The organism is Candidatus Peregrinibacteria bacterium (genome assembly GCA_030700255.1).
GTDB lineage: Bacteria > Patescibacteriota > Gracilibacteria > UBA1369 > JABINC01 > JABINC01.
On the sequence record JAUYJN010000043.1, the window covers coordinates 1 to 115,343 of the forward strand.

At 38.6% G+C, this 115,343-nt stretch carries 115 protein-coding genes and 2 tRNA genes (1 of these 117 running past the window's edge); 38 read left to right on the forward strand and 79 right to left on the reverse strand.

The window, feature by feature from the left end:
* Positions 1 to 178: 178 nt before the first annotated feature.
* The 3 genes from Q8P68_05540 to fusA form a co-directional block, all read right to left on the reverse strand.
* Positions 179 to 907, reverse strand: a complete 729-nt coding sequence (locus tag Q8P68_05540) for a hypothetical protein (GenBank protein ID MDP4008624.1) — start codon at positions 905 to 907, stop codon at positions 179 to 181.
* 82 nt (positions 908 to 989) lie between these two features.
* Positions 990 to 2,159 carry an elongation factor Tu gene (gene tuf / locus Q8P68_05545; GenBank protein MDP4008625.1) on the reverse strand — a complete coding sequence of 390 codons (1,170 nt, stop codon included), beginning with the start codon at positions 2,157 to 2,159 and terminating at the stop codon, positions 990 to 992.
* 104 nt (positions 2,160 to 2,263) lie between these two features.
* The gene (gene fusA, locus Q8P68_05550) at positions 2,264 to 4,336 is read right to left on the reverse strand and encodes an elongation factor G (GenBank protein ID MDP4008626.1); all 2,073 of its coding nucleotides are present in this window, start codon (positions 4,334 to 4,336) and stop codon (positions 2,264 to 2,266) included.
* 258 nt (positions 4,337 to 4,594) lie between these two features.
* Here fusA and Q8P68_05555 point away from each other — a divergent pair, with 258 nt between their 5' ends.
* The 3 genes from Q8P68_05555 (at position 4,595) to Q8P68_05565 (ending at position 5,795) form a co-directional block, all read left to right on the forward strand.
* A complete protein-coding gene (locus Q8P68_05555; GenBank protein ID MDP4008627.1) occupies positions 4,595 to 5,149 on the forward strand; it encodes a hypothetical protein in 555 nt (184 codons plus the stop codon).
* Positions 5,150 to 5,272: 123 nt separating this feature from the next.
* Positions 5,273 to 5,542, forward strand: coding sequence for a type II toxin-antitoxin system Phd/YefM family antitoxin (locus Q8P68_05560; protein ID MDP4008628.1), 270 nt, complete (start codon positions 5,273 to 5,275; stop codon positions 5,540 to 5,542).
* A complete protein-coding gene (locus Q8P68_05565; GenBank protein ID MDP4008629.1) occupies positions 5,529 to 5,795 on the forward strand; it encodes a plasmid stabilization protein in 267 nt (88 codons plus the stop codon). The genes Q8P68_05560 and Q8P68_05565 overlap by 14 nt, the downstream gene beginning before the upstream one ends.
* A 5-nt stretch (positions 5,796 to 5,800) precedes the next feature.
* Here Q8P68_05565 and Q8P68_05570 read toward each other — a convergent pair whose 3' ends face one another.
* A complete protein-coding gene (locus Q8P68_05570; GenBank protein MDP4008630.1) occupies positions 5,801 to 6,811 on the reverse strand; it encodes a hypothetical protein in 1,011 nt (336 codons plus the stop codon).
* Positions 6,812 to 7,076: 265 nt separating this feature from the next.
* Here Q8P68_05570 and Q8P68_05575 point away from each other — a divergent pair, with 265 nt between their 5' ends.
* Together Q8P68_05575 and Q8P68_05580 are read left to right on the forward strand one after the other, a co-directional pair.
* Positions 7,077 to 8,288: an ATP-binding protein gene (locus Q8P68_05575; protein ID MDP4008631.1), complete on the forward strand. Its 1,212-nt coding sequence runs from the start codon at positions 7,077 to 7,079 to the stop codon at positions 8,286 to 8,288.
* A 29-nt stretch (positions 8,289 to 8,317) separates the two neighbouring features.
* Positions 8,318 to 9,076: a helix-turn-helix domain-containing protein gene (locus tag Q8P68_05580; protein ID MDP4008632.1), complete on the forward strand. Its 759-nt coding sequence runs from the start codon at positions 8,318 to 8,320 to the stop codon at positions 9,074 to 9,076.
* A gap of 2 nt (positions 9,077 to 9,078) precedes the next feature.
* Here the strand turns inward: Q8P68_05580 and Q8P68_05585 are convergent, their stop codons facing one another.
* The 7 genes from Q8P68_05585 to Q8P68_05615 all read right to left on the reverse strand — a co-directional run bounded on the left by Q8P68_05585 (position 9,079) and on the right by Q8P68_05615 (position 20,071).
* Positions 9,079 to 9,942: a Fic family protein gene (locus Q8P68_05585; GenBank protein ID MDP4008633.1), complete on the reverse strand. Its 864-nt coding sequence runs from the start codon at positions 9,940 to 9,942 to the stop codon at positions 9,079 to 9,081.
* 146 nt (positions 9,943 to 10,088) lie between these two features.
* A complete protein-coding gene (rpsG, locus tag Q8P68_05590) occupies positions 10,089 to 10,541 on the reverse strand; it encodes a 30S ribosomal protein S7 (protein MDP4008634.1) in 453 nt (150 codons plus the stop codon).
* 19 nt (positions 10,542 to 10,560) lie between these two features.
* Positions 10,561 to 10,980, reverse strand: a complete 420-nt coding sequence (gene rpsL, locus Q8P68_05595; GenBank protein ID MDP4008635.1) for a 30S ribosomal protein S12 — start codon at positions 10,978 to 10,980, stop codon at positions 10,561 to 10,563.
* A gap of 92 nt (positions 10,981 to 11,072) precedes the next feature.
* Positions 11,073 to 14,897: a DNA-directed RNA polymerase subunit beta' gene (gene rpoC, locus Q8P68_05600; GenBank protein MDP4008636.1), complete on the reverse strand. Its 3,825-nt coding sequence runs from the start codon at positions 14,895 to 14,897 to the stop codon at positions 11,073 to 11,075.
* Between the two features lie 64 nt (positions 14,898 to 14,961).
* Positions 14,962 to 18,774 carry a DNA-directed RNA polymerase subunit beta gene (locus Q8P68_05605; GenBank protein MDP4008637.1) on the reverse strand — a complete coding sequence of 1,271 codons (3,813 nt, stop codon included), beginning with the start codon at positions 18,772 to 18,774 and terminating at the stop codon, positions 14,962 to 14,964.
* 230 nt (positions 18,775 to 19,004) lie between these two features.
* The gene (locus tag Q8P68_05610) at positions 19,005 to 19,157 is read right to left on the reverse strand and encodes a hypothetical protein (protein MDP4008638.1); all 153 of its coding nucleotides are present in this window, start codon (positions 19,155 to 19,157) and stop codon (positions 19,005 to 19,007) included.
* Positions 19,158 to 19,324: 167 nt separating this feature from the next.
* The gene (locus Q8P68_05615) at positions 19,325 to 20,071 is read right to left on the reverse strand and encodes a TIM barrel protein (GenBank protein ID MDP4008639.1); all 747 of its coding nucleotides are present in this window, start codon (positions 20,069 to 20,071) and stop codon (positions 19,325 to 19,327) included.
* 138 nt (positions 20,072 to 20,209) lie between these two features.
* On the opposite strand from Q8P68_05615, the gene Q8P68_05620 reads away from it, so the two are divergent.
* Positions 20,210 to 20,551, forward strand: a complete 342-nt coding sequence (locus tag Q8P68_05620; protein ID MDP4008640.1) for a hypothetical protein — start codon at positions 20,210 to 20,212, stop codon at positions 20,549 to 20,551.
* Between the two features lie 12 nt (positions 20,552 to 20,563).
* Here Q8P68_05620 and serS read toward each other — a convergent pair whose 3' ends face one another.
* From serS to Q8P68_05645, 5 genes are all read right to left on the reverse strand, one after another.
* Positions 20,564 to 21,844 (reverse strand): serine--tRNA ligase, encoded by a 1,281-nt coding sequence (gene serS / locus Q8P68_05625; GenBank protein ID MDP4008641.1) that lies wholly within the window; start codon positions 21,842 to 21,844, stop codon positions 20,564 to 20,566.
* Between the two features lie 344 nt (positions 21,845 to 22,188).
* Complete coding sequence (locus tag Q8P68_05630; protein ID MDP4008642.1) at positions 22,189 to 22,425, reverse strand: type II toxin-antitoxin system RelB/DinJ family antitoxin; 237 nt, start codon at positions 22,423 to 22,425, stop codon at positions 22,189 to 22,191.
* Between the two features lie 235 nt (positions 22,426 to 22,660).
* Positions 22,661 to 22,960 carry a type II toxin-antitoxin system YafQ family toxin gene (locus Q8P68_05635; GenBank protein MDP4008643.1) on the reverse strand — a complete coding sequence of 100 codons (300 nt, stop codon included), beginning with the start codon at positions 22,958 to 22,960 and terminating at the stop codon, positions 22,661 to 22,663.
* 14 nt (positions 22,961 to 22,974) lie between these two features.
* A complete protein-coding gene (locus Q8P68_05640) occupies positions 22,975 to 23,238 on the reverse strand; it encodes a type II toxin-antitoxin system RelB/DinJ family antitoxin (GenBank protein MDP4008644.1) in 264 nt (87 codons plus the stop codon).
* 251 nt (positions 23,239 to 23,489) lie between these two features.
* Positions 23,490 to 24,329: a BRO family protein gene (locus Q8P68_05645; GenBank protein MDP4008645.1), complete on the reverse strand. Its 840-nt coding sequence runs from the start codon at positions 24,327 to 24,329 to the stop codon at positions 23,490 to 23,492.
* A 670-nt stretch (positions 24,330 to 24,999) separates the two neighbouring features.
* Here Q8P68_05645 and Q8P68_05650 point away from each other — a divergent pair.
* Positions 25,000 to 25,953 (forward strand): hypothetical protein, encoded by a 954-nt coding sequence (locus Q8P68_05650; protein ID MDP4008646.1) that lies wholly within the window; start codon positions 25,000 to 25,002, stop codon positions 25,951 to 25,953.
* 104 nt (positions 25,954 to 26,057) lie between these two features.
* On the opposite strand, the gene Q8P68_05655 is transcribed toward Q8P68_05650, so the two are convergent.
* From Q8P68_05655 to Q8P68_05685, 7 genes are all read right to left on the reverse strand, one after another.
* Complete coding sequence (locus tag Q8P68_05655) at positions 26,058 to 26,246, reverse strand: hypothetical protein (GenBank protein ID MDP4008647.1); 189 nt, start codon at positions 26,244 to 26,246, stop codon at positions 26,058 to 26,060.
* A 430-nt stretch (positions 26,247 to 26,676) separates the two neighbouring features.
* Positions 26,677 to 27,000 carry a hypothetical protein gene (locus tag Q8P68_05660; protein MDP4008648.1) on the reverse strand — a complete coding sequence of 108 codons (324 nt, stop codon included), beginning with the start codon at positions 26,998 to 27,000 and terminating at the stop codon, positions 26,677 to 26,679.
* Between the two features lie 23 nt (positions 27,001 to 27,023).
* Positions 27,024 to 27,269 (reverse strand): type II toxin-antitoxin system HicA family toxin, encoded by a 246-nt coding sequence (locus Q8P68_05665; protein MDP4008649.1) that lies wholly within the window; start codon positions 27,267 to 27,269, stop codon positions 27,024 to 27,026.
* 99 nt (positions 27,270 to 27,368) lie between these two features.
* Positions 27,369 to 27,869: a hypothetical protein gene (locus tag Q8P68_05670; GenBank protein MDP4008650.1), complete on the reverse strand. Its 501-nt coding sequence runs from the start codon at positions 27,867 to 27,869 to the stop codon at positions 27,369 to 27,371.
* 11 nt (positions 27,870 to 27,880) lie between these two features.
* Positions 27,881 to 29,848 carry a molecular chaperone DnaK gene (gene dnaK, locus Q8P68_05675; GenBank protein MDP4008651.1) on the reverse strand — a complete coding sequence of 656 codons (1,968 nt, stop codon included), beginning with the start codon at positions 29,846 to 29,848 and terminating at the stop codon, positions 27,881 to 27,883.
* Positions 29,849 to 29,990: 142 nt separating this feature from the next.
* Positions 29,991 to 30,518, reverse strand: coding sequence for a nucleotide exchange factor GrpE (locus Q8P68_05680; GenBank protein MDP4008652.1), 528 nt, complete (start codon positions 30,516 to 30,518; stop codon positions 29,991 to 29,993).
* Between the two features lie 12 nt (positions 30,519 to 30,530).
* Entirely contained in the window at positions 30,531 to 31,235 is a 705-nt protein-coding gene (locus tag Q8P68_05685; GenBank protein ID MDP4008653.1) for a DeoR family transcriptional regulator, read from the reverse strand.
* Between the two features lie 159 nt (positions 31,236 to 31,394).
* Here Q8P68_05685 and Q8P68_05690 point away from each other — a divergent pair, with 159 nt between their 5' ends.
* Positions 31,395 to 32,882, forward strand: coding sequence for an S-layer homology domain-containing protein (locus Q8P68_05690; protein MDP4008654.1), 1,488 nt, complete (start codon positions 31,395 to 31,397; stop codon positions 32,880 to 32,882).
* A gap of 14 nt (positions 32,883 to 32,896) precedes the next feature.
* On the opposite strand, the gene gap (Q8P68_05695) is transcribed toward Q8P68_05690, so the two are convergent.
* Positions 32,897 to 33,901, reverse strand: coding sequence for a type I glyceraldehyde-3-phosphate dehydrogenase (gap, locus tag Q8P68_05695; protein ID MDP4008655.1), 1,005 nt, complete (start codon positions 33,899 to 33,901; stop codon positions 32,897 to 32,899).
* Between the two features lie 81 nt (positions 33,902 to 33,982).
* Positions 33,983 to 34,213, reverse strand: coding sequence for a hypothetical protein (locus Q8P68_05700; protein MDP4008656.1), 231 nt, complete (start codon positions 34,211 to 34,213; stop codon positions 33,983 to 33,985).
* 104 nt (positions 34,214 to 34,317) lie between these two features.
* On the opposite strand from Q8P68_05700, the gene Q8P68_05705 reads away from it, so the two are divergent.
* The gene (locus Q8P68_05705; GenBank protein ID MDP4008657.1) at positions 34,318 to 34,890 is read left to right on the forward strand and encodes an L-threonylcarbamoyladenylate synthase; all 573 of its coding nucleotides are present in this window, start codon (positions 34,318 to 34,320) and stop codon (positions 34,888 to 34,890) included.
* Here the strand turns inward: Q8P68_05705 and Q8P68_05710 are convergent.
* On the reverse strand, positions 34,887 to 35,405 hold the full coding sequence (locus Q8P68_05710) for a small multi-drug export protein (protein ID MDP4008658.1): 519 nt from the start codon (positions 35,403 to 35,405) through the stop codon (positions 34,887 to 34,889). The genes Q8P68_05705 and Q8P68_05710 overlap by 4 nt on opposite strands.
* 329 nt (positions 35,406 to 35,734) lie before the next feature.
* Between Q8P68_05710 and rsmH the strand changes: the two genes are divergently transcribed.
* The 7 genes from rsmH to Q8P68_05745 all read left to right on the forward strand — a co-directional run bounded on the left by rsmH (position 35,735) and on the right by Q8P68_05745 (position 43,647).
* The gene (gene rsmH / locus Q8P68_05715; GenBank protein ID MDP4008659.1) at positions 35,735 to 36,649 is read left to right on the forward strand and encodes a 16S rRNA (cytosine(1402)-N(4))-methyltransferase RsmH; all 915 of its coding nucleotides are present in this window, start codon (positions 35,735 to 35,737) and stop codon (positions 36,647 to 36,649) included.
* A 382-nt stretch (positions 36,650 to 37,031) separates the two neighbouring features.
* On the forward strand, positions 37,032 to 37,427 hold the full coding sequence (locus tag Q8P68_05720) for a hypothetical protein (protein ID MDP4008660.1): 396 nt from the start codon (positions 37,032 to 37,034) through the stop codon (positions 37,425 to 37,427).
* Positions 37,428 to 37,506: 79 nt separating this feature from the next.
* Complete coding sequence (gap, locus tag Q8P68_05725; protein MDP4008661.1) at positions 37,507 to 38,505, forward strand: type I glyceraldehyde-3-phosphate dehydrogenase; 999 nt, start codon at positions 37,507 to 37,509, stop codon at positions 38,503 to 38,505.
* 18 nt (positions 38,506 to 38,523) lie between these two features.
* Positions 38,524 to 39,420, forward strand: coding sequence for a class 1 fructose-bisphosphatase (locus tag Q8P68_05730; GenBank protein MDP4008662.1), 897 nt, complete (start codon positions 38,524 to 38,526; stop codon positions 39,418 to 39,420).
* Between the two features lie 84 nt (positions 39,421 to 39,504).
* Positions 39,505 to 41,025 (forward strand): hypothetical protein, encoded by a 1,521-nt coding sequence (locus tag Q8P68_05735; protein MDP4008663.1) that lies wholly within the window; start codon positions 39,505 to 39,507, stop codon positions 41,023 to 41,025.
* 104 nt (positions 41,026 to 41,129) lie between these two features.
* Positions 41,130 to 41,711, forward strand: coding sequence for a sigma-70 family RNA polymerase sigma factor (locus tag Q8P68_05740; protein ID MDP4008664.1), 582 nt, complete (start codon positions 41,130 to 41,132; stop codon positions 41,709 to 41,711).
* 58 nt (positions 41,712 to 41,769) lie between these two features.
* Entirely contained in the window at positions 41,770 to 43,647 is a 1,878-nt protein-coding gene (locus tag Q8P68_05745) for a DUF5667 domain-containing protein (protein MDP4008665.1), read from the forward strand.
* On the opposite strand, the gene mraY is transcribed toward Q8P68_05745, so the two are convergent.
* From mraY to Q8P68_05780, 7 genes are all read right to left on the reverse strand, one after another.
* Entirely contained in the window at positions 43,624 to 44,670 is a 1,047-nt protein-coding gene (mraY, locus tag Q8P68_05750) for a phospho-N-acetylmuramoyl-pentapeptide-transferase (protein ID MDP4008666.1), read from the reverse strand. The two genes, Q8P68_05745 and mraY, sit on opposite strands and share 24 nt — an antisense overlap.
* A gap of 14 nt (positions 44,671 to 44,684) precedes the next feature.
* Positions 44,685 to 45,569 (reverse strand): D-alanyl-D-alanine carboxypeptidase family protein, encoded by an 885-nt coding sequence (locus Q8P68_05755; protein MDP4008667.1) that lies wholly within the window; start codon positions 45,567 to 45,569, stop codon positions 44,685 to 44,687.
* The gene (locus tag Q8P68_05760; protein ID MDP4008668.1) at positions 45,570 to 46,343 is read right to left on the reverse strand and encodes a pseudouridine synthase; all 774 of its coding nucleotides are present in this window, start codon (positions 46,341 to 46,343) and stop codon (positions 45,570 to 45,572) included.
* A 1-nt stretch (position 46,344) separates the two neighbouring features.
* Positions 46,345 to 47,775: an LCP family protein gene (locus tag Q8P68_05765; GenBank protein MDP4008669.1), complete on the reverse strand. Its 1,431-nt coding sequence runs from the start codon at positions 47,773 to 47,775 to the stop codon at positions 46,345 to 46,347.
* A gap of 248 nt (positions 47,776 to 48,023) precedes the next feature.
* Entirely contained in the window at positions 48,024 to 48,314 is a 291-nt protein-coding gene (locus tag Q8P68_05770; protein MDP4008670.1) for a hypothetical protein, read from the reverse strand.
* Between the two features lie 37 nt (positions 48,315 to 48,351).
* Entirely contained in the window at positions 48,352 to 49,029 is a 678-nt protein-coding gene (locus Q8P68_05775) for a hypothetical protein (protein ID MDP4008671.1), read from the reverse strand.
* A 95-nt stretch (positions 49,030 to 49,124) separates the two neighbouring features.
* Positions 49,125 to 49,451: a hypothetical protein gene (locus Q8P68_05780; protein ID MDP4008672.1), complete on the reverse strand. Its 327-nt coding sequence runs from the start codon at positions 49,449 to 49,451 to the stop codon at positions 49,125 to 49,127.
* Positions 49,452 to 49,644: 193 nt separating this feature from the next.
* Between Q8P68_05780 and Q8P68_05785 the strand changes: the two genes are divergently transcribed.
* Both Q8P68_05785 and nth read left to right on the forward strand, forming a co-directional pair.
* On the forward strand, positions 49,645 to 51,105 hold the full coding sequence (locus tag Q8P68_05785) for a ComEC/Rec2 family competence protein (GenBank protein MDP4008673.1): 1,461 nt from the start codon (positions 49,645 to 49,647) through the stop codon (positions 51,103 to 51,105).
* A 38-nt stretch (positions 51,106 to 51,143) separates the two neighbouring features.
* Positions 51,144 to 51,779 (forward strand): endonuclease III, encoded by a 636-nt coding sequence (gene nth, locus Q8P68_05790; GenBank protein MDP4008674.1) that lies wholly within the window; start codon positions 51,144 to 51,146, stop codon positions 51,777 to 51,779.
* Between the two features lie 114 nt (positions 51,780 to 51,893).
* On the opposite strand, the gene Q8P68_05795 is transcribed toward nth, so the two are convergent.
* Entirely contained in the window at positions 51,894 to 52,970 is a 1,077-nt protein-coding gene (locus Q8P68_05795) for an HNH endonuclease signature motif containing protein (protein MDP4008675.1), read from the reverse strand.
* 368 nt (positions 52,971 to 53,338) lie between these two features.
* Here Q8P68_05795 and Q8P68_05800 point away from each other — a divergent pair, with 368 nt between their 5' ends.
* The 4 genes from Q8P68_05800 (at position 53,339) to Q8P68_05815 (ending at position 57,465) form a co-directional block, all read left to right on the forward strand.
* Complete coding sequence (locus Q8P68_05800; protein MDP4008676.1) at positions 53,339 to 54,154, forward strand: hypothetical protein; 816 nt, start codon at positions 53,339 to 53,341, stop codon at positions 54,152 to 54,154.
* An 82-nt stretch (positions 54,155 to 54,236) separates the two neighbouring features.
* On the forward strand, positions 54,237 to 54,704 hold the full coding sequence (locus Q8P68_05805) for a flavodoxin domain-containing protein (protein MDP4008677.1): 468 nt from the start codon (positions 54,237 to 54,239) through the stop codon (positions 54,702 to 54,704).
* Between the two features lie 5 nt (positions 54,705 to 54,709).
* Positions 54,710 to 56,536 carry a 2-oxoacid:acceptor oxidoreductase subunit alpha gene (locus Q8P68_05810; protein ID MDP4008678.1) on the forward strand — a complete coding sequence of 609 codons (1,827 nt, stop codon included), beginning with the start codon at positions 54,710 to 54,712 and terminating at the stop codon, positions 56,534 to 56,536.
* 11 nt (positions 56,537 to 56,547) lie between these two features.
* Positions 56,548 to 57,465, forward strand: coding sequence for a thiamine pyrophosphate-dependent enzyme (locus Q8P68_05815; protein MDP4008679.1), 918 nt, complete (start codon positions 56,548 to 56,550; stop codon positions 57,463 to 57,465).
* Between the two features lie 6 nt (positions 57,466 to 57,471).
* Here Q8P68_05815 and Q8P68_05820 read toward each other — a convergent pair whose 3' ends face one another.
* The 9 genes from Q8P68_05820 to sufB all read right to left on the reverse strand — a co-directional run bounded on the left by Q8P68_05820 (position 57,472) and on the right by sufB (position 64,322).
* Positions 57,472 to 57,999 carry a DJ-1/PfpI family protein gene (locus Q8P68_05820; GenBank protein MDP4008680.1) on the reverse strand — a complete coding sequence of 176 codons (528 nt, stop codon included), beginning with the start codon at positions 57,997 to 57,999 and terminating at the stop codon, positions 57,472 to 57,474.
* A gap of 27 nt (positions 58,000 to 58,026) precedes the next feature.
* Positions 58,027 to 59,013, reverse strand: a complete 987-nt coding sequence (locus tag Q8P68_05825) for a DHH family phosphoesterase (GenBank protein ID MDP4008681.1) — start codon at positions 59,011 to 59,013, stop codon at positions 58,027 to 58,029.
* A gap of 135 nt (positions 59,014 to 59,148) precedes the next feature.
* Complete coding sequence (locus tag Q8P68_05830) at positions 59,149 to 59,439, reverse strand: NAD(P)H-dependent oxidoreductase subunit E (GenBank protein ID MDP4008682.1); 291 nt, start codon at positions 59,437 to 59,439, stop codon at positions 59,149 to 59,151.
* Positions 59,440 to 59,441: 2 nt separating this feature from the next.
* Complete coding sequence (locus Q8P68_05835; protein MDP4008683.1) at positions 59,442 to 59,765, reverse strand: SUF system Fe-S cluster assembly protein; 324 nt, start codon at positions 59,763 to 59,765, stop codon at positions 59,442 to 59,444.
* A complete protein-coding gene (locus tag Q8P68_05840) occupies positions 59,765 to 60,157 on the reverse strand; it encodes a SufE family protein (protein ID MDP4008684.1) in 393 nt (130 codons plus the stop codon). Before Q8P68_05840 ends, Q8P68_05835 begins: the two co-directional genes overlap by 1 nt.
* Before the next feature lie 6 nt (positions 60,158 to 60,163).
* A complete protein-coding gene (locus Q8P68_05845; protein MDP4008685.1) occupies positions 60,164 to 61,399 on the reverse strand; it encodes a SufS family cysteine desulfurase in 1,236 nt (411 codons plus the stop codon).
* Positions 61,400 to 61,401: 2 nt separating this feature from the next.
* Positions 61,402 to 62,067, reverse strand: a complete 666-nt coding sequence (locus tag Q8P68_05850) for a SufD family Fe-S cluster assembly protein (protein ID MDP4008686.1) — start codon at positions 62,065 to 62,067, stop codon at positions 61,402 to 61,404.
* A gap of 6 nt (positions 62,068 to 62,073) precedes the next feature.
* Positions 62,074 to 62,811, reverse strand: a complete 738-nt coding sequence (sufC, locus tag Q8P68_05855) for a Fe-S cluster assembly ATPase SufC (protein MDP4008687.1) — start codon at positions 62,809 to 62,811, stop codon at positions 62,074 to 62,076.
* A 29-nt stretch (positions 62,812 to 62,840) separates the two neighbouring features.
* Positions 62,841 to 64,322, reverse strand: coding sequence for a Fe-S cluster assembly protein SufB (gene sufB / locus Q8P68_05860; GenBank protein MDP4008688.1), 1,482 nt, complete (start codon positions 64,320 to 64,322; stop codon positions 62,841 to 62,843).
* A gap of 134 nt (positions 64,323 to 64,456) precedes the next feature.
* Between sufB and Q8P68_05865 the strand changes: the two genes are divergently transcribed.
* Complete coding sequence (locus Q8P68_05865) at positions 64,457 to 64,762, forward strand: hypothetical protein (protein ID MDP4008689.1); 306 nt, start codon at positions 64,457 to 64,459, stop codon at positions 64,760 to 64,762.
* A gap of 39 nt (positions 64,763 to 64,801) precedes the next feature.
* Complete coding sequence (locus Q8P68_05870) at positions 64,802 to 65,335, forward strand: hypothetical protein (protein ID MDP4008690.1); 534 nt, start codon at positions 64,802 to 64,804, stop codon at positions 65,333 to 65,335.
* Positions 65,336 to 65,346: 11 nt separating this feature from the next.
* On the opposite strand, the gene Q8P68_05875 is transcribed toward Q8P68_05870, so the two are convergent.
* A complete protein-coding gene (locus Q8P68_05875; GenBank protein ID MDP4008691.1) occupies positions 65,347 to 66,279 on the reverse strand; it encodes an FAD-dependent oxidoreductase in 933 nt (310 codons plus the stop codon).
* Between the two features lie 330 nt (positions 66,280 to 66,609).
* On the opposite strand from Q8P68_05875, the gene Q8P68_05880 reads away from it, so the two are divergent.
* The gene (locus Q8P68_05880) at positions 66,610 to 67,584 is read left to right on the forward strand and encodes an HNH endonuclease signature motif containing protein (protein MDP4008692.1); all 975 of its coding nucleotides are present in this window, start codon (positions 66,610 to 66,612) and stop codon (positions 67,582 to 67,584) included.
* A gap of 91 nt (positions 67,585 to 67,675) precedes the next feature.
* Here Q8P68_05880 and Q8P68_05885 read toward each other — a convergent pair whose 3' ends face one another.
* The gene (locus Q8P68_05885) at positions 67,676 to 69,358 is read right to left on the reverse strand and encodes a hypothetical protein (GenBank protein MDP4008693.1); all 1,683 of its coding nucleotides are present in this window, start codon (positions 69,356 to 69,358) and stop codon (positions 67,676 to 67,678) included.
* Between the two features lie 338 nt (positions 69,359 to 69,696).
* Between Q8P68_05885 and Q8P68_05890 the strand changes: the two genes are divergently transcribed.
* Positions 69,697 to 72,876 (forward strand): vitamin B12-dependent ribonucleotide reductase, encoded by a 3,180-nt coding sequence (locus Q8P68_05890; GenBank protein MDP4008694.1) that lies wholly within the window; start codon positions 69,697 to 69,699, stop codon positions 72,874 to 72,876.
* Between the two features lies 1 nt (position 72,877).
* Here Q8P68_05890 and Q8P68_05895 read toward each other — a convergent pair whose 3' ends face one another.
* Both Q8P68_05895 and Q8P68_05900 read right to left on the reverse strand, forming a co-directional pair.
* Entirely contained in the window at positions 72,878 to 73,252 is a 375-nt protein-coding gene (locus tag Q8P68_05895) for a type II toxin-antitoxin system VapC family toxin (GenBank protein ID MDP4008695.1), read from the reverse strand.
* A gap of 9 nt (positions 73,253 to 73,261) precedes the next feature.
* The gene (locus tag Q8P68_05900) at positions 73,262 to 73,435 is read right to left on the reverse strand and encodes a hypothetical protein (GenBank protein MDP4008696.1); all 174 of its coding nucleotides are present in this window, start codon (positions 73,433 to 73,435) and stop codon (positions 73,262 to 73,264) included.
* Between the two features lie 198 nt (positions 73,436 to 73,633).
* Between Q8P68_05900 and Q8P68_05905 the strand changes: the two genes are divergently transcribed.
* From Q8P68_05905 to Q8P68_05920, 4 genes are all read left to right on the forward strand, one after another.
* Positions 73,634 to 74,566: a hypothetical protein gene (locus Q8P68_05905; protein ID MDP4008697.1), complete on the forward strand. Its 933-nt coding sequence runs from the start codon at positions 73,634 to 73,636 to the stop codon at positions 74,564 to 74,566.
* A gap of 38 nt (positions 74,567 to 74,604) precedes the next feature.
* Positions 74,605 to 75,381, forward strand: a complete 777-nt coding sequence (locus Q8P68_05910; protein ID MDP4008698.1) for a hypothetical protein — start codon at positions 74,605 to 74,607, stop codon at positions 75,379 to 75,381.
* A gap of 78 nt (positions 75,382 to 75,459) precedes the next feature.
* Positions 75,460 to 76,167, forward strand: a complete 708-nt coding sequence (locus Q8P68_05915; GenBank protein MDP4008699.1) for an LOG family protein — start codon at positions 75,460 to 75,462, stop codon at positions 76,165 to 76,167.
* Between the two features lie 44 nt (positions 76,168 to 76,211).
* A complete protein-coding gene (locus Q8P68_05920; GenBank protein ID MDP4008700.1) occupies positions 76,212 to 76,883 on the forward strand; it encodes an LOG family protein in 672 nt (223 codons plus the stop codon).
* Positions 76,884 to 77,004: 121 nt separating this feature from the next.
* Here the strand turns inward: Q8P68_05920 and Q8P68_05925 are convergent, their stop codons facing one another.
* The 16 genes from Q8P68_05925 to Q8P68_06000 form a co-directional block, all read right to left on the reverse strand.
* Positions 77,005 to 77,949 (reverse strand): NADP-dependent phosphogluconate dehydrogenase, encoded by a 945-nt coding sequence (locus Q8P68_05925; GenBank protein MDP4008701.1) that lies wholly within the window; start codon positions 77,947 to 77,949, stop codon positions 77,005 to 77,007.
* Positions 77,950 to 77,966: 17 nt separating this feature from the next.
* Positions 77,967 to 79,385 carry a glucose-6-phosphate dehydrogenase gene (gene zwf, locus Q8P68_05930; GenBank protein ID MDP4008702.1) on the reverse strand — a complete coding sequence of 473 codons (1,419 nt, stop codon included), beginning with the start codon at positions 79,383 to 79,385 and terminating at the stop codon, positions 77,967 to 77,969.
* Between the two features lie 11 nt (positions 79,386 to 79,396).
* Positions 79,397 to 80,677 carry a glucose-6-phosphate isomerase gene (locus Q8P68_05935; protein ID MDP4008703.1) on the reverse strand — a complete coding sequence of 427 codons (1,281 nt, stop codon included), beginning with the start codon at positions 80,675 to 80,677 and terminating at the stop codon, positions 79,397 to 79,399.
* Between the two features lie 2 nt (positions 80,678 to 80,679).
* Complete coding sequence (gene fsa, locus Q8P68_05940; protein ID MDP4008704.1) at positions 80,680 to 81,333, reverse strand: fructose-6-phosphate aldolase; 654 nt, start codon at positions 81,331 to 81,333, stop codon at positions 80,680 to 80,682.
* Between the two features lie 101 nt (positions 81,334 to 81,434).
* Positions 81,435 to 82,673 (reverse strand): hypothetical protein, encoded by a 1,239-nt coding sequence (locus Q8P68_05945; protein MDP4008705.1) that lies wholly within the window; start codon positions 82,671 to 82,673, stop codon positions 81,435 to 81,437.
* Between the two features lie 96 nt (positions 82,674 to 82,769).
* Entirely contained in the window at positions 82,770 to 84,002 is a 1,233-nt protein-coding gene (locus Q8P68_05950; protein MDP4008706.1) for a hypothetical protein, read from the reverse strand.
* A 12-nt stretch (positions 84,003 to 84,014) separates the two neighbouring features.
* The gene (locus Q8P68_05955; GenBank protein ID MDP4008707.1) at positions 84,015 to 84,200 is read right to left on the reverse strand and encodes a hypothetical protein; all 186 of its coding nucleotides are present in this window, start codon (positions 84,198 to 84,200) and stop codon (positions 84,015 to 84,017) included.
* Positions 84,201 to 84,288: 88 nt separating this feature from the next.
* Positions 84,289 to 84,867: a hypothetical protein gene (locus tag Q8P68_05960; protein ID MDP4008708.1), complete on the reverse strand. Its 579-nt coding sequence runs from the start codon at positions 84,865 to 84,867 to the stop codon at positions 84,289 to 84,291.
* 670 nt (positions 84,868 to 85,537) lie between these two features.
* Positions 85,538 to 85,714 (reverse strand): hypothetical protein, encoded by a 177-nt coding sequence (locus tag Q8P68_05965; GenBank protein ID MDP4008709.1) that lies wholly within the window; start codon positions 85,712 to 85,714, stop codon positions 85,538 to 85,540.
* Between the two features lie 37 nt (positions 85,715 to 85,751).
* Positions 85,752 to 86,378, reverse strand: coding sequence for a hypothetical protein (locus tag Q8P68_05970; GenBank protein ID MDP4008710.1), 627 nt, complete (start codon positions 86,376 to 86,378; stop codon positions 85,752 to 85,754).
* Positions 86,379 to 86,605: 227 nt separating this feature from the next.
* Positions 86,606 to 86,902, reverse strand: a complete 297-nt coding sequence (locus Q8P68_05975; protein MDP4008711.1) for a hypothetical protein — start codon at positions 86,900 to 86,902, stop codon at positions 86,606 to 86,608.
* Positions 86,903 to 87,029: 127 nt separating this feature from the next.
* Positions 87,030 to 87,251: a type II toxin-antitoxin system HicA family toxin gene (locus Q8P68_05980; protein ID MDP4008712.1), complete on the reverse strand. Its 222-nt coding sequence runs from the start codon at positions 87,249 to 87,251 to the stop codon at positions 87,030 to 87,032.
* Positions 87,244 to 87,468: a type II toxin-antitoxin system HicB family antitoxin gene (locus tag Q8P68_05985; GenBank protein ID MDP4008713.1), complete on the reverse strand. Its 225-nt coding sequence runs from the start codon at positions 87,466 to 87,468 to the stop codon at positions 87,244 to 87,246. Before Q8P68_05985 ends, Q8P68_05980 begins: the two co-directional genes overlap by 8 nt.
* A 498-nt stretch (positions 87,469 to 87,966) precedes the next feature.
* Positions 87,967 to 88,662 carry a methyltransferase domain-containing protein gene (locus tag Q8P68_05990; protein ID MDP4008714.1) on the reverse strand — a complete coding sequence of 232 codons (696 nt, stop codon included), beginning with the start codon at positions 88,660 to 88,662 and terminating at the stop codon, positions 87,967 to 87,969.
* Positions 88,663 to 88,848: 186 nt separating this feature from the next.
* A complete protein-coding gene (locus Q8P68_05995; GenBank protein MDP4008715.1) occupies positions 88,849 to 89,169 on the reverse strand; it encodes a HigA family addiction module antitoxin in 321 nt (106 codons plus the stop codon).
* A gap of 9 nt (positions 89,170 to 89,178) precedes the next feature.
* Positions 89,179 to 89,460: a type II toxin-antitoxin system RelE/ParE family toxin gene (locus tag Q8P68_06000; protein MDP4008716.1), complete on the reverse strand. Its 282-nt coding sequence runs from the start codon at positions 89,458 to 89,460 to the stop codon at positions 89,179 to 89,181.
* Between the two features lie 331 nt (positions 89,461 to 89,791).
* On the opposite strand from Q8P68_06000, the gene Q8P68_06005 reads away from it, so the two are divergent.
* The 5 genes from Q8P68_06005 (at position 89,792) to Q8P68_06025 (ending at position 94,011) form a co-directional block, all read left to right on the forward strand.
* A complete protein-coding gene (locus Q8P68_06005; GenBank protein MDP4008717.1) occupies positions 89,792 to 91,771 on the forward strand; it encodes a transketolase in 1,980 nt (659 codons plus the stop codon).
* A 45-nt stretch (positions 91,772 to 91,816) separates the two neighbouring features.
* Positions 91,817 to 92,953 (forward strand): quinone-dependent dihydroorotate dehydrogenase, encoded by a 1,137-nt coding sequence (locus Q8P68_06010; GenBank protein ID MDP4008718.1) that lies wholly within the window; start codon positions 91,817 to 91,819, stop codon positions 92,951 to 92,953.
* Positions 92,954 to 93,031: 78 nt separating this feature from the next.
* Entirely contained in the window at positions 93,032 to 93,739 is a 708-nt protein-coding gene (locus tag Q8P68_06015) for a thioredoxin domain-containing protein (GenBank protein MDP4008719.1), read from the forward strand.
* A gap of 88 nt (positions 93,740 to 93,827) precedes the next feature.
* Positions 93,828 to 93,902: transfer RNA gene (locus Q8P68_06020), tRNA-Glu, on the forward strand.
* A gap of 34 nt (positions 93,903 to 93,936) precedes the next feature.
* Positions 93,937 to 94,011, forward strand: a tRNA-Glu gene (locus tag Q8P68_06025).
* A 4-nt stretch (positions 94,012 to 94,015) separates the two neighbouring features.
* Here Q8P68_06025 and Q8P68_06030 read toward each other — a convergent pair.
* From Q8P68_06030 to Q8P68_06060, 7 genes are all read right to left on the reverse strand, one after another.
* Positions 94,016 to 94,420, reverse strand: coding sequence for a hypothetical protein (locus Q8P68_06030; protein ID MDP4008720.1), 405 nt, complete (start codon positions 94,418 to 94,420; stop codon positions 94,016 to 94,018).
* Between the two features lie 31 nt (positions 94,421 to 94,451).
* Complete coding sequence (locus Q8P68_06035; GenBank protein MDP4008721.1) at positions 94,452 to 95,432, reverse strand: septal ring lytic transglycosylase RlpA family protein; 981 nt, start codon at positions 95,430 to 95,432, stop codon at positions 94,452 to 94,454.
* A gap of 9 nt (positions 95,433 to 95,441) precedes the next feature.
* Complete coding sequence (locus Q8P68_06040) at positions 95,442 to 95,900, reverse strand: R3H domain-containing nucleic acid-binding protein (protein MDP4008722.1); 459 nt, start codon at positions 95,898 to 95,900, stop codon at positions 95,442 to 95,444.
* Positions 95,901 to 96,094: 194 nt separating this feature from the next.
* A complete protein-coding gene (locus tag Q8P68_06045; protein ID MDP4008723.1) occupies positions 96,095 to 97,411 on the reverse strand; it encodes a YidC/Oxa1 family membrane protein insertase in 1,317 nt (438 codons plus the stop codon).
* Positions 97,408 to 97,737, reverse strand: a complete 330-nt coding sequence (rnpA, locus tag Q8P68_06050) for a ribonuclease P protein component (protein MDP4008724.1) — start codon at positions 97,735 to 97,737, stop codon at positions 97,408 to 97,410. Before rnpA ends, Q8P68_06045 begins: the two co-directional genes overlap by 4 nt.
* Positions 97,738 to 97,742: 5 nt before the next feature.
* Complete coding sequence (gene rpmH / locus Q8P68_06055; protein MDP4008725.1) at positions 97,743 to 97,874, reverse strand: 50S ribosomal protein L34; 132 nt, start codon at positions 97,872 to 97,874, stop codon at positions 97,743 to 97,745.
* 80 nt (positions 97,875 to 97,954) lie between these two features.
* The gene (locus Q8P68_06060; GenBank protein MDP4008726.1) at positions 97,955 to 98,593 is read right to left on the reverse strand and encodes an aminodeoxychorismate/anthranilate synthase component II; all 639 of its coding nucleotides are present in this window, start codon (positions 98,591 to 98,593) and stop codon (positions 97,955 to 97,957) included.
* An 85-nt stretch (positions 98,594 to 98,678) separates the two neighbouring features.
* Between Q8P68_06060 and Q8P68_06065 the strand changes: the two genes are divergently transcribed.
* Positions 98,679 to 100,679 (forward strand): hypothetical protein, encoded by a 2,001-nt coding sequence (locus Q8P68_06065; GenBank protein MDP4008727.1) that lies wholly within the window; start codon positions 98,679 to 98,681, stop codon positions 100,677 to 100,679.
* A gap of 3 nt (positions 100,680 to 100,682) precedes the next feature.
* On the opposite strand, the gene Q8P68_06070 is transcribed toward Q8P68_06065, so the two are convergent.
* The 7 genes from Q8P68_06070 to gltX form a co-directional block, all read right to left on the reverse strand.
* The gene (locus Q8P68_06070; GenBank protein MDP4008728.1) at positions 100,683 to 103,049 is read right to left on the reverse strand and encodes a phosphoketolase family protein; all 2,367 of its coding nucleotides are present in this window, start codon (positions 103,047 to 103,049) and stop codon (positions 100,683 to 100,685) included.
* A gap of 47 nt (positions 103,050 to 103,096) precedes the next feature.
* A complete protein-coding gene (locus Q8P68_06075) occupies positions 103,097 to 104,245 on the reverse strand; it encodes an acetate kinase (protein ID MDP4008729.1) in 1,149 nt (382 codons plus the stop codon).
* 10 nt (positions 104,246 to 104,255) lie between these two features.
* A complete protein-coding gene (gene pta, locus Q8P68_06080; protein MDP4008730.1) occupies positions 104,256 to 105,272 on the reverse strand; it encodes a phosphate acetyltransferase in 1,017 nt (338 codons plus the stop codon).
* A gap of 59 nt (positions 105,273 to 105,331) precedes the next feature.
* Positions 105,332 to 106,984 carry a hypothetical protein gene (locus Q8P68_06085; protein MDP4008731.1) on the reverse strand — a complete coding sequence of 551 codons (1,653 nt, stop codon included), beginning with the start codon at positions 106,982 to 106,984 and terminating at the stop codon, positions 105,332 to 105,334.
* A 9-nt stretch (positions 106,985 to 106,993) separates the two neighbouring features.
* Complete coding sequence (locus Q8P68_06090) at positions 106,994 to 107,317, reverse strand: hypothetical protein (GenBank protein ID MDP4008732.1); 324 nt, start codon at positions 107,315 to 107,317, stop codon at positions 106,994 to 106,996.
* The gene (locus Q8P68_06095) at positions 107,310 to 107,636 is read right to left on the reverse strand and encodes a hypothetical protein (protein ID MDP4008733.1); all 327 of its coding nucleotides are present in this window, start codon (positions 107,634 to 107,636) and stop codon (positions 107,310 to 107,312) included. The genes Q8P68_06090 and Q8P68_06095 overlap by 8 nt, the downstream gene beginning before the upstream one ends.
* A gap of 77 nt (positions 107,637 to 107,713) precedes the next feature.
* Positions 107,714 to 109,183 (reverse strand): glutamate--tRNA ligase, encoded by a 1,470-nt coding sequence (gene gltX, locus Q8P68_06100; GenBank protein MDP4008734.1) that lies wholly within the window; start codon positions 109,181 to 109,183, stop codon positions 107,714 to 107,716.
* Positions 109,184 to 109,325: 142 nt separating this feature from the next.
* On the opposite strand from gltX, the gene Q8P68_06105 reads away from it, so the two are divergent.
* Positions 109,326 to 109,565, forward strand: coding sequence for a hypothetical protein (locus Q8P68_06105; GenBank protein MDP4008735.1), 240 nt, complete (start codon positions 109,326 to 109,328; stop codon positions 109,563 to 109,565).
* A gap of 225 nt (positions 109,566 to 109,790) precedes the next feature.
* Positions 109,791 to 112,064: a DNA translocase FtsK gene (locus Q8P68_06110; protein ID MDP4008736.1), complete on the forward strand. Its 2,274-nt coding sequence runs from the start codon at positions 109,791 to 109,793 to the stop codon at positions 112,062 to 112,064.
* Positions 112,065 to 112,067: 3 nt separating this feature from the next.
* Here the strand turns inward: Q8P68_06110 and secA are convergent, their stop codons facing one another.
* Together secA and Q8P68_06120 are read right to left on the reverse strand one after the other, a co-directional pair.
* The gene (gene secA, locus Q8P68_06115) at positions 112,068 to 114,812 is read right to left on the reverse strand and encodes a preprotein translocase subunit SecA (protein MDP4008737.1); all 2,745 of its coding nucleotides are present in this window, start codon (positions 114,810 to 114,812) and stop codon (positions 112,068 to 112,070) included.
* 74 nt (positions 114,813 to 114,886) lie between these two features.
* Positions 114,887 to 115,343, reverse strand: the final stretch of a protein-coding gene (locus Q8P68_06120; protein ID MDP4008738.1) for a sugar transferase. Its footprint extends 998 nt past the window's final position; only the last 457 of its 1,455 coding nucleotides appear in the window; the start codon falls outside the window, past its right edge; its stop codon occupies positions 114,887 to 114,889.

The window sequence follows — 115,343 nt, forward strand, 5'->3', positions numbered from 1 at the left end:
ACAATCCCTCCTTCCGGGAAGAGTTTTTGTACAAGATAACGTACAAAATCTGTGCACGTGCACACTTCCACATGATCAAAATTCATTAAATTTGTTTTCGTACGTTTGGATTTTTTAGATTTCAGCATCTACATGCTCTCAAACATGCTTTTGGTTTACCAATTTGTTTAAAGAGCCGTTATTTCTTCTTACTTTCTATATATTCTCTTAGGCTTTCAACCCCTCTTTCTTTCAACCAGTATGGCATGAAAATACCTACATTACCTCTGCCGGTTACAAAGCCATCTTTTACATCGATCCATATATCTTTTAGGAATTTTCGAAATTCTTTTTCATCAAATGTTTTTTCGAAATTAGGGTGCCCGTATGCGAGAGCGTCTCCTTCTTGATAATGAAATTTGTTATCGGCCTCTTCATACCAGAATTCTTCGTAAGTCTCCTTATCGCTACTACCTATTTTCTCACTATCCCCCCTGGCTTTTAATACTTCGATAATCAGTTCTGCTGCGGCATCTTTTAGCTTCTTAGTCGTCCCGTACGTCTCAACCATTTTCACCGTTTCCGGATGATCTCTTTTGAGAACTTCTAAAATTGATCCCCCGTCTTTTAGAGGGTTGTCAGATTTTTTCGAGTTTTTATTTAGGAAATCAGCTATTTCTTTTGTTCGTTCGTCTCTTTCGAGGATTATCTTGGTTAAGTGCTCTTCTATTTGTCTTCTAGTTGGGTGATGTTCTTCTGCAGCCCAGCTTTTGTCCGCATTATGTTCAAATTCCAGATAGTACGATACTTTCTCCGTTCCATACTTGTCATCCCTTGATACAATTATATATATATATAAGTCCCCACCAAGGATTAATTTTTTTTCTTGTTTGAGGAGTATTTGGAATATGGCGTCGAATAGCTTCATATGGTTTTATTTATTGTGTGGATTTATTGTATAGATTTTTTAGCAAAATAAAAGAGCCCCGTGAGGGGCTCTTTATCAAGTATTATTCAATAATCTTAGTAATAACTCCAGCTCCAACTGTTCGTCCTCCTTCACGGATAGCGAAACGAGTGTGGTCATCTAGAGCGATAGGAGATCCAAGAGTGATAACCATTTTTACAGTATCACCTGGCATAACCATTTCTACTCCTGCCGGAAGCTCGATCTCTCCGGTTACGTCAGTTGTACGGATGTAGAACTGAGGTTTGTAACCTTTGAAGAATGGAGTGTGTCGTCCACCTTCTTCCTTTGAAAGAACGTAGATTTCAGATTCGAATTTAGTATGTGGAGTAATAGATCCCGGTTTACAAAGTACTTGTCCTCTTTCTACGTCTTCTCTTTCGATACCACGTAGTAGGATACCTGCATTGTCTCCAGCTTCACCACGATTAAGTGTCTTGTGGAACATTTCTACTCCGGTAACGACAACTTTTTTAGTATCTCTAATACCTACGATTGCGATCTCATCACCAGTGTTAACAACACCTTGATCGATACGTCCGGTTACTACAGTACCACGACCTTTGATCGAGAATACATCTTCAACCGGCATAAGGAATGGCTTATCAAGATCACGTTGTGGAGTTGGAATGAAGTCATCAAGAGCTTGAAGAAGCTCTTTGATAGGCTCAGCCCATGCACCACCTTCTTCAATAGCTTTAAGTGCAGATCCCTTGATAATAGGAGTAGTGTCTCCAGGGAATTCGTACTTAGTAAGAAGATCACGTACTTCCATTTCTGAAAGTTCAGCAATCTCAGGATCAGCAAGATCCATCTTGTTAAGGAATACCACGATATGTGGCACGTTAACCTGACGAGCAAGAAGGATGTGCTCACGAGTTTGTGGCATAGGCCCATCTGCTGCAGATACTACCAGGATTGCTCCGTCCATCTGAGCGGCACCAGTAATCATGTTCTTCACGTAATCAGCATGCCCTGGACAGTCAACGTGAGCATAGTGACGTTTCTCGGATTCGTACTCAACATGTGATGTTGAGATTGTAATACCACGTGCCTTTTCTTCAGGCGCGTTGTCGATTGCAGCATAGTCTTTCTTTTCACCACCTGGTGAGAAAAGCATAGATAGGGCTGCAGTTAGGGTAGTTTTACCATGATCCACGTGACCGATGGTTCCCACATTTACATGTGGCTTACTTCTGTCAAAATCTGCCATTTTTAACTTATGTTAGAGGTTATTAATTTTATATATAATGTTTCTTGCATACTCACGCTCGCCGATTTTAAGAGATATTGCCCCTGAAATCAAGAGATTTTGCTTTATTTTGAGCGTTTAGCGATTATTTCTTCGGCAACGTTACGTGGTACCTGCGCATAATGAGCTAGTTCCATAGAGTAAGTTGCGCGTCCTTGTGTATTAGAACGTAGATCAGTCATGTATCCAAACATCTCAGAAAGTGGTACTAAGGCCTTTATGAATTTGACCATACCTCTATCTCCTGATTCTTGGATTTGTCCACGACGAGCTGATAAATCACCCATCACATCTCCGAAGTAATCATCCGGAGTTACAACCTCAACTGCCATAAGTGGTTCAAGGATAGCAGGTCCGGCTTTGCGAGCGGCTTCTTGGAAACACATTGATCCTGCGATTTCAAATGCTAGCTGACTCGAATCCACATCATGGTAAGTACCATCAAGCAATTCCGCCCTAATATCTACTATAGGATATCCCGCTACTATACCACGACTCATTGCTTGTTGTATACCCTTATCTACTGATGGAATGTATTCTCTTGGGATACGCCCTCCGGTAACAGAGTCTACGAATTCGTATCCTACCCCAAGCTCTTGTGGTCCAAAGTTCATTATTACGTGACCATATTGTCCACGACCACCAGACTGTTTTGCGTATTTGAGTTCATGCTTGATTGTTTGAGTAATTGTCTCACGGTAAGCTACTTGAGGGGCGCCAACATTCGCTTCTACTTTGAATTCTCTTTTCATACGATCAACTAGGATATCCAGATGAAGCTCACCCATTCCTGCGATTATCGTTTGTCCGGTTTCGTGATCAGATGATACTCGGAAAGTTGGGTCCTCTTCAGAAAGTTTATTGAGCGCAATACCCATTTTTTCTTGATCGGCTTTTGTCTTTGGTTCGATTGCGATAGAGATAACCGGTTCAGGGAAGCTCATTGATTCTAGAACGATTTGTTGAGATGGATCACATAGAGTATGCCCTGTGAATGTTTTTTTAAGTCCAACTACCGCCGCAATATCCCCAGCTCCTACTTCTTTTACCTCTTCACGAGAGTTTGCATGCATACGTACTAGACGTCCGATACGTTCTTTCTCCCCGGTGTTTGGATTGTAAACATATGACCCCGCTTCAAGCTTACCTGAATATACGCGTACGAATGTAAGTCGTCCTATAAATGGATCAGTCGCTACTTTAAATGCTAGGGCTGCTGTTGGAGCATCTACAGATGGCTTTCTTGTAAGTTCTTTCTCCTCATTGTCCGGGTCGTGTCCAGTTACGTGGTCTACATCTAGCGGAGAAGGTAGATAGGCAACCACAGCATCAATAACCAGTTGTACACCTTGGTCTTTTAGGGCGGACCCGCAAAGTACAGGGTACAATTGACTTGATACAGTTCCTATTCGAAGCCCTTTGTTGAGCTGCTCTACTGTAAGTTCTCCATTTTCAAGGTATGCATTCATCATTTCTTCTGAAATCTCACCTACTTTTTCCATAAGTGTTGCACGGAATTTCTCTGCTTTATCTTTCATGTCAGCCGGAATCTCGATTTCTTCAACCACTTCTCCATGAGCACCTTTGAATTCGTATGCTTTCATTTCAACCAGATCTATTACTCCATTGAATGATGAGTCAGCCCCTATAGGTAGTTGAATTGCAACGGCATCCTTTGAAAGTCTGTCATGAATAGAGTTGAGTGACATATAGAAGTCAGCTCCCATTTTATCCATTTTATTTATAAAACATATACGAGGTACATCATATTTATCAGCTTGTCGCCATACTGTTTCTGATTGTGGCTCTACACCTTGTGAACCATCAAATACTGCAACCCCTCCATCTAGTACACGCATTGAACGCTCTACTTCAACAGTAAAGTCAACGTGACCCGGGGTGTCGATGATATTGATTTTTGTCCCTTTCCAAGAACAAGTAGTTGCCGCGGAAGTAATAGTAATTCCACGTTCTTTTTCTTGGTCCATCCAGTCCATTTGAGATTCCCCATCATGAGTTTCTCCAATTTTGTGCACCTTTCCGGTGTAGAAAAGAATACGCTCTGTGACAGTTGTTTTTCCGGCATCAATATGAGCACAGATACCAATATTTCTCACCTTGAGTAAGTCTTCTGACATGTTTTTAAAATTAAATTTTAGTTAAATATTTTGGTTTGTTTTCTTGACTATTAAAACAGCCTAATTCCGTTATATAGTCACGCAAACCCGCCAGATTATAAGGGATTGGCTTAAGAAGTCAATGAATTATAATTTAGAATAACCGGTTAGGTATAGCCCGGTCGTTCCCATCCCTTAAGTGAGTGATTACCTCAGAAATACTGGCTTGCTGTGAGATTTATGTTATAGTTAAAAACTTAATAATATAACTTTAAAAAAATGTCGAACGGTGTAAGTTGGTGGAGCGAAAAGAAAGGAGATGACACTTATAATATAGTTGCGCCAAGTCTCAATGATGCGGCCGGTATTTTACAGGACCCAACTCTTAAAGATTTCCCAGTCGTTTTACATTTGCGGGTCGGGGAGACAAGAGCAGGTGTTTTAGAGGAATTGCAATCCCTAGGAGTTGCTGCGGAAGAAACTAGAGCTAGATTGCAGATTCGGGAAATTCCGTTCGATCCGCTGAAAATGGATATTCAAGCGATGCGTTATATGGTGGGAGTTGCCAAAAGAACTTTACTTCCCATAGCAGATGGTTTTGAAGCGGTCGATGGCAGGAAATTTATAGTGAAGCAACGTCCTGATGACAAATGGCGTTGCGAAGGTTTCCATGGCTTTCCTATAGATGACTTGAACTCCGCGAACCGATCCCTCTCTGATTCTTTTGATAAAAATCGATTATTCAAGCCTTACGACAGCCGTGAGGAAGCGCTTGCCGTCATTGTTGAGGCATTCACGACTTTCGGATGGATAGTAAGAGATGAGAAAGTGTAATTAAATCGCTTTTTTCTTGACTTATCGTACTATTAAGAGTACTATTGATAGTGTGATAGATAGTACGATTCGTGCCTACTTTGCATCACATGTGTGCTACATACTATATTTTAATCTTTTTTTATGAATATTTTAGCCGCAAACGAGCTTAAGGTGAAAGGGGTCTCCGCTCTGGAGGATGCCCTCTCCCACGATGATCGGGCATTCATCACCGTGCGCGGAAAAACCAAATATGTTGTGTTGACCGTGGATGAGTACGATAATTTAAGGGAATGCGAATTGGAGAGATTGTTGAGGGAGGCAAAGGAAGATATTGCGAGAGGAGATTATACTCAGGAAACCGTTGCGGAGCACGTTAAAAGATTAACGAAAGAATTAAATGACGAAAATTAATTTCACGAAAAAATACAAGAAAATTGAAAAAATATTTTTGAGAAAACATCCTGACTTGCTCAAGAGATATATAAAAACACTTGAATTTTTGGAAATTAATCCATTCTACCCATCACTTGGTCTTCATAAATTGAAAGGTATGGAGCTTTATTCCGTATCAATCAACATATCTTATCGAATTACTTTGGAGTTTTTTATAGAAGGTGATGAGGTCACTTTGATCCGTGTCGGTAGTCATGAGGAGGTGTATTGATCCGTTTAGCGTAGTGTAGGATGAGTGTAGCCGATCGTTACAGCTGGTTTCCTCGTTACATCCAGATAAATAAAAGTCTTTGTTTCCCGATTATAGAAAATATTATCATCTAGGTCGCCGAATTGCGTTCCAGATGCCTCTAGCGCGGCTTCAATCTCCCAGAATTTCTCATTCATTTCCTTATAATTATTATCCGCTCGCTCTTCTTCTTCCGGATTTAATTCCTTCGCATCCGCAAGGCAGCTTAAGACTCTTGGGTCCCCGTAGAGCTCACCATAATCATCAAATCCGCTACCGAGATGCCAGATATATGGTTTGAAGCCCGTACTTTCCAAATTTTCCCAGCTTGAGACGAACCAACTTTGTCCTTTATCTTGATAACCGAATTGAGGTTCTATTGTTCTGACATATGGCAGTCGGGCCAGAGCTTCCCTCGCAAGAATCGTATTATGGAATTCGATATAGCCCGGATTATGAGTCGCTGTTGATTTTTTAACAAAGAAGGATGTTCCTTTGTAAGTAAGTCTTGCATAACTTACAATATCGAGTCTCCGTATAGTCGTGGCTTCATCATCCCACCATGTTCTGTGTGATTTTCCAAGTAACTGTACTTCCAATTCCGTAGCCCTATCAATATGAGGTTTGTCCGGTTTCAAATATGCTCCGCGCGTCTCTTTCATCGCATCCCAAAGTTTTCTCGGTGTATCAAGGAGTTTATCTTCTTCCCTTATTATATCCCAGTCGTAACTCTCGTGATTCCACTTGCATTCGTATTTATCTTTGAGCGTGAGATTTTCGGGATTATAGGCATCTTCAGCCTCTTTTATTAGACGAAGGGCAGTTTTTATTAAACCCCTTTGCTCCTTCAACATTCGCCTAAATTGATCATTGTATGCGAGTTTGCGATTTGGTGTCTCAAAGAATGTTGATACGTGTTCGGTGGATTGTGGCATGATTTGTTTTATCGCCTCTTGAATAAAAGGTTGCGTATCAAGATTTAACGATAGCGTTGTCATAGTGTTGAAATTAATTTTTTTTAAAATTCATGAGGAGCTATTATGGCATATTGCTAATGATTGTAAAGTGTGACCATGAATGTTGGGCGGTGGGTTTGTTTTAGCTAAGCCATTATTAGAATTTTACAAAACTGCCCACACCATTTGGGCAGGGCGGGGTTTTGTGGTATAATGGATACGGTATAGGGCTAAATAGTTGATTTTTGGAAATGAACTAGTTATAATATAAATGTTTTCAGAAATAAACTGATTAATCTCAGGATTCATGATAAATAAAACCATTATAGAACAGCAAAATCCGTGGTGGAAAGCGGGTAAACTCGATAGGAAGATGTTCCCGCGTTATATTTTACCTGAGTTGATAAAAAATCTAAAAAACTCAAAAATTCTCGCTTTGGTTGGAAGCAGGCAAGTTGGTAAATCATCCTTGATGGATTTAATGATCGAAGATTTACTTAAAAGTGTGAAACCGACAAACATACTTTATTTTAATCTTGATGATTTTAGTATTCAGGAACTTTTTAGCTCCCCCGGAAGTTTTATTTCTTATCTGGGAGGCATTACCGAGAAAAAGTATATCTTTATCGATGAGGTGCAGAGGCTTCCTTCTCCCGGATTATTTTTGAAGACCATTTATGATCTCCATTTAAATATAAAATTGGTGGTGAGCGGGTCGTCGCAACTTGAACTACGGTCTAAGCTGAAAGAATTTCTCGTCGGTCGTATGCGACAGTTCGAAATCTCCAGATTGCATTTCGAAGAAATGCTTTCACTGAATCCCAATATTCCGCATGAAACGATTCTTACCGAAATGCTTACCTATGGAGGCTATCCCGATATTGCGAAGGAGCAAAATGACTTGGAAAAACAGCGACTTATCGGTGATGTTTATGAGACATATTTGAAAAAAGATATTTCGGATTTTGCGAAAATCGATGATGTAGGTGCATTTAATAAGTTAATTATATTGCTCGCTTCGCAGATAGGAAATTTATTGAATATAAATAAACTTTCCGACACGCTTCGTATTTCCGAATATAAGGTGAAGCAGTATCTGGATATTCTCGAGGGTACATTTATTATAAAATTGATACCTCCGTTTTGTGGGAATTATCAAAAAGAGATCAGGAAAACTCCAAAAGTATTTTTTATGGATCTTGGGCTAAGAAATTATGTACTGAAGAATTGGGGTGAACTTGAAATGAGGGTTGATAAGGGGGCATTGTTTGAAAATGCGGTATTCCTGGAAATGTATGGCAGGGATATTTATAAGGAGAAAAATTATTATTATTGGCGCACCACCAATCAGACCGAAATTGATTTCGTTATTCGAAGCGGTACCGAACTGTATGCGATTGAAGCGAAATATGGTTCGCGAAGTGTTCCCAAAAGTTTTCTTACTTTTAGGAAATTTTACCACGGCTCTTTATGCAAGGTGGTTACCCCTTCCGATGTGTACGAATTTTCTATTTTATGAAGTAGTTATCTGGCGAAAAATATATGATTATGAAAGTGTTGGCACAACTCGGGCTCGCGGAGAATGAATCGCAGGTGTATCTGAAGCTCTTGCAGGCTGGTAAAGCGCCGGCTTCGGTGATCGCGTATCAGCTGAAATTGCCGCGCACTACGGTGCAGAATATTTTGCTCCGGCTGGAGGCCGAAGAGGTGGTGAAGAAATCCATCGATAAAAATACCTCCATCTATGCGCCCGTGCATCCCGAGCAACTGCTTCTCCTCGTGGAGATGAAGAAGCGTAAAAAGAGTCGCGAGTTCGACATGCTCGCAAGCGACCTCAAAAAAATTGTTCCCGAAATGCTCGGGATGATGAAGGGTAATATCAATATTCCGAATGTGCGGTTCTACAGGGGTGAGGAGGGTGTGCGCAAGGTGCTTTTTGATACGCTTACTTCGAAGACCGAGCTCAAGGATTTTGCGAATATAGACGCAATGTTTAAATATGTGAAGGATATCAATGACGAGTATGTGGCCGAGCGCGAGAAGACGGATGTCACCAAGCGAAGCTTGCTTCTGGATACGCCGTTCGCGCGCGAGGTATATGGCCACGGATATTCGTCGAAATCGCACAAGGGCTACAAGTGGATTGATTCGAATCTCTATCCATTCACTATCGAGATGAATATTTATGATGGGAAAGTGTCATACCTCACTTATGTCGAAAATGATCTCGTGGGTGTCATCATCGAGAATCAGTATATTTATGAAATGCACAACTCCATGTGGAATTTCGTGTGGGATCATTCGTGAGGCTACTTTATTCCGATTTTCCAAATATTTTTTTCCAAAAAAGCTTCGATGGTTTGTCGGTTCGCCTTGTTGATGAGATTTGAATGAGAGAGCTTGTTTTGTTTCGCATATTCACCGAGGGTGATGATTTTTTTATCTTCCAAATACGCTAATCTCTTGTGATAGCTGTTTGTCAGTGCTTTGCCCACAATGTCTTCCATGATGGAGGCAGCCTCTTTTGCATCAAATTCCCTGAATGCATCGTAGTATTTCTGTCTATCGATAAATTTTATATTAATGGGAACGAATCCTTCCCGTATTAGTAAATAGTTATTGATGGCGCGTCCGATGCGTCCATTACCGTCTACAAACGGATGTGTGTACTCAAAAGCAAGATGTAGTTTTGCAATTCGTTTGATGATACTTTCATGGCTCAAGGCATTATATTCCGCAAGCATTTTTTCAAGTCGACCGACGACTTCTTTCGGATTTGGAGCTATATGACTTCCCACTCGTACAAATTCGTTCGCATTTCTGAATCTTCCTGCAATTTCATCGTTAATATTTGAAATCAGCATTTTGTGCAGTGACAGAATGACTTCAAGATTGAGTTCTTGCGCCTTTGCTTTTTTTTCTATGTATGAGACAACTCGTGCAAGATTTTTCGCTTCAAAAACTTCTCTTATGGAGATGTATCTGTCCAGGTCAATTTGCAGGAGTATCTTTTCCGTTTCTTCGAGGGAGAGTGTGCTGTTTTCAATCGCATTTGAATTATAGACTTGTTCGGCTACTTCGGCTTCCGCTATCAGTTGAATAAGCGCATCTTTTTCTATGGATGCATCGTAGTACCTCTTGCGAAGAGTCTGTATTTTTTGAATAGTGTTCATTGTCTATAAATTTGTCGTTGATATGTTTTATAGTATATCATTTCACGACTTTCGTCAATTAAATCGTGAAAAACTCGTGAAAAAGCATATATTTTCACGATTCCGAATGAGGGGATTGTTTGCTATAATTAGCGGATACGTTTTTATTAGTATCGAGCGAAATGAGCGAATGCTTTGTTGGCTGCGGCCATCTTGTGAGATTCTTCTTTTTTCTTCATAGCGTTACCTAGACCCTCTGTCGCTTCCATTAATTCTCCAGCTAGGCGGTCAGCCATTGCTTTTCCTTTTTTAGCTTTTGCAGAGTTAAGAATCCATCTGAATGCAAGCATTTGTTGTCTACTTGGAGTTACCTCTATAGGTATCTGGTAAACCGCTCCAGCTATACGTTTAGGACGTACTTCAAGTGTTGGTTTAACATTTGCAATTGCCATTTCAAAAGCTTTCTCAGGGTTTTTTGCACCTCTTTCAGCCATTATACGAAGAGTGTCTTTGAAGATTCTTCGTGCAATACTTTTTTTACCACGTTCCATGATGTAGTTGATAAATTTCTCCTGCATCGGATTTGAATTCTGTGGAATGTATTGTTTTACTGTTAGCATTAGTCGTATTTAGTTGTTATTACTTAACTTTAGGTCTCTTTGAACCGTAACGTGAACGACCTTGTCGGCGTTTATCAACTCCCTGTGTATCGAGAGTACCACGTACGATATGATATTTAACACCGGGAAGATCTTTTACACGACCACCACGTATTACTACGACCGAATGTTCTTGTAGGTTGTGACCTTCTCCAGGAATATATGCATTTACTTCAATACCATTAGTTAGACGAACTCTGGCAAATTTACGAAGCGCCGAGTTAGGTTTCTTTGGTGTCATAGTTGTCACCTTAGTACATACTCCACGTTTAAAAGGAGCCGGTTGCCCAATAATCTCATTATTTTTAAGAGTATTGATTCTAAAAGATAATGCACGCGCCGGGTTTGACCGGACTTTCTTTTTTCGTCCTTTTCTAACTAATTGATTAATAGTTGGCATGTATAATTGTTATTAGTATTGCCTTCGCTTCTTTTTAGAAAGCTTTGGGATTTTAATAGGTTGATTTGCTAAATGCAAGCCATTTTTTGTAATTATTCTTCAAATCCGTTCGCTTTTCTGAAAATTGCGTCAGCAGGTATAAGCTTACCGATGATAACATTCTCTTTAAGTCCGGAAAGTTTATCAATCTTCTTTGTAGTAGATGCTTCAACCAGAACACGGATTGTCTCCTGGAATGATGCTGCAGAAAGCCATGAATCTGTTTGTAGAGATATTCTTGTAAGACCAAGTAATAACCTCTCAGCCAGAGCCGGTTTCTTACTACCTTTGTTTGCGTTATCAAATTCGATTACGTCTATTACTTGTCCAGGTAGAAGGTCTAGAGCTTCCGGTGTAATAACACGTACCTTCGAAAGCATTTGTCTCGCAATAATTTCGATATGCTTATCATTGATCGTTTGTCCTTGTGAAGCATAGATACTTTGCACTTCTGTAATAATGTATTTTTGTACAGCGTATATACCTTGCAATCCTAGGAGGTCCCTCAAATTTACGTGACCTGTTGTCAAAACCGTACCGGCAGATATATCTTGATTGTTTCTTACTTTTACATTTCTTCCTGCAGGTACTTTGTAAGTTTTTGTTACAACTCCATCAGATTTGATAATTATTTCCAGGTCAGAAACAGATGATACTATTCCATCCTCGCCAACGCGTAGATTTTTCTTATTCTCCACGTTTCTTGCAATAGCTTGTTTTTCTTTTACCTTATCTCCTTTTTTCACACTTGCTTCAAATCCATCTGCAAGTAGGTATTTTTTCTCGATTGGTTCTTTTGACGTTACGGCTATTTCTTTTTTACCGGCTTTGCTAGTTATTTTTACGATACCATCGATTTCAGAAAGAATTGCAGGTGATTTTGGTGGACGAGCTTCAAATAATTCCTCTACACGAGTTAGACCTTGTGTAATATCTTGCCCTTCAGTTGCGATACCACCCATATGGAAAGTACGCATAGTAAGCTGAGTACCAGGTTCACCGATAGATTGTGCGGCGATAATACCGACTGCAGTTCCTATTCTTACAGTGGCATTTTTACCAAGATCTCGACCATAACATTTTTGACAAATACCACCCGGAGTCAAACATGTAATAACAGATCTTACATGTACTTCCTCTACATTGCTCGCCTCGATTAATTTCAAAGTATCTTTATCTATTTCGATTCCTTTTTTCACAATCGCTTTACCTTTGGTATCTTTTACTTCCTCTGCAAGAACTCTTCCGAAGATACGTTCTCCAAATTCCTCACCAATTGCTGCACTTTCCTCTCTAGTTATTAGATGAGCTGCTTTTGATCCACAGTCGATTTCACGGATAACAACATCTTGAACCGCATCGACCAGACGACGAGTCAAGTAACCGGCTTCCGCAGTTTTAAGCGCAGTATCTGACTTACCTTTACGTCCTCCATGTGTTGCAATAAAGTATTCCAAGATAGAGAATCCTTCTTTCAAATTTGATTTGATAGGAAGTTCGATAGTTTTTCCGGCAGGATTTGCAACGAGACCTTTCATACCACAGAGCTGAGTAATTTGTCCCCAGTTACCACGCGCACCAGAGTCGATTTGGTAGAAGATATCGTTTTCTTGATCGAAACCTTTGATCATTTCCTTTGCTATATCCGCCTTTGTACGATTCCAGATTTTAATTGCGTTGTGGTATCTTTCATCTACAGTGATAAATCCTTTCCAGTATTGGTTGTTGATCTTTCTTACGATTTCATTTGCCTCATCTAAGATTTCTTGTTTTTTTGCAGGCACGACCATGTCTGAACTTGCAATACTGATTCCGGATTTTGTAGCGAATTTAAATCCAATACGTTTTGCTTCATCACAGAATCTTGCAGTAATCTCCTCACCACATTTATCGTAAATATCAGAGATCAAAGAGATCATCTTCTTTTTTGTGATGTTTTCATTTACGTATTCTACGGCCTCCGGCACAAATGAATTGAAAATCAATCGACCAACTGTCGTTTCAATTATTTCACCTCTTGGACGAGCCATTACTCTTGAATGTAGAGTTATCGCACCGAGACGGTATAGAGCTATAGCATCATTTAGATCAGCTACAGGCTTACCTTCACCAGTCTTACCTTCCATCATTTGAGTTAAGTAGTAGCAACCAAGAATCATATCTTGAGTTGGAGTTATAATAGGTTCTCCAGCTGCCGGTTTCAGTACATTGTTTCCAGCAGACATGATAGTTTGAGCTTCCTTTTGAGCTTTTTCCGATAGAGGTAAATGAACGGCCATCTGGTCACCATCGAAATCGGCATTGAACGCCGTACATACCAGAGGGTGAATTTGAATCGCCTTACCTTCGATCAATACCGGTTGGAATGCTTGAATACCAAGTCTGTGTAGAGTTGGAGCACGATTTAGAAGTACGTAACGATTTTGAGTTACTTCTTCTAATATATCCCAAACCTCACGTTTGTTTTGTTGAATAAATTTTTCAGCACTCTTGATGTTGTGAGCGTAACCATCTTTGATAAGTCTTCCGATTACAAATGGTCTAAATAGTTCAAGTGCCATTGATTTGGGAATACCACATTGATTAAGTCGGAGCTTTGGCCCAACGACGATTACAGAACGTCCGGAATAATCCACACGTTTACCAAGAAGATTTTGACGGAAACGACCTTGTTTACCTTTTAACATATCTGATAGTGAACGAAGCTTACGTTTGTCTCCCGAGTTGAATACTGTTTTACCTTGGCGTGCTGAATTGTTGATAAGAGTATCAACAGCTTCTTGAAGCATACGTTTTTCATTACGACATATAACTTCCGGCGCACCGATACTCATCAGTCTTTTAAGACGATTGTTACGGTTGATAACACGACGATATAGGTCGTTCAAATCTGAAGCCGCAAAACGTCCTCCATCAAGCTGTACCATAGGACGTAGGTCCGGTGGTATAACCGGAAGTACTGTCGATACCATCCACTCAGGTTTGATACCGGCTTGAAGTAAAGATCCGGCAAGCTTGATACGTTTGATTATTTTCTTTTGCTTTTGCCCTGATGCTTTTTTAAGTTCTTGTTCCAGACGTTTGATTAATTCTTCAAGGTCAATTTTTGAAATTACTTCACGTATAGCTTCTGCTCCGATCCCTCCTTTGAATACATGTCCAAATTTCATAGATAGTTCTCTGTATTCAAGTTCTGAGAAGATAGCCGTCTCTTTGATGCTTTTTAACTCAGATAATGCAGAATCAACCTGTTCAGTAAGACGTTCTATTTCAGCTACATTAGACTGCTCCAGTTCTTGTAAGTTTTTTTCCGCAGCTTTGTTACCTGATTTTATCTCTTGTTCGTACAAAGTGGCAGCATTTTTAAATTCTTTTTGAATTCTTTGTTTGTGAGCTTTGAACTCTTCACTTACTTGAGATATAGCTTCTTCTTTTGCCTTTTCATCAACTTGTGAAACGATGTATGCAGCAAAGTAGATTACTTGCTCCATAGCTTTGATCGGTAGATCCAGAAGAAGACCTATACGACTTGGAGTAGATCGTAGGAACCAAATGTGAGTAACCGGAACCGCAAGTCTGATATGTCCCATCCTTTCGCGACGAACGACAGATCGAGTTACTTCAACTCCACATTTTTCACAAATAACACCTTTATAACGTACACCTTTGTATTTACCACAGTAACATTCGTAGTTCTTAGTTGGCCCGAATATTTTTTCGCAGAATAGACCATCTTTTTCAGGCTTTTGCGTTCTGTAGTTTATGGTCTCAGGTTTTTTCACTTCTCCGTGTGACCAGCTTAAGATTTGCTCAGGAGATGCAACTGCGACTGCTATCGCATTGAATTGTCCCGGATCTTGGTTGAGTTTCTTATTCATTGATATGTGAATTAAATTTTTAAAATAATTTATTGTCTTTTAACAGGCGAGGTTAGAATTTTGTTTATGATTTATCATCATCTGACTCCACCTCTTCCACCTCTTCCACCTCAACCGTTACTTCCAGGTCATCATCTTCCACAACGTCCGGCAAATCTTCAAAGTCATCGTCTACATCATCCGCCTCAAGAGCTTCCATCTCCTCTTCCGTTGGTTCAAAGTCAGCCTTTTCTATATCTACACGGATTTCTTCAGGCTCTTCTTCTTCTATTTCTATTTCTTCCATATTACCTAATTCTGTATCGTCTATATCGTGAGTGTAAGCTTCGTCACGTTCTCCGAGCTCAGCTATTTCTTTTTGCACATCCGGAGAAATTGGTACATGGATCTCCTCTTCTACTTCAAGGATTTCTTCAGCATCTACCATCCCATCAACAGAAGTGATATCATCTTGCATCATAAGATCTACGTTTAACCCTAGACTTTGTAATTCTTTCACAAGAACATTAAATGATTCAGGTATTCTAGGTCTCTTGATAGTTTCTCCTTTGACGATTGATTCATATGCTTTGGCTCTTCCATATACGTCGTCTGATTTGATAGTTAGCATTTCTTGAAGAGTGTAAGCTGCACCGTAAGCTTCGAGCGCCCATACCTCCATTTCTCCGAACCTCTGCCCTCCATGTTGAGCTTTACCTCCAAGTGGCTGTTGAGTAACGAGTGAGTATGGACCAACAGAACGTGCGTGAATTTTATCTTCCACTAAGTGACTTAATTTTAATATATATGAGATACCAACTGTAGTTCTGTGGTGAAAAGGTTCTCCGGTTTTACCATTGTAAAGTTGGATTTTCCCATCAGCCGGTAAATTTGCCGCTTTGAGCAGTTCATCCACCTTCTCATGACTAATACCATCTAGGGCAGGGGTAGCGATTTTGAACCCAAGCTCTTTTGCAGCCCATCCTAAATGCGTCTCAAGAATTTGTCCGATATTCATACGTGAACTTACTCCGAGTGGGTTCAAAATCACATCTACCGGAGTTCCATCCGGTAAGTATGGCATATCTTCTTCCGGTACTATGATTGAGATCACACCTTTGTTACCATGTCGCCCAGCCACTTTATCTCCAACAGATATTTTACGAGTTTGAGCTACTGATACTCTGATTTGTTTGTTTACACCGGTTGTAAGTTCGTCACCATCTTCACGACTGAAGATTTGGATATCAACGACTTTACCACCTTCTCCACCCGGGAGTTTAAGGGATGTGTCTTTTACGTCACGAGCTTTGTCTCCGAAGATTGCTCGGAGTAGACGTTCTTCAGCCGTTAATTCTGTCTGTCCTTTTGGTGTAATTTTACCGACCAATATATCACCTTCCTTTACATGAGCTCCTATACGTACGATACCTTCTTCATCAAGATCTTTTAATCTTCCTTCACCAACATTTGGAATATCTTTTGTTACATTCTCAGGCCCAAGTTTTGTATCTCTTACATCAACATTAAATGTCTCTATATGAACTGATGAATAAAGATCTCTTTTAAGTACATTCTCAGAAATAATAACCGCATCTTCATAGTTATAACCTTCCCAAGACATGTAAGCTACGAATAGATTTTGTCCTAGGGCAAGCTCACCATGATCGATAGCCGGACCGTCAGTAAGGACATCTCCTTTTTTGACCTTATCACCTCTGTTAGCTCTTGTCCTTTGGTGTATGCTAGTACCTTGATTTGATCTTTGGTATACAAATAAGTCGTACGTCTTTCTTTCACCATTATCATATTGTACAACTATTTGTTCCGCATCCGCACTAACTATAGTACCATCTTCTTCAGCTATAATGACTTGAGCTGAACTTTGTGCGGCCGCAGCCTCCATACCTGTTCCAACTACCGGAGCACTTGGTCTAAGTAGAGGTACTGCTTGACGTTGCATGTTCGATCCCATAGATGCACGAGTATTATCATCATGCTCGAGGAATGGAATAAGTGCAGTCGTTACAGATATAATTTGTTTTGGTGATATATCGATATGTGTAACATCATCTATATGCATAGATCCCGGCTCTCCATCCTTTCTTGCCGCAACACGATTTGTTGTGAATTCCCACATATCATTTATTTCTGAACTTGCTTGCGCAATCACTAAAACTTTTTCTTTTTCCGCATCGAAATATTCAATTTTAGTTCCAACATATGGATCAACTTTTACCTCATCAAGATTTTTGATTTTTTCAATTTTCTCAGCAAGTTTTTCATCTATTACCGTACCTGATTTAATTATTACAGACTCCCCTTTCTTTACAGTCTCCCTTATAGTTCTTCCTACTAAATCTTTTGCTTTGTTTTTGACAGTTCTAAGTACCGGTCTAAATGGAGTTTCAATAAATCCATATTGGTTTACTTTCGCATATGTCGCCAAATGAACCACAAGTCCGATATTTGGACCTTCCGGAGTTGCAATAGGACAGATACGCCCATAATGAGAAGCATGCACATCACGAACGTCAAACGACGCACGCTCTCTCGAAAGTCCACCAGGTCCCATAGCAGAAAGCCTTCTTTTATGAGCAAGTTCTGATAGTGGGTTTGTCTGATCCATGAACTGTGATAATTGAGAGCTTGAGAAAAATTCTCTAAGCGCCGCAGTTATTGGACGAGAATTAACCAGTTGTGTAGGTGTGATAGTATCTAGGTCCATTACAGTCATACGGTCTTTAGCAATTCTTTCCGTACGAAGTAGACCAACTCTGAATTTGTTTTGCACAAGTTCTCCAACTGATCTAACACGACGATTTGCCAAATGATCGATATCATCAGGCCCAGCTTGTTTGTTATTTATCGCTATAAGATGTTTTAAAATTAAAATAAAATCATCTACTTGGAAAACGTGATTTTTTCTTACGTTCTTAACATCAAGTCCGAATCTGTTATTTAATTTGTATCTTGCTACGTTACCCATGTCATATTTCTTGTAATCAAAGAACATAGATTCAACCAATGATTTTGCATTTTCGGTTGTAGCCATGTCTCCAGGTCGTAGTTTTTTGTAAATACTTTTAAGAGCTTCTTCGACTGTTTTAGCAGAATCCTTCTCAAGTGTATTTAAAATATAATTAGCTTCCGGATTTATGTTTAATTCATCTTTGAATAAACCTAGGATATCTTTGTCTTTTTCGTATCCGAATACTCGAAGTAGAGATGTTACAGGAATCTTTCTTTTACGATCTATCTTTACATATATAATACCTTTCTTGTCAGTTTCAACTTCTAGCCACACTCCACGTTTTGGAATTATTTTCGCACTTCCAAATTGAGGTGCAGCCGGATTGAGTGAGAAGAAAACACCGGTTGATCTAACTATCTGAGATACAACGACTCTTTCAATTCCATTAACAATGAATGTACCTTTGTCAGTCATAAGTGGGACAGATCCCAGGAATACATCTTGCTCTTTAATTTCACCACTCTCTTTATTAATAAGTTGAACGTGTACTTTCAATGGTGCTTCGAATGATAAATTCTTTCTTCTTGCTACTTTTGGATCGTATTTTGCTTCACCAATTTCGTGATCCAGGAAATGCAGTTCGATTTTTTTACCGGAGAAATCTGTAATTGGAGTTACTTCGTCAAGAAGTTCTCTAATTCCGTTTTCTAGGAAATCCTTATATGAATTGAGTTGTACCTCAATCAAATTTGGAATATGTGAATCGAACGGGTCAGCAGAAAAACACACTCTGCCATTTTTTAACCTTGGTAAGTGAAGTTTCTTTGTACCGCCTTTCTTTGAACCGTCTTTCTTTGGTGCCGCATTCGGCTTTACCACTTTTGCTGAGCTTGTTTTTGGGCTCACAGTTTTCTCTTTGGCCATGTAGATGTAATTAATTGTAATTTTTTTTCACAGTTTAAATCGCATGGTTTGTTTGGCCGTATGAGAAACTTTTGGGTTTCTTCATAGTCCCGTGAGGGAGCAGGGCCACCATGCAATAACACAATCGAAATGTATCTCGCGAATTTGCGAGACGGTGGGCGGTATGTGCGAACTAAAAGGATACACGCGCACAGGATTCTAAAGGCTCGTGTCGCCGAAGTCAAACGATTTTACTTGTTTTTATAAAGTTCGTGAGATGGTATCAAAATAGAAGCTGAACCATCTGTCGAATTATTCTTACTTAAGATGGCGAGGGCTATGACTCCTGCGAGTAATACTATAACGATAACTATTTCTATAGCTGTAAAAGCTTGTTTATTCATAATTTATTTCTATTGGTTTCGCATTGTAGCATCTTTGTCTGCTTTGTAAAAAGAAAATTGGGATTTTAAGGAAATGAAAAACCCCTTATTCAGGGGTTTTTCATTTTGATTCGAGGATAGGTGGCATGAACAGCATTAATTAATGGCTTTGTGTTTTGGTTTTATTTCTATTTTGCGAGATATTTTTTACAGAATGCTATGCTATCTTTCAAACTTTTGAGCACCGCATCATCAGCTCCTATTTGTAAATGTTTCGGGTTAATTTTTATAGATAGTGAACCTTTGTAGCCTTCTTCCGTTAGTTTGGTAAGGAAGCTTTCCATAGGTAAGAGTCCATCATGTGGTGGATATCCTCCATGACCTTTTTTAACATTTGAAATATGTATATGCACCAAATATTTCATCATTTTCTTGAGGGTAGTTATTAGGTCTTCTTTTTTGTCTACAGTTCTACCTGTATCGAGACATGCATGTTTGAACTTTTTTAATTCTGAAAGATTGTTCATCGCGTGTTCAGGGAAAATTCCAAGTATTGTAGTCGATGGGGCATTCTCCATGGCGATAGATATTCTTTCTTCTTTCCTTATTCTTGGAACTTCGTTTTTTAGCCAGTTTGTTAGTTTCACTTCATAAACTTTTGGTGATTGAAGTATAAGTATCTTCGCACCTATTTCTTTTGTGAGTTCTATGTATTCAAGTATTTTTTTCTGACCGGTACTCTCAGGAACTTGCACTGAAATTATTTCTACACCAAACTCATTGATTAGCTCTTTTAAGTAATGTGCATTTTTTGTATCAAAATCCTTTTCTATAACTTGTAAATCTACACCGTCAAAACCAGCTTCTTTCGCAAATTCGAAGACTCTGTTTAGTCCGTACCCTCGGAGGCTGTCTGTTGATAAGACGATTTTCATAATTTTGTTTGTATTTGTTTTAACTGTCCGAAATATAGTAACAAATTTTTACGATTGCAACAAGAAAAGTTAATTGATTTGACAAATCTACTTGAATCATTATAAATGAGTATAGTTTTATTAAATTATCTGATTTATATGTCCATTGAAGCTTATGAAGATTTAGATGGTACCTTGGATTACTTTCTAAGGGTAGAGAGTGGTGAGGTTGATTATGTCGTTTGGAATCAACTGGTAAGATATGAATTGTTTAGAGTATTAAATCAAGGTGGGTTGTATTATTTGGAATTGATGAGGGATCTAGGCCTGCAAAAATTGAATGATTTGTCGAATTGTGAATTGACTGATGAAGAGCCTATTTTAAACAATTTAGCCGTACCACCAGCGCAACCTTTTACTAGGTCTCTAGGTGATAATTTTGAAAAAATCCCTAAACCAACGAGGTGGCGTAAGAGAGATAGAAGAGGTATTTTACCTTAAATGTGTAAATAGCTATACTTTACTAGCTTGCTTTATAGTCGTTCTTCCCTCCATGTAGTCTTGAAGTACTTCAGGGATATTTATAGAGCCATCGGCGTTTTGGTTGTTTTCGATTAGTGCGATGAGGAAGCGAGGCGTCGCTATCGCTGTGTTGTTGAGTGTGTAGCAGAATTTGATTTTGCCTTCAGAGTCTTTGTATCGTAGGTTCAGACGTCGAGCTTGAAAGTCTTTGAATGAAGTAGCTGAGTGTGTTTCGCCATATCCGTTGCGTGACGGCATCCAGCATTCGATGTCATGCGAAGTGTATTTGCCAAGTGCGAGATCCCCCGTGCAAAGTTGAAGCAGCCTGTATGGGATTTTCAAATCATCCAATACCTCCTGCGCATTATTTAAAATTGTTTCATGCCATTTGTCAGATTGTTCTGTATCCGCCGCAAGAACTACTACTTGTTCCACTTTGTTAAATTGATGGATTCTATAAAGTCCTTTGGTGTCCTTGCCATAACTTCCCGCTTCGCGGCGGAAGCATGGCGACATCGCGACATATGTTTTTGGTAATTCATCTTCAGATAAAATTTCATCTTTGTGGTATGCGGTTAGTGGTATTTCAGCTGTCGCGATGAGCCATTTGTCATCACGTTCCAGATTGTATGCATCATCCTCCCCTCCAGGGAAATATCCGGTGCCACGCAAACAATCTGTGTCTACCATGTATGGCACAAGCATAGGTGTAAATCCTTTTCCTACAATTTTTTTAAATGTGTATTGAAGTACCGCTTGTTCGAGAAGAGCCCCATCTCCTTTGAGGAAATAGCTCCTTGCACCTGATAATTTCACTCCGCGTTCAACATCGACCATATCATGCATTTCCATAAGCGTCATGTGATCCTTTGGTTCAAAACCAAACGCAGGGATTTCACCACGAGTATAAACTTCTACATTTTCAGTTTCATCTTTTCCGATTGGAGTGTCCTCTCTAACCGGCATAGGCACTCTGAGCATAAGCGTTTCAAACTCTTCCAGAATTCCTCGCAATTTTTCATCCGCTTCTTTTTCTTTGTCTCCAACCATTTTCATTTCCAGTATCGCTTCTTGTTTTCCCGTTCCTTCCAGCACCGCTATTTTTTCGGATGCCTTGTTTTTTTCAGCTTTTAATTCTTCTGTTTGTTGAATAAGTGTACGACGTTCTTCATCCACCTCAAGTAATCGATCTATATCAACAGTGGATTTTTTTTGTCCACACGTTTTCTTGATCAGATCTACGTTTTCGCGAATGAATTTTATGTCGAGCATGTATATGTGGTTATTGGAAAAAACGTGTATATCTTAATAGAGGTCTGGATGTATTGCAACGTGGGTATTCATCCTGTTCCTAATCGATTGTGTGTGCCAGCATATCTGATAAATATATTTTTATCGTCTATACGGAAAATAATTCTATAATCTTTGTTCATTTTTATCTCAAGGTATTTGAATTTTTTAAATTCACCTTTGAGAGTGTCAATAGGGTATGGAAAATTAGTGGTTCCATTTTCAATAAAATGTTCAAAACAAACCAGCGTCTTTTTTCGTATATGCTTAGGCGCCTTCCTCAATTCTTTTTGAGCATCTTTATGTAGGTGGAGGGTAAACATACATTAATCTATGTCGAGTAGGGATTTTAAATGTTTTTTTGATTTGATTTTTGTGTAATTTGTTAGTGTGTCATTCTCCTCCAAATTAAGTTCAAATGGAACCTTTTTTTTAAGAATGATTTGTTTATAGAAAATTGTAATTGCTTGAGTATGATTCATCCCAAGAGCTTCTAGAATGTTTTCAGCGTCTTTTTTTAATTTTGGTTCAATTCTTGCATGAATCATTGATGTTTTTGGCATTTTTTAATATTAAAAATTGTGTACACATCGTATCACGTTTGATATACAAGATCAAGGTTAAGAATTTGTTATTTTTTTAACTCTCCGCCCCATTTGTCCACACCGAGTACGTCGTAAAGCTCTTCAATTTGCGCTATTTCCCTACCAATTGCCTATTTGCATGAATGTTTCGGACGGAGCGTTGTTTTTTCCGCATGATGAGTTACGTGATACTGTCCAAGGGATTATTCTTATATTACCCAAAAAGATTCGAGTGATTGTCAGTTGCACAAAAAGTCATTGTTTCGGTTTGATCCGGATTTTGGTCTACTCTATATATCAAAAGCCAATTGCCTTCGATGTGGCATTCTCTGTATTTCGCCATTTCTCCTTGCAGTGCGTGATCTTTATGTGAAGGATTTAATTTCTCACCATCAATAAGCATATCCATAACATTTTTGAGTTTTCGCATATCTCTTCTGCCGGAATTTCTCAATTTCTTATAATCTTTCAGAAATTTTTCCCGTAAATTATTTCTCTCATAGCGATTGGTGATGAGAGAGAATTATCTTAAAGCTTATCCAAAAAGTCAAACGCATCTTTTTTATTCTTGAATCTTACAGAGCCTTTATTTTTTTCTATATCTTTTAAAGCTTTTGCGAGCTCCGCATTCGGTACTTTTGAAGGCAAAAAGGGGAAACCCTGAGCCCTTTTGATTTCCGTGTAGAATATGGTGATCGCTTGCGCCGGTTTGATACCCTGTCCTTCCAGAATCATCTCCGCTTCTTTTTTGAGATTCGAATCTATGCGATGCTGTATTCGAGTTGATGGCATGTGAATGTTTTATTAATTGGTGACGTTTGCACCCTAATTGTACTCCAAGTTTCAAATATGGTCAAACAAAAAGTCTGCCCGCCAAGTTCTATAATAAAGTCGACCACTTTGAGTTTAAATAGGTATACACAATAGAAATTGATTGATGTCAAAAATTTCGGTGCCGAAAAAATGGACGGAGCGGGGTGGATATTGTGAGATGTTATTTCCATGCGTTCATCGAGTATTATGCACGGCCTCCGCGCGGAGGGTCAGAGAGCTTTTTTTATGCTCTTCTCTCTTTTCAAATAATTCTTTTGGCTCACGATTTTTTGTCCGGTTTGTTGTTCGAGTTCGAGCCGTGCTTTTTTTGAGATACCTCCGCCGATTTTGCCTGCAATTTTATTTTCAGTCATTCCGGTCGCTTCTACACTTTGTGCGATTTGTCTTGTCGAAAGTTCCGCGAGAGCGGTGAATATTAATTCGGCTTCAGTCATATGGTCACGTAGATTTTGAGTTTTCAATCCTTTGATTTTTTTGTGATTTTTTACGCTTAAGTCAGTCCACTCTTTGTGTATAATGTCTGTTAAAATAGCAAATTCCCGTCCTTCTTTTATATCATGTACGCTCCAATAGTCGGTGAGTTTATTGCGTGTTTCTTGTCCCATCATCCTTTGTTCTATCCACTTCTTGCTTCGGCCGTGCTTCTGCCAGTTTTCTCTTGCGCGATTGAGAGATTTTTCCGGATCGGAAATTTCTTGTACTCGTTCATACCCGACTTTTGCCAGCCAGAGCTTGACCGGTTCGGCCTTTGGAGAAGGAACGGATTGGATGAGGCGGAGAAGGGTTTCTACATCAGCCACATCTGTGAGGTATTTTTTGCCATCCGCAGCCTCTAATTTCAGTTTGTCACATTTTGTGACAGACTCATTTCCCTCTTTTTTTAAGCGATTTTTCAAGGTAGTCCAATAACTTTGAGCTTTTTTAAAATCCTGTTGTTCAGTTAAGGCGGCGATAATATCTATTACCGAAAAATACCATGTTTCTGTTTTTTCATCGTAATGCCTGCGAATTCTGAAATTTTCAAATATAGCGAGTGTACTCTGTTCCATAAATTATCGGGTTATTTTTTCACATAAATGATCGTGGAAAAGAAGTATCCTGAAGATTTTTACGAAAGTCAAAGATTTTAGGATTAGTTTAAGAATTGTTTAGAACTATCACTATACGTTTGAATATTTGCCATGGTGAATGAAGTCGACCGATGTCAAAAATTTCGGCGCCGAAAAAATGGACAAGTGTTGCGAGATATTGCGTTTTATCTTATTCCCCCTCTGTACGAAAAAGTCTGCCCGCTCGTCCCGCCTTGGCGGTGTGGCAGACTTTCATGGTCGATTTTTGGCTTGTGGCGGGGGTTATGGCATCATATACTGCGTTCGTCGAGTTTTCGCATGAATGTTAATGCATTATGTACGGCCTCCGCGCGGAGGGTCAGAGAGTCGAATGACAAAATGAGAATATGTCAAAAATTTCTGCACCGAAAAAATGGACAAGTATTGCGAGGTGTGGTGTGAAGTGTTGTTTGTTATAAAAACTCATTTTCTTTCTTAACTATAAATAACACCTACAGGTTTTTGCAACGGTTTCAGTGACAGTACGTACGTAGACATCTTGTACGGACCAGTATATAAGGCTTGTTACAGTTTAATATTTATTTATGACATGGCTTACAGTCTAAGGGATAGCAATTGGGTTGCTTCCAAAAACTTGAATAAAAAAAGGATGATTTTTCTTGACACTTGTTTTTGGACGAAGTTCGTTGATGGCGAAAAAAGTTTTAAAGACTTGGTAGTTCTACTTGCAAGACTTGTTGCCGAGGGCAAGGTGCATGTAGTTGTGAATGGTTTTTTATTAAGTGAGATTGCAGCCATTGGAGATGATGCCCAGGTTGATACAATATTTAACTTGATACAAAAATTGTCATCCAATGTATATATGCGACGTTTTGTAACGATCTTAGAATTAGAATTTGATGCACAAAAAGTTATCATGAATCATGATACTGCATCGGTGAGCCATTTGAAATTAGAAGAAATTTTCGGTTGTTTTTGGGAATCCGTACATGCGTTTGAATATGAATCTGAGGAGGAGCTTAAGGATATGTCTATTGAAGATAGGGACTATATTTTACGAGGCGTAGCGGAGAAATTTTATGCCGATTTGCCGATCAATTATTCAAAAACGATGTTGAGAGAATGTGGGCGAAAATTCAAAGTGGCAATGCAGGATCTTTGTAAAAAATGTAAGAATGACAAAATAGCTGTTCTTCAAAAGGCTATTCTTGATGCCCAAAAGCAGTCGTTTGCCTCGTTCCTTGTCAAAGATACTGCAGAGGCGATTAAAATGCTTTCGAGTTTACCGAGAGCGAGTAGTGACAAGGAGGAAGCGGAGGTATCAATGGAAAAAATTCGTAATGCATATTGCTCCAGGTCTACACATGATGGGTTGCTTTTACTCCTTGGACATTTCAAGAGAAATAAAGGGAAGCATCTCAAGTCAAATGATATTTATGATACTCTTAACGTAGGAACAGTTATTCCGTATTGCGATATGATTTTTTGTGATTTATCTACCAGAAACCACTGTATGCAGTCAGGATTAGATAAAAAATTTCAGGTTGAAATTTATTCTGAGCGAGAGATAGATCTTTTTAAGCAAAAGCTCGAGCAGTTGTAAATCTGTGATTATAATCTTTTGTCGCCTGAGGGGAGTAAATGGTAGGTCTTTTTGCCAATTTTGAGTGAATGCAAGTATGCCTTCACTTCAGGTGTAGGTCTCATTCATTGCAATTTTATTTTTTTACTCAATTTTCCGATCACTTTCGTTACTTTAACTTTAATTACATTATCAATTTGCTCAAGTGGAGCTGTATCAAAATTTATGGATGGTTTTTCATTCTCATGTTTTTTCAAAAATGATTCGCCATCTTTCCCCCGTAAGCACCCATTGTCAATTTTTATTTGAGCCATAATTTCAATAACTTGTCCTATGAATTCTTTTATAAATCCATCTATGGCGTCTGCGAATGATTTAAGATTTTCGGCATATAAAGTTCTTTGTGCTTCAGGATCAGGTTTTTTTATTTTATCTTATTAAGTTGACGTGCATTTCATTTTTTCTTGTAAATCAAGCGTATAAAATACACCAAATGAACAAAATATTAATAATAAAGCCGACCACTTTGAGTTTAAATAGGTATACACAATAGAAGTTGACCGATGTCAAAAATTTCGGCGCCGAAAAAATGGACAAGTGTTGCGAGATATTGCGTTTTGTCCTATTTCCCCTCTGTACGAAAGTCTGCCCGGGCAGAGATTCATGGTCGGTTAATCGCTCAAATAAGCGATTTGACTATAAAAACGTGGTTTATACACCACAATTAGCGGGGAGGTTTTTTTCTTACTTCCCGAGTGCGAGATCTCGAAGGAAACTGGAGATTGAGTTATAACCTGATTCGACAGCTTTTCTTTCAATTGCTTTTTTATCCTCTGGCGCGACTCTGAAACGGATCAATTCAGCGTGCTGTTTTTTATATTTTTGTTCGGCGAGAATAAGTTTCGGAAGATCATTAAGCAAATCAACTATATCTTCATTCAAAAATTCTTGTTTGATATGAGCATCTTTACATTCGATAATTGTAGTCTTTTTATCTATCGGCGAAATCGTATAAGAGTACTTCTTATTTTTCAAAGTAATAAAATGTTTGATTGATGATTTTTTCATAAATTGATTAGTGATTGAGGATCTTAATAAAGATGATTTTTGATAATTAATTTTGCCGCTAAGTCCTTATAAAAGGTTTTGCAATCGTTGTGATGGAGGGGAATAACGAGGTCTCTATCCAGAGAATGGTGTTTAAACTTTTCATGGCTTCCACCTTGAACGGGCAAATACTCAAAGCCTAATTTCAAAAGAATTTTTTTAATTTGGTCATAACGTACACTGCCGGGATTTTTCAGGAATTTAACAATCAGCTTTTCTATCTGTGTCATCTTTCATAACAAGAATAATGTGGCTACATTATATATGGATGTAGCTACGAAGTCAATGGTCGATTTTTGGTTTGTGGCAGGGGTTTTGCTATTTTTTCGCTATCTCAAGTTGAAAAGAGTGTAAAGAATAAATCCGCTTAATGTTAAAAGAACTAAATATGTTGATCTTTTTCTGTCGAATTTGTATTTTTTAGTACGATTTTCAATATAGTCTTCATATCTTTCGACTACTTCTCCTTTTATAAAAGTGCCGTCTTCTAATGGTTGTTGTAAAGGGATTGCGGAAGTTTTAGCCTCAGGAGTGTCAGGTAATGCGAACGCACTATATTTCCCAAGCTGACGCACCGCCTCGCCTGAAAATGTAAGCCCACGAGCTTCTAAATTATTTTGAGTATCTTCGATTTCTTTTTGAAGTCTGGCCCCCGCTTCTTTCATATCATATTCAAATTCATTTTTTAGTCGAGCGCGATCATTTAGCCATAAAAATATGTGTAAAACTAATACCGAAATAAAAAAGAAGATAACAGTACCGTCTGATTCCCAAATTTTTGAAGTCATCTCCATGAATTTCCAGTCTACATCTTTAGTTGCATCTTCCATTTATATATATTTTACTTCCCCTCATCCACAACCTCTCCTTCAACTACTTCTTCGTCTTTGTTGTTGTCGGTGACTTTTACGCCATCATCCGCGCTATCGCCGGAGGTGCCGCCTTCTTCAGATGAGCCTTCATGCGAAGCATTCGCTTCGCTGGTCTTAGCGGCTTCGTACATTGCCGCACCGACTTTTTGGATTTCTTCGGAGAGTGATTCCGTTGCTTTTTTGAGAGCGTCGAGATCGAGGTCGGGTTTTGCCAGTTCGTCTTTTACTGCTTGTATTTTTTCTTCAACCGGTTTCTTGACGTCGTCTGCAACTTTGTCTCCAGAATCCTTAAGAAGTTTTTCGGATTGGAATATCAGTGACTCGGCTTGGTTTTTCACTTCGGCGAGATCTTTTTTCTTTGCGTCTTCTTCGGCGTGAATTTCGGCTTCTTTCCTTAGTTTCTCTACTTCTTCGTCAGAGAGTCCAGAGCTTCCGGTGATTGTAATGTGTTGCTCTTTGTTTGTTGCTTTGTCTTTTGCTCGTACGCTAAGTATACCGTTGGCATCGATGTCAAATGCGACCTCTACCTGTGGCACTCCGCGCGGAGCCGGTGGAATTCCGTCCAGTATAAATCTACCGAGAGATTTGTTGTCTGCGGCCATTGGTCGTTCACCTTGAAGTACGTTTATTTCAACTGAAGGCTGATTGTCAGAATAAGTTGAGAATGTTTGTGCTTTTGAAGTTGGTATAGTTGAGTTTCTCTCAATCATTGGAGTTGCTACTCCTCCTGCAGTTTCGATACTTAGAGTAAGTGGGGTTACGTCGAGTAGGAGAATGTCTTTAACATCTCCCTGAAGTACTCCACCTTGGATAGCGGCACCAAGTGCAACTACTTCGTCCGGATTAATTCCTTTGTGAGGCTCTTTTCCGAAAATTTCTTTTACTTTTGCTTGAACTGCCGGCATACGAGTAGTTCCACCAACCAGTAAAACCTCTTCAATATCGCTCGCAGAAAGTTTTGCATCCTTGAGTGCGGCTTTACATGGTGCGACAACTTTTTCTATTACATCGCTCACGAGTTCTTCGAACTTCGCTCGCGTAATTTTCATATTAAGATGCTTTGGGCCACTTGCATCTGCCGTGATAAACGGTTGGTTGATTGTAGTTTCTTGCGCAGTCGAAAGTTCGATTTTTGCTTTCTCAGCATCTTCTTTAACTCTTTGAAGAGCCATGTTGTCCTTACTCAGATCAACTCCTGTTTCTTTTTTGAATTCTTGAATTATATAGTCGATAAGCACTTCGTCGAAATCATCCCCACCGAGGGTTGTGTCACCGTTTGTAGATAAAACTTCAAATTGTTTTTCACCTTCTACATTGTCGATTTCGAGAATTGATACGTCGAAAGTACCTCCACCAAAGTCGAATACTGCAACTTTGTGCTCACCTTGTTTTTTGTCGATCCCATATGCGAGAGCAGCTGCCGTTGGTTCGTTGATAATACGTTTTACTTCAAGCCCTGCGATTTTACCCGCATCCTTAGTCGCTTGTCTCTGTGAATCATTGAAGTATGCAGGAACTGTTATTACAGCCTCTGTAACTTCCTGACCGAGGTATGCCTCTGCATCCGCTTTGAGTTTTTGAAGAACCATAGCTGAGATTTCAGCTGGTCGCCTCATCTCTCCGCCCAGCTCGATTTCAGCCTCATTCTTTTTACCTTTAGCCACCTTAAAAGGCATTCTTTTTACGAGTCCTGATTTCTCTACTTCTGCAAATGTTTTACCAATAAATCTTTTTGCAGAGAAAATTGTTTGTTCCGGATTAGTAATTGCTTGGCGTTTTGCTAAAGTTCCTACGAATCTTTCACCATCTTTCATAGCTACGACTGATGGAGTAGTACGGTTACCTTCCGCATTTGTAATAATGACAGCTTCACCGCCTTCCATAACAGCCATACAAGAGTTAGTTGTCCCGAGGTCGATTCCGATTATCTTTCCCATGTTATTTGAAATTAAAGTTTAAATATTTTGAGTATTTGCTAATTGTTGGCTTCGCCTCCTTACTCGCAAACGAAGCTTTCGCCGCTTGCGTTATTAGCACTCATCATTGTAGAGTGCTAAACCCCTTTGGTCAAGAGTAATTTTAAGCCGCTTCTCCGTTTCCGACTTTTACTTTAGTTGGTCTAAGTATGCGAGTCCCCATCATGTATCCTTTCTCCAGTTCTTCGAGAATTATGTCTTTTTCGCCAGGTCCTTGCATGAGGGCTTCGTGGAGGTTGAGGTCTAGTTTTTGGCCGATAGCTTGGATCGGTGCGACTCCTTGTTTTTGCAAAATCCCGTGAAATTGTTGATCGATTCCCTGTATTCCTTGGTGCCATTCATTTCCTTTGATTTCTTCCGGGACATTTTGAAGTGCTCGGTCAAAATTATCAGTTACTTGGAGTAGTTCGAGTACTAGATTTGCCGTCGCAAATTGTGCGAAAGCTTTTTTTTCTTCCTCACTTCTTCTTTTGAAATTAGCCAGGTCCGCAGTTGCTTGTTGAGCGAGGTTTGTGAGTTGAGCGATTTTGGCATCTATTTCCGCTTGTTCATTTAGTTCTTCTTGTTCCTTGATCTTTTGTTGAATCTCATCGAGTGGCTCAACCTGATTATCGTCTTGTTGTGTATTCATTATATATAAGTGTTAGAGCATGTTTTTAATTTCTTCGAGAACGGCTTTGTTGTATGCGTAGCTCATGCGAGTAGGGCCGAGGATTCCGATGTGGCCACCAAAGCCATCTAGTTCGTATTCGGTTACGATTATTGAGCAGCTTTCTATTTCTTTGATCAAGTTCTCTTTTCCTATAAATATTTTTACGTCTTTGTCAGTTGGAAGTTTTTTTAGAATGTTTCTGAATTTTGTGCCATTTTCAAGCACTTCGATTACTTGACTCGCGCGCATTGGTTCATCGAGAAATTCTTGATTCCGTAGAATCTTTGAAGTCCCAAGAAAGAATGCTCTCTCATTATTGGGTACAGTTGCAAAACATAAATTTTCAACTGCTTGAGATAATATATTCATTGCCTCATAGAGTTTTTGCTTAGCTTGATGCGCTTGGTTTTGCTCTATCAAATGAGTAATTGTCGTTTTTGCAATTTTTTGAGCATGTTTGTAATCAGCGAGTTCGTTAACGAAAAGTCTATAACCTTGATCTGTTGGAATACGACCTGCCGAAGTATGTGGTTGGAATATCAGACCTTCTTTTTCGAGAGTAGCCATGTCATTTCGAATAGTTGCAGGACTTACATTGAGGTTAAATCTCACTACTATACTTTTTGAACCGACCGGTTCCGCAGTCTGTATAAACTGCTCAACGATTGCACGTAAAATTTCTATCCTTCTGTCCATAATGGTTCACTTAATGCAGAAAGTATTTTAGCACTTCAAGCGTGACAGTGCCAGTATTTTTTTTGTCGCTCTTAAATTTTCCAGATATCGTTTTTAAAAAATTGTAATTTTCTTTATGTCTATGTATTGTAAGGTGCGAGTATTTTTTAATTATTTATAATGACTTTTAAAACACGCCTTGTTGCGATGCTTGTGTCTGTGATTGGTTTGATGTTTCTATCTACATCTTTAGCGTTTGCAGCGGATATAGAAGTGGATATAGTGGTTCGTGGAGAAAGTACTGTTGCCGTTCCAAACGCCACAGTGACTATGTTTGTACGTGATGATGCGACAGGGGTTTATTCGCAATATGGTTCTCCGTATGTGACCAATTCAGCTGGTCGTGCTAACAATGTAATGGTGCCGTCCGGGTCAACTTTTTACGGTTTGGCTACAGATGCTTCAGATAATTATTACGCATGGTCCGGATATGGTTTTGATAATATTTGGATAGCACAGGCTGATGGAAGCATAATTAATGCCGGTAATGGTATTGTTCGTGGCCCGGCTTCTACATATGTACATTTATATCCTGGTGATAATTCTGTTACTGCCGCGGTTGATCCGGCCCCAGTGGACGAACCTGTCGTACCACCTACTACCGTAGATGAACCCGTTGTTGTTGATACTCCAACTACTATAGATGGAGCTGAGGATTTTGAAGTGCAAGTGACTGTGTACAATAATCACAGAGATCCTATAATTGGCGCACATGTAACACTTTATGTTGTTGGGCATGGTGCGTACACCACCGGTATTACGGATGGAGCAGGTAGGACGCATGAAATCATGGCGCCGCTTGGTTATAATTTTTATGCAAGTGCGGTTGATGATACAGGTCAAACTTATGGTGGTACTTATGATTATTACTATAAACGACAAAATATATGGACTGGAGGGGATAGTGGAGAAAGCATTTCTAATATTTCTACAGGAACTACTCGGTTGCCTTATTTACATTTATATCCAGAGGAATTTTTGCCGGCAAGTGTCACAGATACACCTGGTGCTTCAGAATTGTTTGATCCCCATACATACTTGTGTGGAGGTTTCCCGGATGCAGTTTATGAGGATATTACTCCTGAAGAATGTACTGCTGTTGGATACGTCACCGATGGAGGGATCTTTAGTGGGACAGATGCCGGTATGCTTGAGTGGAACCGCCCGATCAATCGTGCAGAAGTTACAAAAGTTATGCTTGAGGCATATCATTATTCGGTTGGTACACCTGCGAGTTATTCGCGAATTTTCCCTGATGTGCCAAAAGTAGGGAGGTGGTTTAGCAATTATGTTTATAACGCTCTTGCAAATTCTATCGTTGGTGGCTATCCGGATGGATTTTTCCGACCGGAAAACCCTATCAATCGCGTCGAGCTGCTTCGAATTTTTATAGAAGCTTCAAAGATGAGCTATGCTGATGTACCGACAAATTTTACATTTTGGCATGATGTGGATGTAAACGAGAGTACCGCTTGGTTTATTCCATATGCAAATTTTGCATTTTATAACGAACTACTTGAAAACGATGGAAATCTCGAACCTGCCAAAGCAATGACTCGCATGGACGTTATCAAACTTCTGTATCGAGCAAGCTTGATTGGTGCGTAAAAAATGACTAGTTATTAAGCCCACATAAGTTCTGCGAGATCTACAGTGCGGACTGAGTAGCCCCATTCGTTGTCGTACCATGATGCGACTTTGATGAGGTCGCCGCCCATTACTTCTGTGAGGGCTGAGTCAACTATTGAAGAATTGTTATTTCCTGTGAAATCGATTGAAACCAGTGGTCGAGTTTCTACTGCGAGAATTCCTTTGAGCTCTCCGTTTGCCGCCTTCAAAAATGCTGCATTGACTTCTTCAACCGTTGTGCTTTTCTCAACTTCAACTGTCAGGTCTACAAATGATACATCCGGTGTTGGGACGCGGACCGCGAATCCATTTAATTTACCTGCAAGGTCTGGGAGTACTAGTCCGACAGCCTTAGCAGCTCCGGTTGAAGTTGGGATCATAGACATTCCTGCGGCACGAGCTCTGCGTAAGTCTTTGTGTGGTAAGTCTAGGATCATCTGGTCATTTGTATACGAATGAATTGTCGTCATGAGCCCTCTCTTGATGCCAAATGATTCATGTAAAACTTTTGCAACCGGAGCTAGACAGTTTGTAGTACAAGAAGCGTTTGAAACAATATGATGCGTCTCTTTGTCATAAGCTTTGTCGTTTACTCCCATAACAATTGTTAAGTCGATTTCATCTTTTGCCGGAGCTGAGATTATTACTTTTTTCGCCCCTGCTGTTATATGCATTCCAGCTTTTTCACGAGTTCTAAAAACCCCTGTACATTCGATAACTATATCAACACCTAGCTCTTCCCATGGAAGATTAAGTGGGTCTCTTTCTGAAAGTGCTTTCATTTCTTTGCCATTTACAACAATCGTATCATCTCCTTTTACTTGAATGTCAGCATCGAGTGTTCCATGTACTGAATCAAACTCTAGAAGATGTGCTAAAGCATGGTTGTCAGTGAGGTCGTTGATAGCAACGATATCTAGCTGCTCTGAGAGTAGGTTAGCTCGAAAAACAAGTCGACCAATACGACCGAACCCATTGATTGCAACGCGTGGTTTCATACTAGAGGGAGTTAAAATGTATGTTTAATAAATCACTCCAAAACTTACCAGAGAGGGTTTAAAAATCAATGCTAAGTTTTTTTATGTCATTATTATTGGCCCACATCCAAGTGCGATTCGAGCCTCTTCTATTTCATACATCAGATTGCCAAGATCATCATCGCTTAAATCATAAACTTTATCTTGATCTGTGCTACTCCCGTTTATGCAATCCGGGATTGCGCTCACTAGCATTGCTAATACTAAACCCATGGCTATTGCAAGCTGCCTTCCACTAGTTGTATGCTCCGAGCCGTCTTGATGTTCGTTCATTGTTTCGATGTTAATAGTGTCGCAATATATACACATATTTAATTCTGTCAACTCTTGTTGTTTTATTTTCTTTATATATATTGTATGTGATTTTAAATCTATGTATGGAAAAAATTGTTGAAGCTTTAAAAGCTGGGAAGATAATAGTTCACAATACAGATACTTGCCTTGGGATGGCGGTAGATATTTTAAATGAAGAGGTAATCACTTTGTTGTATAAGGTGAAGAGGATGAGTAAAGATAAGCCGGTTAGTATTTCGTGTAGCGATATTGAGATGGCTAGTCGGTACGGACTTTTTTCTGAAAAAGCTTTGGAGCTTGCTGAGAAATGTCTGCCAGGAGCTCTGACTTTGATTGTGCCTCGTACGAAAAATTTGCCAGAGTGGATAAATCCAGGTTTAGATAGTATAGGGATAAGAATTCCTAACGATGAATTTTCTTTAAAGATGGTGTGCGACTTTGGAAACCCGGTGACCACTACAAGTTGTAATGTATCCGGAGAACAGGTGTGTTTGTCTGATTCTCAGGTGAGAGGGGTTTTTGGTAAATATGTTGATAGTGGAGAGTTAATTGTAGCTTTTGACGGCGATACTCATCCAAAAATCTCAACTATTATAAAGGTAGTAGGTGATTCTATTGAAATTATTCGGCAGGGAGAGGTTCGGCTCGACGTTTAATTTGCAAATAGCCCCATAATTGCTCCGACTAAGCCATCGATTCCGGTAGTTAGGCTTGTGACTATAACCGCCGCCCCGAGCACCCCTAAGAATATAAGGCCGATTGCTCTCCAGTAAGGGACTTCAAAAAGATATGCAACCAAGCATCCCGTCCATGATCCAGATCCTGGTATTGGTACTGCAACAAAAGATACTAGAAATACAGCTCCTACGGCTAAGAATTTCGCTGAGTGCTTGGTATGAGTTTTGTCTATTACATGCTTGTAAAGTCTATCCATCCATTTGACACGACTTGTAAAAAAATCCCTTATTGGTTCTAGAAATTTAAGTACAAAGAAAACCGGTAGCATATTTCCTATTACTGCTATCCCGACAGTTGTGAGTAGTGGAAGTTTGTATGCAAGTAGGCCGACCGGTATTGCTCCTCTGAGTTCTATTACCGGAGTAATGCTTAAAATTAAAACACCAAGGTGCGGATTGATATCTTTGAAAAATTCTGCGAGAAATTGAATCATTTATAGTGTGGTCTATAGTGAAGCCAAGTTTATGTTGTTCTATTTTAAATAACAACAGATTTTTTGTGTATAAAAATATTGCACAATTATTTGAAATACGATGCAACTAAAAAAGTGAGTTGCCAACTAAGGCTTGTGTAAGGGCGAAAGTGCGGGCTTCGCCCGCATCGTGAACACATTTTTTGAACCCTAGTTGTACTTTTGCACATAAAGTGTTTGACATCGGCTGTGCAAAGCTATAATTTTGGATACAGCACACAGTTCAAAAAAGTTATACACGATTCGTGCACAAGTTTTGAACAGTTGTACGGTACTTATTCCCGAAAAGCATGGTATCTCAGCCAAAAAATCACGTACCAGTATTACTGTCAGAGACGCTAGAATACTTGAAAATAAGGTCAAATTCCGTAATTGTAGATTGCACCCTTGGACTTGGTGGTCATAGTATGGGAATCCTCCATTCAAATGACACTGTAAAAGTTATAGGGATTGATCAAGACGCAAGTAATCTCAAGGAAGCAAAAGAGCGTCTTAAGCCATACGGAGATCGAGTGAGTTTGCACCATAGGAACTTTGAAGAGTTATATAGTGTAATCGAAGAGGAGGGATTGGTTGGAAGGATTGACGGAATACTTCTGGATCTCGGAATATGTTCTACACATATAGATAATCCGGAAAGAGGGTTTTCATTTAGACAAGAAGGTCCGCTAGATATGAGATTTGATAGGACGAAAGATTTTACAGCAGCAGATATAATAAGAGAATATTCAGCGGAAAAACTACAAGAAACGTTCTCGAAATATGGAGAAGAGCAAGAGTCGAAGACTGTAGCTGAAGCAATAGTAGAGGCTAGAAAAAAAACTGATATACAAACGACAACACAGTTAATTGAGATCATTGAAAATGCGAAACGGTTCAGGAAGCCAGGGAAATCAGCAGGTACAAATGTTTTCCAAGCTCTCCGTATAGAAGTAAATCAGGAGTTCAGAGTGTTAGAAAAAGCATTGGAAGATGCTATTAAGATACTTGCCCCAGGTGGTCGAATCGTTGTAATCGCATATCATTCACTTGAAGATAGGATCGTGAAATTATGTTTTAAAAAGTATGAGGCTAAAGGAAAAAAAGATGATGAATGGAAACTTGTAAAATTCATTGTCAAAACTCCACTTAAGCCAACTGAAGAGGAGGTGCAGAGTAATCCCAGATCTAGAAGTGCGATGATGAGGGTCGTCGAAAGAGTGTAAGTCCGGCTCGACTATAAAGAGCATAACAATATAAATCTCAGAACGAGATTCAAAAACAAAAAGCAAAAAACAAATAGTTTTTGGGGGACCAGGATACGGAGAGGGATTCTGGTCCACCCCAAAAACGCCATCCCGCCGAAGGCGGGACTCCCTACCGCTCGTCGGCTCCTAAAACCACACCCAAGTTTTGCTCAATATTTTTTACCCCACGCAACTCGCTGCAAGCTTGAGTTGCGAAATAGGGCGCTTAAGCTCCTTATCCCCCTCAAAATGAACGTCGGCCCGTATCTACCATGAGAAAGCATCACCCATTGTCTCCGCGTCAATAACGGAGGCTCCGCTTTCACCCCACTTTCGCTCAATATTTTTCACCCATTTTTCGATGACTAACGCCGCAGTCCTTGAACGTAAACAACGGAATACTATAATTGGTAAGATGTCTGAATTCCGAGCCGGTCTTCAAGACTGGAGAGCTTCTTTACGTAGTCTTAGCACTATAAGTTCAATTACTATAATAGTTATTCAAATAGCTGTTTTTTCAGTTCTTTGTTTGCTTTATTTGGCATTTTCAAACAGGTATGTAACTCAAGGATATGTTGTGAATAGACTTGAATCTGAGCGTGAACATTTGATTATCCAAAACGAAGTTGCAAATCGTCGCGTTGAAGAATCAAAGTCATTATCTTTGATTCGTGAATTCTCAGATAAGGAGATGCTTATCGCATCAAACAGAATTTACGTAGAAACTCGTGATACTCAGATCGCTATAGCGAGGTAGTCTTAAATCTATTGAACTTCGGCGTACACTTATATATCTTGTGTGCGTTTGTGTTTTCTTTACATTTTAATTCGCTAAAATGACAATTAATATTGCTATTAATGGCTATGGGCGTATAGGACGGGATCTTCATCGTCAGTTAATTGGGCACCCAAATATTAAGGTTAAAGCGATAAATTCCAGAGCGGATGCGGAGTCTCATGCCCATCTTCTTAAGTACGATTCTCTTTATGGTACACTTCAAGCCGATATAAGCTCGACGGAAGGTTTGTTGAAAGTAAATGGTGATGAGACGAAAGTTTTGCAAATTGAGGAACCGGTTGATCTTCCTTGGGGCGAGCTTGGGATAGATGTTGTCATAGAATCTACAGGTAAATTTACAAAAAAAGATGAAGCGGCATGTCATTTGACGGCCGGTGCCAAGCGAGTACTTATAACCGCTCCTTGCAAGGACAAAGATGTTGAAACTATTGTAATGGGTGTAAATGAAAATAGTTTTAATCCTTCTGAGGATAAAATAGTTTCAAATGCATCGTGTACTACAAACTGCCTTGCTCCGGTTATGAAGGCTTTGCACGACGCTTTCAAAGTTGAGCAGGCTTTTGTTACTACTATTCACGCACTTACTCACACTCAAAATCTTCTTGATAATTCTCACAAGGATCCGCGTCGTGCACGCGCTACAAATTCTTCGATAATTCCGACAACGACAGGTGCTATGAAGGCTATTGGTCAAGTGATTCCGGATTTGGATGGCAAGATTGACGGTATGGCTTTCCGAGTTCCTGTGCAGACAGGGTCATGCGTTGACATAGTTGCTAAACTTTCAAAAGAAGTAACAGTTGAAGAGCTAAACGATATGTTTAGAGCTGCGGCCAAGGCTAACCCGGAAGTGTTTGGAGTTTCCGAAGAGCCACTAGTCTCTATAGATTACAAAGGAGATACTCATTCAACTACAGTCGATTTGCTTTCTACAAAAGTTATGAATAATGGTTTTGTAAAAATAATTGCTTGGTATGATAACGAATGGGGTTATGTTGCTAGAGTTTTGGATTTGATAGAGTGGATCACTAAATAGTTTGTTAATTCCCAATTTATGAATTTAGAACAATACCTTGAATCAGCCGGATGTGAGAGTGGTCTTATTTCTGTTGTCCTTGATCTTGCAGAGTGTGGAAAAGGTATAATGGATGCTATCCGTACGACAGAAACCGGTGCGAAATTGCATTCTGAAAACTCTTCCGGGGAAACTCAGATGGCACTTGATGTTGTATCGAATGATATTCTTACAAAGGCACTTGAAGCCAATGGAAACGTATCAGTTGTCGGGTCGGAAGAACTAGAAGATCTGCCTGCGTTTAGAGATAGCGGTTATGCGGTCGTTTACGATCCACTTGATGGCTCTTCACTTCTCGATGTAAATCTTGCTGTGGGGACTATTGTAGGGATATATAAAGGAACAGAAATTATTGGTCATACCGGAGAAACTCAGGTGGCATCTTTGATTTTGGTATATGGGCCTCGACTAACTATGATGTTGACTGTGAGACAAGGTACGCATGAATTTAGACTTGAGAATGATGAGTTTGTTAGAACTAAATCTGATATAAAATTGGATTCAGATGAAAAGATGTTTTCTCCAGGGAATTTGCGTGCAGCCGCACATAATGAAGGATACAGAAATCTTGTAAATTACTGGCTTGATAACGAATACAAACTTCGATACTCAGGAGGGATGGTACCAGATATAAATCAAATTCTACTTAAGGGATGTGGAAGTTTCATATATCCGGGATACGACGCCCAGCCAAATGGAAAGCTTCGCTTACTCTTTGAATGTGCGCCGATGGCATTACTTGTGGAACAGGCCGGTGGAAAGGCAAGTGATGGGACTATGCGTATTCTTGACTTAACAATTGATAAGATCCACCAAAGAACTCCTATCTTGATTGGGAGGACTGAAGATGTAGATAAGGCTCTCGAGTACTTATAGAACAAATAGGACGTTTCGCAACCCATAGTCTCTTGCAATGAATTGAGAGGTAGGTAGTATCTGCTACTGAATTAATTTATGTATATGAATCCAGATGAGTGTCCTCGTGCGTATGAGTATTATGGCAAACCTCTTACCATCGCAGGTTTCAACTTAATTGATGAGGTTGGGATACTTGGCTCACTTTCATCCGGTTTTCAGTTGTCTCGTGATGAATGTATGCAGCTTTTGATTGATAAGACCGGAGACATGGTTCTCGCAGAAAGATATCTTGGTTCGACTTTGGATTATTTGTATATCCAAGGAATCTTAGATTTTAATGGTGGAAGATATAGCTTGACCTCTTCCGGTGGGGATCTTTTGTATAATAAAAAAAACTTGAAAGAGTTGGTTGGTACTTATGGTCCGCTTTCTGCGCTCAGTGCCTATGAAAGTTTCGGAGAGGGTGAGGTTATGACGTTGCGAGATTGTAATGTGGATGTTGGTCAAATTGTTGGGAATGAATTTTTACAAGACGTTTTGGTAGTGCCTGCGATTGCGATTTTAAGAGAGGTTCGGCTTGAACTTGAGGAGTTGAATTTGACTCAGGCGTTAGTTCAGAGGGGAAGATTTGATATGCAAGATATTGAACGAAGGGGTGAGCCGGCAAATTTACATTTTTTATTAGATGCGCTTAAAGCTAAAGGTTTGATAACCGGTAGTGGTGGCCGAGTCATAGCGACCAAGGCTGGTATGGAGGTTTTTAAAAATCCCGGCTATGCACAATATATATTATCTTATTATGCAACATATGGAGCACTTCCAGAGCTTGGAATCGGTCAAGTTATATACGATCAAGTAAAATGGGATCAGCCTGGATTTGTTGGGAGACATCCAGGGCATAACGCCAAAGGTTCCGGGGATATTTTAGGTTATAGAGTTTTACCTTTTATAGAAACTCTTTTTCGTGAAGATGGGGCGTTATATGACTATGCTTTGGAGTCCGGCTTCGATGGTTTAACTCTTGTGAGTTTTGGTCCAGGGGATGGTAAAGTTTGTAGAAGTACTGTTGGTGATACTGATGGATGTGTACAACGTTCAGTTGGCGTGGAGTTGAGTGTTGGAGCAATTGCTCATGCGACCGCATTGGATGCAAGCGCTGGATTATCTTCCAATATCGGATATATTCATGGAAGTATGATTAATGAAGATGACGTGCGAAGGTTGGGTGAGATGGCGCAAAGTTCTTCTCTTGGCATTGTTGGTGAGACGTCATTTATTCCTCATGATATTGGTCTTGCTAATACCGGTGAATTTTTACATTTGTATAGGAAGTATTTTCCCGGTAGCCCTATTATAATTAATGAATCCTTTGAGGTCCCAATAGAAGTTATGCATAAGTGTCGATCCCATCAGCCTCCTTCATTTTGGTATTCACATAAAGTGTCCGGTCAGCAGCTCGCACCATCCCAGGTATGGAGGGACTTATTTAGAGAATGTGGGTTTAGGGAAATGGTAGCGGCTAATGGTGATTTGGTGGGTAGGGTGCATTCTTCTATAGCAGATCGCACTATCCCAACTATTAAAACTATGGTTTTGGAACCGATTAGTGGCTTTACTTCGTAAAATCTTGTAACGATTTTGACGTTTTTTTGTTATTACACCTATGGTAGAGTTCTTTTCCGAGACTTGATTCTATTCATAGTTTTTGTATAAACTTCAAGATACTTATGGCACTCAAATACAACAAAGATAAAATTGAAAAATTGGTTTTACGCAGTCAGCAAGGTGACAGCGAAGCCTTTGGTCAGATTTATGATGTATTTGTAGATGCGATTTATCGTTATGTTTATTACCGTGTAAAAAATGAAGAGGTTGAGGATTTGGTAGAGATCGTTTTTCTTAAATCTTGGGAAAATATCAATAAGTACAAAAAAGGAAAATATTCTTTTTCCGCTTGGATATTTCGTATAGCACATAATTTGGTTATAGATTATTACAGAGGTAAAGAGGCAAGGGTAGATACTCTTCAATTGGATGAAGTTCTTGAGGAGACGATTCAGTCTTATCAGCGTGAGCACAAACCTATAGGATGTACAGAATTAAATTTGAATAATGAGATTCTTATTCGGGCACTTGGCACTTTGAAAAAAACGCATTATGACTTTATAGTACTCAAATTTATCAATCAGCTTTCCAATGAGGAGATAGCTGAAATCTTGGGTAAAAATGAATCAGCACTTAGAGTTATGCAGTTTAGAGCTCTAAAAGAACTCAGGACTGTTTTACAAGCATTTGAATTTGACATCTGAATATTGTAACAAAACCCTTTAATTACCGTATTAAATAGCGAAAACCCCTATAATATATATGAATTTCTTTAAGACAGATAACGGTGATGATGAATTGAAGCTTGAAAAAGGTATAACAAACCTTGCTTCTTTTGGGTTGCCAAGTAAGTCTGTCAAGAAGGTTATGAAATCACGTTTGATGAGTTCTATAAATGATCAAGCGGAATTAGCTCAATATGAAAAAATGATTTCTCCGATCCGGAAACTTGCTGATTCTTTGCAGGTACCACGTGAAGTTAATATGAGTATGAGAAGACGTCTTATGAACCGTATTTCTCTCGACCTTGGTTCGTTTTCTTGGTTTGATGTTTGTGAAAAAAGTATTTTTGGTAGAGCTTCCATCGCGACCGCTATGATTATAATGATTTCTTTTGTAAGTATTTTTACATTCCAATTGAATACGCCTATTTCATATGCCAAAGATAGTCTGCTTTTTAATATCTCCGGAGATGTTTATGTATATCGAGCAGGTATGTTGATTCCGGTAGTGGATGGTTTTGTTTTGCAAGAGGGCGATAAAATCCATACCGGATATGGTTCCGGTGTTACAGCTATATTTATGGACAGGACTATGAGCAGGGTTGATGAAGAATCAAAGTTAAATCTGAGTAAGTTATATAGTGACGATTTCGGTAACACGGAAGTTACTCTTGGAGTAGCAGCGGGGCGTATATGGTCTAAAGTCCCATCGTTAATTGTTGGATCTTTCAATGTTGCAACCCTGCATACGGTTGTAAAGGTGCGGAGAAATGCTACTTTTGATGTGGATGTTGATAAAGAAGAGCAGGTGGCAATATCTGTAGTGGAGAATTTTGTTGACGTTGAGCTTTCTTCTTATAATCCAGCTGTTAAGACTACTGTCGTTGAAGGCGAAAGTTTGATTGTAAGTGAAGGGAAAAATAAGATTGTAAGTTTGGATGATAAGGACTTATGGCTTCGTATGAATATGTCAAAAGATGAGTTCGAAGGTCAACTTCTTGCTCAACAAGGTTCATCTGATCTTGAAGATGCAGTTGGATTCCTTCCAACTGATAAATTATATGGAGTTAAGATGTTCAAAGAAAATCTTGGTATGGTTCTTGGTATTAATCAACGTGAGAAACTTGAAAATCAGCTTAATATAGCTAGTAAAAGACTCGCCGAAGCTGAGGTTTTGATTCAAAAAGGTTTGAGTGGAAATGCTGAAGAAGTTCTCAAAGAGTATAAGCAAATAATGCTTGATATTACTCATGAATATAGTGATCTTATAGGTATAGAAGACGTAGAAAGACAGCTTTCTGCTATGATGGCACAGGACAAAAGAAGGTATTACACAACTCTACCAGGATCCAGTTTATCCGATGTAAAAAAAGTTGTTGGAGAAGTTGAGTTCTTGCTCGCAAATGATCGTGTTCGTGCAAACCAAATAGCTTTGAACCATGCATCTGATGATCTTTATCAAGTGTTTAATCTTTTGAAGCATGGTGGAGCAACTATGGCTGAAGTCTCAATTGAAGATTATCCAAATATTCTTCAAAATACATTACGTGATTTGGTCGCTTACAATCAGCATGATCAAGATGGATATTTTAGAGCGGCGTTCGTCACCGCTTTGTCAGATTTAAAAACAATTAATGCATTACATGAGGTTGTCGGCTTTAATGGAATTATAAATGTTGAAAGCGTACAAAGTAGAGTGATCGATACGCTTGATGAATATTTTGTTATAGCAAATACTGATTCTTCTTACGATGATTTGCTTGCTGAGTTCATGGTCTTACAAAAGGATAATCTTGATGAACTGGTTGAATTAAGTGAATTCGTAGGTGTGAACGATCAAAATGCTGCGACTGTAGATATCGCTTTGGTTGGACAGACGGTAGTTTCTGATGAGCTAGATTTGAGTGATACCGAGTAGGGTCCCAAGCCCTGCGAAGAAGGCTCCGATTATCCAAAACCTCATGGTTACCTGATGAGCAGGCCAGCCGATGTGTTCGAAGTGGTGATGTATTGGTGCGATGTAAAATACCTTTTTTCCATTTCTTAGTTTTTTGGAAGTGAGTTGAATGATTATAGAAAGAGTTTCAATTACGAAGATAAACATTATAAGTGGAAATACGACAACTGAGTTTGTGAGCATGGCAATAACCCCCATAGTTCCGCCGAGGGCTATTGAGCCCGTGTCGCCCATAAAGAATTTGGCGGGAGGTATGTTGAACCATAAGAATGCGAGCAGAGCCCCTATCAGTACGCCACAAAATGCTGTTAATATGAGTAGGCCTTGAGAATAAGCAATGATTCCCAGTGATAGTAGAGCGAGTATCGATAGCCCTCCGGCAAGGCCATCAAGCCCATCGGTAAAATTCACTGAATTTGCAGAGGCGATTATTATAAATATGAAAAGTGGTATGTACCATAGTCCAATAAAATAATCTCCGAAAAATGGGATGTGAATAGTGTCGTATCCAAGTTTGAAATAAAACCAATAAGATCCAAGTGCAGCAAAAAAAGTAAGCCATAAAAACTTTGGCCTCATATTTATACCATGTGATTTGCCCCAGCCACGGATGTTGAAATAATCGTCTACCGCACCGAGTAGTCCTAATGTAACGAGAGTGAAAATTGGAAGATATGTTTCTTTCCTGTTGATTAATGAATGATCTACTACTCCAATATAAGATATAAATCGAGTTGCGAGTACGATGATCAAAGTAGTTACCCAAATCAATATTCCACCCATTGTTGGAGTTCCGGCCTTGTGTTTGTGAAGTACATTAAACAGTATCGCCTTTCCACTAGATGCTTCGGTACGAATTCTTTTACTTATTTTTAATTTAATCAGAAGGCTTATGAAAATTGGGCATATAAAATATGCAAGTAAAAATGAACTCACTGTTCCGCCGAAGATAAGGATAAGATTTATAATATGTTCTTCTATCATCGTTATTTATTATATCACCATACGTAGGTTTCCCAAATTTTATCTTTGAGATATTGAGTCTCATTAAACCGAGCAGAGCTATTTAGAATTACAGTTACGATTTCATTCCCGTATGGATTTATAGCAAGTGAGATGAGGCATTCCCCTGCAGATAAAGTAGATCCTGTTTTGAGTCCTTTGATTTCAGGGTCAACCCCCAGAAGTTTATTAGTGTTTATGAGCTTGTGAGTAATCCCACTTACACTTTGAAATTCCATTTCTTTTATGTCTATTATTGATCTTATAAAACTTTTTTTAATAGCATATCCTGCGAGGATCCCAAGATCTTTTGCTGTTGAATAATTATCAGGGTCATCAAGTCCATGTGGGTTTGCAAAATGTGTGTTTTGCATTCCAAGATTCTCCGCTTTTGCATTCATCTTTTGTACAAATAATTCTTCTGAACCGGAGATGTTCTCCGCTATCGCAACCGCCGCATCATTCCCTGAATTGATTAGCATTGAATAAAGTAGATTTTTATAAGTAATTTTCTCACCTTGTTGTAACCAGGCTCTAGAGCCGGTAATTAATGCTGCATTCCTTGATACGGTAGCGACATCATCTAAGTTGTCGACGCTTTCTATTGCAACTATTGCAGTCATAATTTTTGTTAAACTTGCTATAGGTAGTTTTTGTTCAATATTTTTTTCGTATAGTATTTTGTTGGAATTTACATCGAGCACTAGCGCTGATACGGCGGTCAATCTTATTGGGATATCTTCAGATTTAATCGGAATTGGACTCAAGCTTAAAATCTCAATACCTGCAGACCTATGAGGCATATTATAAATAAGTGGCATGTTAGTATTCGTGCCATTTAGAAGTGCGCTTAAGTAAAGTGTAATTAAGGTTGAAAGCATTTAATGTAATAAAGAATTTATTTCATCCTGCGTTAGTGATCTATAAGTCCCGGTTTTCAGGTTCCCGAGTTTTATGCTCCCTATGCGTATTCTTTTCAAATCCATATACTTATACCCGATTCGCTCCATCATTAATCTTATTTGTCTTTTTCTCCCTTCTTCAATTGTTATGTGTATTATAGTTGGCTTCCCATCATTTTTTATAGTTTCAACTTTTTTTGCTTTTGCTATGTATTTTTCAGATGTCTTTCGGTCGGTTTGGATCCTCTCCACTTCAATTTCAATACCATTTTTCAATTTATCTATGTCTTCCTTTTTAGTTATTTTGTTGATTCTTATTTCGTACTCTTTTTCACATTTATTTGATGGATGCGCTATCTTGTGGAGGAAGTCACCATCGTTTGTAACTATTAGTAATCCTTCAGTGTTTTTATCAAGGCGCCCAACTGTTGATAATCTCATATCCGGTAATAATTCAGTGACCAATTTATCTTCATGTTGAGTTTCGTTTGCGCAGATATATCCTTTTGGCTTGTTGAGTAGGTAGTAAACTTTTTCTGGCATGCCGTCGATTTTCACCATGCCTATCATTACTTTGTCGACTTTTGGATTTATACTTATTCCCATTTTATTTACTATGACTCCATTGACTGCGACGGCGCCGGAGGCTATCAAATCATCGGCTTTTCTTCTGGACGTATAGCCGCTCGCTGCTATGAATTTATTTAATCTTATTTTGTCGCGTGCCGCCTCCGCACTCTGCTCTGTATTCAATTTAAAGTGAGTAAAAAAGTTTAGGATTCTGTTGTTTGAAATCTATGAATTGTTGCCCAAATATTACAACTATATCTGCCTGTGAAGAAAATTTCTCTTTAGAATATTCAGTGCCTTCCGCACTCACCGCTTCGACCCCCAGTAATTCACCTAGGGCTTCCAGTGTAGCTTTACTCGCGTCCTCTGTTCTGTAGTATATTTGATTCGCCTCAACCTTTTCTTCTGAGTTCCCGTATCGCACTACGTCAAATCCATACCTCTCAATATAAGTTAAACCGTCAAATGCCAGGTTTGGAGTTTTAGTACCATTGAGTACATGTATAGGAGCATGCTCTATTAATACGTTTGTTTTATACAGTACTATGTTTGCAAATTTTTGTATTTCATCAAATTTATTTGTTTGAGGAACCAATACAAAAGCTCCGCCATAAAATTCACGCTCAGGTGTATATAATAACCCTCCTTGTTTATATGGGTCATCGTTTATCACTGCATGAGTTATATTTGCACTACTAAATTTTGAAGCTTTTCGACCTAGATATATAAATTCATACATCTGTAGGTCAGTTTTTATATTTTCTTGATAACTTTGATATAGTTTTTTTAACTTTGTTTTTGAAAATAAAACTTCAGATGATAATAGTTTGCTTTGTATAGCTCCGAGTACATCTTTTTGCCTTCTTGCTCTATCAAAATCCGAAGTTGTTTTTCTACTTCGTACGTATTTCAAAGCCGTTTCTCCATCTAATTTTTGCACACCTTCTTTTATATAAAATGGTTCATATTCATACGTTTCACCCTTTGGAAAAAATGGATCGTATAATGTTTCCGGTACATTTACTTCGATTCCACCTATACTATCTATAACATCTTCAAATCCGGAAAAATCAACTAAAGCATAATAGTGAATTGGTACGTTTAATATTTCTTGAATTTCTTTTCTCATTAACTCCAGCCCCTCTTCGGCCGTATCACCTTCATTTAGTGAAAGTTCCAATACTTTATTTATTCTGGCTCCTCCAAGGCCTTCTGTTTCTACCCATAGATCACGAGGTACGGAAAGTATACCAACCGTATAATCTTTCATGTCTATAGATGCGATCATAATCGTATCCGTAAGGTTTGCTCCATCATGTTGTCCGCCACCTTCTCCAAGTAATAAAATATTTGTGTGATTGTATTCATCGGTTCGTACAGGCTTGTTCAGTACCGCCATAAACACATCTTTGAAGCTTAATTCTTTTATAAACATAAAGCCTTTGAACAATAGCAACCCGAATAAAAGTACTACCAATGCACTTACGATCAAGATTACGTTTTTGAATTTCAGGTGTCCTTTTAGCAATTTCGCATGTTTTTTCGCTGCAATAGAAGCGGTTCTTTTGAACTCAATATGCTTTGATTTGCGTATTTTCTTTACTTTGAAATTCATAGTTTACTATGTGTTACAGTCTTCCTTTGAAGCCCGCCATATTCTACATATATTTCAGCAGAAAACTATAGTAAATGAGAGTTAATCCACTGGGATTTAAAAAGAACAGATTTGAAATCACATACTCCAAGAATTTTGGCATGGATATTATCAACAAAATTGGAATCACAAAGCTGAGCGTACGTGCTTCCCTCGAGTTATTGATCCTGAGCTATACGATATAAGCTCAAGATGAGGCTGTTTTTTTCTTAGAACTCTTCACGAATGTTTTTGATAACCTTCGCAATGACATCATTTGCCTTATTATTACTTAGAGTGTTCCGTACGGTTTCTTCAGCATCGTTTCCCAAGACTTTTCGTATTTCATTGGTGATATTGGGATTGCCTGCGACTGCGGCACGCACAAGCGCATTACTATGCCTCGCCAACGCAATGAGTATTTCCGGGTCTGTATGCGATTGCGCTATAGCTACCAAGTTCACAGTAGATTGATTATTAAGATCATCAACGGTTCCAAAGTCTTCTAAATTAATTGTCATTTGAGTCATTATAGTAAGAGAGAATTAAATCATATTTTTATTTATTTTCAAAGCGAATATTGCATTCTTTGCATGCCTTGCAAATTCTATTGAGCGACACTCCTTTTTTTAAAAGGTCTGTTATTTCATTTTTTATCCATATTTTGCCGGAAACTGAGCTGAGTGCAAATCCTTTCATTTCCGCTTGCGGATCCGTCCATTTCCCATGACTCCCTTTACCTGTGTTTGGAACGGATTCGAGTCCGACTGCTATGAAAAAACGTTCCATTTTACTTCTATCTATCATGATGTTCGGTACCCGATATTTATTATAAATATTGGTACTTTTAGATTGCTCCTCAAAATCCATAGTATTCAGATTTAGATATTTGAAGATTTCGGAAAGAAAATATTTGTAAACATTGGGCTCCATGGAAAGCGATGTTCGAAGATTGCTAAACAAATCCCTTATGGTTTCTATGACGTTGGGATCGGTTTTTGTGGCCTCGCTCAGCTCTGTCTTAAGGCTTTCAGTGACTTCTTCGGCGACCTCATCTATGTCTTCGACGCAGTTGGAAATAGCATTTGGATTATTTGTATACAAATCCACACCTTCGAAATCTTTAAGCGTTATAAAAAGTAGTTCCAAATATTCGCCGGTTTCCGGCAAAATCCGGTGGATTTCGGTTAAGAGTTGATTGAACGGTATGTCGTGTTTTTGTGTTTCTGTGTTCATTTTTTCAAATTATCATCGAATTATACCAAAAATCCTGTTCATTTTGAAGGGGAAGGAGTTCAAGCTTCACCATTTTTTAAAACCTGCCTCCAACCTTAACTTTTCGTGGCACATACCTTGAAACCTCTTTTTCGGCTATCTCTTGCGATATTCGTATTGTCATTTTCGCCTTCATCGATCCCCCCTTTCTCAAAAATGAGATTGGCTTGCCCTTGCGGTTTATCGGGCACAAAAGTGTGCGGCCGCACACTTTTCATCTCGGCTATCGATACGCTTACATCGCTCAGGACTCGTATACCATTCGCTTCATTTTCCTGCGCCGGAAGAGCGCTTGAGTGCCGTATTTTTTGCAAAGAGTGAGGAGTTTTACTCTTAAGAGTAACATTTGAAGGTAAATCATATATTCTAAATAATAAAAACATATTTTGACTTTAGACTTAAATAAAAAGGGTCGAATTAGGACGGGGGGCGAAACACCGGCGCAAAAAATGGTGAACACTTTTGAAAGCTAGAAAACAGGTGAAAAAACCGATTTACCTTGGTTTGGGAGTTTTTTAGAGTTTTTTTAAATGATGTACTGTTGGATTTTAAAGAAATTTTAATTTCGTTTGGTATATGGTAGTTATGAAATTTTCTTTGAAAGTCACATATGGTGTTATTGCATTTTTGGGAGGGGTGCTTGCTTCTGAGATGATTTTCTCGATTGTGTTCAAAGCGGATGTGTTTTTTGGAAAATGGATTTGGTTGATAAGTGGGCTTTTTGTGGGATTGAGTTTTTTGCGTGGTAATGATAGTAGGAGATGGATTATTTGGTTGAAGTTTGTTTTGATTTTTTTTGCCGGAGTGTTTTATTTTAATGGGAGTTTTTTGCAGGGGGATGATCGGGGAGGGGTGAAATATTATGTGGGGCGAGAGGTTGATTGGCAGGTGCGTGTGGATGGCGAGGTTGATGTGCGGCGGACCGGTCAGAAGTTGACGGCCATGGTTGATGGGCTAAAGGGGTACGTGCTTCTGAATTTGCCAAAATATCCGCGGTATGAATATGGAGATGTTTTGAGTGTTTTTGGGTTGCTTGAAGAGCCATTTGAAACGGAGGATTTTTCGTATAAAGATTATTTGGAAAGATATGAGGTGTACGGAGTAATGAAAAATCCGAGAGTGCGAAAGGTTTCTTCAGGAATGAATAATCCTTTTTATAAATATATATTTTTTGTAAAAGATATTGTGCAGAGAAGGATCAACATTTTATGGAGTGAGCCGTATGCGAGTTTTGAATCCGGACTTTTGCTTGGTGCTCGCAAGGGGATTCCCGATAAAATTTTGGAAGCTTTTAATATAACAGGGCTCACTCATATAATTGCGATTTCCGGATATAATATTAGTCTTGTTATAGTTTTGGTTGGAGCGGCCTTTGCTAGCGTCGCTCGTAAAAAGAGGGTTGTATTGTCGGTGATTTTTATAGTTGTTTTTACTGTGCTTGTGGGTATGTCGGCCGCAGTAGTGCGCGCGGCTATTATGGGTTCGATTGGGCTCTTTGCCTTGTATTTTGGTAGGTCGACACGAGTTACTTTGACCCTGCTTATGAGCGCGCTCCTTATGAATTTGTATAATCCAAAAATCATTACATATGATGCCGGATTTCAACTTTCATTTGCAGCTACTTGTGGAATTATTTATGTTTCTCCGAAAATCGAAAAGTGGTTTGTAAGAGTGCCGGAAATTTGTGGGATTCGGGAAGGACTTCAAATGACTATTGCCGCTCAAATCAGCACTTTGCCAATTATTTTGTTTCACTTTGGGCGGCTTTCACTCGTTTCACCTCTGGCAAATATAATGGTTGCTCCATTTATTCCACTTAGTATGGCCGCAGGTGCTATCGCATTTTTGGTAAGCTTGATTTCAAATTTATTGTCTCAGATTTTTATAGGTATTACATGGATTTTTCTTGAGATTATAATTCAAATCACGCTTTTTTGCGCCGCGATACCTTTTGCAAGTTTGGATATTAGTGGATTTGATATTATTTTGCTACTTGGTACTTATACGTTTTTGTATATTTGGTTAAAGGAGAATTGAAAGGTGTTTTTTTAAGATTTTCCGAGTATATTTGTTATATGAAAAAAGAAAAAATCATAGAAATATTTGAAATGCTTCGTCGATTGTATCCGAATCCAAAACCCGCATTGGATCACAAAGATGCATTTACTTTGCTCATTGCAGTTATTTTGTCGGCTCAATGTACCGATGAGCGTGTAAATAAAGTGACGCCGAATTTGTTTCCCAAATATGATTCTCCTGAGAAAATTTTGGAACTTGGAATCGAAAAATTAAAAGAAATTATTCATAGCTGTGGATTTTTTAATGCGAAGGCCGGAAGTATTATTGGGATGTGCCATGGATTGCTTGAAAATCATAATGGGCAGGTTCCAAGTACTTTGGATGAACTTATCAAACTTCCAGGTGTTGGGCGTAAGACTGCTTCTGTTGTTCTTTGCCAATGGTTCAAGGTTCCAACAGTCCCTGTTGATACTCATGTGCACCGGATTACAAATCGACTTGGATTGGTTAAGACGAAAACTCCGGAAAAAACAGAGTTTGCTTTTCGAAAAGTTGTTCCGGAAAAATATTGGATAGATGGTCATTTGCAGATAATTTTTCATGGTCGACAAACTTGTATTTCTCGTAAACCAAAATGCAGCGAATGCGCCCTCAAAGATTTGTGTGAGTGGGTGGAAAAAGAGAGGTACTGATTGTTAGCTGCTTTAATTTTTCAAATTGAGAAATGTAACGCTTTTATTTGGGATTATATGTTTTTTTCTAAGCAAGGATAGATGTAGTTTAATTCATGCATCTCCATTTTTTTATCATAGTTTCTTTTCAACATATTTTAAGTTTATCGAATGCACTATATCGTGGTGCTCGCGACAAAGTGGAGCGAGCAAGTGTGGGTCATGACTTCCTGAGATAGCAAATGGCACTTTGTGATGAATATGTACTGATTTTTTGGTGCAACTCGACACCGAACATCTATCTCCAAATTCTTGCTTTAAAACTTTCTTCACCCCCACAGATAATCGTCGATTGGCAGCCTTCCCATCCATTTTTCTCTTCGCCTCTTTCGCATCCTCATTTGCCACCACTTTCGCCTTATTTTCAGCTAAATCCTCTTTACATTTCTGTAAAAATTCTCTAAATAAATCATCGATGCTTATACCTCTCGCCTGCAGCTCAAGTAGATTTTCAAGTGTTTCTTCGGACAGTTTTAGCTGAAGTTTTTTGGTCGGCAATGCCTCCCTCAAACCCACATCGATTTGACTTATCGCTGTATTTATTTCTACATAAGATTTGTGCACGTGCACAGACTTAGGGTCATTCAGCGGCTCAAGAGAGCCATTTTTAGTCTTTGCCTCCGAACTTTTCTCGTCAAAATCGAAACTGTTTTCATCAAAATCATGCTTCACCCCAAACCTGCTTTTTACATCTCGAACGTACGTTTCAACTGTCCTGCAAGCGAGTTTTGTCACAGCTTCCACCAAGTCAATTTCATCGATCAAGTCGACTATTGAAGCGATTCTCGCCAATTTATTTGAACTTACTTCTCCATTTACGAGTATTTTACGCAACAATGGTTTCTCAATAAAACGATCACTCAAATTAACAACTCGATCGACATGTTCACGACTTACCCCTCCGTATTTGGCTGCGAATTCGTATATGGATTTGCATTTTTTCTTCTCAAAAAGTTTTCTTTTTTTCACTTCAGGTAAAAGTCCGATAAATTTCCGTCGAAAGCGGATAGCATTCTCTCCATATTCTTTACAGAGACACATAAGTTGTATGTCTGAAAAATTTTCGACGTCAGAATCAATTTTTCTTTTAAGATTTATAGGTGTGGTTTGCAAAGTAGCTATATCGGAATTTTTTGTTGCTGCATTTTTCATGGTTTTTTGATTAATAAATATTGTTGTTTTATTGATGGTTATGTTTTGCATCCTTTTTTGCTCACCGCTGATGGTAGAATAGGCAATGCAGGTTTTACCTTTTGTTTTGAGATAGAATAATACCATCCCTTCACCATTCCAGGTCAAGCCTAAAAGGCTGAAAAACGCCAATCAGAAGCCAAAAGTTACAACTTTGGCTTGCGCTAAAATCCAAACATTACACGGTGAGTATTGACTTACTCGCCTAGTGACGGTATAGTTGAATTTCAGTGTCGTGGAATGTAGTAATTCAGAGGCTTCTTAGATTTCCTGTCTTGACTTTATGTGGTTTTAAGTTATTGTTACGTCTCTTGTTTTAAGAAATCAATATGAATAAAAGTGGAAAATTTACAGTTGCTGCATTAGGTGCTCTTGCACTTATTGGTATTGCTTCACAATGTGGTGATGATACTCAAAACTTTGGACTAGATTCGTCAAATCATGATGGGCCAGGTACGATTAATAGAAAAGCTAAAGCTCCTAATCAGCTATCTCTAGCAGATCAAAGAAGGCGTGAGTATGCAACGGATCGTTTGAAAACACGAGAGCAATTGAAGGGTTTATTTACAGACCCTGACGAGCTAGATGCCTTAACTGGCCTTGAGGGCGGTCAATTACCATGTTTTGGAGGAGGTAATATGTCACCGAATAGTATCTATCCTGTGTATGATGAATTTACAAGTTGTCTTGATGGCCTTGCCCCGGAAGTAAGGGAGGCAGTTGATGCTTTGTTTTGGAGAAGGGGTGATCTTGATAAAAATGTTCGTAAACTTGAAGCTCAAGATTATGCTATGGAGACCGTGATGGAAGTGGTGATGCCAGGTGCGTTTAAGTCTTTGCAGGATGACGGATGGACTATTATGGACCGTATTACTGATGCTAAGACTAATGCTTTTCAAGTTGATTTGAGTGGCGTTGTTCCTGAGGATGATTTGTTTCAAAATATCGATATACGTTTTGGGACGACGTATGGCAGTGATGACCCTCTTGTGAGAGATCCGAGCGATATCTATGTGCAATACACGGCTCGTATCACTGATTACGGTATCGATCGCGCAAATCGTCCTGATGAATTTGTTGCAGATTCTCCAGAAGAATTATGGCGTCTTATCGTTGAATGGTTGAATGCGACTTATCGTCGTTAATAATTTCTCGAGATTTCCTTATAGGTTGTAAGATTTTTTGTTTCTGATATGTTTTTATTGTCAAAAATAAAAATATATAAATATGGCTAGTGTTTCGATTATATATGGTTCGACAGGTGGTAATACCGAGATGGTGGCGGAGGCTGTGCAATGCGCCTTAGAAGATGGGGGGTGTAAAGTTGGCTTGATGAGAGTTGAGAGGTATTCTATTGAGGAGCTTTTTTCTGCTATTGAAAATAGTGATTTATTTATAATTGCAGCTCCGACTTATGGGCATGGTGAAATGCAGGAGGACTTGAAACCATTTTTGCATGAACTTAAGAGTTATGATTTAAAAGGTAAAAAATGTGCGGTTATAGGTCTTGGAGAGGCTAAATATGATGCACATTATCATATTGCGGCCGTGCCGATTATCGAAGAAATTATAAAAGATGCGAATGGTGAATTTATTTTTAGGCCGCTTCGTATCAGTGGGAGTCCGGTTGCGAACTTGGATCGGTTGATTCCACTTTGGACAAAGGGGCTGATTGAAGAAATTTCTAAAATTTAAAGCTAATGTTTAGGACGACGTTAAAAATAGCGGGTGAAAGTGGAATGGGGCTTGTCTCTGTTGGTACGATTTTGACGAAAGCTCTTAAGAATTTAGGATTTTATATAAATATGGATCGGGAATATCCATCTTTGATTAAGGGTGGACATTCGAATTTGCAAATAGATTTTGATGATGATCCGGTGCATTGTTTGTCTACAACGATTGATATTGTGATGGCGCTCGATAAGGTTGGACTCGATGCATATGTGGACATAGTGAGAGAGGGTGGGGTTTTGATTCATGGATATGAAAAGCGAGAACTTTTGAAAGATCTTGAAGATCGTGCCGCGGCTCGAAATGTTAAATTGGTTTATTTGCCGGCCCGGCAAGTTGCGTATTCTTTTGATGGAACTGAATTGATGGTGAATATGGTGCTACTTGGTATGCTTTGGAGAGTGCTTGGATTTGATTATGCTGTTTTGGAGGATTTGGTTAAGGAGCAGTTTGCAAGCAAGCCGGCTTTATTGAAGATTGATCTTGAATGTCTTGAAGTTGGTTACAAAGGTGAATTTAAATTTGAAGAAATTGATGAGAAAGTTGATTTTCCTGAGATGAATATTAAACTTCCGGAAAGTAAGCCGGAGACTATCTTGGTCGATGGGAATTGGGCGATCGCGATAGGTGCTATACAGTGTGGGGTGCGCGCTTACTACGCATATCCTATGAGTCCTGCCAGTTCGATTTTGACACATCTTGCTGAGTATGCTGATGAAACCGGTATGCTTGTAAAACAAGCTGAAGATGAAATTACTTCTGCACAAATGGCAGTTGGTTCTATGTTTGCAGGGACGCGCGCGCTAGTTGGTACTTCCGGTGGAGGGTTTGACCTTATGACTGAAACACTTTCACTTGCAGGTATGATTGAGTGTCCATTTGTTGTAGTTATCGCACAGAGGCCGGGTCCTGCAACCGGACTTCCCACTTGGACGGGGCAGGGCGATTTGAATCTTGCAATTCATAGTTCTCATGGAGAATTTGCTCGCATCGTCATAGCTGCCAGTGATCAAACCTCTTGCTTCGAATTAATTCAACATGCGATGAATTACGCTGAAATCTTTCAAGTGCCGGTTGTATTTTTGACAGAAAAAGTTATAGCTGAAACGAAGACTACAGTGCCTGTTTTCAAACAAGGTGAGATTCCTATTGAGAGAGGGCTAGTTACAGATGAGGCGGAGTTGGCTACACTTGAAAGTGCAGATAGATTTCGAATTACAGAAAATGGGATTTCAAAACGTTGGGTACCGGGAAGTACAAAAACATTTTATTTTGGTAATGGGGATGAGCACAAAGAAGATGGGCGTTTGACTGAAGAAGCTTACGCAGCAGCGGCTATGTATGCGAAACGAATTAGAAAAATGGATGCTATACTTGAAGCTTTGCCTGAGCCGGTTGTATATGGGTTTGATCCAGATAGTGGAACTGTATGTGATGTTTCCACGCCAGGGAAAGGACACGCGGATGCGTGTCTGTCATTTATAGGATGGGGTAGCACTAAATCTACGATGATTGATGTGATTGAAGAATGTGAAAAACAAGGAGTGAAAGTGAATTATTTACACTATGAATATTTGTACCCTTTGAAAACTTCGGTGTTGAAACAATTTATAAAAGCGAATGGTAATGTTTGTTTGATAGAAGGTAATTATACAGGGCAGCTTGGAGATTTGATAAAATTAAAACTTCAAGATGAAGAGGTGTTATTTAAATTTAAAAAACAATTTTTCAAATATAATGGTCGACCATTTTTCCTTGAGGAGGTAATGGAATTTATTATGAAAAATAAAAAATAATTTTGTGTATTATGGGATGTAATTCAAATACAAATAGTGATATGAAAAAACTTTCAGAGATGAAGGCGGAATATACGGCGTTTGATTATCCTGAGGTTCTGACTTGGTGTGGAGGCTGTGGAAATATGGGTATTCAAAATGCTCTTAGGAGGGCATTTACATTGGAAGGTTTGACCGTGAATGATCTGCTACTTTGTTATGACATTGGTTGCAATGGAAATGGTTCTGACAAACTTGCGACTTATTCTTTACATGGATTACATGGCCGTATTATTAGTGCCGCCGCTGGCGTAGCACTCGCTAACTCTAGACTTAAAGTCTTAGCTTTTGCAGGAGATGGTGGGACTATGAGTGAAGGTATTAATCACTTAATACATTCTGTTCGTAATGATTATCCTATGGTTTTTGTGCTCCATAACAATCAAAACTACGGGCTTACAACAGGGCAAGCGTCTGCGACAACTCGCAAAGGATACAAGATGAATGCTTCTCCGGATGGAGTCGCAAATGAGCCGATGAATCCTTCTGAATTTGTGCTTGGTCTTGATGCGACATTCGTCGCGCGCACTTTTTCCGGAGATACCAAACACATGACAAAAGTCTTGAGAGCTGCTCTAAATCACAAAGGTTTTGCATTCGTAGAAATTATGCAGATGTGTCCGACTTATAACAAAGCAACTCCAATAAATTGGTTCTGGGATAGAATAAAATATGTCGATGATATAGAAGGGTATGACGAGACAAATTTAAAAATGGCAAAAGATGCAGCGTTTGATATTTATGAAAAATTAAGTATGGGAGTTTTGTATCGCGATAAAAAAACACCTAATTTTGTGGAGCGTTTGATTTCACGTAAAGATAAAAAAACCGCTCTAATCGATGAAGTACAGCATTATGACGTGAGTCACTTTATGGATAGATTCAAATAGTCGTTTTTATTTTTGAAGTTTTGCGAGAATTGCTTCCCCGAACTCGGTGGCTTTGTCAGGGCCGCTTGCTGTTATAATACGACCGTCTGTGATTACTCCGCTTGATTGGTATAGACAGTGGCCGGCGCAGAGTTGTGGCTTGGCACCTGACCATACGGTAGCAGCTTTGCCGACCAGTAATCCTGCATTTGCAAGTATTACCGGAGCGAGACAGATAGCTGCTACGAGTTTACTATTGTTATAAAAATCCCATGATAATTTGTGTGCGTTTTTGTCATTTAGATAAGTCTCCGCTCCTGCTCCACCTATAAATGCTATTACATCAAACTCCTCTTCCGGCTTTGCATTCTCTTTGAAAAGTTCATCAAAAAGCATGTCTACATGTACTTCTTTTTTTTCAACTGAACTCACTGCAATTTTTTCTTTTGAAGTTGTGATAACTTCATGTCCCGCCGCTTCAAGTATTACCTTTGGTTCAAAATATTCCTCATCTCGAAACCCATCATACCCAATTACCATTAGAATTTTTGCCATTACGTGAATAGTTAGATTGTCTACATCCTATATGATTTTCATTTTTCTTACAATTTCTTCTTCGAGGCGTCCCGGTATTGTGAAGCCGGCGGCCTTTTTGTGACCACCTCCACCAAATACTCCTGTGATTTGACTTAAGTCGACGTCATCTCTTTGGGTGCGGCATGAGCCTTTTACATTGCCTTGTAAATCCTCGGATAGGAGTATGCAAAATTTAGATTCCGGTAAAGTATTCAAATAATCTATAACTCCGGAGGCATCGTTTGGTTCCAGATTCAATTCTCTTAAATCTTTTTCCATTAAGTTTGAGACCAGTACGTTTTTGTCATTTAGGCGCGCGCGCGATAGCGCGCGCCCCCATAATCTTAATTTGTTTACGGACGCTGTCTTGAATAAATATTTCACAACTTTTTCATAATCAGCTCCGCGTAACATTAGTTCCGACATTACTTGCAACACTTCTGCGGTAGTATTTGAATGTTTGAACGAACCGGTATCATAATAAAGCCCTGCAACCAAGCTTGTCGCCATTTCGTTCGTGATGACTATATTTAAAAATCTAAATACAAAATATAGAACTAGTGATGTTGCGGCAGCTTCTCGGTCAACGATGTTCACACTTCCAAACATATCATTTGTCGCATGATGATCTATATTTATTAGAGGAGGTTGCCCCTGAAGAATTTTTGGCATTTTCTCATGGTATTTTACCAAATAATGAGCTCCGCAGTCCACACTGATAAGTAGGTCATAACTACTGATTTCTTCCCAAGTTAAATCTTGTTTAAATTGGTCACTATATTTTATAAACTTTAGCATTTCAGGGACTGCGTCAGCACATGCACTATCTACAGTTTTCCCGAGGCTCTCAAGTCCCAGTCGGAGCGCACTATTTGCCCCTACAGAATCAGCATCAGGATTTCTATGAGAAATTATGAGAATACGCTCCGCTTTTTCGATAAGCTCTCGAGCTGATTTTAATTCTTCTATACTAAGTTGTACTCTGTGATTCATTATGTTCCTTAAAAATAAGACTTCAATATAGTGAAAATAATATCACTAGGGAATCTACTCTTGTTGTGTGTATGGCAAAGAAGTTGTACAACCTGCTATCTCTGCAAGGAATTGGTACTTTAGGCAAGATGAATCTTAAGATTTCTTGAGTTTTTGTATTTTTTTCTTAATTTCTTTTGGAAACATTCGGCCAAAGAGTTTCCCGTTTATCATAGTTGATGGTCCCTGTGAGCAGTTACCTAGACAGCCGCATGCTGTGAGTTCGATGTTTCCATCAGGAGTTGTATTGCCAATCTCTATGTCGAGCTCTTTTTCTGCAGCTTTGATAGTGTCTGCACAAAAATTTCTTTTACAGGCACCTGATGCACAAATTTTAATTGTGTTCTTTGCGTCTGATGGCTCTGTTGTGAGTATGTAGTCCGGCATATTTATAAATCAAGAATAAATCCAAGCTCAAGTTTAGCATCGTCTGACATTAGATCCTGTGTCCAGGGTGGTTCAAATACAACTTCGACAATTACATCTTTTGTACCTTCGACTTCACGGACACGCGTTTCGATTTCTATAGGAAAAGTTTCTGCCACCGGGCAGTTTGGTGTAGTCAGCGTCATCGTAACAACTATATTATTATCATCATCAATATCGACCCCATAAATCAATCCAAGATCATATACGTTGATCGCAATCTCCGGATCGTATACGGTTTTTAGTGCTTCTATAATTTCTTGTTTTAATTCCTCTTTAGTTTTCATTATGTGGATTTGATTTTTTCTATCATTGCGCTTAGGCCATTTGCGCGAGTAGGGGAGAGATGTTCTTTGAGGCCTATTGTTTCAATAAAATTGAAATCGGTATTTTTTATCTCTTTAGGAGATTTATCTTGCACTACTTTGAGAATCAGTGCAATGAGTCCTTTTGTTATTATAGCGTCTGAGTCTGCAAAAAAATGTACTGTATCGTTTTGTAATTTTGGATAAAGCCATACGTTTGATTGGCAGCCGTGTACTTTGAATTCTTCAGTTTTAAAATCTTCCGGCATAGCTGGAAGTGATTTGCCAAGGTCGATAATATGCTGGTATTTGTCTTCCCAGTTATCGAAAAATTCGAACTCTGAAATTATTTCTGCTTGAATTTGTTGTGTCATTTTAATTTAGCTTAGCATCTCTTTGGCTTTTTTTATCCCTGCGATTAAGCGGTCTACTTCTTTTTTTGTATTATAACATGCAAATGAAGCGCGGATTGTTCCAGGGACTTTGAGGTATTCCATGAGGGGTTCGGTGCAATGATTTCCAGTGCGAATTGCGATGCCCATGCGGTCGAGCAAAGCTCCAATATCAGATGGGTGAAGGCATTCATTTGAGTCACCTTTTGTAATTATAAATGAAATTACTCCGGCTTTGTTTTTTGCAGTTCCGATGATTTTTAAATGTTCAATTTCTTGTAATTTTTTTGTCGCATATTCCAGTAGTTCTGATTCGTATTTTTGAATTTCTTCGATACCGATTTCTTCTATAAATTCAATTGCGGCCTTGAGGCCGATGGCTCCGGCGACGTTGGGAGTCCCTGCTTCAAATTTATAAGGAGCGGCTTTGTAAGTGGTTTTTTCAAGTGTGACTTTTTCTATCATTTCGCCTCCGCCCTGATATGGGATCATGTCATTTAGTAATTCTGATTTTCCATATAGAACTCCGATCCCCATAGGGCCATACATTTTGTGTCCGGAGAAACAATAAAAATCAGCATTTAGATCTTCGACGTCAATTTTTATGTGTGGCATAGCTTGAGCTCCATCTACCAAAACCAGTGTTCCATTTTCATGTGCTCCGTGAGCAATTTCCTTGATAGGATTTACTGTGCCGAGTGTATTTGAAACGTGCGTAATCGCAACTAATTTAGTTTTTTCATTTAACAAGCTTTCATAATGTTTCATGTCAAATTCACCATTCCCATCTGTTCTTACGGCATGTATTCGCATTCCTGTGAGTGCTGAAAGCATTTGCCAAGGTACGAAATTACTATGGTGTTCTGCGATAGAAATTATCATCTCATCTCCTTGTAATATATTTCGTCTTCCAAATGTCATCGCAACCAAGTTGATTGATTCGGTAGTGCCTTTTGTAAAAACTATTTCATCGGTTTTTGCATTTATAAATTCTGCGACTTTGGAGCGAGCCCCCTCGTATGCATCAGTAGCTTTTTGACTTAAACTGTGTACTCCGCGGTGCACATTCGCATTGCTGGTTTTGTAATAACCACCTATAGCTTCAATTACGCTGAGTGGCTTCTGAGTCGTTGCCGCATTGTCTAAATACACAAGCGGAAGTCCGCATACTTCCTCTGTTAGAATTGGAAATTCTTCTCTGATTTTTTCGATGTTGTATGTCATTTTTATGAATAAATATGTAAGCAACTTTTCTCCAGTTTTCTTTTGATTTTTTTATCGATTTCTTCTTTGAAACTTTCTGAATCTATTTTGTCTATGATTTCTTTTGCAAATGCATAGGTGAGAAGTTCTTTTGCTTTTTGCTCACCGATTCCGCGAGAACGCATATAAAATAAAGCTTCCGGATCCAGTTGTCCACTAGTTGCGCTGTGTGAACACTTAACATCTTCCGCATATATTTCGAGTATCGGCATAGCGCTGGCAGTTGCAGTGTCGGATAATAATATGTTTTTACTTCCCATTGTTGCGATTACTCCATCCGCATTCTTTGCGACATAGATTTTACCTTCGGCATCCGCTCTCGATTTGTCATCTAAAATCGTTCTGTAAATCTGCGTGCTCTCCGAATTTCCAACCATATGATTTACTGAGATTTTGCTTTTGTTTTTTGTATTTCCGGAAAGTATGTAAAGCCCATAGATTTTTACATTTGAATTCTCTCCTTCCAAATTAATTGTGATATTTTTTTCTATATCGGTTGATCCGATTTGGATATCATACATTATAAAAGAGGCATCTTTTTCGAGAGTGATTTCATATGAAAATAAAGAATCCTCAAGTGTGAGTGTTTCAGTTTTTCCTTCTGAAATTTGGATTTTTTTAACCTCCATAATTTATTATTTTAACCAGTCATATCCTTTTTCTTCGAGCTCTAGGGCGAGATCTTTGCCTCCTGATTTGACGATTTTGCCATCATGCATCACATGTATATGATCGGGTACGATGTAATCAAGGAGCCTTTGGTAATGTGTGACAATTATAAATGCATTATTTGCTGATCTTAATTTATTTACACCATCTGCGACGACTTTTAGCGCATCGATATCGAGCCCGGAATCAGTTTCGTCCAGTATTGCGAGGGTCGGAGAAAGCACTGCCATTTGGAAAACTTCATTCTTCTTTTTTTCTCCACCGGAGAATCCTTCGTTAAGTCCGCGCTTCATCAAGTTTTCATCTGCGCTAATTTCATGATTTTTTTCTTTTGCAAACTTTATAAATTCTGCTGATGATAATTCGTCCTTCCCTTGGTATTTTAATTTTTCATTTATTGCAGTTTTCAAGAAATTCATGGTGTTAACTCCCGGGATTTCAACCGGATATTGAAATGCTAAAAAAATCCCTCCCTGGGCACGAATCTCTGGATTCATTTTGAGAAGATTTTTGTTTAGGTATTCTATGCCACCATCGGTTACAGCGTATTTTTGTCTGCCCGCGAGCACTGAAGCAAGCGTACTTTTCCCCGCACCATTTGGCCCCATGATTGCATGGACCTCTCCGGCCTTTACTTCGAGGTTTATTCCTTTGAGGATTTCATATCCTTCAACGCCTGCATGTAAGTTTGTAATTTTTAGCATAGTTTTTTATGGTTGTTTCGCACCGTGCATTATCCTACAGTACCTTCGAGTTTTAGTGCCAGTAGGTTTTTTGCTTCGATGGCGAATTCCAGAGGTAAGTGTTTGAGTACATCTTTGCAGTATCCGTTTACGATCAGGCCGATAGCCTCTTCCATACCGATTCCTCTTTGAAGACAGTAGAATAACTGATCTTCTGAGATTTTGGAAGTCGTTGCTTCGTGTTCTATGATTGCGCTCTTGTTTGAGTTTTCAACTTTTGGAAAGGTGTGTGCTCCACAACCACTTCCTATAAGTAGTGAATCACATTGAGAGTAATTTCTGGCATTGGTTGCGCCTATGCCGATTTTTACCAGACCTCGGTAACTGTTTTGACTGTGTCCGGCACTTATACCTTTTGAGATTATTGTACTTTTGGTATTTTTACCAATGTGAATCATTTTTGTACCTGTGTCAGCCTGTTGGTAGTTATTTGTAAGTGCGACAGAATAAAATTCTCCGACTGAGTTATCGCCTTTGAGGATTACGCTTGGGTATTTCCATGTTATTGCGGATCCGGTTTCGACTTGAGTCCAAGAGATTTTTGAATTGTCACCTTTGGCAAGTCCGCGCTTTGTTACAAAATTATATATTCCACCTTTCCCTTCTTTGTCTCCGGGATACCAGTTTTGCACTGTGGAATATTTCACTTCTGCATCCTTGTGAGCAATTATTTCGACGACGGCCGCGTGCAATTGGTTTTCATCTCTTTGTGGAGCCGTACACCCTTCAAGATAACTTACATAGCTTCCTTCGTCTGCGACGATGAGGGTTCGTTCAAATTGTCCTGTGTTCATCGCATTGATACGGAAATATGTGGAAAGCTCCATCGGGCATTTAATTCCTTTTGGAATAAAGCAAAACGATCCATCCGTGAATACTGCTGAATTTAATGCTGCGTAAAAATTATCATTTTGTGGAACGATTTTCCCGAGATATTCTTTTACTAGATTAGGGTGGTTTTCTACCGCTTCTGAGAATGAGCAAAATATAATCCCATGTTTTGCGAGAGTTTTTTGGAATGTGGTTTTGACGGAAATGCTGTCTATTACCATATCAACTGCTACTTGTGAATTTCCAACTCCCGCCAAAATTTCTCTTTCATGTATAGGCACTCCAAGTTTTTCAAAAGTTTTTAAAAGTTCCGGATCTGCTTCATCGAGTGAAGTAGTAGTTTTTTTCTTCGGAGACGCATAGTAAATAATTTCTTGAAAATCTATTTCCGGAAATTTTAAATGTGCCCAAGTAGGTGGGCCTTTTTTTTCAACCATTTTAAGCCAAATTTTGTACGCTTCAAGCCTGAACTCAAGGAGCCAATCAGGCTCGTTTTTTTTTGCTGAAATAAATCGAATGATTTCTTCGCTCAATCCTTTTGGCGCAAAGTCCGTCTCTATATCCGAGCTAAATCCGTATTTGTATTCGGCTGATGTGACACTTTTGAGTGCAGTATTTTTTTGAGTTGATTTTTTTGTCATCGAGTTTGGCAGATTCGCTTTATTTATGCGCTAAATTGGAGTTTCAATCTACCAGAAATCATTTTATGGTCAAGGCCTAGGCATAGCTAATCTTTTGTGTTATAATTTAGTGGATAAATAATCAATTTTATATTATGGCAGATCAAGATGTATCTAGAGTTGAAGGGCCCCCACAACCATTTACTCAATTAGGTTTACCTGCGCTTAGAGAACAAGACATCGCTCTAGGTTTAAAACAAGGGCCACCCCCTATCCAATTTGACCTAGGTGAGCTTGTAGTTGTGGAAGATGTGCGCAATGTTTTTGCTGATGTATTTGTTGATACGCCTGATACTAGTAATACTTTACCTGCATTCCCGGATGCAATTATGAAGGAAGTGATTCCTGCAATTAAAGCTGAGCCCGTAAATGGAGTTCCTCCGGTACGTGATGAGTTTTAATGCTTCAGAAGATGAGACAGTCGCTTAATTTTTTATGTTATGAGTAGAAGTGTGAGAGAACTAGATGATCGAGCAAATGGAGGTCCGGAGCGACTTGGTCAAACATTTGTTGATCTTCGAGTCGTTAGAGCTCGTGAAACCCAAATGATTGATGTTTTGAAAGATGAGATTGGTAAATTGCGAGTAAAATTTTGTTCGATAGACTTACCGGATGATTCAAAAATGGATGAAATTGTTGACGCATTCTCTAGTGAAGTTACAACTGAATTAATGGAAAATGGGCAAACTTTAAACTCTGAAGCAATTTCATATATATTAATGAGTTTTGCTAGATTTTATCCAAATTTATCATTTGAAAGTTTACCTCGATATTTTCGTGCACTTATAGGTGAGATGGAAAATGACTCACAACATCTTATTGTTAATCATATAGATAATTATTTTGTGAACAAAAAAGCTAAAAAAGGTAGGAGGCAACTTTTGGATGATATGGTTGCCAGCGTCCTCGGTTCTTTTATATCTGATGATGAATTGAAAGCTTTGAGAGATGATCTTTTTCGTCATCATCATTAATATAATTAGCTTTATCGTTTCACTTTGTTTACATGGTCGTAGGCGGCGTAAGCCGCAGCGGCGCCTTCGGCGGCGCATACTACTCCTTGTTTCCATTCTGAGTCAGTGACGTCTCCGGCAGCGTAAACCCCGTCTATATTTGTTCGTGAGTATCTATCGATGATGATTTGTTTTTTAGGGTCGAGGGCGCAGCCCAATTTTTCGGCGAATTCAGATCTGGCAGTTCCACCGATTTCTACAAATATTCCATCAACCGGAAATACTGATCCATCTTGAAGTACAACTTCAGTTACTAGGTTTCCATCGCCTCTTACTTCTGTGATAGAAGTATTTACCATGAGGTCTATTTTTGGATTTTGTTTGACGCGCTCCGCGTTGATAGGTTCCGGTCTAAGTTTTTCTTCCGGGCCTCTATACATTATAGTTACATGGTCTGCGTGCTCCGCTACAAAAAGAGATTCTTTGAAAGCTGAGTCACCTCCGCCAACTACGATTGTTTTTTTGCCTTTAAAAAGTGGTGAGTCACAAGTTGCACAGTATGAAACACCTTTGTTTGCGTATTCATCTTCTCCAGGTACTTCCAAATGTCTGTGAGCAAGTCCTGTTGCAAGTAGGATTGAATATCCGGTGTATACGTTCCCTTTTTTGTCTTCAACTTCAAACATTTTGTCTTCTCTTTGTCTTACATCTACAACTTTTGAATTTTTGATTTCAGCTTCTACCGACTTGGCATGTTCCATGAATTTCATACCAAGTTCAAATCCACTGATTGATTTGTATCCAGGATAATTTTCAACCAGATGAGTTTGCGTGATAGTCCCTCCATGTAATTCTCCAAGTACTAGTACATTCATTCCAAATCTTCCTGCATAAACCGCAGAAGCCAGTCCGGCCATGCCGGTTCCGAGAATTATCATATCGTAAGTTTTTTGTTCTTCATTCATGTTGATGTAATTAAAAATTATTTTTATTATAGCAATTGTTTCTCGTTGACCGTTTTAGCTCATGCCCACCCATTATCTTGGTAAACGCCTCGTCAGTATAGGGCAATTTTAAAAAAAGTTAACTTGAAATTTGGGTAGGTATTAGTACTTCAAATTTTGCGCACAGGGTGAGCGGACTACCACCATATAATATTTGGATTTTAGCGCAAGTTGAAGTTACGATTTTTGGCTTGAGACTGGTCTTTTTTGACATTCTCACCTTGACTCGAAATGGTGAGCGAATGTTATCATTCCAGTGTAAAAACACTTCTATTTTTTAATCAAAAAATCATGCAACATACAGTATCAAAAAATCCCGACATCGAAAAATTCTCAGATAAACAGCTTCTATATTTCTGCAAAAAATACGGCGATCAAACTTTGCTTTGGCGACGAAAGTTCATTGGGCTTCTGCCGGAGGTAAACCGAAGAGGTCTATATGAACGTAAAGGATTCTCTTCGATTTTTGAATTTGGTAAACGTATGGCAGGTTTGAGCGAAGATCAAATTCGCCTCGCTTTAAATCTCGAAAAACGTTTTGAAGACAAGCCGGTTCTCAAATCAATGCTCGTGGCTGGTGAGGTTAGTATCAATAAATTAGCAAGAGTCGTGTCGATTGCAACTTCAGAAAATGAAGAATTTTTGGCGCAGAGTGCAAAGGTTTTATCGAAGTCTTCACTTGAAGTTTTTGTAAGGGATATACGACTTGCAAGAAATAACAGCGTTGAAAATAGCTCGACCTTACGAAGTCAAAATGGCTTATTTGAGCCGCAAATCGAGTTAGAAAGTCTGCCCGGGCAGCATGTCGAAGCGCCGCTTTGGCACCTGTTCGGAGACGATGGGAACGGTACTTGGTTGAAGTTTAAATTAAATGATGAGGTAATGAAAAAACTTAATGAACTGCACGACAAAAACTTAGATGTAAACAAAATTCTTCTCGAAATGCTTGAGAAGCGTGAAAAAGAATTGGCGGAGAATAAAGTGAAAGTGGCGGTAAATGAGACTGCTAAAGAGGTAAAGAGAAAAATGGATGGTAAAGAGGTCGGTCGGCGATTATCAGTAGGGGTGAGAAAAGTTTTAAAGCAGGAATTTGGAGATCGATGCTCAGCGTCGGGTTGTGTGAGAGAGGCGAAGCATATTCATCACAAAGTGCCATTCTCAATTTCTGGAAGTCATGATCCGAATCTGCTCGCTCCACTTTGTCGCGAGCACCATGATATTGTGCACTCGATAAACTCAAAATATGTTGCAAATAAGCTGGGATAAAAATAAGTTAAAAATGTATTAAGACAGCTTAAAGAGTGCGCATTGACATACGTCTATATAAAGCTGGATGGAAATTGTAGGTGGTTAGTGCTTAGCCGAGCATACTATTTATTGCAGTACCCATGTCTTTGAGACGGTCTTTGCGCGTGTTTCTTTTTGATAGTGCGCCAGCTTGTCCGGTTTCGATTCCGGCTGCTATGGCTTTTTTCCGGATGTGAGTTCCTAGGGCAGCATCTATTTGCCTATCAAGTATGTCTTGCCTTGCTTGTAACCCGCCGTCATCCAGGATTTCTTCGCCCTTTTGATCTATGACTGCACCGAGTGCCAATCCATCTTTTGCGAGTTGATCGTCCGACATGTCATTAAGTGCACGTGCCATTCTTTGTTGATCGTCGGCATCTTTTACTCCTATTCCCTCATCCCCTATTACAAACAATTCTTTTCTTGCATCGGTAGATGTGAAAACCTCATGTTCTTTATTTCTTTCTTGCATCGTTACCTCACTCGATTCTGCTTTGTTGCGTGCAGAATTGTCTTTGATGAAATCAAGTTGATGTCTTCTTTGTTCTGAAAGTTGATCATCTGTTTTACCTTTTCTAAGTCTCATCTCAACCTTCTTGGCCTCGACAATTTTTCTTTCTAGAAGCAGGGTTTGTATTTCAGAATCACTTACTATGGCTTCTTCTCTCGCACCATCTATTAATTTTTTTAGGGAGGCTTCATCCATTTGAGTTATCGCATTTGGGTCTATTGGCGTTTCGGGTTCTTTGCCCTTGAGTTCGTTTTTCTTTGCGAGAATTGCATCTATGGTTTCATGTTTTGTAATGTCTAGCAGCTCTTTGTCTGTGGTTAGTGCGCTAAGCTCTTTCATAGCTTGGTCTATGTTTGCTATCGCCTGATCCATAACTTTGTCACGTGAAGCATAGAGCTTTTCTTGCGTTTCTTTGTTGTATAGTCGTAGGAAAAAATCATGTGCGGCAGGATTGTTTTTTTGTAAATTTTCTCTGCGAGCATTGAATTTGGTTTCTTTTTGGATGTAGCCTTCTTGATTTTCACCTTTGCCTATTAATTCGTTGAATTCTTGAATTGCTTGCTGTGGATTTTTAGCGTTTTTGATGTGGTCGGTCCAAAGCTTTACTGTTTCAGGTGGGAAATGTTCATTTGCCAGCATAGTGTATTCTAATACGATCCGTTGAGTTATACCTCTGTCCATGCGGGCTGCGACTTCATCACAATTTGGCATTACGCTATCTATGCGTGCAACTCCATGTTTGCTCATCGCGCGCGTCCGATCGTATTTCCCATAATATCTTTTGAAATCAGCTTGTAGATTTGCAGGCATTAGCTTGTCCATTGCCTCATATTTTATTTCCCAAACAGCTTCTGCCATAAGTATGCGCCTGTCGGTTGGTGTAGTTGCTCCTTGTTCTGCTGCAAGTTTTTTGCCTAATCTTTCTTTTAAACCAGGGTATTTTTTTTCTTCCTCAGATACACCCATAGCCCATAATTTCTCCTTCATAATTATCTCTGAAAGAGGTGGGATATTTTTTTCTCCTATTAGCATTTTGCTAAATTCTTCAGCGGAGCATTGCTCTGCATGATCAAGCATGCCTTTTAAATTTTCATCGGTAAATGCGCCGGATGCCATGGTTTGCACGAACATTCTTTGCTTTCGTTGCCTGGCTAGCTTCTCATGACTCGCCTCTGGTTCGTTGTCTTTTGGTTTTTCCTTTTGGCGTTCGCCCTCCTGATTGTAACTTTGAATTTCTGCCATAAATTTGTTGAATTCTTTTACTGTAAATGAAAATAGATTCTTCGATTGGTAAAAGTAACATCACTTAAACATACGTGCAACATAGTTTAGACTAAAAGGTTTTGATTTCTTCTTTTTAATTGCGTATTATCACTATTACCTACCAGATGTAGTGTGTTATACGTTCGCGACATACTACATTTGCCGCTTTCGGGCCATTTGAGGCCATTTCGAACCACCATTTTATAGTTATTCCCCCTTTCTGTTTGTTTTTTGTTCTTTTGGGGTCTTCTTTCAGGCCCTAATTTACAGGCTAATTCTAATACATTTAATTAAAAATAAAATATAACCTAAACGCAATGAACATTAAAATAGCCCCTTCCGAAATTGCGGAAAAAACAAAACTTTCTTCTAACAGGTCTCCAATTGCAAAGGAAACTTTTGAGGGAGGCCTTTCAATTGATCGTGTTTTTACTAATAAAGGTGAAAATCCTTTGGATAAAGTGAAATATGCGTACCGCCAATCAAAGATTACTGAGCCGGATGGAAAAATTGTGTTTGCGATGGATGATGTTGAGGTTCCGGAGGATTGGTCTCAGCTTGCAACCGACATTATGGTTTCAAAATATTTTAGAAAAGCAGGAGTCCCGGATACAGGTCATGAAGTTTCAGCGAAGCAGGTTGTGTATAGGGTTGCGCATACTATCGCGACGTCCGGTAAGAAATGGGGTTATTTCAAAGATGATGCAGAGGCGCAGACTTTTGAAGATGAACTTCTTTACATGTTGATAACTCAGCGTGGAGCTTTTAATTCACCGGTTTGGTTTAATTGCGGACTTTGGCATGAATATGGAATTAGTGGAAATAGTGGAAACTGGTATTTTGATGAAACTTTAAATGATGTTGTTCAGACTGATAATAGTTATCTGCGGCCACAATGTAGTGCATGTTTTATTCAAGAGGCAAAAGATGATTTGATGTCTATATTTGAACTTATAAAAAATGAAGCTAGACTCTTCAAATATGGTTCAGGGACCGGTTCGAATTTTTCTGCAATACGTGGTAGACAAGAATATCTTTCCGGAGGTGGGACGTCTTCAGGGCTTATGTCATTTTTGGATGTTCTAGATCGTGGTGCGGGCGCTACAAAATCAGGAGGAACTACCCGTCGTGCCGCAAAGATGGTAATACTTGATATGGACCATCCGGAAATAGTGGATTTCATCAATTGGAAAGTTCGTGAGGAGAAAAAAGTTGCGGCACTGGTTGCAGCCGGATATTCTTCTGATTTCAATGGTGAAGCTTACAAAACAGTAGGTGGTCAGAATTCAAATAATTCCGTTCGTGTTACTGATGAATTTATGACTGCGGTAAAAGATAAAGGCAAATGGAATACAACTTTTAGAACTACCGGAGAAGTTTGTGAAACTTTTGAAGCGACTGATCTTTTTGATCAAATAGCTCATGCGGCTTGGGCTTGTGCCGACCCGGGTGTGCAATACGATACAACAGTAAATAAATGGCATACATGTAAAGTTACAGGGCGTATCAACGCTTCGAATCCATGTTCTGAATACATGTTTTTGGATAATACCGCATGTAATCTTTCCTCTATTAATCTTGTGAAATTCCTTAATGAGGACGGTACATTCCAAGTTGAAAATTATCGTCATGCATGCGAGGTATTCTTTATTGCTCAAGAAATTTTGGTTGATCTTTCTTCTTATCCTACAAAAGAAATAGCAAAAAATTCTCATGATTATCGTCCACTTGGGCTTGGTTATGCAAATCTTGGTGCACTTCTTATGATAAATGGAATCCCATATGATTCAGATAAAGGTCGCGTCGTCGCCGGAGCTCTTACTTCTATATTATGTGGAGCCGGTTATATAGCTTCTGCAAAAATGGCGGCCCATAAGGGTGCGTTTGAAGGGTATGAGGCAAATGCTAAATCAATGATAGATGTGATGAAAATGCATCGTGAACATTCACTTAAGATTGATCCAACTTTGTGTGAGCCATCAATACTTAATGCTGCTCATAGCGTTTGGGATGAAGTCATCGAACTTGGAGAGAAATATGGTTACAGGAATGCTCAAGCAACTGTGCTTGCTCCTACAGGGACTATTGGACTTCTTATGGATTGCGATACAACCGGAGTTGAGCCTGATTTTGCAATTGTTAAATGGAAAAAACTTGCAGGTGGTGGATATTTCAAAATAGTAAATCAATCTATTCCTCGTGCACTTGGTCATTTGGGATATACTGAAGGAGAAGTAGACGATATTACTCGGTATGTGCTTGGAGCCGGGTCGCTCGAAGGTGCTCCACATTTAAATGATGATGTTTTTCAAAAACTTGAGCTTACTGAAACTCAAATTCTTGAAGCAGAAATTCATGTTGAAAAAGTTAAGAATTTTGATGAATTCGTACCACATTTAAATACAGAAACTTTAAAAAAAGCTCTTTCAAGCGAGCAGATCGCTGCAATCATTTTGTATGTTAATGGAACTCAAACTGTAGAAGGCGCACCTCATCTAAAAGATGAGCATTTGACTGTGTTTGATTGTGCAAATACTTGTGGTATTGGGACGCGATTTATTGCTCCTATGGGGCATGTTCGCATGATGGCTGCTGCGCAGCCATTCTTGTCCGGCGCAATTTCAAAAACAGTAAATCTTCCACATGAAGCCACGGAAGAAGAGATAAAAGAAATATATTTTGAAGGATGGAAGCTCGGACTCAAGGCTATCGCATTGTATCGTGATGGTTGTAAATTATCTCAGCCACTAAATAAAAATGCATCCTCGTCTGATAAAAAAGAAGATGTGTCTTCAAGTGAAGTCGCTTCCATTGTAAAGTCAGATGACACCATGTCTCCTTTGCACGGTAGTAGAATCGCTATGCCAAAACGTCGTAATGGTATTACTATTGAGGCGACTGTTGGAGGGCAAAAAATGTTCCTTCGAACAGGTGAATATGCTGATGGTAAAGTTGGTGAAATATTCGTAGATGTCTTCAAAGAAGGAGCTTCTTACAGAAGTCTACTTAACTGTTTTGCTGTTTCGATCTCACTTGGGCTTCAACATGGAGTGCCTCTTGAGAAATATGTAGAATCATTTACATTTACTCGTTTTGAACCATCCGGAATGACAAACCATCCAAATATCAAAACAGCGACATCTATGGTGGACTTTATCTTCCGCGTCCTCGGTATGGAATACCTCGGCCGCACTGACTTCGTCCATGTAAAACCGGAAGCAACCCAGATCGACACTATAAATGCCCGTAAAGTTCAAAATGCCGTAGTAAAAGAGCAAACTGTAAGTGCAGAGACTGAAGTTGTGGATGAAGTTGTATCGACAACAAAACAAGAGCAGTCAGTTGCCTCTACAGATGACGCATCGGTTGCAAATTTTAACAAGTCTATGTCAGATATGATGGGTGATGCACCAATCTGTACTTGTGGACACGTTACTGTGCGCAATGGAGCATGTTACAAATGTCTTAATTGCGGAAACAGTATGGGGTGTAGTTAGATTATATTTTCAGCAATTCTACTTGTAAATTCTTCACTTTTTTGAATTCTTTATCCGCTGTTATTAATGTGAATTTATGTTCGATTGCGGTTCCTGCTATAAGTAGATCTTTAAATTTTAGCGACACTTTATCTTGATGTCTCATATTAAAGGCTTTATCAACTGTTTCATTATAAATTGGTAAAGCAGGATATTTATCAATCATTCGTATTGTTCTTTCTACCGGTTGATTATGTTTTGCTACACCAAACAGCACTTCCAAACGAGAAATAGCGCTTATAAGACAGGGCTTACCTTCAAACTTCTCCATTTGTTTTATTATTTTTTTATTATTACTTATCAAATAAATAATAATATTGCTGTCTATAAGAAACATAATTTTAGATTACCAATCGAATATATCTTCTTCTGGCCTTGTAATATTAATAGGCCCTTCTTCTTTTATGATTTTAAGCATATGTTTTAAAGGTGAAAGGCTTTCGATCATTGTTAATTCATATTTTGTGCCGTCCGTGTCATTTATTAAAACTTTATCAACTTGTCTATTCTTTAATGACATTTTGATATTCTTGAAATTCCTTAGAAGCTCTCTATTGTTTATTGTAATATCCATAATTTTTATTATTCTATGTTAATTATACTATTTGTCAGACAAGTTTGTCAAACATTGGCGTGAATTGTAATCTTGAAGTATCTTGAATGTTTGACTTTTGCAAGCCATTTATCTAGAATAATACCTCTTCTTATCCCATATATTATGGTGACACGTGAACCAAATGTGACAGCCCCAACGCTCTTACCGGACACAGTCAAACATGCTCCATCTAATGATGTTGAGGATTTGCGGTTGGTGCACCCTGATGGAATTAATCAGCCATTGTTACAAAAGTTGATTCTTGAAATTAGACGATTTTATAGAATTCGTCTTTTTTTGAAAATTCAGGCTTATGAAAAATCTTTGATTAGTCTTATTGCTAAGTATTCAGATTTAAGTGCTTCGGATTTTATAGGTAGATATATTCAAGAAGGTGACCGGATGTTTAGAGAGTTTTCTTTTTCCAAAAGTGATGTCGCAGATTTCAGATCTTATGTAAATGCCTTAGGCATGAGCTTGGAAAAATTTGAAAAGATTGATGATATAGACCTTGAAGTGGAGGAATCTGCTGTCGGTGAAATAGAGGGAGCTTTGGATAGTGATATTGATATGGCTGACCCAATGGATATTTTGCAGGGTGTGAGTTCAGTGGTATGTCATAGGCTTTCTGATTTATTAGAAATGCCAATCGCTTTTGAACGACCACCGATCGATAGGAAAACATATGATGCTTATGATAGAGTTGGTAAGCATGGGCATGGATATTGTGATGGTGGAATTATCATGCTTACCTCAAGAAGTGGAGCTGAGGAATTGTGGGATGCTGTAAGATTTTCTAAATCCAATGATCATTTCCCTGAAATTGAAGAATTGGATCCTATTGGAGGTTTTCATGTTATTTCGTTGCCAGGGTTTAGTTATCGTCTTTCTTCACGAGCTTTTCATGGATTTTCAGAGCTCCCGCTTGCTAGTCAAAACGTACTCATGGGTTTGTCAGATGAAGTACAGCCAGATCTTAGTTTTAGTGGAAAAATATTGGCTATTTTTGGCTATAATTCTTCAGGTCGCATCGTTAGATTGTGGACTGGAGTTTAATTGTGTATAATATGTTCGTTATATCTTAAAATAATCTGATGAAAAAATTTCTTATACTTTTTAGCTTGGTTTTACTAGTTGGTCTTTCCGGATGTTCTTTCCTAGGTGGTGAATTAGAAGACATAGATCCTTCTGATATTACTTCTGAGGGGGATGGCATGGAAGATTTTGATGCCTTGGGGGAAGATGAAGTTGTTAATGATCGTGATTTAACTGCTGATGAATTGAATGAGACTTTTGATGCGAATGCACCAGTTCCAGCCGTTGCCGCCGGTGGTTGTGGGGTTTTGGCAGGTGAGTGGGTTTTGAATACATACATAAGTGATATGGCGACTCCTTCCGGTAGTTTGACTACTTTGCATAATAATAGTGGTAAAACTATGACTATGAATTCTGATTGTACTTATGTTGAAGATTATACAACTGAACATTTCGTTCCAGCACGTATGGTTCAATCATTTACAGATAGAGGTATGGATATAAATGCAGTTTCAGCTCTTTTGAATGGGGTTGCTGCCGAGGATATTGTTTGTAATTACCAAGGGCAAAATACTGGTGAATTCACTGTTAAACCTGGAAGTGGTTATAATTCTCTTTCATTTATGCCAGATGCTGTAAATCAAATAACCGGTAGTTGTAGTCCAAACGTAGCAGGTGCTATGAAGGTTGATGGTACTCATTTTACTCCCGGTATAGGAAATACAGCTGTGAAACAATATAGTTATATATTGGATGATGATAAACTTACTCTAAAATCTCATTTTGAGCCACAGGCCGGTACAACAATGGATACAACTATAGTTTACACAAAATAGTAGTTTTGCGTCTAAGACTATGAAAATGTCTGTTTATATGTTATAATATTGGGAAGTATTAATTAAATCCCCAATGTTATGGCTTCTAAATCAGATATTAATGAGGTATTCGAGGATGAAGAAAAAAAGAATTGTTTTCGTGTAGTTGTATTTGGTACTGCTAGAAGCAAGCCTGGAGAGAAGGCTTATGATGATGTTTTTGAGCTTGGTAAAAAGATTGCAGATGCAGGTTTTGATATAGTGACCGGAGGTGGGCCCGGTGCTATGGAAGCGGCCAACATGGGGCATGATGCCTCTGAAAATGAAAAGACAGTTGATTCATATGGAATCAATATCAAACTTCCTTTTGAGCAAAGTGTAAATCCCGGAGTAGAGATCGCACATGAACATGAACGTTTTTCTACAAGACTTGATGAATTTATGTCTATGGCGAATGTTGTTGTGATCACTCAAGGTGGTATTGGAACTTTACTTGAGCTTTTTTATACTTGGCAATTGATTCAGATTAAACATATGAACCATATTCCTATTATAGTTGTTGGACAAATGTGGGAAGGGCTGTTTGAATGGATGAAAAAAGACATGCTTTCTCGTGGCACGTTCAATGAGGAAGATTTGGACACCATTCACATGGTAGATAACGTAGATGCCGCTATGGAGGCAATTATTGGATGGCACGATGCTTGGGAAGAGCTAGGAAGTAGCACCCTAAAATATGAACTCAAAGGACATCCATATAAAGTTTTGTTTGATCATAATGCAGGTGATGGTCACTATCATGGATAGGCCGTTAATTTGCCAGATATTTAATTTGAGAGTACTCTTTGAGTATGGTACAAAAAGATATTTTTGCCGAGGAGGCTCTCGATCCGGGACATTTTCGAGTCGTTGTGTTTGGTTCTTCGCGCACCGTCAAGGACTCACCTCTTTTTAAACAAGTATATAAGTTTGGAGAGGTAATCGCCGATATGGGTTTTGATATAGTGACTGGTGGAGGTCCAGGTGTTATGGAGGCGGCAAATACCGGACATCAAGATAGAGCTTCTGAGCTTTTGAAAGCTGGCAGGAATGGTCACGTGCATTCTTTTGGAATTAATATAAAACTCCCTTTTGAACAGCGTATAAATCCTGGCGTGAAAATCTCTCATGAATATCAGAGATTTTCAGCTCGTCTTGATGAATTCATGTCGCTTGCAAATGTAATTGTAATCTTCCCTGGTGGAGTTGGAACTCAGCTTGAGCTTTTTTATACTTGGCAGTTGATTCAAGTTCAGCATATGTGTCATATACCAATAATCTTAGTAGGTGATAAATGGGATGGCTTGCTCAAATGGTTGCGCGACGTTCCAATGAATGATGGGCTTTTTACGATAGATGATTTCAAAATGTTAAAATGCGTCAAAGACTCTGACGAGGCAATAACTGCAATCAAGAAATGGCACAAACTATTTGTCGAAGAGGGTGGGGATGTTTGTCTCAATTGGAAGAAGTATAAGATTTGAAACACCCTTTTTTTCAATAGTTCTTTTACGCCTTCTTTTTCACTTTTACAGAACCGCATTCACAAGCCAAAACTAAACAGAAATAGGAACTATTTTTTACCTATATCCCAAGTTTGTCATGTTATTTAGTTTTGAATACATGGCCGCCGAAGCCGTTTCGAATTGCGGCGATTACGCGTCCTGCGAAAGTTGGATTGTCCTCAGTTGTTTTGCGGTAGTTTACGGCGAGCTCTATACTTGGAGCAGGTGTCCCTTGTTCATGCGCTTGCTCGACTGTCCATCGTCCGGTCTCGCCTCCGCCTATAGTTCCAACGATACTTTCAAGTCGCGGTTCTTTTGCGAATTTTTCTTCTGCAAGTTCAAGCATCCATGAGCGGATTACAGATCCGTGATTCCATACTTTTGAGATTTTGTGAAAATCCAGCTCTTCTGTATACGGCCCTTCATGCAATATTTGGAATCCGTCCGCGTAGGCTTGTAGAATTGCGTATTCGATTCCGTTATGTGTCATTTTGACGTAATGCCCTGAGCCACTTGATCCCATGTACGCATATCCGTCAGTCATTGCTATCGCTTCAAATAACCATTTTGATTTGTCGAAAACTTCCTCAGAGCCGCCGATCATCAGGCAAGCTCCGTTGCGTGCACCGGACATCCCTCCACTTGTTCCACAGTCCAAATAACCGATGCCTTTGTCGGCGGCGATTTTGCTATGTTTCACGGCTTCTTTATATTGGTTGTTCCCACCATCTATGATTACGTCTCCTTCAGAGAGTAGGGGCAATAACTCTTGAAAAGCCTCCTCTGTTGGGGCGAGCGAAGGTAAATACATTATGATCGTGCGTGGCCCTGTAAATGCATTAGCTAGTTCTTCAAAAGATTCTACTGCTACGGCGGCACCTTCAGGTGTTGCCGCTTCTCCTCTTAATTTTTCTGCATCTTCGACAAATTGTACTGCTTTTGAGTGAGTTCTATTATGAGCGATAACTTTGATGCCTTGTTCAGCAAGATGCAGTGCGATATTCCCTCCCATTTTCCCGAGTCCCAGTATTGCTACTTCTTTCATGATTTTTTAATTAAATTTTATATTTCGTGCCAGACATTATTTTCTTCTCCGAGAAGTATATTTTGGCCATTTGGCCCTCTGCTTCCGTCTTTGTAGATTTCTAGAGGTAGATTTTGATTTTTTGCTTCATTGAGCACGTTGTCGATAAAATGCCAACATGCTATGACTTCATTGAAGCTTAGGAAATGCCTTCGTTCATCCTTGAGTATGTCCATGAGTAGCCTTCCATGTTCCGGTAAGCAATCATCCCCAAAACATTCGAGTGACTGGCTTGGCGCCATCTGATGATATTCTTCATAAGTACCTCCGTGTTTATTTGTGATTTTAAAATACACATTTGCTTTTGGCTGGAGTTCTATAATCAGTTTGTTGTGTTTTAAATCTTTGATAGCTTCTTGGAAATGAAGTTTTTTAAAAACGATTGTAATGTATGTATGTTTTCTATCTACCATTTTTCCTGTGCGAATATATATTGGAACCTCCGCCCACTCCGTCTGATCTATGCAGAGTTTCAATGCCGCATAAGTTTCAGTCTTTGAATCTATGGCTATTTCATCTTCATTTTTGTATGATTCGTACTGACCTTTTATTAGAAAATTTTCTTTGTCAAATTTGAGTGCTGATAGTATGTGGTATTTTTCTCTATGAATAGACTGCGAATTTAGATTGTTTGGCATCGACATAGTTATTAGTGCAAGTAGCTGCAATAAATGTGATTGAATCATATCTTTTATCATGCCTACTTCATCAAAATATTTACCTCTTTCTTTGATCCCTATATTTTCAATACCTGTTATTTGTATGTATTTTATTAATTCACCTTTGAGTAGATGGTTGATTATTGAATTTGCATATCTCATAGAGGTTATGCTTTGTACGGATTCTTTTCCTAAATAATGATCAAGCAAATACACCTGATCTTCTTCGAAATTCTCTTCAATGATTGCAAACATATCTCTAGCAGAAGCTTCGTTCTCTCCAAATGGTTTTTCGATCACCAGACGCATTGGGAATTCATTTTTGAATTCAGCAAGGTTACGACTTATATCATTGAATACAGTTGGTGGCGTTGAGTAATAAGCAATTAATGGCGTATTTGAATTAGTTTCTTTTTCTTTTAATTTTTTGAAGAATTTCTCGTAATCATTTTTCTCATTATATTGTCCGGCAAAATAAAAAACTTTTGAGAGCATATCTTCTAATATTGTTACGTCGATTTCTTTTCCGAATTTTTCTTTTACGCTTGTTTCAAATTCTTTGCGAAATTGTTCGTCGGTTTTTTCTGAACGAGCGTATCCGTATATTATGTAGTTTTTTGGTAAGCGTTTCTGCCATGCAAGTTCATAGATTGCAGGGAAGATTTTGAGCTTTGCCAAATCTCCCGATGCACCAAAGATTGTAAAAATAAACGCTTCTTTTATTATGGTTCTTTCCATTTTTTTTGAAATTATTTTTTTTCTATCAAGTATTGTCTTGTGAGCACTTTGCCAAGTTCAACCCCCGGTTGATTGAATGCATCTATGCCATAAAATTCTCCTAGGAATGCGGTCGCACCTTCGAATATCAAAAATAACGCTCCAAGATTGTATGCATCTATTTTGTCTAATTTGAATGTTACGTTTGCTTTCTCATATTTTGTGACAGCGTCTTGTGTCGCATGCAATTCGGTGTTAATCAGGTTCTCAAAAGTGATGCCTTTTAAGAAATCTGTTTTTTCGTGATCTTCCGATACATGTGGTATTTCAATTTTTGATTCGTGGTTTTCAACTTCTAAAAATATGATCATCTTGTCACGTGGACCTTCGTTATAAAGTTGTACTTGTGAATGTTGGTCGACCGTTCCCAGTGCCGCGACAGGAGTTATACCTGTATTAACAATGCTCCCATCTCTTGCAGTTGCTTTACCAATACTTTCAGCGAGTAATTGCGAATACCAATCCGCAAAAGTCCTAAGTCTGTTTGTGTATGGCATCATGATATTTATATTAACGCCATTTTGATTGAGTAAATATTGGATAGTCGCAAATTGAAAACTTATGTTTTCATCGAAATTTTCTGATAAAAACTTTGCGGCGAATTCTTTACCGCCTCTTAGTAGTTCTTGGATATCTATTCCTATTAGTGCCGCAGGCAGCAATCCTACGTTTGTGAGAACTGAGAATCTTCCTCCTACATTTTCCGGCACGGGAAACATCTTGATGCCTTCGCGGACTCCCACGTCATGCAGGAAGCTTGTGTGTGGTCCGGTTATAAATACGTGATGTTTTTTTGGATCCAGCTCTTTGTCATCTGTTTTTTTTCTAAAATATAGATATTCTGCTACCGGCTCCGGAGTATCTCCGGATTTTGAAATCGTTATGAAAAGTGCTCTGTCATAATTGATAATATCATCAAGTTTTTCGATCATGTATGGGTCGACGTTGTCGAGGACGCAGAGGCGTGGAGCATCTTTGCCATACGGATGAGCGAGGGTGTCTTTGAGGCATATATTCCCGAGTGAAGAACCTCCTATGCCGAGCACTATTATGTCGTCAAATTGGCCTTTTAGACTTGCAGCGTATTCAAGTACTTCTGAGACGTCCTCATTTACAATATCATAAAATCCTTGATTTCTAGTTTTGATCAATTCTAAGTATGGAGATAGCTTTTCTTCTGTTCCTTTGAAATTCGCCTCAGTAATCTGAGGATTTTTGACTTTGAATAGATTTGAATAATCGAGAGTAATCATTGTTATTTTTGCATATTTTTTACTTTTTCCCAATCCGCCAAGAAGTTTTCGAGACCTTTGTCAGTTAGTGGATGTTTGATTAATTTATTGAGAATATCAGCCGGCATAGTGCATACATCAGCTCCAAGTTGTGCTGAATCTATCACATGCCTTGGGTGACGTACGCTTGCAACTAATATTTCTGTTTCAAAATTATAGTTCTCATATATTTGTACGATTTCTGCGATTAACTCCATACCATCTTGTCCGATATCATCGAGCCTACCTATAAAGGGACTTACTAGCTTTGCTCCGGCTTTTGCAACGACAAGAGCTTGGCCTGCATTGAATACAAGTGTCATGTTGACTTTTACGCCTTCTTTTGCGAGTACAGTTAAGGCCTTGATTCCTTCTTCAGTTGTAGGAAGTTTTACATATATATTTTTGTGCCAACTATGATATTCGCGTCCTTGTTTTATCATGCCTTCAGTAGTTGTTTCGAGAACTTCTGCGCTTATTGGCCCTGTGATTACTTCGCATATTTCCAGAATTCGAGTTTTCAAATCAACATCTTCTTTTGCAATCAAACTTGGATTTGTAGTTACTCCATCTACAACTCCCCATGCTGCATATTTTTTAATATCGTCGATATTGGCAGTATCTAAGAAGAATTTCATATGTGTGAGGTTAATTTGTGTAATTTTGAAACTAGTATACAGGCACATTATAAATATACCAATACAGCTTGGTCTCGTACAGTGATTGATATCACATTTATTTATAACTTCTCATTATTCCCATCAGGTCCGGCAATTGTTGTTATGTTTTGCGTTGTAGGCCCTCCTCTCCTATCATCTATTCCCGGTATTTCTTCGTCTAGGGTAGGTATCCCAGATGTTGACGCTTGTATAGCACTGGATATAGCAATTAGTGATGAAGCGTCCAGTTCTAAGCCATCAAGTTCACCTAATAGTTCATCAAAATCAAAGTCGTCAGCCTCTTGTGATTTTATATGTACGGCCTGTCCTTCAACGGTAAGAGTTTCACCTGAGAGGCTTTTTATAGATATCCATTCATCACTAGGTTTTGCTCCTATCATGACTACTATTTTACTTAGATGATCATCTGCAACTTTTTTGTCGTTTATTTTCCCATTTGAAATAGCTGCAAGTATTTCTACAAGTTGAGGGTTTGGTCTTTTTATGATCGCATCTAACTCTGTTAAAATTATATTTTGATCCCTTCCCGTTATGCCAATTTGTTCCAAGAGTGTGCACGTCCATTTCTTAATCTCCGGATTAACTTGCTCTTCTCTTGGTGTAACTTTTGGTTTGTACTTTGGTGTGAGTTGATATGAAGCCGTTAAAACAGTGATTGTAGTTCCAGCTATTTTTACTTCACCTTCATCGCCTAATGTAATTTGAGGCATTTCAAAAGTAGAGTGAGATGTATCTATATCTATTTCTTCAATTATCCCTTGATCTACAAGCAATTGTGCGAATTTGTCGGCTGATGTGTCAGCTTGAGTTGTTGCTATGAATTGTGCGATTAGTGGGCCTTTGATTGCGCTGTTCAATGACATGAAACTTTTTGGAGAACCTAGTGCTGCAAGAATTCTGTCAACTATTTCTATCCCATGCATCATTCTTCTTGATCCTATTTCCTGATCACTTTCTCGAGAAAGTGCTGTAACTTCCGACCTTTCTTCTCCTATAGCTCCTAGATTTGCACTTGCAACAGGGTCAGCTCCAGTGTTTTTTTGTACCTGAGGCCCTGATCCGAACCGTGATAAATCAGGTCCACTAGTAAGGCCGAGTTTTCGGAGGTCATTTCTACCTAATTCTGTTGCGACCTTTACATCATCTAAACGGTGAGTTACAGCTTCTACAGCTTGGCCATCTGCGCCACGCGTCATTCCTCCAGTTTTTTCAGTTCTGATTCCTGTGTACTCCTCTCTAGTTTGTACTTTCGGGGTTTCATCTTCCTCCCTACCAAGTAGTCTGTTAAGCCATCCCATGATTAATAATCTTAATAATATAACTAGGTTATGATTTTAGCGTATATGTTTGTTTTTGTCTAAGATAATTCCCCCTTCTGTCAATACGTATGTAAATCAAGATGATGAGGGAATTGTTTTCACATGTGAGTGGAAGATCGTTTTAAATCCGCTGAATGCTTTGTGAATTTCTTTTCGAAATACGATGAGTTCGCAGGCAGCCAGTATGAAATAAAGCCATGTTATAATTTCTCGACTGTCTACCCATATAAATTGAACTAGCCACAAAAGGAAAAGGCTGGCTGCCTCGAACCACATAAATCTAAGTTTTAGTAAAAATACAGATGCATAAAGAGAACTCCCTATAGTAAGTAGTAATTCCATACCTGTTGTAGAGGTTGTATTTGTAACTTCGGTAGTTAGAGGGATAAACGCAATATGCCCGACACTAATGGAATAAACTATAGGTATCATTGCCATGAGCATTGTCCATTGAGTTAATTTACTTGAGATCAAATTCATAAGAGCCATTGGTGCTTGAGTTACCTTGCTTGCCCAATAAAAAGCTGATGTTTTTTCAGGGAATTCAGATAAAAATGGAGCCACCCATTGTATAAACAGAAATTGTGAAACACCCAAGGTTGTAGCGAGTGCCAGTGCTTCGTTATAAAAACGATCTGCCGTAAAATATATCAGGAAACCACCTATCAAGAAGCACACCAATATAACCGGTTTTATATATTGTTTTTTTAAACTTATTATTTTTTTTGGAATCCCCATAACCATTTTCTCGCTTTTCTTCCTTGAAAGATGTGGCAATTTTGAGACGAAATATAAATATGTTACATAGATACTTATCATCACAAATGCATCGAAAATAGTTAATTTACCCTGCATATAAATCCAAATCGAATAGATCGTCGCTACCATAAAAAATACGATTTCCGCACTATGTTCATTTTCTAACTGAATTTCTTTTATAAATTTTCCTGTTTTTTTATGGTGAAAAAACATTGTTACAAAAAATACAAGTGGCCATCCAACTCCGGTAAGTATTCTATTTGCACCCGTAAAATTTGCTAGCATGTTCGGTACATCTTTGGACCAGGCAATTGTCGCTTCGATCATGAATTCCGGAAATACTTGCAGCCACGCGACAATTGCCAGTGCCAGGCCTTGCGAAATTACCACTTCCGATGCTTCCGCCGCCCAAGCTATAATCATAGCACCAAGCAAAATCGCCACTGAATATATAGCAAGAGACACAAGTGATTTGTCCATAAACCCAAGCGCAAGCACCCCTGTCAAAACTAAGGAAACTTGTAATACGTGGGACTTTAATGTTTTCATTTTATTTTAAAATTATATGAATAGGACATTTCTATCTTGTTTTGACAGTGGTCTTGGTGGACTTAAGTTCGGACTATTTTTGAGAAATTGAATCTTATCTGTGAAAAAAGGAGTTGCAAACTCTTTCCACACTGAAAATCTATCACCTTGAAAATCTTTGTATACCTTGTCCCATCTTGATGGCTTGATTCCAGTCATGTTTAATTTAAAATCGTTTTCATTACAATTTTTATCATAGCCCTTGAAAGTAGCGTTTGTCTATCTATATTGTATTAAGATTTTTTGTTTAAGCGCTTGCCTTCTCTACTCTTGTGTATAGGTCTTTGAGTTCATCTGGTATTCCATGTTGAAATTTTGTTGTTGTATCAACAGTTGTGTAGTCTCTATAATTTACGTTTTCATGTGAGAGTGTGAAAAAACCATACTCAAAACTTTGTCCGTCATCTTTTCTTCTAATTACGATGCCACTATTTGGTTGGCCGTAGTTAAGAGCCTTTCGATTTGCCGCTGTGAATGAACGAAAGCCCCTCCATGTTGTTAGCTCTTCTGGTAGATTTGTATCTAATAAATATTGAAAAAATTTCATTAAAGCTTCTGCATCTTCAGGGCATTTTTCTATACCTTTCAGAAATAGATCTGATGCGCTAAAAACTTTTTGTATTTTTTTTCTCATAGCTTCAAACTCATAGCTTTCATATTTTGCACTTAAACCTGGTTGAAGTTCAATATTACCATCTACTTTCACTACCTCGTCACCAATTTGAATACTTATCGTTGGGAGTTCCTTGTTCGGATCACAGCCAAGAATTGTTATGTTTTCTCCCGGTTCGACAGTTATCCCTCCAAGAACTACAGGATTAGTCATAGTTAGCTTTGTGTGGAAGGGCATATTTTTCAATGCCGAGGTTACTGTTGGTTTTGGTTTATCCGCTCCCCTGTAGCTTCTTCGCATTTGTTTGAAATTAAGATTAATTTAAGTTTGGATTCTCCACTTTTATTTTAAATATGTCAAATTCAAATTGGTTCTTTAAATGCATTTCACAATGCAGTGCTTACATTTTGCAGGTTGAACGCCGTCTTTCAGAGGTCGTTCACGTGCACACGTCTTGAATGCCGGACTTCACACGTCATTTTATGAGTCTTATTGCACAATTTCTATTTGTTTGTTCTTGCCGTTGAGTGTCACTTTTAAACTTTCTAGAAAGCCATTTTGACCAAGCAGGATAGTACTACCTGATTCTGCAAAATATACAAATGATTTCCACTTAATTTCACGAAATCCTCGTTTTTGGATTGAAATACTCTATCTTCGGCAAGTCCCAGGAATTCAACATATGGAAAACTAATCATATTTGACCTGCTATGAAACCGTTTGGAATAAGTGTGTATCTTAGGGTTTTCTGATCTTTTCTACTTTCATTTTAGAACGTTAAAATACGCCCCGATATTATATTAATTAGTCTTTTTTTTGCAAGTTGCATTAATCTAGGAGACGTAAGTAACTTAATTTATTATTAATTTGACCAAAATTTTTCTTACACAATTGATTGTTTCGTTTCTTTGATTTCATCTAAAGTGATGCTTCCACCATTTTTTATTCTTTTGACGAATTCTGTAAATTTTGCAGCTTTTTCTGGGCGATTACCGAGTCGAAAAATCTCAGCTAATTGCTCGTGTGATTTCAAATAATTTGGGTCAGTTTCGAATGTCATTAAAAAATGAACGACCTGTTTTTATGGAATATAAAACCTACTTTTCACCTTCACGTTGAAAAATACTAAAGTCTGAGCGTTCCGTTACCGTAGATGCAGGTGATAGTTTTGCATCGCCTTGAACAAATTCTATCAATTCAAATGAAGATATAATCAAATCTGTAGTTTCTCCATCAAAATGTTGTACGGTCATGTCAAATATTGTTCTGCTATCTTTGCTTAAAAAAACGTAGCGGCTGCCAGCATCAGTTTCTGGCAAAATTAAGTTGTAAGCAGTTTGGCCTGATATTTGTATTGAGCCTTGTTTGATCCAACTTGATTGAGAGAGCACCTCGTCAGTCCATTCATCCAAAGTAAGCCCACCTTGATTTGGCATTGAAGCAATAGAAAGTAGTTCTTCATAATTTTGTGTGGTAATTTCACTTTGAAAATAGACTGTTGTTCTCACCCCTTCCGATTCAATTGTTTGAGATAAATAAGCAGGGTAGTTCACATTGAAATTACTGCCATTGTAGGACTCCCATTTAATTATCGAATCTACCGATTTATTAACATCGGCGCTCGCCTGCTCAAGCTTTTGATCTTTTGTGGTTTGTGCTTGTTGAGTACAGCCACCCAAAATCAAAATTAGACTAATTAGAGAAATTAAAAATTTTCCTTTCATATAATATTAGTTAATTAATTGTAGACTAATACCTTAGGCTTAATAATCAACAATAGATAGGCTAATTGATTTCACTTTCTTTTTGAACTGTTCGGAATTTCCGAACAGCTGCTTTTGCCCTCCTTTTGAACTGTCAAGCTTCCATTCTAAACCGAAGTGCAACTGAGCGAAACCGCATATTCTGTGTTAGGCGTTGTATTTTTAAGTCGATTACGGATGATTGAAAATTATTTTTTTGATTCTGGTCGGAAGAAAATCCATAGATATGCCAATAAACCTATTGCGGCGCCAATCATAAATCCTAAAGCAGATGTTCCTTCCCATCCGATAAGCCCCAGAAATTCGAATGGATTCTGACAGATCGTAGAGATACCTTCTATAACACATTGATCAGGGATAAAATTGATGGCGAGCAGACCCAGTATAAATCCAAAGATAGCGCCTATTAATGTGAATAATTGGATTTTAAGAATCAAAAAAATAATTTTCTTTGATTTTGATAGTTTGTTGTAAAATTGCTTCATATTATAATGTTAATGGCTAAGACTTAAAAATATTTCGCCTAACGGGTCGCACTTTGCAAAGTTAGGCAGGTGTATAATATGCCGAAGGCGTGCACCTGTCTAATTTGGGTGAGTTTTCTTTGCCTTATTATCTTAATTTATCGTATTCTTCTACTGAAAGTTGTATATCGTTTAAAATTTTCCTCAACAGCCCTTTGCTGAGTTCTTTGTTATGTATTGGAATTACAGTTGTTCTGCCATCTTTGTGTTTAAAGAAAACATGTGATCCTTCAGCATCTCTTTCAGAAAAACCGAGCTCTTTGAGGATTTTGATGAGCTTTTTGGGTTTGATGGGAATAAGTTTAGGCATTCGTAAAGTTTAAGTTTTGAATACCAACAAATTTTGATTGCATAACCTCCTTTTTATTGACATTGCGTAGGCATAATTTTAGAACCTCAGCGAGGTTTTTCATCATTTCTTCTTGTGTTCTTCCTTCTGCATGACAACTTGGAACTGTTGGTATAGAACCGACGAATATGCCGTCTTCATCTTGTTCGATGTATACTGTGAATTGTTTGGTTTTCATGGGAAAATTTTAAACATTTATATTATATATAATTCTTTCAAATAAGGCAAATGAAGCGAGCCGCAAAGTGCGTGTTAGACGACGTAAAGACGTAAAATTGATTTTTAATCAAATGCAGGATATGTATTTAGTCCTACAAGAGCAAAAAAACAAACCATGAAGACTAATACCGAAATGTTTAGTGCAAATAATATTCTACTAATTATCTTTTTTGATCGGTAATCTGAGTAGAAAAATTTTGCATATTTAATGGTATTAGTTGACCAATTAGTATTACAATAGCTAAATTTCTTGAAATTTTTGCAAGGTTTGTTTTTTTCATAATTTTTTTGGTTTTATGTTGCATAACGTTTCTGGCTATGCGATGTTGCGACCGTAGGGAGCAATATGGGAAAATGCCGAGCTGAGGCATTTTCCGTTTAAGCCCTGTTAAACGTCCCGACGACTGAAAGGAGGAGAGCGCAGCGGGGTCGTAGCGACTGAAAGGAGCGAAGAAGTTCATTCAGGTCGGTGATATTTAATGTGCAATACACAGAATTCATTAGTCCATATTTCATTAACTAATTCTCCTTGAAAGAACTGCTTAATTTCCTCAATTTCTTCTTTGCTACGCCATTTTGAAGAGTATCTTGTTTTGCTTACAAAAACACCTTTTTCAAAATCAGTCTTTTCTAAATCAGGTTCACCAACCATTTTTGAAACTGAAGGATATAATTTTGAAACTCCCCAAGAAGATAATGCTTCAGAGCGAAAGAAGGAAATTATGATTTCACCATGGTTTTCTTGAGCGATTTTTTTCATTTCAGACAAAACTTTTTCCCATTCTCCCTCAATTGTTCCAAGAGTGTTTTGTAGCAAAAGAAGAACGGGATTTTTTACATCTTTATCTCTTAAAATCTCTGAAAGTTTAGTCATATCCCCAACAATCATTTCAGCATTTTGAAATTGCTCAGTTCTTCTTTTTAACTCCGGCAACATTTCTGGATTCAGTTCGATAGAAATTACATTTCTCGCAATCTTTGCCAGAGTGAGCAAAACACGACCATGGCCTGCACCTAAATCAATAAAAGTTTTGTCTTGGGGAGTTTCAACTCTTAAAATTTCTTCAGTTTCAGTCTGCATATGTTTTTGTAAAATAGGATCAACAGTTTTTTCAACTAATTCAATATATTCTTTATCTGTGTATTCACGCATAATTCTAATAAATGATTAAATACTTATATAAATTTTACTTCCGAGTCGACCTGAATGAATTACGTTTAACGTTCGTGAATAACTGAAGTTTGGTGGCGGTAAAATTTGGAGCGGAGCGACATACCGCCGCCAAATTTGGGAGAGTGAACGTAGCGTTAGCGTAGTGAGTGAACCAGTTATTCATTGTTAGCTGATGTATTTTGGATTCAACTTACTAATCTGAAGAATTTTTACTTCTATCTTTAATTCTTTTTCTAGTTTGTCTGATTCAAATTCTAGATCGTAATGTGTCTGAAGATTTAACCAAAACTCTGGTGAAGTACTAAAGTATTTTCCGAGTCTTAAAGCAGTATCTGCGCTAATAGCTCTTTTCCCATGTACAATTTGGTTTATTCTTATTGCTGGTACATTAATATCTTTTGCTAAACGGTACTGAGAAATGTCTAACGGAAGTAAAAATTCTTCTTGCAGCACCTCTCCTGGATGTGTTGGTTTAAGCTTAGTCATAGTATTTGGTTAATGATAATCAACAATTTCTACATTGTATGCGTTATTTTCTTTCCACTGAAAGCATATTCGCCATTGATCATTTATTTTAATACTGTGTTGATCCTTGCGATCTCCTGTTAATTTTTCTAAGTGATTGCCAGGAGGGGTGCGTAGATCATTGATGGATATCGCGGCATGAATCATATTTAATTTTCTTAACGCCACTTTTTGAATATCTTTTGGTAATTTAAGAGAAATCGTTCTGTTAAAGATTTTTTCCGTCTCTTTACATTTGTATTCTTTAATCATTGAACGATATTATATTGCTTAATATTATGTCGCGATAATATCGTATCACGTTAATATTTTTTATGCAAGAAAAAACGAACCCAAAATATTTCGCCTAACTCGCTTTTAGGCGAGATGTTTGAATAAATCACCTCCCTTTTGTACATTTTCTGATGTAAATAAACAAGCTATTTTGATTTTATAAAGAATAAAAGTGAGTTGGTGGCGAATTTCCATTTTGCTATTGCGGAAACTGGGGGGATTGTCATAAAGTAGGCTAGGCCTAAGGGAGCATGAGCGAGCGAAGGGTTATATGGCTGATGAATGGTAAGAAAATAAACTAACATTATATATGGAAATTCCGAAAATTGGTGAAAAATTGGGGGAGGAGCAGGTGAATTTTTTGAAGGCTTTTGCGAAATCATGTAGGAAGTCGATTGTGGAGATGGTGGTAAATGCGGATTCCGGGCATCCGGGTGGGTCTTTGTCGACTATTGATTATTTGAGTGTGTTGTATGCTTTTATTTTGAGTCAAAGTGGCGAGCCTGTGATTGTTTCCAACGGTCATATTTCTCCCGCGGTTTATAGCGTGCTTGCCGAAATGGGATATGTGGACAAGGAGGATGTAGTTGCGAACTTTCGTAAAGCGGGTTCACGTTTTGAAGGTCATGTGACTCGGCATGTTGACGGAGTTTTTTATGGGACGGGGCCGCTTGGTACCGGGATTTCGGCGGCGGCTGGGTTTGCGGTGGCTGAGCGAGTTAGAGCTGAACAGAAAGGGGAGACACCGAAAAGAACTTTCGGCGTCTTGGGGGACGGAGAGGCGCAGGAAGGGCAAGTGTATGAAATGATGAATTTCGCGGCGAAGTATAAAATGGATAATTTCATAGTGTTTATGGATTACAATCAAGTGCAATTGACCGATAGTTTGGCGAAGATTATGCCACTTCAAGTTAAGGCGCACTTCCAAGCGGCAGGTTGGAATGTAATAGATGTGGATGGACATGATTATTCGGCTATTTGGCACGCACTCTCGCTAGCGTCCGCGCCTGTAGCGGATGGCGTGGGTCGTCCTGTTTTACTTCTTGGTCATACGATCATGGGTAAAGGAGCGGGTGAAATGGAAAAAGATGGACTTGAATACAAAGCAACGTGGCATGGTAAGTCACCGGGGGTAGAGATGGGGGCGGAGGTGATAGCGGGTTTGACTTTGAGTAGTGAGGAGGAAATGATCTTAAAAGCGGGGATGAATGTGATTCGTGGAAGTCAGAATTTTTGGAAACCGGCTCATCCGAATTTTCCCGTGCATGGCAGTGTGATTGCGGAGTTTGATGCTGGGGAGCCGCATGTATATGCGGCGGATGAAAAAACTGATTGTAGGTCTGCGTATGGCAATGCGCTTAAAGATTTGGGTAGTCGAAATAAAAATATTCTTGTGTTTGATGCGGATCTAGAAGGTTCTGTAAAAACAGATGGATTTCATAAAGCCGTTCCGGAGAGATTTTTTCAGTGTGGAATCGCCGAGCAACACATGGTTTCGGCATCAGGTGGAGCGAGCCTCGACGGATTTATTCCATTTTGTTCTACATTTGGTGCTTTTATGACTAGTCGTGCAAAAGATCAAGCTCGTGTAAATGATATCAATCAAGCGAATGTAAAAATGGTTTCTACTCACTGTGGACTTTCTGTAGGAGAAGATGGGCCGACTCATCAAGCGATAGATGATATGGGTGCTTTTCGTCCATTTTTTAATACTGTAGTGCTTGAACCGGCTGATCCAAATCATTGTGATCGAATTATTCGTCATGTTGCGAGTCACTATGGGAATTATTACGTAAGAATGGGGCGACATAAATTACCAACTCTTACAAAGGCTGATGGGTCGATTTTCTTTGATGCGGATTATGTTTTTGAAGAAGGGAAATTTGATTTGCTTAGAGAAGGGGAGGACATAACGATAGTTGCATCAGGGCCGATGGTGATCAAGGCGCTAGAGGTGATGAATGAGCTCGCAGCTGAAGGTGGGCCAAGTGTTGAAATTATAATTGCGAATTCTCCAAGTATTTTGGATGAATCTCTGATAATGGAATCGGTTCAAAAGACCGGTCGGCTCATAACAATTGAAGATCAAAACCCATATACTGGAATTGGCTCACAAGTAATTGTGATGCTCATCGAAAACGGGGTGACCGGGCCGGACTGGGATCCACTCAAAATTAATAGGATGGGAGTTCGCGAATACCAACTCTCAGGTACGCCGGAAGAACTTTATGATATGGCTGGACTTGGGAATGCTGATATCAAAAAAACTATCCTTGAGATGACTAAGTAGTTGTCTGGCGAAAAATATATAATTATAATTTCAAGTTTTTACTTTATGCGCAGATTTTTTTCATTTTTTTATAGGCATGTATGTAAGCCGATTTTGTTTAAATTCGATCCGGAAAAAGTGCATGATCATTTTATGTGGCTCGGATCGAAGCTCGGTCGGTTTAAATTAGCGAAGGATTTTTTTGAGCAGAACTTTGTTTATAGAGGTGAGAGTTTGGAGCAAGAAGTGTGCAGCGTTCGCTTCGCGAACCCTGTCGGCATCGCCGGAGGGTTTGATAAAAATGCACGGCTTACTCAAATCATACCAAGTTTAGGATTTGGATTTCATGAGATTGGGTCGATAACGGCGAAACCTTATGATGGGAATCCGAAGCCACGGCTCAAAAGATTCCCGAAGACGAGGAGCCTTTGGGTGAATTATGGTTTAAAAAATAAGGGTGCTTCTGTCATTCATGATGATTTGAAAAATATTTTGAGTTCTGGCGGAGAATTTAAGATTCCTCTTTTTGTAAATGTGGCTAAGACAAATTGCAAAGAAACCGCTGAAGTGAAGATCGCGGTTGAGGATTATTGCGAGAGCGTGAAGATTTTTTCTGATATGGCGAGTGCATTTACTATAAATATATCTTGTCCAAATGCTTTTGGTGGACAGCCATTTCATAAGCCGGAAGATTTGGAGGCTTTATTGTTTGGGTTGGATAAATTACAGCCATTGTCTCAATTGATATTTCTAAAAATCTCTCCAGAACTTACAAATTTGGAAATAGACAGCTTGCTTGCTGTTTGTGATAAACACAAAGTTGATGGAATTATTATTTCAAATCTTCGGAAGAAAAAAGTTGATGAAGATTTTGATCCAAGTGAAAGATTTCTGGTTGCAGAGCACGGTGGGCTCTCTGGTAAATATTTGGAGCCGCTCGCCGATAATATGCTCAAGTACATTGCGACAAAAGTTAAGCACAAAGATTGTAATCCATATGTGCTTATAGGGCTCGGCGGTATCTTCACCGCAGAAGATGCTTATCGCAAGATTCGCCTTGGTGCGACACTTGTTCAACTTATCACCGGTATGATTTTTGAAGGCCCACAAGTTATAGGAGAGATCAATGAAGGCTTAGCAAAGCTCTTAATACGTGACGGCTTCTCGAATATAAGCGAAGCCATCGGTGCCGATATAAATTAATTTCCGTTTAAGATTGATTCTTGATGCCAAAGTCTTCATAATGGCGTACGAATATTTATAATTTAAAATAAAAATAAAATGGCAAAAAGAAAGAAAATGAAAATTGATCCATGGATGATGTCTACGGTTGCTTTGCTGGTGCTTGTGCTTGGATTTGTAGGAGGTAATTTTTTCAGTTCATTTACTGGTGATGGGACGCCTGATGTGGATTTTGTACTTGGAGAGAGGAGTGGTGGAGTAAATGGTAGTGAAGGATATGGTGAAGCGGACGCCCCGGTTGTGATCAAAGAATTTAGTGATTTTCAATGTCCTTACTGTCAGAGATTTTTTGCTAATACTTTGCCATCTATAGAGGAGGCATACATCAAGACCGGTAAAGTACGAATTGAATATAAAGATTTTCCACTTGGTTCTCATCAAAATGCTAAACCTGCCGCTATTGCCGCTCGTTGTGCCGGAGCACAGGGGAATTACTGGGGTATGCATGATGTGCTTTTTCTAAATCATGAGGCTTGGGCTTCATCCTTGGATCCGAAATCTGTATTTAAAGCTATGGCAAAGGCGCTTAAATTAAATGAAAAGAAATTCGCTGTTTGTCTTGAAAGTACTGAGTTCAATGCATTGATAGACGCAGACCAAGCTGAAGGAGCTAGGGCCGGTATGACCGGTACGCCAGGTTTCCTTATCAATGGTGAAAAAATAGTTGGGGCTATGCCATTTGCTACATTCCAAGCGATTATTGATCCAATGCTAAATCCGCAGGCGGAAGAAGATACTGTTCAGTAAAAAGCGTTGACTTCAAGCATTCTGCATATATAATTCTCAAGCTTTCTAAGGGGTTTGTATCCTGTAAGCAAGTTCTTATTTACATAGTGGCCCGTTCGTCTAGTGGTTAGGACGTCAGGTTTTCATCCTGGTAACAGGAGTTCGATTCTCCTACGGGCTACCATTCTGTAATTTAAGAAATGGTAACTCAAAAATATGGCCCGTTCGTCTAGTGGTTAGGACATCAGGTTCTCATCCTGGAAACAGGAGTTCGATTCTCCTACGGGCTACCATTTTTTAGTAGTTTTTTGCTGTCCTTGTTGAACCTATGCTGTAGTTAACATCGCTTATATTAACCATTTGGCGCATTTGTGCGTTTTTTTCTATTTCTTTGAAGGCGGTTGCATTTACTATATTACTCTCAATTCTTTTAGATTCGTTTTTAAGTTGTTTATTTGTAAGTTGAAGCTCATTGAGTTGGTATCCTAGTACTGTTTTTTGTCCATTTATCATAAAATAAGCAGCTCCTATCACAAGGTTAAGTATGATAACCGTTGCTATGAGCATTTTATACCCTGATTTAACTTCAGAAGTTAGGGTTTTTTTGCGTGTTACCTTCTTTTTATTTTTGATTCTTTCTAAATCAATTGTCATATAGTAGTTTTCTCTATGTGTTTGATTCTTTCGTGCATGATATACCATAAATTTCAGTTTTCAAAGAAAATTAGTTGCTTTAAGGTGTGTATATAATTTCGTAATATACTTGTATCACTCCGCGTGAGATAGGACTTATTGTTTCAAATGCCGCTTTAGACAGGTCCAGTACAAACCTTTTATCGTATGGACCTCTGTCCGTTATACGTATTACTACTGATTTTTCAGTTTCCAAATTAACCACTTTTACTAGGCTTCCAAATGGCAATGTAAGATGCGCCCCGGTGAATTCATCTTGTTTGAATACTTCTCCTGAAGCTGTGTTTTTTCCATCAAAATAATCTGCATAATAACTGGCTCGTCCGTATATTTGAGATTCTTCCAAGTTATAGAATCTATAAATTAAATTCGCCATTTCTTGTCTTGTGATGTTTTTTTCCGGTCGAACTTTAAGATCCATATCGGCAATTAATACGTATTTGTCTTTTGCATACTGCAAATATGGAGCATACCATTCATCTTTGTATGCATCTTTAAACGGATCCTTGGTGATTTCTTCCGCTGCCCCGGTTTCGACTCGATTTGTTTCAAGCAACATTTTTATGGCCTCTGCCAAATTTACAGTATTACTTGGTCTGAAGGTTCTATCGCTGTAGCCATTTATTATATCTTCTTTAAATGCTTGCATAACGTATTTGTAATACCATGAGTCATCAGGCACATCAGTGAGATCAAAATCTTCCGCCGCCTCAGAATCCAAGTCTTCCATAAAACGTATTTCAGCGTCCTGTGATGCGACGCCTTGCCCCAGTATCTCTTCACTGAGTGTCAAAAACTTAAGTGCTTCCGCTCTGTTAACCTCCCTCTTCGGTCGAAAAGACCCATCCGGGTAACCATTGATCACACCATTTTGCTTTAAGTATCTGATAGCCGGTAAATATGGGTGATTTTCATCAATATCAGTAAAAAGTACAGCGTATACAGTGGATGTGTATATACTTATTGATAGAATTATACTTAATAGTATGGTTAGTAGCCTAATTATTTTATTCGATTTCATGAGTTTTTTTTAAGCTTCTCTTAACTTTAGAACGACTTTTCGTCGTTCGCCGTTACCGGTACTTTCGGTAGTTACATCTGAAAATTGTTCTGAATTTAGATAAGTGTGTACAACTCTTCTAAAAAAAGGTGACATCGGCGCTAACGCTTGAGGTTTTTTTGAGTTGCGTAAGAAATTTACTTTTCTATCCGCCAAAGCTTTAACATCTTCTATTTGTTGCTTCCTGTATCCATCAACATCAAGAACTATATTTAGGCCCATTTCTCCTTTTCTCTTAAGTATTGTTAGGAGTAGGGTTTGTAATGCTTGCAGCGTTGCTCCATGCCGTCCTATTAGGTCTTTTGCCTCTTCACTGTCTATGTTTACATAGTACTCATTAGACTCTTCCTCGACCACTCTTATACTCATAAAGTCTATTCCCATCTTTATAAGTAGTTCGTCCAGTAAATTCTTTATTATTGTTTCCATCAGTCGTGCAATTAGTTAGTATGTATAAATTTGAAGAGTGTTTGTAATATTCAGCTGTATATATCCATGAAAGCTCTATTATCGACGTATGCTTGGAATTAGAGTGTCTTTAGATATAAGTTCCATATATCCCAGTAGTCCCATTATAGACTTTATTATCGACGTATGTTTGGGAATAGACTTTGCTTGAGATTTTATTTCTTTTTACCTTTAGGTAAATATTTTTTCTTTGTCTCCTCCCTTTCTTCTTCTTCAGTTTTTTCAATAATGCGTACAGTTACTTCACTTGAATTCTTTGAACTTCCCTCCGGCTTCTCTCTGTTTACTACCAATGACTGCCCTATAGCAAATAATGTTGAAGTACCCCAGTAGAGCCCGACTCCCGCAGGGAGGCTGGCGGTAAAGAAGGCGATCATAAGTGGCATAGTGTATGACATAGTTTTGTTCATTGATTGCATATCGGGCATACCTTCTTTTTTTGGTGTTGTACTTGCAGGCGTTTTTTTCATACTGAATGTCAGCCTCATTTGTGCAAATTGCAGTAGCCCAATGATAATAGGCAATGCGATTAAATTTTTGTTTGCCAGGTCGAGTATTCCGAGGAACATTGTATCTATACTTGCAAAATCGAAATTAGATTGGAATTCATATAAGCTATACGGTGAACCTCCTAACGCAACTTCTCTGACGGCATAATATAGACCTATAAGTACAGGGAATTGTAAGAGGATCGGTAAGCAGCTTCCCAGTGGGTTCACTTTTGCAGTTTTCCATAGAGCCATAGTTTCCATAGAAATTCTTTCTTGGTTACCTTTGTACTTCTTTTGAATTTCTTGAATCTTCGGTTGTATCTCCTGCATTCTTTTTTGTGATCTGAGCGCTTTCTGTGAAGGTACAAGTAGTATCAACCTTATCACGAATGTAAGTAGAATAATACCGAGCCCAAAACTTTTATATGGGTTTATATCGGTTAGAAATATAAGGGCGTTATATATAGGTTTATGAAATGTGAACTCCCATGCCCTTTTTAGGAATCCTTTTTTATTGATTACGAACTCAGGTGATGAATATTCTTTATCTGAATTTAGTACGATTTTGTATCTACCGAGGTCTGTGAATAGTTCGTAATTCCATGGTAATAAAGAGTATTTTGTCTCTTGCCCCGGTTCTAACACTATAGGTTGAATATCTTCTTCGGTGCAGCCTTTCTTTGTTGCGTCGAGCATTTCCCACGTTCCGGTTGTGTTGTAGTGGAATACGTCAAAAGGTAATTCGCATTTTCCCTCAGTAATTTCTAAGGTTTTTTCTTTTAGGTTTTTGATACTTACAATAATATTTTTCCCAAAAGGGAAGTCGGTTTTATTTGTTTCCAAAATTATTCCACCTGTGAGTATTTGTTCCGGTGCTTTTTCTTCTGCTTTTTTGCCGATGCCAAAAAAGCTCATGATTAACTCTACTGCAAGGAATAGGATTATCCAGGTGAATATGAAACGTTTGAAATCTTTCTTCATATGTTTATTTTTTTGATTTCCTGCTCTATTTCAGAAAATGAAGCGTTTAAGCAGCTTTGATTTGTAAGGATCACGATGTCATATGACTTATTTGACCCTATATTATTTACATTATTTCTTATTGCCTCGTATATCCTTCTTCGACACTTATTTCGTTTTACAGCCTTTTTTTCAACTTTTTTACTTACTATTATCGCAAATCTACAATGTTCGAGTTTGTTTTCCAGGAACTTGCACAGAAAAAACTTTCCAGCAACTCGATTCCCATCTTTTATTATTTTTAAGATGTTGTCCTTTTTTGTTAATCTAAGTTGTCTTTTGAGCATAAACTCTAAGATACGGTTAACACTACTCGACCTCTGTTTCTGCGTCGGGCAAGCGTTTGACGACCACCTTTTGTCTCCATACGACTAAGGAATCCGTGCCTTCTTTTTCTTCTCCTGTTTTTTGTCTTTGATAACATCTTAAATTATTACATTAAAAGTGATTTTTGATTCCGTATTACCACCAGAAAGCGACTCTCTTCCAAAAGGTGGGCAGATTCTACCTCGCGCTACTGAGGTAGTCAAGGAAATTCTGCAGTATACGTTTGCCAAATGGTGTGCCGATAGATTCCGGATGAAACTGGATCCCAAATATAGGTAATTCTTTATGCTCAACGGCCATGATTATTTCATCCTTCGGAGAGGTTGTTGTATTTGATGTGTTGTGATCGAGGACAGCTGTAACAAGCAGTTTTTTTCCAGGGTTTGCCCCTATAAGTGAGTGATATCTCATTCCATCAAACTCTCTCGGTATTTGTGAAAATAGCTTACTTGTACCACGTAGCTTTATGGTGCTTCTTTTTCCATGAATTATTTGAGGAGCTTTTTTTATCTTGCCTCCGAAGTGTTTTATGATCCCCTGATGTCCCAAACATACTCCGAGTAGTGGTACTTGTAGTTTTGGGTTTCCATTTCCCATTTCGGCAAGTAATTGTTTACAAATCCCGAAGTCTTCTTCGTTTTCAACAGTTCCCGGCCCGGGAGATATCACAATATGAGTCGGTTCTAGATTTTTTATATCTTCTAAAGTTATCTCGTTATTACGAAATACTATTGGATTCCCGCCTAATTCACCTAAAAATTGGTACAAATTGTAAGTGAAGGAGTCGTAATTATCGATTAGTAAAGTTTTTCGCATTTATTTTCGAAATCTATTGAAATACTTAGTTCAACATTGTAGGATTTAGGTTAGTAATATAATACATCTTTAAAGGCCCTCTTCAATGCCACTTACAGTGAATAGCGACTTTATAATTTTTGGTAAGGAACCGTTAAACGGTTTTTCTACTAATTTCTTTTATTCTTGGGCAGATAGTGACCCAAGTCATACCGGTGAGCTCTACATTAATTTCTCTATAGTGAACTCTGAAATTGATGGAGAGGAGTTTGCGCAGGAGCTTTTTGAAGTTGTGAGGCATCATTATTTCAAAGATTTTACAATTGATCCACATGAGCGATTTGAACAAACTTTGAATGAAGTAAATAAGCTTGCTCTTGAATGGCGTGAAAAGAAACAAGTTAAGTTTTTCTCAGATTTGAATGCAGTGATTGGGGTAATCCAAGGAGATACTCTTTATATGACACAGAGTGGGTATGCCGAAGCATATTTAATACGTAAGAGGCATGTTAGTACTATTTCCGAAGGGCTTACTGACAATGATAAGGATCGAGAAAGTTTATTTGTTAATGTCGCGAGTGGGCAGCTTGAGGATTATGATACTGTTATTTTTTCAACTACTCGTCTACTTCGATATCTTCCAAAAAATGATATGGCTAAGTTGTTTACGAGAGATGCTTCGCTAGCTAGTTGTTTTGCCGATCTTCGTGAGTCAGTTGAAATGGAGGTTGATCATCAAGTAAATGTTCTTGCTCTTAATATAATTCATCAAAAATCTGAAGCTTCGCTTTCTGTCGGTCAAATGAGTGATAGTATTCCGACTACTCAAGGTAAGGCTGAAAACCTGGTTAATATGTTAAAAGGTGTGAAAGGAACATTGTCTCGTATAGGTAAGAAACGAGGGAAAAATGAGATAGAAAAAAGTGCTGAGAATATGCATGTCAAAACACGCACACAGGGGCATACGCCGCTTATTGATTTGAAAAACCTTACGGATTTGAGTAGTTTTGGTAAGGATAAGATTCTTGTTTTGCTCGTAGTGATCATAGTTGTATTGCTTGGAAGTTTGTATTTCGTCAGAGCAAATGCGATTAATCGTCAAAGGCTTTCTGAGTTCGAAGAAATTCTGACAAATGTACAGCAAGATTTGGATGAAGCTGCGACACGTGGTACTTTTGATAAAGAAAAAGCAGCAAACCTTATAGCTAGGGCAGAGCAAAATGTTCATACTGTGCTTGATTCCGGAGAGTTCCGCTCTAAGGCACTTACTTTGCTTGAAGAGGTCAAGGCTGCACGTGATCAATTGGATAATATAGTACGTGTCGAGAGCCCATTGGTTCTTGCTGATTTGACTGAACTCAAAGATTCGGTGCTTGCCCTTGGATTATTACCTTTTGGTGAAGATCTTTATGCATATGAATATGACACAGTACACAAGGTTATGCTTGATAAAGTCCAAGCACCTATGACGGTTGATGCAAATGAACAAATTATAGACGGTGTTTATTTTGCTGATCAAGACGCCTTAGCATTTCTTACAAAATCTCATAAAGTTATAGAGTTCGCTGATAATTTTGTTAAGTTTATGGATACTCGCGATCCGGCTTGGAAATCATCAACCGCTATAGAAGCTTACGGTGCACGACTGTATATGCTTGATCCTGCTGAGAATAGTATTTGGAAATATCGCAGGAGTAATGATGGTTATACAGGTGCTGAACTTTATTCGACAGAGGGAGACATTACAAATGCTGTGGATTTTGCTATAGATGGAGCGGTTTATGTACTCAAGAGCAATGGTGAGATTGTTAAGTATTATGCTGGAGAAGTTGATGAGGAATTTTATGTAGTGAGACAGCCACAAGTCCCTATGGAAAAACCAACAAAAATATTTACAGAATTTGAGTTCAATCAAGTTTATATCCTTGAGCCATCTCAGCTCCGAGTTCTTGCATATAACAAAGATTTGAAAACCGGTAATTTGGTTTATTCTCACCAGTATCATTTTGATAATAGTATCGGTGTACTCAAAGATATGTACGTTGATAAAGATACGCACAAAATATACGTACTTACGGATTCAAAGATATATCAATTAGATATATAGTAACTACATGTCTTGTATATCCTGCGGATCTTCACCATGTTCGTATATATATTTCTGGTGTTCTCTGATTTTTCCATAGATCTCTTTACAGACTTTGTCAGCTTTTTTCGCAACAGCTTTATTTGTCTTAGCTGCTTGTTTGATTAGGTCTATAGCGAGGTCATAGCAATCAACTTTGTTTGATACCTTAAGGTCAAATGGAGTTGTCGTTGAGCCAAATTCAGAGTAACCATGTAGTGTGAATCGTTTTGAACTTTCATACGGCCATAGAATTTGTTCGATGTCATTTGCATATCCGTGGTATGCGAATACGACAGGTTTATCTTCTGTGAAGTATGAATTTATTTTTTTCTCAGTTAATTCTTTTTTGTTTATAGGGCAGCGATCCCCAAGACACATTCCGGTTAATTCTGAAACATTCACATAGCGAATTTTGATTTCAGGTATAAATTCTCGTGCAATTTCAACAGCCATAATGGCTTCTTTTGTTATATAATCTCCCGCTGAAGCCATCACTACATCAGGTTTTTTTGTACCCTCCCTGCCACCGACAAATTCCCAAATTCCAATTCCTTCTTTTGCCTGCTTGCGTGCTTCATCAAGTGAGAGCCACTGTTCTTCAAGGCGTTTACCTGCAACTATTACAGCTATTGAATCATTTTGTCCGGCTATTTCTTCCAGAGCTACCAGCATAGAGTTCGCATCCGGTGGATAATATACCTGACAAAATTCAGGATGTTTCAAAAGAACATTACTTACGAAGCTAGGGTTCTGATGAGAATATCCATTGTGATCTTGTCTCCAACTTAAACTTGAAAGAATATATGTCATCGTTGGTACGGGTTTTCTCCAAGGCACATGGAAGCTTTGTTTTAAAAATTTCGCATGTTGATCGACCATACTTGCAATGATAATTGCAAATGCCTCATATGTTACGAAAACCCCATGCCTACCTGATAGGGTGTAACCTTGCATCCATCCTTCGAGAGTGTGCTCTGAAAGCATTTCAAAGACTCTTCCATCATATGCGACGTGTTCTGCGTTTTTTGGAATTGGCCATACATAGCCACGTTCCGTTGCTTCGAATACACCTCCAAGTAAGTTTGATTCTAATTCATCAGGGCAGAACATTCTGAAATTTTTTGGATTTTTCTTGATAAGTTCGCTGAAATATTTCCCTGCTTGTATCATAGAGCTTGCTCTTCCTTCACCTCTTTTTTTGATTTTAGTTTCAAGCTTTTTTAAATTTGGAACTTTTAATTTTTCGAAAAAATTACCACCAACCGCATGTGGATTCATACCCATTCTGTACTTACCCTTTGGTACAAATTCCAAAACTTCTTTTTTTGGACGACCTTCTCCGTCTACGAGTTCATTTATTTTGTATTTTTCTAGCCATTTTTTTACAACATTAAATTCATCCTTGTTGGTTTGTGGGTGTCCGAATGGTATTCCATGTGCATGAAATGATCCTTCGATTGCGTGGCCATGAAAGCTCTGCACGCCGCCCCATCCCTTTGGGGAGCGAAGTAAGATTACAGGCCATTTTGGTTTTAGTAGTGGTTTCTTTGATTTTCTAGCTGCGGTTTGAGTCTTGCGAATAAGTTGATATGCTTTTTCGCATCCGGCTATCATTTTTTTCGGTAATGTACTTGGATTACCATCTACAATTATCGGTTCATATCCGAGGCCTGTAAATAAATTTGTAAGTTCTTTGTCGGACATTGTTGAATAAATAGTAGGATTTGAAATTTTAAATCCGTTTATGTGGACGATTGGGAGGACTGCTCCACTCGTTTTTGGATTTAGGAATTTGTTACTATTCCAAGCTGCAGAAAGTGGGCCTGACTCTGATTCGCCGTCGCCTACGGCGACGGCTACGATAAGATCCGGATTATCAAGTGCCGCTCCGAATGCTGTCGACAATGAATATCCGAGTTCTCCACCTTCCAGTAGAGACCCTGGTACTGTTGGAGTTATATGGCTTGGAAAAGGGCTGTGTGGCCATGAGAAATCATGCATGAGTTTACCGGTTCCGACTTCATCTCGTGTGTAGCATGGGTAGAACTCCTCCATAGTTCCTTCTGCAATCAAGCTCGCATGTGTTGCAGGAGCTCCGTGCCCGGGCCCTGTGACAAACATCATGTTGCACTTATGTTTGCAGATTAAGTAATTCATATTCGCATAAATAAAATTCAGCCCGGGCACGGTTCCCCAGTGTCCCAGTATTCTTGGCTTCAAATTCTCAACCGTCATTTCTCTGCGAAGAAAATGATTCTCTCTTAAATAAAGAGCTCCCGCCGCAATATAGTCTACGTACCGGAGATATTTCCCCATCCAAGCTAGCGCCTTTTTGTCTGTGTTTGCCATGCTAATTGTATTAAATTTTGTTTTTGTCGTGGAAAATTATAACAATCCTAAGCTTGTTTTGCAATTTGCAATGCCTCGTTGGTAGGAATTACTAAAACTTTTACTTTGGATTTTTTGTCGCTGATTTGTTTTGTGTCTTTTGGATTTGTGCAGGCGTTGTTTTTTCGTGTATCTAATTTTACACCCACATCGTCCAAATATTCACATACCCATTTGCGGATATAGTTTGCTTTTTCTCCTATGGTGGCAGTGAAGATGATTGTGTCGAGGCCGTTCATGGAGGCGGCGTAGCCGCCGATATACTTTGCGATTCTATAACAATATAGATCGAGTGCCCTTTTTGCGTCTGTATGTTTTTTTCCTTTGGTTTTGAAAAATGCATCTCGTAGGTCTCGCATATCTTTTGAAATTCCGGATACTCCTTTGAGCCCTGATTCATGTTCGAGCATAGAGTGAATTTTTTCTAATTTAGTTTTTGTGAAAACGCCTTTCGTGTTTTTTGCCAAATAAAAAATTATTGCCGGATCAATGTCACCGCATCGTGTGCCCATTGGGATCCCTTCAAGCGGTGTGAAGCCCATCGAAGTGTCTATCGCTTTGCCGTCTATACTTGCAGTAACCGACGCACCGTTCCCCAGGTGACAAGATATTATTTTTTGATTTTTCTTTTTTAAAAATCTTTGAGCTTCTTCAGTTACGTACTGATGAGATGTCCCATGAAAACCATATCTTCTGATTCCATGTTTCTTATAAAGTTCATAGGGTAGGGCATAGAGATATGCTTTCTCCGGAAGTGTCGAATAATATGCCGTATCAAATACCGCATAATTTGTGATGTGTGGCAAAAGTTTTTGAGATGCTTTGATACCCGCGATGTTGGCTGGATTGTGAAGTGGAGCGAGTGGAGTTAACCTCTCAAGTTCTTTTAAAACTTTGTCAGTTACCTTCAAAGGTTTTGTGTATTTTTCTCCGCCGTGGACGACGCGGTGTCCCATCTTGTCTATGTTTTCAAAAATTTCGGCATGAGACTTTTTGAATTGTTTGAAGAATTTTTTTAAGCTTCGAGTATGGTTTTTTATTCGTTCAATGTACAGCGTATATACTTCTTTGTATGCGTTTTTTTGTTTTTCAAATACAATTATTTTAATGCTCGAGGAGCCGCAATTGAGAACGAGGATGTGATTTACCTTTGCCATATTATTTTTTTTAAATGTATTCCGATGCCATTACTTCTATAGAAGATATTGCCGCCATGTTGATGATGTCGTCGACTGAGCATCCACGCGATAGGTCGTTTACCGGGCGGGCAAGGCCTTGCGTGATTGGGCCGAGCGCTTTGTACTTCCCAAGTCTTTGAACTAATTTATATGAGATATTCCCTGAATTTAAATCCGGGAATATAAGTACATTTGCTCTACCTTGAATTTTTGAGTTTGGAAATTTTTGTTCGCAAACCTCCGGTATAAGAGCGCTATCAACTTGCATTTCTCCTTCTATGATTAAGTCAGGTCTTTTCTTTTGTGCGATCTCGACTGCTTTCTGTATTTTTTCTACAGAAGGGTGATCTCCCCCTGAGCCGTTAGTTGAAAATGAAAGCATCGCAACCTTCGGTTCTATATTAAATCTTTTTGCAGTTTCAGCTGTATCTATAGCTATTTCAGCGAGCTCCTCCGCAGTTGGGTCTATATTTATTGCGCTATCTGCAAAAAGAAAAACATCATTACTAGGATCATTATCTTTTTTCTCTTGAACCATAAAAAAGAAGCTAGAGATTCTATGAAATTCTTCTTTGCTTTTTATTATTTCAAAAGCCGGCTTTATAGTGTCTGCAGTGGACCAGGTTGCGCCTGCAATCATTGCGTCTACTTCTTCGTGGTAGAGCATCATTGTTGCGAAGTAGCATGGATTTTTTAGTTGTTCGCGTGCTTTTTTTGGAGTCATACCTTTGTCTGCGCGAAGTGCGATAAGTAATTCTGTGTATCTATCTATATAGTCAGAATCAGTTGGATCTATTACTGGAACTTTTTCCCAAGGGACATTGATATTTTCCAGTTTCGCGATTTTTTTTAATTCCTCAATATCTCCAAGTAGGAACGGCTTCGCCGTTCCTTCCTCAATTATTTTCCCAACTGCAGTAAGTATGCGTACATCAATACCCTCCGGGAAAATTATTTTCGCCGGATGAAGCTTTGCCAATTCTTTAATTCTTTCCAGAAATCCCATAATGTTTGTTTTTATTTTCGTCTCTGATTATACATCAAACAACCGGAAATTAAAAAGCCTCAGTAAACTTCTTTTTTGTAGCACGTTTCGCAAAAGATTTTTTGCCATGAATCGGGAGGGTAGGTTGTCCATGTTTGTATTGTGCATTTCTCACAAGGGCGTTGCCAAAACTTTCTTGGATTACGCATTTGCATGCGCGCACATCTTCGACAGTTGAAGCAGTAGCTTGGAAGCGGATAATTATTTTGTTTGTAAAATTTCAATTCTTTCGGTGTGATTTTGAAGTTTTTTTTGCAATGTGAGCAAGCGAGTATTTCTTTCACTATGTCATCAGAAGTGTAATTGATATCATCGGGAATTTCCGTGATGGTTTCTTTGCCGAACGTGCCCGGAAGTTCATCTTCCCACTTCCAACCTTTTTCTAAAACTTGTTCTTTTGTCATAGGGTACCAAAGTTGCGCCATAGTTTCATTGTATGCGGTATGACTCATATTGATTGGGAAAAATTCTCCATATGAACCATCGGTTTTCATTTTTTCAATTATTTTCGGTAAAAGTTCAAAATATTCTTTCTCCGAATATTGTTTGTTTAATATGCAAAATTTATTTTTTTTGAGTCCGATACACCCGAAACAATTTGAGCTGTTATTGTATGTGTTGATACAGTATTGCACGTCTGACGTCATACCAATGCAAAGAATACCGAAGAGTATTTTGTAAACATCCGATCCAATCATGGCCCCTTCATAGCAAAGTTCGGCGTTATTGCCGAATTGATACAAATCGTAACAATGACGTGTGCCAAGTTGTACTTGGCTTACGAATTTTGAATCTTCGATGTTGTTGCAATCAAAACAGTAGAAAGAATTTTTCGCCTTGATGAGATGGTCTCCCGATGAGTTCTCGATCATGGTATTTTGCAACGCTTTGAATCCGAAATCTTTTAAGAGCTCCATGTATCGTTCCCAAAGTTTTTGTACTTGAATTTTTGAACTCGTATTTATTGTTGTAATTTTTTTCGTATATTCTTCTTGTGTCATTTGTTCATTCAGGAAGCAGAATTTTTTATTGCGCAGTCCAACGCACATAAAACAATCCGTGCAACCTATACAGTCGCGCAAAAATCTTGAGCTTGCACTGTTGAAACAATCTTGCGACCATCCGAGATCGTAGCAATTTTCAACGTCTATGCATTCATAGCAAAGTTCCGATTCGAATGCGTTGTGTATGTCAATGCAGTTTTTATCTTTTTTTACTCCGTATCCGTACATGCAATCTTCGTTGTATGTCGCATGAAATATAAAATAGCAATTTTTATTTCGTCCGGCATGATGAGTGTATTCGCAATTTTCGTCCATTTCCGTTGAGACTGTCGGATGCGGAATCCTAAGATCAAGTTCGTGAAATTGCTCAAAAAAAGGACGACTCAAATCAAAATCTTGTTCGTAGTCTGTCGGGTTGTACGCATCCGACCACCAGCACTGTACACAGTATCTTGTACGTGGATTTTTCGGATTGAACTGACTTACGGTTTGTTTCTTGCAGTTTGCGCATGTGTCGGGGTAGAGCACCCCTTCGTTGCACCAAGCCATACGTCGCATCTCACGACATGGCGGACACCAAGTCGGTTCCGGCACATCGACTTTCAGATAAAAAGCGCGGTCATCATCGGTTACCTCGAACGCTTGTGTACAATTTATGCATTGTTTCATTTTTGAAGATTATTGCTCGTCAACTATTACCTCTTCTTTGCCACCTATGTTTTTTACATTACCCATAGCTGTGTCGATAGCATCTTTTGCTTCTTTGACGGTTTCAACGGCATCTTTGATAGAGTCGGCAGTTTCTTTTACGTCGTCTATAGTTTTGCTTACATTTTCAACCGCCCCGTCGATTGTTTTTTTAGTTTCTTGGATTTTTTGAGTGGCGTTATCTTTTGCGTTAGTGATGTCACTTTTGATTTGGTCGGCATTAAACCAGCTGCAACTGCTAAATGTTAGTATTGAAACCGCTATTAGCAGTAGGGAGAAAGCTTTTTTATTCATTTATTTTTATTAAAGAGTCTATGTTTCCGTTGAAATTTTGTAAGAAATTATGCATATCGAGTACTTCATCAGAACTTATGCTGTCACCCATTTTCCAATAATTTTTGTTACGTGCTGAAATTCTGCGGTGTTTACGTTCTATATGCACATTTATGATTATGCTTTCACTGCATTCTTTGCAATTTGCGACGAAAAGACCTGTTTCATGGGTTGTTCCAACGATTTCTATTTTTCGCTCAGCATACATTGCTTCGCAAGATGGGCATTTGAGGTCTTGGCGAAGTTGTCTAAGTACTATTTTTAATTCAAATAAATTCATGTTTTGAGCTTAAATAAGCTATCTATTTCTTGGTAGTACATTCTAGCATCATAGCGCAAAAAGTCCAGAAAATTTGATTAAAATTTCTCTAGTCCGGCCTTTAGCCGGTTTAGGCTTTCTTCTTTTTTGAGGCTTGTAAGGAGCTCAAATACACCGGGTGAGAATTGTTCTCCACTGAGAGCTACTCTCATTGGCCAGAGAAGTTGTCCGTTTTTCCAGCCAAGAGAAGTGATTTTTTCAAGTAATACTTCCTTGGTGTCTTCTTCCATAAATTTATTTTCAGGTAAATCTTCTAGTGTTTTTATGCCTTCTGTCAGCGCTTGTTTCGCCATGTCGAGAGTCACTTTCATTTTTTCGTGTAGGAACATCTTTTTGTCATAAGGAGAGACGCGGAAATATATTTTGATCGTATCGCTAATTTCAGAGAAAGTTTTTAGTCTTGTTCTTATATCCGGCAGGAGGCTTGTAAGTAATTCCGTATCCGGATTCTCTTTCCAGAAATCCTCCTTTTTAAGATGTGGCAGGATTTTTTCAATCAATTCATTATCCGGTAATTTTTTAATATAGTGGGTATTTATCCATTCGAATTTTTGCAAATCAAATACTGCTCCTGATTTTTGCACTCTCTCAAGGGTGAATACTTCAATCAGCTCACTTAGTGAATATATTTCTCTATCACTTTTTTCTTCGTGCCAACCAAGTAGTGCTATGAAGTTTATAATCGCTTCTTTCAAGTACCCTTTCGCTAAATAGTCTTCTACATTGACGTCCCCCTGTCTTTTTGAAAGCTTGGTTTTGTCCGGATTGAGGAGTAGGGGCAAATGCGCCATAACCGGTATTTCCCACTGGAATGCATTATACAAAGCAACGTGTTTTGGCGCAGAGGGTATCCATTCTTCACCTCGAATCACATGAGTGATTTCCATTAAATGATCGTCTACTACAACTGCTAGGTGGTATGTTGGGAATCCATCGGCCTTCATCAAAACATGATCATCCAGAGTGTTTGAATCAAATGCGGTGTGTCCTTTGACTGCATCTTCAAAAGAGATTTTTTGGTCAGATGGAATCGCTTGGCGAATTACATATGCAGTGCCTGCAGATCGTTCTTTCTCGACGTCTTCCTTTGGTAGCGTTCGGCAATGTTTGTCGTACATTGGAGCAACTTTACGTTTTATTTGGCTTTCTCTCATTTCAGTCAACCGCTCTTTGGTACAGAAACAATAGTACGCCTCTCCTTTGTCTATGAGTTTTTGTGCGTATTCTTTATAAATATCCAGTCTTTCTGATTGTATGTATGGGCCATATTCCCCGCCTTTTTCCGGTCCTTCGTCATAATCAATACCCATTGTATATAAAACTTCTTGAAGGTGCTCAGTTGCACCGGGTACGAGCCGTTCACGATCGGTATCTTCTATTCTAAGAATCATTTTCCCGTTATTGTGTCTTGCAAAAAGATATGCATAAAGTGCGGTTCGAAGACCTCCTACATGCAAAAATCCCGTTGGAGATGGGGCAAATCTGGTTCGAACTTGTTTTTCAATCATAATATTTATTAATATCTTTGGCAGTATAGGAGTTTATATCTTGATTTCCTAGTATAATAAAGTTATACTTTAGATAATAAAATTATCCTTTGGATTTTAATAATTTTTCATAATTAATCATTACAATATAATCGTTTTTATTATGTACGATAAGCAACTTCTTATAAAGCTTGATACAAAAACACTTTCTAAATTGCAAAAGATGTCACAAGAATCTGGTTTGAAATTATCCTCATTTGCTCGCATGGTGCTACTTAACTTCCTTAAGCGCCAAGAGATGCGTCGCATTGAAGATGAAGCTGATATTGCAATTTTGGAAGGTTTTGAAGGTACGCGAGGTCAAGATTTCGATGAAGTTCTGAATGAGCTAAATATAGAATAATGAAGATCGAAATTACAACAAGAGCGAAAAAACAGTTGGCTTTGGTTAAACATTCGAATTCAATTATCAGATTCTAAAAAAAGAAAAGATTGTTGTTGTTTTTGCTATTGAAACTAGGGGTAGTGTATATAAGCATCTATGAGTGATTTTTTTAAACATGACCTTTGATAGATTCATTTATTAATGTATTATATCTCTGAATTGTACATAATTTATGCGTTTTATATGGTAAAAAGAAAGAAAATTTCAAGACGAGTAACTGCTAGGCGCAAAACTACTCGTAAGGCTTCAAATGTGGGTTCGTTGGTACAATTAGAACTTAAGGATCGCGTTAAAGCTGAGATTTGGGCTGTTATTTACTTATCTTTGTCACTTTTAACGTTTTTGAGTATTACCGGAAGACTCGGCATCGTCGGGGAATTTGTTATAAATTTTCTTAACCCTATATTTGGATGGGGTATTTATGCTCTACCTGCTGTTCTTTTTGGAATAGCTTTTTCATTGTTTTTTATTGAAAGGGTACGTTTGAATGCTACCAAGATTTTTGGGATAGCTCTATTATTTGCTTCTGTGCTTGGTTTTGTTCACTTGGCTGTACCTATGGAAGAAATTTTTGAATATGCAAAAAGCGGTACTTATGGTGGATATATTGGTTTTGTTGTGAGTTTTTTGCTGCAATCCGTACTTGGTAAGACCGGTGCTTATATAGTTCTTGTTTCGGCTTTTATTATTGCATTTCTTGTGATTTTTGAAGTTTCGATTTCTGACGTGTGGAATGCTCTTAGGCCTGAGTTACCTATGAAAATTGAAAAACTACCAAAGGCTCCGCGTAAAAAGACAGGTATAATGACGCAAGATACTGAAGGTGAAATGGATATAAATATTATTGCCCCTGATTCGTTGGATGAATTAAAGGTGACGCAGGAGGCTGAGGCTTTGATGAAGCAGGCGATGAATGAGGATACTAATATCATTTTTGAGTCAGATGGAGATGAGTTAATAAAGGAATATGAAAAAACTCTTGATATAAATGAAGATGGTAATAAAAAGTTTGCAACGAGTAGTGATATAATTATTGATGAAGAAAAGCCATATGAGCCAATAGAATGGGAGTATCCATCTGTTGATCTTCTTGAGGAAAATACAGAGGGAATTGTGATTGATAACGAGGTAATAAAAAGAAATGCAGAAAATATTCAGAATAAATTGTCTACATTTAATATAGATGTGACTATGAAGGATGTTCATGTTGGGCCAACGGTTGTGCAGTATTCACTTAAGCCACATGAAGGAGTGAAATTATCCAAAATTACAGCGCTCAAACAAGATTTAGCGTTGGCCCTAGCGGCGAAGGCGATACGTATTGAAGCACCTATTCCCGGCCAATCTTTGGTTGGTATTGAAGTTCCAAATGAAACGCGATCAACTGTATATATGAGAGATTTGATAGAATCTAAAGAGTATCAAAAAACCACTTCAAAGCTGAAACTTGCAATAGGGCGAGATGTTTGTGGAAGGTCGGTCATAGCCGACCTAGCAAAAATGCCGCATTTGCTTATCGCCGGAGCTACAGGTTCCGGTAAGTCTGTTGGAATGAATTCATTCCTTATTTCACTTCTTTATAATAACTCTCCTGAAGAATTAAAAATGATTCTTATAGATCCGAAGCGAGTTGAGTTAAATAATTATAACAGTATTCCACATCTTTTGACTCCTGTGATCACTGATCCGGAAAAAGCTGCAACATCGCTTAGATGGGCGGTTGCTGAGATGAATAGTCGTTACCAAACTTTGGCAGATGCCGGGCACAGGCATATTGGAGATTATAATGCAGACGATAATATCATTGTTAAGATGCCAAAAATTATCATTGTTATAGATGAGTTGGCAGATCTTATGATGGCCTCCGGTAAGGAGGTTGAAGCTTCTATTTGTAGGATTGCCCAGATGGCACGTGCGATTGGAATGCATTTGATTATCGCAACCCAGAGGCCTTCTGTGGATGTAATTACAGGTCTTATCAAGGCAAATATACCTGCTCGTATAGCATTTACAGTTAGTTCACAAATTGACTCAAGGACGATTATAGATGGGGTAGGGGCTGAAGATCTGCTTGGTCAGGGAGATATGCTTTATTTGCCGGGTAATATGGGTAAGCCTTTCCGTGTTCAAGGTATTTATATTTCTTCAAAAGAAATCGAGCGTGTTACAAATAGGGTGAAGCTCACTATGCAGCCTGATTATTTGGAAGAGATAACTTCTCGTGATACAGCTCAAATGAAAGTAAATGGAGTTCCCGGTGGTATGGATGGTACAGATGATGAATTGTATCAAGAGGCGATTGATATTGTTCGCCAAACCAAGAAAGCTTCAGCATCGTTTCTTCAGCGCCGCCTCAGTATCGGCTACAACCGCGCCGCACGATTGATCGAGCTCATGGAAGAACAAGGTCTAGTTGGCCCACAAGAAACTTCAAAATCTAGAGAGGTGCATATGTAGTGACTATCTTTTCTTTTTCTTTTTCTTCTTTGCTTTTGGTAGGTATTTTTCGTCGGGTTTTAGCATATTTTCGTCTTCGTCCTCATCATCATCGGATGAGTCAGCTTGGATTACTCTGATTGTAGTATCTCCATCTTTTTCTTCTTGTGATGATGCGGTTTGCTTCGCATCTTTATTTTGCAAAGCAAGCTTCGCGCTTTGCATAGTATCCCTTTGGATTGCTTGCTCTAGGGGGTTGGTTATTTTTCTTTCAGGAGCTTTTATGATTTCTTGTTCACTTGGTTTTGCCAAATGTTGTTCAGTTTGTTTTACAGGATGCATCTCTTGTTGTTGTGTTGCTGACTCTGTGCGTACTTCTATTTTTACATGCATTAGGTGACCAATAGTGCTTCGACTGATATTTGCAAGGATCTCATCCAGCATTCGAAAAGCTTCATTTTTATATTCAAGTAATGGGTCTTTACCGGCATATCCGGAAAATGCGACTCTTTCACGAAGACGTGACATTTGATCTATGTGCTCCATCCAAAATGTATCGACGACTCTAAGTCCGATTGTTTTTTCAGCATTTCTTAAAATCGCAGGATCCGGTAATTCAGCTTCTTTTCTTTGATATTGTTCCCATAGGTATTTTTTTATAAATTCAGTTAGCTCTTCATTTGTTCGATATTCTTTGAGATCTTCAACTGAAAGTGGAGATAGCTCATCTTTGTGAAATACAAATATATTTTGCAATAATTCTTCAAAGTCCCAATTTGTGATGTCTTTCACCGGTGCGTGTAATTCAATCATGTGTTCAACCTCTTTTTCTATTAGTAAGAATATTTCGTTTTTCACATCTTCATTTTCGAGAAATTTCTTACGTCTTTTGTATATTATTTCACGGTGCTTGTTCATTACATCATCGTATTCAACCAGATGTTTTCTTATGTCAAAATGATGTCCTTCGACTTTCTTTTGAGCCCCTTCTATTGAGTTTGAAATGAATCTGTTTTCTATAGGCATATCCTCCGGGACGCCAAGGCGCTCCATGAGTGATTTAACTTTATCTCCACCAAATAATCGCATTAGGTCATCCTCTACAGACACATAAAACTGACTAGCTCCCGGATCGCCTTGGCGGCCGGAACGCCCACGAAGCTGATTGTCGATACGTCGTGATTCATGCCTCTCAGTCCCTATAACATACAATCCTCCAAGTTCTTTGACTCCTTCACCGAGCTTGATATCCGTACCACGTCCAGCCATATTTGTTGCGATTGTGACTGACCCTTTGTGACCAGCGCCCGCTACTATTTCAGCTTCTTTCTCATGTTGTTTTGCATTTAGGACATTATGCACCGTCCCCATGCTTTGTAGTTTGCTACTTAAAATTTCCGACTGTTCTATAGAAATAGTTCCAACTAGTACAGGTTGTCCTTTTTCATGAAGTTCTTTTACCTTCCTCGCTACGGCTTCGTATTTACCGGCTTTGCTTTTGTATATAGCATCAGACATATCGTTTCTAACGACCGGTTCATTGGTTGGTATTACCAAGACTTCCAATCCATAAATTTTTGAAAACTCTTCAGCTTCTGTCGCTGCCGTACCGGTCATTCCTGCTAATTTTTCGAAAATCCTGAAATAATTTTGCAGTGTAATTGTTGCAAGCGTTCGACTTTCTCTTTTGATTGTTACACCTTCTTTTGCCTCTATCGCTTGATGCAATCCATCTGAATATCTACGTCCATTCATAAGTCTACCGGTGAATTCATCTACGATTATAACTTCACCATTTTTTACTACGTAGTTTTGATCTCTTTTAAAAAGTGCTTTTGCTTTGAGAGCTTGCTCAATCATGTGAACATCTGAAAACCCCTCTTCATCATAGAGGCTCTTGATACCAAGTTTATTTTCTATGAAATTCATTCCTTCTTCAGTTAGCGCAACTGAGTTTGCTTTTTCATCCAGATTATAATGCTCATCTTCTTTTAGTTCTTTTACAGCTTGGCTGTATGTAAGATATGTATCTATTGTTTTATTGTCCGGTGCAGAAATAATTAGTGGAGTTCTTGCTTCATCAACCAAAATCGAATCCACCTCATCGACGATTGCATAGTATAGATTGTTCTGCACCATAGCCTTTGGATCAGTCGCCATATTGTCGCGAAGGTAATCAAATCCAAATTCACTATTTGTTCCATAAATTATATTGCAGTCGTAAGTTGCTCTTTTTTCTTCGACTGATTGTTGATTTAGACTTACTCCTACAGATAGGCCAAGGAAGTTATAAAGTCCTCCCATCCATTCCGCATCACGTTGTGCCAGATATTCATTTACAGTTACTAAAAAACAAGTTTTCTCAGTTAGTGCATTTAGATACATTGGCAGGGTTGATACCATTGTCTTACCCTCACCGGTTTTCATCTCAGCGATTTTGCCTTCATGAAGAACTATCCCACCTATAAGCTGTACGTCGTATGGAATCATATTCCATTCTGTTTGGTTGCCGCGTACGTCCCAACTTGTTCCGCAAAGCTTACGACATGCAAATTTTACCAATGCAAAAGCTTCTACCAAAAGGTCGTCAACCGTTTCACCATTTTGAATTCGTTCTTTGAATTCATTCGTTTTTTTGACTACATCGTCGTTTTGAAGAATTTGTTGATATTCTTCTTCTTTCGCATTTATTTTCTCAACGACCTTACTAATTCTTTTGAGTTCTTTTGTATTATAATCCCCGAAAACTTTTTTTATTAATTTAAGCATTTTATTTATTTTTTAAACCTTTGCTTAGTTTAGCTTCTACTGATCTATATATCAATGCTGAAGTTATTTTTATTTCATTCTCCTTTACCTCTTACAATTACCCATACAGTTCGGAGGCAAACTTTGATATCTAGCCAGAGGGACCAGTTTTCTATGTAGAATGTGTCTAGGGCTACTTCTTCTTCAAAATCGAGGTTTGAGCGGCCGGATACCTGTGAGATCCCAGTGATTCCCGGTTTGATAGATAGTACAAATTTATGATTTTTATCATACCTTTCTACTTCATCCGGCAGGTGTGGGCGCGGGCCAACTATGGACATGTCACCTTTTAGCACGCTCCAGAAATTAGGCCATTCATCGATGTCGTATTTACGAAGAAATCGCCCAACCCTAGTTATTCTTGGATCATTTGAGATTTTGAAATAAGGTCCGGTTCGTTTGTTGCTACTTGCGAGCTTGGTATAACGTAGTCCATGAGTTTTATCATGCATCGATCTAAACTTGTAAAAAGTAAACAAATCGCCCTTTTCT

Coding starts and splice junctions, on each gene's coding strand:
- Q8P68_05540 (MDP4008624.1), bottom strand. CDS start 907: ATGAAGCTATTCGACGCCATATTCCAAATACTCCTCAAACAAGAAAAA.
- tuf (MDP4008625.1), bottom strand. CDS start 2,159: ATGGCAGATTTTGACAGAAGTAAGCCACATGTAAATGTGGGAACCATC.
- fusA (MDP4008626.1), bottom strand. CDS start 4,336: ATGTCAGAAGACTTACTCAAGGTGAGAAATATTGGTATCTGTGCTCAT.
- Q8P68_05555 (MDP4008627.1), top strand. CDS start 4,595: ATGTCGAACGGTGTAAGTTGGTGGAGCGAAAAGAAAGGAGATGACACT.
- Q8P68_05560 (MDP4008628.1), top strand. CDS start 5,273: ATGAATATTTTAGCCGCAAACGAGCTTAAGGTGAAAGGGGTCTCCGCT.
- Q8P68_05565 (MDP4008629.1), top strand. CDS start 5,529: ATGACGAAAATTAATTTCACGAAAAAATACAAGAAAATTGAAAAAATA.
- Q8P68_05570 (MDP4008630.1), bottom strand. CDS start 6,811: ATGACAACGCTATCGTTAAATCTTGATACGCAACCTTTTATTCAAGAG.
- Q8P68_05575 (MDP4008631.1), top strand. CDS start 7,077: ATGATAAATAAAACCATTATAGAACAGCAAAATCCGTGGTGGAAAGCG.
- Q8P68_05580 (MDP4008632.1), top strand. CDS start 8,318: ATGAAAGTGTTGGCACAACTCGGGCTCGCGGAGAATGAATCGCAGGTG.
- Q8P68_05585 (MDP4008633.1), bottom strand. CDS start 9,942: ATGAACACTATTCAAAAAATACAGACTCTTCGCAAGAGGTACTACGAT.
- rpsG (MDP4008634.1), bottom strand. CDS start 10,541: ATGCTAACAGTAAAACAATACATTCCACAGAATTCAAATCCGATGCAG.
- rpsL (MDP4008635.1), bottom strand. CDS start 10,980: ATGCCAACTATTAATCAATTAGTTAGAAAAGGACGAAAAAAGAAAGTC.
- rpoC (MDP4008636.1), bottom strand. CDS start 14,897: ATGAATAAGAAACTCAACCAAGATCCGGGACAATTCAATGCGATAGCA.
- Q8P68_05605 (MDP4008637.1), bottom strand. CDS start 18,774: ATGGCCAAAGAGAAAACTGTGAGCCCAAAAACAAGCTCAGCAAAAGTG.
- Q8P68_05610 (MDP4008638.1), bottom strand. CDS start 19,157: ATGAATAAACAAGCTTTTACAGCTATAGAAATAGTTATCGTTATAGTA.
- Q8P68_05615 (MDP4008639.1), bottom strand. CDS start 20,071: ATGAAAATCGTCTTATCAACAGACAGCCTCCGAGGGTACGGACTAAAC.
- Q8P68_05620 (MDP4008640.1), top strand. CDS start 20,210: ATGTCCATTGAAGCTTATGAAGATTTAGATGGTACCTTGGATTACTTT.
- serS (MDP4008641.1), bottom strand. CDS start 21,844: ATGCTCGACATAAAATTCATTCGCGAAAACGTAGATCTGATCAAGAAA.
- Q8P68_05630 (MDP4008642.1), bottom strand. CDS start 22,425: ATGCCAAAAACATCAATGATTCATGCAAGAATTGAACCAAAATTAAAA.
- Q8P68_05640 (MDP4008644.1), bottom strand. CDS start 23,238: ATGCCATCAACTCGAATACAGCATCGCATAGATTCGAATCTCAAAAAA.
- Q8P68_05645 (MDP4008645.1), bottom strand. CDS start 24,329: ATGGAACAGAGTACACTCGCTATATTTGAAAATTTCAGAATTCGCAGG.
- Q8P68_05650 (MDP4008646.1), top strand. CDS start 25,000: ATGATTTTTCTTGACACTTGTTTTTGGACGAAGTTCGTTGATGGCGAA.
- Q8P68_05655 (MDP4008647.1), bottom strand. CDS start 26,246: ATGGCTCAAATAAAAATTGACAATGGGTGCTTACGGGGGAAAGATGGC.
- Q8P68_05660 (MDP4008648.1), bottom strand. CDS start 27,000: ATGAAAAAATCATCAATCAAACATTTTATTACTTTGAAAAATAAGAAG.
- Q8P68_05665 (MDP4008649.1), bottom strand. CDS start 27,269: ATGACACAGATAGAAAAGCTGATTGTTAAATTCCTGAAAAATCCCGGC.
- Q8P68_05670 (MDP4008650.1), bottom strand. CDS start 27,869: ATGGAAGATGCAACTAAAGATGTAGACTGGAAATTCATGGAGATGACT.
- dnaK (MDP4008651.1), bottom strand. CDS start 29,848: ATGGGAAAGATAATCGGAATCGACCTCGGGACAACTAACTCTTGTATG.
- Q8P68_05680 (MDP4008652.1), bottom strand. CDS start 30,518: ATGAATACACAACAAGACGATAATCAGGTTGAGCCACTCGATGAGATT.
- Q8P68_05685 (MDP4008653.1), bottom strand. CDS start 31,235: ATGGACAGAAGGATAGAAATTTTACGTGCAATCGTTGAGCAGTTTATA.
- Q8P68_05690 (MDP4008654.1), top strand. CDS start 31,395: ATGACTTTTAAAACACGCCTTGTTGCGATGCTTGTGTCTGTGATTGGT.
- gap (MDP4008655.1), bottom strand. CDS start 33,901: ATGAAACCACGCGTTGCAATCAATGGGTTCGGTCGTATTGGTCGACTT.
- Q8P68_05700 (MDP4008656.1), bottom strand. CDS start 34,213: ATGAACGAACATCAAGACGGCTCGGAGCATACAACTAGTGGAAGGCAG.
- Q8P68_05705 (MDP4008657.1), top strand. CDS start 34,318: ATGGAAAAAATTGTTGAAGCTTTAAAAGCTGGGAAGATAATAGTTCAC.
- Q8P68_05710 (MDP4008658.1), bottom strand. CDS start 35,405: ATGATTCAATTTCTCGCAGAATTTTTCAAAGATATCAATCCGCACCTT.
- rsmH (MDP4008659.1), top strand. CDS start 35,735: ATGGTATCTCAGCCAAAAAATCACGTACCAGTATTACTGTCAGAGACG.
- Q8P68_05720 (MDP4008660.1), top strand. CDS start 37,032: ATGACTAACGCCGCAGTCCTTGAACGTAAACAACGGAATACTATAATT.
- gap (MDP4008661.1), top strand. CDS start 37,507: ATGACAATTAATATTGCTATTAATGGCTATGGGCGTATAGGACGGGAT.
- Q8P68_05730 (MDP4008662.1), top strand. CDS start 38,524: ATGAATTTAGAACAATACCTTGAATCAGCCGGATGTGAGAGTGGTCTT.
- Q8P68_05735 (MDP4008663.1), top strand. CDS start 39,505: ATGAATCCAGATGAGTGTCCTCGTGCGTATGAGTATTATGGCAAACCT.
- Q8P68_05740 (MDP4008664.1), top strand. CDS start 41,130: ATGGCACTCAAATACAACAAAGATAAAATTGAAAAATTGGTTTTACGC.
- Q8P68_05745 (MDP4008665.1), top strand. CDS start 41,770: ATGAATTTCTTTAAGACAGATAACGGTGATGATGAATTGAAGCTTGAA.
- mraY (MDP4008666.1), bottom strand. CDS start 44,670: ATGATAGAAGAACATATTATAAATCTTATCCTTATCTTCGGCGGAACA.
- Q8P68_05755 (MDP4008667.1), bottom strand. CDS start 45,569: ATGCTTTCAACCTTAATTACACTTTACTTAAGCGCACTTCTAAATGGC.
- Q8P68_05765 (MDP4008669.1), bottom strand. CDS start 47,775: ATGAATTTCAAAGTAAAGAAAATACGCAAATCAAAGCATATTGAGTTC.
- Q8P68_05770 (MDP4008670.1), bottom strand. CDS start 48,314: ATGACAATTAATTTAGAAGACTTTGGAACCGTTGATGATCTTAATAAT.
- Q8P68_05775 (MDP4008671.1), bottom strand. CDS start 49,029: ATGAACACAGAAACACAAAAACACGACATACCGTTCAATCAACTCTTA.
- Q8P68_05780 (MDP4008672.1), bottom strand. CDS start 49,451: ATGTTTTTATTATTTAGAATATATGATTTACCTTCAAATGTTACTCTT.
- Q8P68_05785 (MDP4008673.1), top strand. CDS start 49,645: ATGGTAGTTATGAAATTTTCTTTGAAAGTCACATATGGTGTTATTGCA.
- nth (MDP4008674.1), top strand. CDS start 51,144: ATGAAAAAAGAAAAAATCATAGAAATATTTGAAATGCTTCGTCGATTG.
- Q8P68_05795 (MDP4008675.1), bottom strand. CDS start 52,970: ATGAAAAATGCAGCAACAAAAAATTCCGATATAGCTACTTTGCAAACC.
- Q8P68_05800 (MDP4008676.1), top strand. CDS start 53,339: ATGAATAAAAGTGGAAAATTTACAGTTGCTGCATTAGGTGCTCTTGCA.
- Q8P68_05805 (MDP4008677.1), top strand. CDS start 54,237: ATGGCTAGTGTTTCGATTATATATGGTTCGACAGGTGGTAATACCGAG.
- Q8P68_05810 (MDP4008678.1), top strand. CDS start 54,710: ATGTTTAGGACGACGTTAAAAATAGCGGGTGAAAGTGGAATGGGGCTT.
- Q8P68_05815 (MDP4008679.1), top strand. CDS start 56,548: ATGGGATGTAATTCAAATACAAATAGTGATATGAAAAAACTTTCAGAG.
- Q8P68_05820 (MDP4008680.1), bottom strand. CDS start 57,999: ATGGCAAAAATTCTAATGGTAATTGGGTATGATGGGTTTCGAGATGAG.
- Q8P68_05825 (MDP4008681.1), bottom strand. CDS start 59,013: ATGAATCACAGAGTACAACTTAGTATAGAAGAATTAAAATCAGCTCGA.
- Q8P68_05830 (MDP4008682.1), bottom strand. CDS start 59,439: ATGCCGGACTACATACTCACAACAGAGCCATCAGACGCAAAGAACACA.
- Q8P68_05835 (MDP4008683.1), bottom strand. CDS start 59,765: ATGAAAACTAAAGAGGAATTAAAACAAGAAATTATAGAAGCACTAAAA.
- Q8P68_05840 (MDP4008684.1), bottom strand. CDS start 60,157: ATGACACAACAAATTCAAGCAGAAATAATTTCAGAGTTCGAATTTTTC.
- Q8P68_05845 (MDP4008685.1), bottom strand. CDS start 61,399: ATGACATACAACATCGAAAAAATCAGAGAAGAATTTCCAATTCTAACA.
- Q8P68_05850 (MDP4008686.1), bottom strand. CDS start 62,067: ATGGAGGTTAAAAAAATCCAAATTTCAGAAGGAAAAACTGAAACACTC.
- sufC (MDP4008687.1), bottom strand. CDS start 62,811: ATGCTAAAAATTACAAACTTACATGCAGGCGTTGAAGGATATGAAATC.
- sufB (MDP4008688.1), bottom strand. CDS start 64,322: ATGACAAAAAAATCAACTCAAAAAAATACTGCACTCAAAAGTGTCACA.
- Q8P68_05865 (MDP4008689.1), top strand. CDS start 64,457: ATGGCAGATCAAGATGTATCTAGAGTTGAAGGGCCCCCACAACCATTT.
- Q8P68_05870 (MDP4008690.1), top strand. CDS start 64,802: ATGAGTAGAAGTGTGAGAGAACTAGATGATCGAGCAAATGGAGGTCCG.
- Q8P68_05875 (MDP4008691.1), bottom strand. CDS start 66,279: ATGAATGAAGAACAAAAAACTTACGATATGATAATTCTCGGAACCGGC.
- Q8P68_05880 (MDP4008692.1), top strand. CDS start 66,610: ATGCAACATACAGTATCAAAAAATCCCGACATCGAAAAATTCTCAGAT.
- Q8P68_05885 (MDP4008693.1), bottom strand. CDS start 69,358: ATGGCAGAAATTCAAAGTTACAATCAGGAGGGCGAACGCCAAAAGGAA.
- Q8P68_05890 (MDP4008694.1), top strand. CDS start 69,697: ATGAACATTAAAATAGCCCCTTCCGAAATTGCGGAAAAAACAAAACTT.
- Q8P68_05895 (MDP4008695.1), bottom strand. CDS start 73,252: ATGTTTCTTATAGACAGCAATATTATTATTTATTTGATAAGTAATAAT.
- Q8P68_05900 (MDP4008696.1), bottom strand. CDS start 73,435: ATGTCATTAAAGAATAGACAAGTTGATAAAGTTTTAATAAATGACACG.
- Q8P68_05905 (MDP4008697.1), top strand. CDS start 73,634: ATGGTGACACGTGAACCAAATGTGACAGCCCCAACGCTCTTACCGGAC.
- Q8P68_05910 (MDP4008698.1), top strand. CDS start 74,605: ATGAAAAAATTTCTTATACTTTTTAGCTTGGTTTTACTAGTTGGTCTT.
- Q8P68_05915 (MDP4008699.1), top strand. CDS start 75,460: ATGGCTTCTAAATCAGATATTAATGAGGTATTCGAGGATGAAGAAAAA.
- Q8P68_05920 (MDP4008700.1), top strand. CDS start 76,212: ATGGTACAAAAAGATATTTTTGCCGAGGAGGCTCTCGATCCGGGACAT.
- Q8P68_05925 (MDP4008701.1), bottom strand. CDS start 77,949: ATGAAAGAAGTAGCAATACTGGGACTCGGGAAAATGGGAGGGAATATC.
- zwf (MDP4008702.1), bottom strand. CDS start 79,385: ATGGAAAGAACCATAATAAAAGAAGCGTTTATTTTTACAATCTTTGGT.
- Q8P68_05935 (MDP4008703.1), bottom strand. CDS start 80,677: ATGATTACTCTCGATTATTCAAATCTATTCAAAGTCAAAAATCCTCAG.
- fsa (MDP4008704.1), bottom strand. CDS start 81,333: ATGAAATTCTTCTTAGATACTGCCAATATCGACGATATTAAAAAATAT.
- Q8P68_05945 (MDP4008705.1), bottom strand. CDS start 82,673: ATGGGATGGCTTAACAGACTACTTGGTAGGGAGGAAGATGAAACCCCG.
- Q8P68_05950 (MDP4008706.1), bottom strand. CDS start 84,002: ATGAAAACATTAAAGTCCCACGTATTACAAGTTTCCTTAGTTTTGACA.
- Q8P68_05955 (MDP4008707.1), bottom strand. CDS start 84,200: ATGACTGGAATCAAGCCATCAAGATGGGACAAGGTATACAAAGATTTT.
- Q8P68_05960 (MDP4008708.1), bottom strand. CDS start 84,867: ATGACTAATCCTGTAGTTCTTGGAGGGATAACTGTCGAACCGGGAGAA.
- Q8P68_05965 (MDP4008709.1), bottom strand. CDS start 85,714: ATGACATTCGAAACTGACCCAAATTATTTGAAATCACACGAGCAATTA.
- Q8P68_05970 (MDP4008710.1), bottom strand. CDS start 86,378: ATGAAAGGAAAATTTTTAATTTCTCTAATTAGTCTAATTTTGATTTTG.
- Q8P68_05975 (MDP4008711.1), bottom strand. CDS start 86,902: ATGAAGCAATTTTACAACAAACTATCAAAATCAAAGAAAATTATTTTT.
- Q8P68_05980 (MDP4008712.1), bottom strand. CDS start 87,251: ATGCCTAAACTTATTCCCATCAAACCCAAAAAGCTCATCAAAATCCTC.
- Q8P68_05985 (MDP4008713.1), bottom strand. CDS start 87,468: ATGAAAACCAAACAATTCACAGTATACATCGAACAAGATGAAGACGGC.
- Q8P68_05990 (MDP4008714.1), bottom strand. CDS start 88,662: ATGCGTGAATACACAGATAAAGAATATATTGAATTAGTTGAAAAAACT.
- Q8P68_05995 (MDP4008715.1), bottom strand. CDS start 89,169: ATGACTAAGCTTAAACCAACACATCCAGGAGAGGTGCTGCAAGAAGAA.
- Q8P68_06000 (MDP4008716.1), bottom strand. CDS start 89,460: ATGATTAAAGAATACAAATGTAAAGAGACGGAAAAAATCTTTAACAGA.
- Q8P68_06005 (MDP4008717.1), top strand. CDS start 89,792: ATGGAAATTCCGAAAATTGGTGAAAAATTGGGGGAGGAGCAGGTGAAT.
- Q8P68_06010 (MDP4008718.1), top strand. CDS start 91,817: ATGCGCAGATTTTTTTCATTTTTTTATAGGCATGTATGTAAGCCGATT.
- Q8P68_06015 (MDP4008719.1), top strand. CDS start 93,032: ATGGCAAAAAGAAAGAAAATGAAAATTGATCCATGGATGATGTCTACG.
- Q8P68_06030 (MDP4008720.1), bottom strand. CDS start 94,420: ATGGTATATCATGCACGAAAGAATCAAACACATAGAGAAAACTACTAT.
- Q8P68_06035 (MDP4008721.1), bottom strand. CDS start 95,432: ATGAAATCGAATAAAATAATTAGGCTACTAACCATACTATTAAGTATA.
- Q8P68_06040 (MDP4008722.1), bottom strand. CDS start 95,900: ATGGAAACAATAATAAAGAATTTACTGGACGAACTACTTATAAAGATG.
- Q8P68_06045 (MDP4008723.1), bottom strand. CDS start 97,411: ATGAAGAAAGATTTCAAACGTTTCATATTCACCTGGATAATCCTATTC.
- rnpA (MDP4008724.1), bottom strand. CDS start 97,737: ATGCTCAAAAGACAACTTAGATTAACAAAAAAGGACAACATCTTAAAA.
- rpmH (MDP4008725.1), bottom strand. CDS start 97,874: ATGTTATCAAAGACAAAAAACAGGAGAAGAAAAAGAAGGCACGGATTC.
- Q8P68_06060 (MDP4008726.1), bottom strand. CDS start 98,593: ATGCGAAAAACTTTACTAATCGATAATTACGACTCCTTCACTTACAAT.
- Q8P68_06065 (MDP4008727.1), top strand. CDS start 98,679: ATGCCACTTACAGTGAATAGCGACTTTATAATTTTTGGTAAGGAACCG.
- Q8P68_06070 (MDP4008728.1), bottom strand. CDS start 103,049: ATGGCAAACACAGACAAAAAGGCGCTAGCTTGGATGGGGAAATATCTC.
- Q8P68_06075 (MDP4008729.1), bottom strand. CDS start 104,245: ATGGCAAAGGTAAATCACATCCTCGTTCTCAATTGCGGCTCCTCGAGC.
- pta (MDP4008730.1), bottom strand. CDS start 105,272: ATGGGATTTCTGGAAAGAATTAAAGAATTGGCAAAGCTTCATCCGGCG.
- Q8P68_06085 (MDP4008731.1), bottom strand. CDS start 106,984: ATGAAACAATGCATAAATTGTACACAAGCGTTCGAGGTAACCGATGAT.
- Q8P68_06090 (MDP4008732.1), bottom strand. CDS start 107,317: ATGAATAAAAAAGCTTTCTCCCTACTGCTAATAGCGGTTTCAATACTA.
- Q8P68_06095 (MDP4008733.1), bottom strand. CDS start 107,636: ATGAATTTATTTGAATTAAAAATAGTACTTAGACAACTTCGCCAAGAC.
- gltX (MDP4008734.1), bottom strand. CDS start 109,183: ATGATTGAAAAACAAGTTCGAACCAGATTTGCCCCATCTCCAACGGGA.
- Q8P68_06105 (MDP4008735.1), top strand. CDS start 109,326: ATGTACGATAAGCAACTTCTTATAAAGCTTGATACAAAAACACTTTCT.
- Q8P68_06110 (MDP4008736.1), top strand. CDS start 109,791: ATGGTAAAAAGAAAGAAAATTTCAAGACGAGTAACTGCTAGGCGCAAA.
- secA (MDP4008737.1), bottom strand. CDS start 114,812: ATGCTTAAATTAATAAAAAAAGTTTTCGGGGATTATAATACAAAAGAA.